Source organism: Streptomyces sp. NPDC001750 (genome assembly GCF_042892615.1).
Classification (GTDB): Bacteria; Actinomycetota; Actinomycetes; order Streptomycetales; family Streptomycetaceae; genus Streptomyces.
Genome location: NZ_JBIAUE010000005.1, coordinates 1 through 115,343 on the forward strand (window position 1 = coordinate 1; position 115,343 = coordinate 115,343).

A 115,343-nucleotide genomic window follows, 5' to 3' on the forward strand; every position below is an offset into this window, starting at 1 on the left:
GCCGCCCTGCGCGTATCTCACCCAACCAGAACTACCGGACCTGGCGCTCAACTGTCAGGCCGATAGCCCGACATCACTCAATCAAGTTCAGTAGCAGCGGTGAGTGACTTGTGGACCTGGCGGTCGCATTGCGCAGCCTTGGCATGCCTTTCGCCGTGAAGCCATGAAGACACGCTGCTCGCGCGGCCACCCCGATTTCGGAAAAGGTCACGCTGATGTGTTCGCCCTGCCTGGTGGAGGCCTCCAGGCCGTCGAAGGGCTATAGGCGTGCGTCGAGAGGTCGCGCGTAGTGCCCGTGGCGCACGTAATGCACATTGACCTTGAGTCCGTTTCGCTCCCAACGCGTCTCTGACCTGCAGTTTTCTTTAACCGGCTTTTGGCTCTACATGTTTCCGATGACGCGCCATGTGGAGTGCGTGGCGATCCTGGAGCCCGTGAAGTAAGGGCCCCGGCCTGCGGTTTCGTGGTATCCATTGCCTGCTCGACCTGTTTACGCTCGTCCAATAGGTGAAGCATGGGGCTTATCCGCGTACCCGTCTGGTCCGAGGTTTCAGGCGGGCGCGCCGATGGTGGCACACCGCGTGTCCACGCGGGCATCGGGTTGTTGACGCTCGTGCGAAGCTCATCCTGAAGGCCCACCACTTCAGGCGCGTGTCGTTCGAGGCAGCCGTGAGGTCCTGCTGACACGGTTCGTGGCTGCCGGGGGATCGGGCGCCATTCAGGGTCACTGACGCCACTGAGGTCGATGTGATTCAATCCGGCTTCCGACCGAGCGGATCGCGAGGCGCTGTGCGCCTATGACGAGGCGCTCGGGTGGCGTAGCGCTCCCAGACGGTCTTCATCGGGCTGTACGTCTTTCTCGTCTTAGTGGCTGAGGGTGAGCCCGATCCGAGTACGACGCCTCTCGCGCTTCATGGGCCCGCCGGCCAATTGCTCCGTCGGCGGGTTCCCCCGGACCGGGATTCCGCAGCGGGCTTCCGCTTTCCCGGCTCATCAGGGGAGGGGTATCGGGAGAGCCGGTGTGGCGTGTGTCCAGGCCGCGTCGAACTGGCGCAGGGCGGCGGTGTACAGAATGCCAGGCGCCCGGGCATAGAGGCACGGAGAGTTTCTGCCGTGTGCCGACGCACTGTAGAAAGTGAGGTAGGCGGCACGGTCCGTCGCGATCACACGGCAGTTGTTCGGCAGGTTGAAGGTGCGCAGTTCGATTCCGTCCCTCGTCTGTGTCACTTGGGCCAAATAGTCGATGTTGGCTCGGACCTGGTTTCTGAGCAGACCTCGGGTGAAGCCTGGGTCGAACCGAGATACCTCCTGAGAGCGCCGATCGAGCCACGAGTCCTCTCGGGGCTCGGGGTCGGGCAAGAGGATCTGGACGGACTGCGGGGACGGCTCTGCCGACCACAAGGACGAGAAGACCTCCCGAGTGAGCACGTTTCCTCGGCCTGCCAGGACTTTGACCCAGCGTGCTCGTTGCAGGTCGCGAGCGAGGTCCTGTTCGGCGGAGGACTGGTGAAGATAGACGCGCCCGAGCCCGGTCCTCGTGTACTGGGAGCAGGCGGCGACCAGCCACCGCACGGGACGGGCGCCACGCAGCAAGCCGAGGGCGAGGAGGATAGCGCTGGCTGCCAGAGACCCGAGGATCCCTATCAGAAAGTCGTTCATGTGGAGCCCTCTTCCGGTGTCGGGTCGCATACGACGGGGCATCGATTGCGTCAGCAGAGGAAGGGCAGCAGAAGCCGCAGAACATGGGCGGCGTTTCGGGATGCGAGTTCGTGGTGTGCGTGTCCCTTCTCTTCGTCGGCGTTGTCGGAAACGCCTCGGACGACGATCCAGCCGGGGTTCATCTCGTCGTGGATGGAGTTCTCCTGCCAGTACTGGCTCAAGCCGCCCGCTTCCATGTCCACCGCCAGCACCTTCTCGTTGTAGTGCGCGAGGTATCGGCGGATGTCGCTGTCGCGGTCGGCGATGACTGCCTCACCGGAGCCGATCAGCCCCGGATACACCGCGTATTCCTGTGAGGATTGCGAGGCGAGCTGACCGTGGATACGGGCGGGGGTGCCGTACTCGGCGAAGAACGCGTTCACGGCATGCACCACCTGGGCCGGGGCCTGCCGGTGTTCGCCACGCCTGCGGACGTCACCGAGCGGATTGATCTTGCGGTTCTCGTAGTAGACGACCTCGGTCGAGATGATGACGTTTCCGATGCGGGCATGCTCGTCGTGAATACCTCCCCCCACGCCGACGAGAGCCCAGAGCCGAGGCGCGTACTGGCGTCGCAGATTCTCCAAGGCAGCCATGGTCGACCGTTGCCCCTGACTCTGAGTCTGAGTGGCGACGATGCGGAGCGTTGAGTCCGGAGTGGAGTGTTCTCCGCGGTAGAAGTAGAGGCCACCTGGCTCCTTGTGCCGTTCAAGTTTCAACTCGTCGCACAATGCGCGCAGTTCCTCGCTAAGGATGGTGACGATCCCGATGTCCCATGTGCCGCGATCCGTTGGTGCCATGGAGCCGGTCACCGGTGCGCCGATTCGTTCTGCGGGAGGTGTCGCGACGACTCGGGCGTGGTTGCCCACGGCGTTGTTGCTGATGGTGTTGCCATTCCCGTGGGAGCTGATGCCTCGGTTGGTGTTCACGGAGTTCCTCCGTCGCTGGGGCTGTCGGTCCCCGTGGCAGGGTGCGCCGGTGCGCCGACTTGGGCTGCATCGCCTATGGCGTTGTTGCTGATGGTGTTGTTGTCGCCGAAGTTGAAGATCCCGCTATTGATGATCTTGAGTGCTCGATTGTTGAACTCTGACGCGTCCACGTCCTTGGCCAGCAGGAAGTCGCCTGCCGCCCGGAGCAGACGTTGTTCGATCGTCTTCATCCGGCCAAGGATGTCGGTCTTCTCCAATTGCACCCTGGACCACGCCTGGGCCGACTGCTCCCGGATGCTCACGCGACTGCCGATGAGGACGTTGCGTATCGGCGTGGAAGTGAGATCCGGGGGGAGGATGGCGGCCTTGATCAGGGCGCGGAGATACAGGAGGATCCGCCACGAGTGCTGGACTTGCCGGGGGAGAGTAGACAGTTCACGGAAAGCGGCCCATACGACCGCGATGAGGCCGTGCTGGCCGAACTCGGCTGTCCGTTGGAAGGATCTCGGTGTGTGCGCGAGTACGCACGCTGCCGTGGAGATTATCAGGGTCCGTCCCCGTACGCTGACGTGGAGCAGGACGGTCGCGACGTACTCCGCGCCCTCCAGCGGTGTCGTGACCTCGAGGAAATGATGCCCCCTCGATCCTGGCGTGTTGATGATCTCCCGTAGATCCACGTCGGTGAGCTTCTGGGGGAGTAGGGAGCGATCGGTTGCCACGTCGGTCTCGGAGACATAGACGCGGTCCCTGACTTGGGCGGGCAGGCGCACATCGTGGCTGTCGGTGTTCAGCAGGTGGACCGCGTCGCGCAGGTGCTCGACGAGCTCGTGGGCCTGGAACGGGGGTACGGGGTGCTCCCGTTCGTGCAAGGGGGCGTCATCGTCCTCGACAGGACGCAGGAGTTGCACGCTCATGGGTGGATTCCATTGGTAAACGATCTCTCCGGCACCGATGAATGGCGACTCCTCCCCGAAGAGGGTGAACACGGTCAGATCATCGTCGGCTGCACCCTCATCCTGGCTGTGGCGGGGACGGCGATACACGGTGTGCACGTCCCTCTGCTGAACGTCGGCCACCCGCTGCCGGGGGGACAGGCGACCGGGGCGCAGGGTCGGTGCCCGAAGAATCCGGTTGAGCTGCAGTTGACGCAACGCACCGATGGCGAGGCACATGAGCACGACGCTCGCCGCCATGCGAAGGGCCGTGGTGACGTGATCGGGGTGGATGAGTCCGATCACGAGGCCGGTCGTCGCCAGACCGAGGGCGATACCTCCGACGCGTTGTAGCGCCTGCGACTTCTCCGATTTCCTTCGCGGGAGGATCCGTTGGAGACGGCGCCGATGGCGGTACTGCAGTTCCTTGTTGCGGCGTCCGGGCTTTCCGTCGCTCCGGGGCTCGCGGTCACCCCGGTGTATGAGCAAGGTCAGGCGGAGCAGCCACAGGAGGGTGAGGCCGCATGTCACGAGAGCGCTCGCAGGCAGGGCGCCTGCGCATGCCGGTGCGATCACGGACCCCAGCAGCGTGACGCGTAGAACAGCCGTAAGGGCGGCGGCCCGCCACGCGTGGCGCATGACAGGGACTATGTCGAAGCCGTAGGACGGGGCGACCCTGCGGTGCGGCGACGTGCAGACTTTGTCGATCACGAGGTCGCGGAACTGTTCGTCGACGTATGGGCCCGCGCATAAATGGCGCGTTGCAGCAGTGAGTTCGTCGCCGGAAACCTTTGCGGGTGGTACGGGGGGAGTGGCCACGTCCTGCCCTCACCTCCTGGGGTTAAGGTCCAAGTGACCATAAGTGGCGAAGGTGTTCAAGTCAATGTGACCTTTAGGGGTTCTCGTGGATGACTGGCTGAAAGACTCCGATGAGGTGGAGGCCTCGTGGGTGACGGTGGACCTGGCGATTTTCACGCTGCGGGGCGATCGCCTGATGGTGCTCCTGATCGATCGGGGGGTGGAGCCCTTCCTCGGCCGGCCTGCGCTCCCCGGCGGATATGTCCAGAAGGGCGAGACCTTGCGAGAAGGGGCGCTGCGCGAGTTGGGGGAGGAAGCCGGCATCGACGGTGGGCTGTTGCACCTGGAACAGCTAGGTGCCTACGGTGATCCCGGACGGGATCCGCGAGGGCGAGTGGTCACCGTCGCATACCTGGCCCTGGGGCCCAACCTGCCTGTGCCCGTGGGCGGCACCGATGCGGAACGCGCTTACTGGGCACCTGTGGAGGAGCTCGACCGGGACAGGACGAGGCTGGCATTCGATCACTCTGAGATCCTCGCCGAGGCTTTGGAGGAGGTCCGGCGCAAACTCGAATACACCCCTGTCGCCACAGCCTTCTGTGCCTCGGAGTTCACCCTCAGCGAGTTGCGTACGGTCTATGAAGTCGTCTGGGGGCAGTCGTTGGACCCGAGCAACTTTCGACGCAAGGTACTGAGGACCACAGGGTTCGTGGAGGCCACGGGCGAACAGAGGATGCCCTCGACGGGTCGCCCAGCCGCCCTCTACCGCAGAGGGAGTGCATGGGTGTTGAGCCCACCACTCCTGCGCATCGGCGGGCAGTCAGCGTAGTTGGCCAAATTTCGGGGTTCCGGGATCGACGCAGGGATGCGGGGCGGCTCCAGGAAGTGCCGGTGACGGTGTCCTCGCGGCTGTTGTCCTGGGTGTGGACGCCAGCCTTGAGGAACGCCTTCGCCAGCCGCAGCACGCGCTTGTCCTTGACCCGGTCTCGCACTCGGTCCGTCAGGGCCGTGTGGTCGATCGAGTCGAAGCACGCCTTGATGTCCGCGTCCAGGCCCCAGCCGTAGCCGTGGGTGCCGTAGAAGTGGATCTCGGCGATTGCGTCGTGTGCCCGCCGCAGGGGCCAAAAGCCGTAGAAGACCAGCTTGAAATGTCGAGCTTGCGCACCTTCCCACTGCCGCTGAGCTTGGGGATCGCCAACTGCCAGGTCGGTGTCTCGCTGCATCTGGCCCGTGACCACGCCTCGACGGCGGTCAACTGGCGGCTGTTCCTGTCCCGGACCTGGGACCCCGCTTCCCTGAGGCCGATCCGGAGAAGGCCGCACGCTGCACCGCCTGCGGGATTTCGACGATGTCGGTCACGTGGAGAAGTGGCAGCTGGCCCTGGGCATGCTCGATGGGACCCGCTCGTGGGGGATCGAGGTGCCGCTGGCAGTCGCGAAACCGGATACGGCGACGCTGCCGCGTTCCGACACGGACTGCAGGCCCGCGGCCTGAACTACGTGGTGGGAATCTCCACCACGCTGTCGGTCCAGCCCGGCGAGGCGGTGTCGGTGGCCGAGCCGTACTCCGGGACCGGACGCCCGCTGGCGGAGAAGTAGTGCCTCGTCGACGCGCCGACTCGTCGGCGTTCCGGGTGTCGGCCGCGTTCAGCCGACGAGGCTTTCCTGTTCAGTCGACGAGGGTTCCCTGGTGGAAGTACATACGCCAGCCCGTCTCCGTCAGGCGCCAGAGGGAGCTTCGCCGTGCCCGTCGGCCCTGGTTGTCGGCGAAGTACGTCAGGTGGACGATGCCCGGGGCAAGGAGGACTCCCGACATTTCGCTGACCTCGACAGGGGACTCCGGCGACACGGTGTCGCCACTGGTGACCGCGAGGATCGACTCGACGTCCCATCGCCGTCCCGAAGCGCCGAACTCGGTGAACTCCGGGTCCAGAAGCTCCAGGACACGGTCGGGGACCGCGCGTACCGCAGGGTCGAGAAGCCGCAACTCCCCGTCGATGGCCGCTTGAACGAACCGCTCATTCTCATCCGTCATGCGGAAACCCTAGGGGCCGTCGCCCCTTCGGCACCCTCCCTTTCCTCGGCCGGACGACGTGGTCGTACCCTGCAAGTGATCATTCCGTCACCGGACGCAGGAGGCCAGTTGCACCCCTCGGACGTTCCCCCGGCCGGCTACTTCGAGCGCATCGACGAACGGACCTACCGGCCTACCGTGCACGTCGGCGGCGCCTGGCAGTCGGACGAGCAGCACTTCAGCCCGCTCGGCGGGCTGGTCGTCCATGCCATCGAGCGCTTTCTGGCCGCCCGCGGTCGTACGGGGCCGGAACTGCACCTGAGCCGCATCAGCTACGACATCCTCGGCCGCATCGCCCTCGACGACACCGAGATCCACGTCGAGACGATCCGTCCCGGCCGCACCATCGAGCTGGTCGAGGCCACCGTGGTCATCGCGGGGCGGTCCACGGTGCGCGCCCGCGCCTGGCTGCTCGCGGCGGGCGACACCGCCTCCGTCGCCGGGGGCGAGGCCGGGGCGCTGCCCCATCCCGACGGGGTGGAGCCGTGGCCGATGGCCGCGGTCTGGCCCGGCGGGTTCATCGCGTCGCTCGACGTGCGGGCCGTCGACCCGCCGCAGCCCGGCCGGGCCAGGACCTGGGTGTCGACCGGCAGGCCCCTCGTGACCGGTGAGGAGGCGAGTCCGCTGGCGTCCTACGTGGGCCTCGTCGACACCGCCAATGGTGTCGCGGTACGTCAGCCGCCCGGGAAGTGGATGTTCCCGAACGTCGATCTGACCATTCATCTGCATCGCCAACCACGGGGCGGCTGGGTCGGTCTGGACACCTCCGTCGTCTTCGGCGCCGAGGGGCACGGCCTCACCAGTACCGTCCTCCACGACGTCCACGGACCCGTCGGACAGGCCCAGCAGATACTCACCGTGAGGCCGTTGGAAACCCCCTGAGGGATGTGACGCGCGAGGAGGCTCTCCTCTCGGCGGCCCGTCCACGTGCTGCGGGACGCAGCCCTCGCGAGGAGTGGCCTCCGCCACGAGGTGCCGCAGGCGTCGTCGGCGCCCCGCAAGGGACGTTGCCGGCCCGATGAAGAGAGCGGCGGTCGGGTCGCTTCCACGAGCCCGCGCGTTCGAGCCCGAAGCGACCCGACCCGTTCGGAGATCATCTCGTGGGGGTTCTCAGGCCCTCTCCTCGGATTCCCGGACCTCCAGGGTGAGTCGGGCAAGTTCGTCGAAACCGATGCCGTCGAAGTCGCCGATGCCGGTGGCGAGGCGGTTCTTCAGCGGGGCGGTCCAGTGCTCGCCGAGTGCGTCCGGGCCGCCCGCCAGCAGGCCGTTGATCGAACCGGCCGTGGCGCCGTTGGAGTCCGTGTCCCAACCGCCGGACACGGCGCGGCAGACGGCACCCGCGAAGTTCCCGTCCGCGTGGGTGAGAGCGGCTGCCAGCAGAGCGGCATTCGGCAGCACGTGCACCCAGTGGTGGTCGGGGGCGTAGCGGGCGTGCAGTGTGTCGACGACCCGATCGAAGCCGGCCGGGGTGCCGGTGGGCTCGGCCCGCGCGGTCTGGATGCCGAAGCGGATCGCCTGTGCGTAACGGGAGTTCGGCGGGATGTGGGCCAGGGCGGCGGTGAGCGTGTCGTGGACCGTGGTGGGGGTGGGCCCGGCCGCGTGCGCGATGGCCGCCGCCACGAACATCTCGCCGTAGACACCGTTCGCCGTGTGCGACAGCATCGCGTCCCTGCGGGCGAGTTCGGCGGCCCGCGCGGGGTCGCCCGGGTTCGTCCAGCCGAAGACGTCTGCCCTGATCTGCGCGCCGATCCACTCGCGGAACGGATTGCGGTACGTGGCCGTCAGCGGGGGCTCCAGCCCGGCCAGCAGGTTGCGGTAGGCGACGCGTTCCGCGGTGAACGTGCGAGCGGCGGGCAGTTCCTCCAGCCACAGGCGCGCCACGTCCTCCGTGCTGAAGCTGTGGCCGTGCCGCCGGAGCAGCAGGAGGTTGAGAAGCGGGTAGTTGAGGTCGTCGTCCTCCGGCATGCCGTCGATGTTCTCGGCCAGGGAGGTGGGGCGGGACCTGCGGTTCCACGGATGGGCCGCCGCGATCCGTGGATCGAGGCCCCGCTCGGTGAACCAGGTGCGCAGGGGCCAGTTGCCGGTCGATCTGCCGATGGCGCGGATGCCGGGAAGCGGGATCTTCTCCACGGGTTTGCCCAGCAGGCAGCCGACCGCCCTGCCCAGCCAGGCCGCGTGCAGCCGGTCGCGCTCCGTGCGTGCGACGACGGCCCCGCGTGTGCCGCTCTCCCCGCGCGGGGCCGGTCTTGTACGCCGCGGTGTGTCGGGGCCCGGGAGGACGGCGGGCAGCGGGCCGGGTACGGGTTCCGCCGCTGCCAGCGGGGCAGGAAGCCGTGCGAGTTCATCGAGCAGCTCCTCGGCGAGTGCACGCAGTCCGGGTGCGGCGGGCCGGGCGGAGGCGCCGTCCCGGTCGGGCGCCGGACGGCCGCCCGCCGCGACCCAGCGGCGTGCGATTCCGGTCGCGTCCCGGCCGTCCTGTGCGGCCTGGCGCAGCTCGTGCCCGATCAAGTCCTCCGGCTGGAGCCAGGTCAGACGCAGCATCAGGATTCCGTGATCGCCGAGAAGGCCGCCTCGTGGGCGCGGCGCCGTTCGAGGTCGAGCGCGTGCACCTCGCGGGCGACCCGGGCCAGGGACGCCGCGGGGGTGCGCAGATCCAGTCGGCTGGCCCGGGCGACCTCGGTGCTCCATTCGCGGGGCACCGCCTGTTCGCCGCACAGGGCGCCGACGATCGCACCGCTCATCGTGGCGATCGAATCGCAGTCGCGGCCGTAGTTGACCGATCCGAGCACCGTGTGCCGGAAGTCGCCGCCGCCCACCAGCACCATCCCCAGGGCGATGGGGAGTTCCTCGATGGAGTGCAGCCGAGAGGGGCGACGGGCCCCCAGCGACGGCCTGCGGTACTCCGGACCGACCGTGTCGAAGGGGGCCACCGCCCGCCTCAGCGGTACCAGGGCATCCTCGAAGTCGTCGTACCGGACAGCGACTTCGCACACCGCCTCGATGGCCGCCCTCGTGCCGTCCTTCGCCAGTCCGAGGGCGTCCTCGACGACGGAGACGGGGGTGGCGTCCGGCTTGAACGCGGCGGCCACCGCTGCCGCGAGGACCCCCGCCGCCTCGCGCCCGTAGGACGACTGGTGCGCCCCCGCCACGTCCAGCGCCTCCCGGTACGCGGCGAGCGGGTTGCCCGCGTCGACCACGCCGACGGGCGCCATGTACATCGCCGCACCGCAGTTGACGATGTTGCCGACGCCCGCCTCGCGCGGGTCGACGTGCCCGTAGTGGATGCGTGCGACGATCCACTTCTCCGCGAGGAAGATCCGCTGGAGCGGCAGCGCCTCCGCCTCCAGCTCCGGGATCCAGCGGGTGTGGCTGATCAGGTCGGGGACCAGGTGGTCGGCGACGGCGTAGGCGTCGAGGTGGTCGCGGACCTTCTCGTAGACGCGGATCAGGGCGTGCGTCATCAAGGTGTCGTCGGTGACATGGCCGTCGCCCTTGTGGAACGGCGCGAGGGGGCGGGCGGTCCGCCACTCGTCCTTGTGGAACGGTTCCACGATGCCGCGCACCCGGCCGCCGTGCCGTTCGACGATGGCGTCGGGGGCCCAGCCCTCGACCGCGCCGCCGAGCGCGTCGCCCACGGCGGCACCGACGAGGCTCCCGAGGGCGCGCTCTTCCAAGGTCGTGCCGGTTCGTTCGATATCGGTCCGGGTGGTCATACCGGGTTCCTTCCGGGCGTGGGGGAGGGCTTCGAGGAGGGCCTGGAGGACGCCGGAGCCGCGCGTCGGGTCGTTCTCGGTTCCGGTCGTCTCCGGGCCCATGTCCTGCGTCGGCGTCGACGGCGGTCGAGGGCTACGGTCGCGGTTGTCGGCCGGGTGGTCGCGGATGACGACGCCCCGGTCACGGCCCGGTACGGAACAATCACTCGGGCGGGTGATCGGGCCCGTGCGGAGCACCGGTTGCTTCTACGCTTTCGGCCATGCCCTGGAACTGGATGCAGATCACACTCCACCCGCCGACCCGGGACCGGGCCGGCTACGGCGAGGCGGCCATCGGAACGGGTGGGCTGACGTACGGCGAGGCGCGCCGGACGGTGCACACGTCCCTGCTGGCCCTGGCGGAACGGCCGGGACCGATCGCCGCCACCTACGCCAGGGCGGCCGACATGTGGAGCCGCGGCGTCCCCGATGACGTGCTGGCCGCCGGGCTCCTGATCTCACGGGTGTACGAGTACGGACGGCTGCCGGGCGAGACGGCCGAGCGGGCGGCGCACGCGATCGTGGAGGAGTTCAGCATGAACACCACCGGGGAGCCGCACCGGGTGATCCTCACGGCCGACTCCCCTGGCGGCCACGCACGGCCGTGACCGGTGGGCCTTTCCCGCCCCGCGGGGGCCGGCTGTCCCGTACCGGTGTGCGACTCCCTCGTGCAAGGGTCCTGCTTCCTCGTGCCGGCGTGCGGCTTCTTCGTGCCGGGGGCCGGCTGTTCCCCTACCTGGCTCACCCCCTGACGGTAGGTCAGCCGTACGAGAGGTCGGAACAGGGGTTGTCGTCGGCGGAGCGGGCCTCCTCGGAGACCTGGGCGGGGATGTGCGCCGGCGGCGGTGAGGCAGGGGCTTCCGGCTCGTCCGCGTAGGTGCGGCCGAGCAGGACGGTGATGCCCCGCGCCGTCACCGGGGCGAGTCGCGCGCCGGGGAAGACCCGGGCCGCCTTTCCGGCCTGTTCCTCCTGACCGGGGCCGTACTCGATCACCGTCGTCGCCTGGTCGCGGACGGTGGCGGTCGTGGCCTCGGTGACGGTGAAGCCGTGTCCCTCGAGCATCTCGGCGGCACGGGCGGCGAGGCCGGGCACGGTGGTGCCGTTGTGCACGGCCACCGAGACACCGGTGCCGGAGACGGGCGTATCAGCGCCGGAGGCGGGTGCTTCGGCGCCCGGCGAGGGTGAGGCGGCCGATCCGTTCTTCCCGCTGCCTCCGGCGTCCTGGCCGTCAAGGGTGCGGTCGGCCCGCAGCGCCGCCCACAGGGCGTCGGCGTCCGGATGGACGATCGCCACGCGCGCCCCCTGGTACTTCCAGGGCACGGTCACGAACTTGGTGTTGTGGAGATCGATGTCCTTCATCGACATCGCGAAGGCGACGAGCTTGTCGGCGGTGCCGAGCCCGGGGTCGACGGTCATCGATCTGGTGGCCGCGTCCGCGAGCGGCAGCAGTTTGGACGGGGTCAGTCCATCACTCTTGATCTGTTTCAACAGACTGGCGACAAAGGCTTGTTGGCGTTTTATGCGACCTATGTCGGAGCCGTCCCCGATGCCGTGCCGGATGCGTACGTAGTCGAGCGCCTGCTGACCGGAGACCGTCTGCGGTCCCTTGGCGAAGATCCGTTTGCCGCGGGTGGGGCGATGGGGGTTGAGGTCGCGCTGGTAGACATCCTGCGGCAGGCAGACCTGGACACCGCCCACGGCCTCCGTCATCGCCGCGAAGCCCTTGAAGTCGACGACAACGGTGTGGTCGACACGTAGCCCGGTGAGTTTCTCCACGGTGTTCTGGGTGCAGGCCGGGTTGCCCTCGGGCGTCTCGCCCACCGAATAGGCCGCGTTGAACATGGCGCCGGACTGCGGGGCGGACCAGGAACCGTCCGGCAGTTTGCAGGGCGGGATGTCGACCAGGGTGTCACGGGGGATCGAGACGGCGACGGCATGCTTCTGATCCGCGTACGTGTGCAGCAGGAACGCGGTGTCGGACCGGCCGATGTCGTCCGCGTCCCCGCCGCCCAGTGCGATATTGCCGCCGGTCCGGGCGTCCGAGCCGATCACCAGGACGTTCGACCCCTTGGTGGAGGCCGGCGGCCGGTCGCCGGACACACCGTCCGCGCTGAAGGTGCTGATGTTGCCGTTGAGCCGCGTGTAGACCCACCCGGCACCGGCCGCTCCCAGGACGAGCAGGGAGACGGCGGCGGCGAGGGCCGTGCGGCCCTTGCTCCGCCTGCGTCGTCGGCCACGTACCGCCGCTGCGCGCGCACGGCGCCGGGAAGCCTGGCGGCTGTCTGTCATGCGTCCACCCCATCGGTTCCGGCCACAGGAAGGGGGCGACTGACCCCGCCTCAATGGTTGTACAGTTGCGCAATGTAGCAAGCGTGTCCGATGGATGGCTCCTCGCGTGGGTCATCGGGAAGAGAGTGGGGTGGCGGAGTGTTCCGCAATGCGTTGGAGCCCTGGCATCTGCTGATCGTGGTGCTTGTGATCATCATTGTGTTCGGGTCGAAGAAGCTGCCCGACAGTGCGCGGGCGCTGGGCAAGTCGCTGCGCATCCTGAAGAGCGAGACCAGGGCCATGAAGGAGGAGGACGCGCCCTCGCCCGCCCCGTCCGCGGCCGGGGACGCGGCGGGCACGTCGGCCCCGGACGGGGCGGGCGCTGCCGGGGGCCCCGCGTCCCGGACCATCCGCTCGGCTCCGGGTGACGCCGCCTCGGCGCGTCCGGTCGTGGAGAACAGCACCGAGCCCCGTTGATGAGCGCGGTGTCCGGCCCCGTTGGCGCGTGGGTGCCGAAGCCCGTGCGCGTCTGCGCCGAGGGAGCTGTGATCCGAGGGGTCTCCGTCCGGGGCGCTTCCGTCCGGAGCCGGCGTGTGGTGATCGTGGGCGTGTCCCCGCCGCACAGGCATTTCAAAAATTGCGTAACTTTTGAACTATGGTGAGTCCCACACGCATCCGGCGGAGCCCCGGCGCTCCGGCGGACACCTCGTCGGCGCGCCTCGAAGGAGAGCAGAAGTGTTGGGCGTCAGTCTCGCCAAGGGTCAGAACGTCGTCCTGAACCAGGACGGCACGCCGCTCGCCGATGTCACCGTCGGCCTGGGCTGGGACGCGCGTCCGGCCGGCGGCGCGGACTTCGATCTCGACGCGTCCGCGATCATCTGCGGACCGGACCAGAAGGCCGTCTCCGACCAGCACTTCGTCTTCTACAACAACCTCGTCGGCCCGGACGGGGCGGTGCGGCACACCGGCGACAACACGACCGGCGAGGGCGAGGGCGACGACGAGCAGATTCTCGTGGACCTCGACCGGCTCGACGAGAGCACCGGACAGATCGTCTTCATCGTCTCCATCCACGACGCGCAGAACCGCGGGCAGAATTTCGGACAGGTCGAGGACGCCTACATCCGGGTGGTCGACAACCTCACCGGCCGTGAGATGTGCCGCTACGAACTCTCCTACGACGCCGCCGGTGAGACGGCGATGGTCTTCGGCGCCCTGTACCGCAGGGGTGGGGAATGGAAGTTCCGGGCCATCGGGCAGGGGTACGCCTCCGGCCTGGCCGGTATCGCGGTCGACTACGGCGTGGACATCGTCTGACGACGTCTTGCCCGACGGCGGCGCGCTCGCCCGACGCTGTGTCGGGCGAGCGCGCCGCCGTCGGTCGCCTCCGTTGTCGTCGCCCCACCCGTTGTTGTCATCGGGCGAGCGTGTCGTTGTCAGCGGCGCGTGCCGGGGAGGCCCGGCCCACTGAAGTCGGGACCGCTGAAGTCCGGCCCGCTGAAGTCGGGGCGGCCGAAATCCGGTCGGCTGAACTCCGGTCGGATGAAGTCCTGACCGTCGGGCCCCCGGCCGTCCGGCGCCGGGCCTTCGGGATCCGGATCGGCGCCACCCGGTCCGGCGAAGTCGGGGCTGCTGAAGTCCGGTCGGCCGAAGTCCGGGCTGCCGAAGCCGGGCCGGCTGAAGTCCGGGCTGCTGAATCGAGGCCGGTGGGCGGAGCCTGCGCGGGGGCCGGGATCGGGGTCCGCGTGTGCTTCCTGGAGCCGGGCGACGAGGAACGGCCTGATGCCGGCGTCACGCAGCGCTTCGAGCCATGACTCCCTCGCCCGGTCGAGGTCGGCGGAGGGGGCCGTACGGCCGTTCACAGCGGATTCCTTGTGATCCGCGGCGGTCCGGTAGAGGGCGATGAGGCCGATGACGGCGGTCGACGCGGCCGTACCGAGGCTGATCCAGCCCGCGTGGACCAGGGTGTCCGCCGTGGCGGGCAGGCTGTCGGCGAGCCGCAGTCCATATCCCAACAGCAGGAACGTGGCCGCGGCGACGGCGGCCAGAACCGGGGTGAGGACCGCCAGCACGGGCACCAGACCCGCTCCGGTGCGTTCCTGACGCCCCGGCCCGGACGGGGACGTCGTCCGGTCGGTCCGTATGTCGTCGCTGCCGTGCGACCGTTGCCGCAGCTCGGCGTACGACCGGTACTCGGCCTCGGCGGCCGCGGCGACGCGGGGAGCCGCCGCCAGGCCCTTGACACGCAACTCACCGGCGCCCAGCGGAGATCGGGCCAGTAGGTGCCGTATCTCCGCCGACTCGATGACCTCGTCCAGGACCGCCGTGTAGTCCGCCGTGTCCTCGTCCCGCAGCCGGAACGACCGGTCCATTGCGTTCCCCCGATGTGTGATCCGATGCTCCGGCCCGGTGGCGGGCACGGCGTGTGCGACCTACAGATGTCCGGCGACGACCGGCAGCAGGTCCTGGAAGGTGCGGCCGTGGGTGGCGGCGCCGATGGCGGTCATCTGCCAACCGGCCCCGGAGCGCGCCACCTTGGCCATGATCTGCGCGGTGTGACGTCCGCCGCCGCTCAGCGTGTAGCGCGCCAGTTCCTGCCCCGTGGTTTCGTCGACCAGCCGGCAGAAGGCGTTGTCGACCTCCTCGAAGGTCTGGCCCGTGAACGAGTTGACGGTGAACACGATCTGGTCGATGTGGGCGGGTACACGCTGCAGATCGACGAGGATCGACTCGTCGTCGCCCCCTTGGCCGGCCCCGCCGACGAGGTTGTCGCCGGTGTGCCGCACCGATCCGTCGTCGCTCGTCAGGTGCTGGAAGAAGACCACGTCCTGGGGCTCTGCCCCGGCGAACAGGATCGCCGAGGCGTCCAGGTCGATCTCGCGTGCGGTCAGGCGGGCGAGGAACCCCTTGCGGGGGGCGGCCTTCCAGCCGAGCCCCATGCGTACGACGGTGAGTTCGCCGCCGCCGGACTTGGTGAGGCTGATGCGCTGGCCCTTGGTCAGGTCGACGCTCATGGGTCCGTTCTCCTCTCGGATGTGCCGGTCGTCGGGTGGGGGAGCGGGGGTCAGAGCAGGACGCCGTAGTCAGCGACGATGCCGCTCAGCCCGGAGGCGTAACCCTGGCCGACGGCACGGAACTTCCACTCGGCGCCGTTTCGGTACAGCTCGCCGAAGACCACCGCCGTCTCGGTGGACGCGTCCTCGCTGAGGTCGTAGCGGGCGATCTCGGCCCCGCCCGACTGGTTGACCACGCGGATGTACGCGTTGCGGACCTGGCCGAAACTCTGGCCCCGACCCTCTGCCTCATGGATCGACACGGGGAACACGATCTTCGCCACGTCGGCGGGCACGGCGGCCAGGTCGACCTTGACGATCTCGTCGTCCCCCTCGCCCTCGCCGGTGAGGTTGTCACCCGTGTGCTCGACCGAACCGTCCGGGCTCCGGAGGTTGTTGTAGAAGACGAAGTGCCCGTTGGAGAGCACCTTGCCCGCCCCGTCGCACAGCAGCGCGCTGGCGTCCAGGTCGTAGTCCGCACCGGTGGTCGTGCGGACGTCCCAGCCCAGGCCCACCAGTACGGCGGTGAGACCTGGGGCCTCCTTGGTCAGCGAGACGTTTCCGCCCTTGGCGAGGCTCACACCCACAGCGATTCTCCTCTTACCGGTTCTTTCCGAAGACGACGCCGGACAGTCGTCGTCCGCGCGCTCTGTGACAGCGACTGAAATCTACAGCACTGTAGATTTAGTGGTGCGACGCTGGCCGGATCGTGTGGGTCGCCGGCCGACTTGCGACCTCGTCCACGATTGGCAGTGGAGGAAGGAGCGGCGTCTGGGGCCTTCGAATCCAAGGCGGAGGAGGGAGTCGGATGGGGTTCCCCTGCTCGAACGCAGCTGAGAGCTCGGGGAAGGAGCGTCGGTGACTGACGACAACGCCGGAGGCGGAGGTCCCAGACACCGCGACGCCGCTGACAATCGTGGACGAGGCCGTTAGTCGACGGAGCCTCGGGGGTGGGGCCCCGTTGTGCGGCATGCCCGCGTCGTCGCCGGGTCGGTCCGACCCCTTCGGTCTCGCGACGGACCGCGGTGCGGGGCTCCGGTGTGACGCGTCGGCGCGTTGCCGGGGGCGCGTGGGCATGGTCACCGCGGTCGCGAGGGCGGAGGCATGCCGAGCGGCCCGAATGGCTTGCTCTGCAAGGGTATTTGGGCGATCGGGATGTGTGTCGACACGCTCGGGCGGGAGCCTTCCGGGCGTGAACCTAACAGGAGTTGGGGCGACATGTCTAGACCAGACGGAGTAGCCCTGTGTGATCGAGTGCTTATCACTGGTGATCAAGGTGTGGCCTGAATCACAAGTTTCTTGACAGTTGGCGAGTGGTGTCGAAAGCTCGTTCATCATTGGTCTGGACCACGATGAATGGGCGGGGTTCATGCTCGATCCTTCGCGCACTGCCGTCGTCGGCATGCCGTTCTCGCGTGATGAACCCTCGTCCAGATCGCGGGAGTCGGGGGTGACGGATGCCGGTCGGGGAGTCTTCTCCGTCGGCTCGGCGGTCCGCCGCGCATCCGCCCCGTTCGGGGTCGGTTCGTTCGCGGCCGGGGAGGCAGGTCCGGTGCGTGACGGCCGGCAGTGCTGATGGGTCGCCAATTACCGGACGTGCGGCTGGCGTTGTGCGATTTGTGGCAGGCGTTCGGCGGCATGGCGCTGCTGGCTCGCCACGGTCCCGATGCTCCCTGGCCGCATGCGCCCTGGGCCCGCGAGGCGCATGGGGCGCTGACACCGCGGCTGAGGGCGGTCGTCGAACTGGCCCGGCCCCGCAGGCGTATTCCCTCGTTCCTGACCGGGGGTGTCGCCTCGCGCGGCGGGCGTATCGCCGACGAGCTGGACGGCATGGCGCGCACGCGGCCCGGGCTGGTCCGCGAGGAGCTCGCCCGAGAATATCCCGGGGCGTTCACCGATCCGTTGATCGCCGCGCTGATCCGTGAACCCGAGGCGCAACTCGGGTACTTGGCCGTGGAACTGGCCAACTTCTGGCGAGCCGCGATGGAGCCCCGGGGTACCGGGCTGGCGCGCTCCCTGGAGGAGGAGATCCTCTTCCGGTCGCGCACCCTCGCGATGAGCGGTGGTGCGGCGCTGCTGCACGAACTGGGGCTCCCGGCCGAACGCGCCGACGGCGCGGACCGCCTGACCCTGGTGCCGATGCTGCTGGCCGACGGGACGCGCTGGTGGTCGGCCGTCGGTGGCCGGACCGTGGTCTCCTATGCCGCGCGGGGAGCGGGCATTCTCCGTGCCGAGCCGAAGCGAGGCGGCGCCGCGGAGCCGGCGCGCGCGGACCGGCTGGCCATCCTGCTGGGGCGTGGGCGCGCCTCGGTCGTCCGCGAGCTGGGTACACCCATCACCACATCGGCTCTCGCCGACCAGCTGGGACTCGCCGCGAGCACGGTCTCCCAGCATCTGTCGGCCCTGGTCTCCGCGGGCGTGGTGCGACGCCACCGGGCCGGCAACCGTGTCCTCTACGAGCTCAACCGCGAGGGTGTGGCGCTCACCGAGTGCCTCATGAATCAATGACCCCCCGGAGTGGCGGAGTTGACACCTCGGTGAGATAGTCTCCTCGCCGCCTGATCGCTGCCCGATCGAGGCTGATCGTCGCCTGATCGCGGGGCGAGTGGCGGGAGTGGACTCCCCCGTGAGGGGTGAATTGGCAGGTTCATGCCGCGCAGTGTGGTGTCGGTCCTCGCCCGCGCACCGGCCATGCGACGCAGCGGCATCCCCAACAGGGCGTACAAGCAAGGCGATTCGGTTCACACCGAAAACGTTGTCGCGTTCTTCGTGGTCGACGAAAGTCAGGGCGGGAACCGCTCGACCGGAGCACCGCCGGAGGACCGCAACGCCGTGTGCAAGACACCCGCAACCATCAACTTCCTGAGACCGAGATCGCCGCTGGTGGACCCGACGCCACGCTGACCCGGCCGCCGTCCCGCCGCGGTGGCGCACCGGCCCGAGGCGTCCATGTCCGACGCCGTACGCGCCGTGCGGCAGCGTCGTATCACCGGGCCCTGTGCCATCGGAGCCCGTGTCGTCGGACCGGTGTCGTTGGGCCGGATGGCACCGGGTCCGTTGCCACCGGATCGTTGCCGTCGGGGCGTTGTCATCGGGCCCGCTGCTGCGTGGGCTCCCGCTGTGCGCTCGTGTCGTCGGCCCCGGTCGGCACCGCGACCGCCCGGCACGTGATCCATGGCCTCCCTCGCCCTCTCCGCTCCCTCCTCGTACCGGCGCGCGCCGCCGTGCGGCGCCCTTACGGGAGGCGCCGTGCGAGCGGTCGGCCCCGCCCAGCCACCGAGAACGTCGACCCTTGGAGTGATTGCATGCCGACTCCTGCCCCCTATCTGCACCGTGCCGCTTCGGAACGCCCGTACTTCAGCTCCGACGGCGAGTCGTACCTGGCCCAGACACCACTGAGGGACATCCGGAAGAGGCACGAGCTCCGCGTGCTGTCCGAAGAGGACTTCGCCTTCTGGCAGACCTACGGCTACGTCGTCGTGAAGCAGGCGATCCCCGCCGACGCGGCGAGGCGTCTGCTCGACTTCGCCTGGGACTTCCAGGGCCTCGACCCGGCCCGGCCCGACACCTGGTACGAGGACCGCCCGTTCCGCACGGACCTGGACCGCGAACTGCACGTCTACGGCTTCGTCGAGGCGTACCACCACCAGCTCATCTGGGACAGCCGCCAGGCGCGGCGCGTCTACGACGCGTTCGTCGACGTGTGGGACTGCGAGGAGCTGTGGGTGACCCTGGACCGGCTCAACCTCAATCCGCCCAACATCAAGAACCGTGACCGCGCGCTCATCGCGCCCACGGACAAGGGCTTCGACATCGAACTCCACTGGGATGTGGACACCTCGCTCGGTGTGCTGCCGCAGCGGGTGCAGGGCATCATCGCGCTGAACGACACCCGTCCGGAGGCCGGCGGCTTCCAGTGCTCGCCCGAGCTGTTCCGCCGGTTCGAGCAGTGGAAGGCAACGCAGCCCGCGGACCGGGACCCGATCAGGCCGGACGTCGACCGGGCCGAGTTCCCGGTCGTGCGGCCCGATCTCCAAGCCGGTGACCTGCTGATCTGGAACGGGTTGCTGGCGCACGGCGTGGCTCGCAACACCTCCGGGGGCGAGGTGCGCGCCGTCCAGTACCTCTCCATGATGCCCGCCCTGGAGTCGCACGAGGAACTGCGCCGGTCCCGGACCGGGTCCTGGCGCGAGCTGAGCACACCGGACTGGAACAAGACCCTCGTCGGCGATGTGACGAAGCACGAATCGCTGAGGTACGGCACCGCCGTACTGAACGGGCTCGGCGAGCGGCTGCTGGGGCTCGCGTCCTGGGACGAGCAGGAGACCGTCCGTGCGACCGGGGAGTCGGCATGCGCCGTATCTGCCTGACACTTCCCACCAACAGGGCTTGTGCCGCGACGATTTCGGCCGTGGGAGCCGAGGCCGACCACGCGGCCACCCACTTCGACGTCGAGGTGCATCTGCTGATCCTCGACTCCTCCGACGCCGAGACGTTCGCCGAGCACGCGCGGATCGTCGAGGAGTCGCACCGGGCGCCGAACGTGACGGTGCATCATTTGTCGGAGGCGGAGCAGCGGGACTTCCTGGAGCGGGTGATCAGCCGCTCCGGTGTCGTCGAGCCGGAGCTCGTCCTCGACCTCATGCTGCCGTCCGGTGTCTCCTACGGCGCCTGCACCAACCGCGCGTTCCTCATCGCGGGCGCGCTGGGCTGCGCGTCGGTGCACCGCCGGGACTCGGACGGCGACTACCAGGTCGTGGACGGCCGCCCGGTCTTCCCCGTCCACCACGAACTCGCCTCGCTCGGAAGGACCGCCGCCGACGCGGCGGGCGGCGTGTCGGAGACGGTGCTGGACCCGGAACACCACGGCAAGCCGGTGGTGATGGTGGGCAGCTCCTTCGTCGGTGAACTGTCCGTGGACATCGGTGAGATCGCCCGTCTCGGCAACGACGTCTACCACGACGTGGTGAGCCTGTGGGCTCCTCTCGACTGGCCGGACGAGCGGAAGCGGGCACTGGTCGAGGAGTCGTTCACGGGGGCGGGCAACGACCCGTTCGTACGCGACCACTCGACCCTCACCCATGTCGACCCGATGCGTGTGGACATGTGCAACATCAGCTTCCTGGACGAGGTGTACGAGCGCGTGCCGCTGCCGCCCGCCACCGACACCATCGGCAGCGACTACTTCCTCATGCACCTGGTGTACGACGGCACGCTGCCCGGCGTGCTGCACAACCGCAACATCGTCAACTTCTACACCCCCGAGCGCAGGACCGATGCCGGGTTCATGGCCTACCAGCTGCGGTTCACGAAGTTCTTCCTGTCGATGCTCTACCTCAACCACATCTACGACCGGATGGCCGATGCCGGTGCCGGCCTGCTCGACGACCGGCACCGGGTCAGGCCGGACGCGGTTGCCGCACTGGTCAGGGAGAGCGCCCGGCTGGACCGGGGGGACAACGTACGACGACTGGCGGTCATCGACCGCTCGTACCGCCGACTCGGCGGCAGGTACGAGGAGTTCGCCGACTTCCTGGCGCCGCGCCACGAGCGGCTGCTCGAAGAGGCGCAGGAGGACATGGAGGACTTCGCCCTGCTGATCGAGGCGTGGGGACCACTGGTGCGGGCGAGCGGATCCACCGAATTGCCCCGGCCGCTCCGGAGGGCCCGCCCGGAGCCGACGGCGCCATGCGTCTGAACGCGACGATGCGTGCCGCACTGGCCGCCGCCACCGAGGACCGCATCGTCTTCGATCTCGCGGGAATCGAGGAGCAGTACGAAGCGCTCCTGAGGGAACTCCCGGGTGTCTCCGTACGGTTCGCCATGAAGGCGTGCCCCGTGGACGCGGTCCTCGCTCGTCTGGCGGACAAGGGGTCCGGCTTCGACGCGGCGAGCCCCCGCGAGATCGAGCAGGCTCTCGCGACCGGCGTACCGGCCGACCGGATCCACTACGGCAACACCATCAAGTCGGACCGGAACATCGCCGTCGCGTACCGCCTGGGCATCAGGGACTTCGCGACCGACAGCCTGGAGGACGTGGCGGCGACCGCGGCCCATGCCCCGGGGTCGCGGGTGTTCTGCCGGGTCGCCACCACCGGGGACGGTGCCTTGTGGGGGCTGAGCCGGAAGTTCGGCTGCTCGGGGGCCGACGCCGTGCGGGTCATGGAGTCGGCGCGGTCGGCCGGACTCGTCCCGTCCGGCCTCTCCGTGCACGTCGGCTCGCAGCAGATGACGTCCGAGGCGTGGCAGGACACCTTCGAGCGACTCGCCGACGTGATCGTGGACCTGGACCGGCGGGGCATCGTCCTGGACCACGTCAATCTCGGCGGAGGACTGCCCGCCCTCGGCTATCTCGACAACCGTGGAAGGCCGTTGGTCCCCCCGGTCGACAAGATCTTCGCCGTGATCCGCGACGGCATGCAGCATCTCGCCGCCGTCTCCGCGTCCCCGCCGACGTTCCTCGTCGAACCGGGACGGCATCTGGTCGCCGATCACGGGGCGATCAGGGCACACGTGGCCCGCCTCTCGTCCAGGGAGCAGAACGACGGCGAGCGGGAGCACTGGCTCTATCTCAGCTGCGGGAAGTTCAACGGGCTCTACGAGATGGACCAGTTGCAGTACCGGCTGCTGTTCCCCACGCACGACGGCGAGGACGGTGTACCTGCCGTCGTCGCGGGTCCCACGTGCGACAGCGACGACGCCTATGCCCACGAGCACAACCGTGTCCTCGTGCCCAGGGCCGTCGCCTCGGGCGACCCGGTCTGGATCCTCTCCTGCGGCGCCTACGCCACCGGATACATGACCCAGGGATTCAACGGTTTCGACCCCCTTCCCGCCACCTGGACGGACGGACAGTGAACAGACGGACGGATCACGACGTGCGCGTACGGCACATCTCCGAGAGCGACTGGGACGGCATCACGGCGCTGGAAGCCCACGTGTACGGTGCCCACGGCCTGTCCGAGGGACGCGACGCGCTGCGGTCCAGGGCCCGCGCCTCTCCCGGCACCTGCTTCGTGCTCGACCGCGCGGGGCGGACGGCCGGCTATCTGCTGGCCCTGCCCTACCCGAGGCTCGCGTACCCCGACCTGGACCGGCCGGAGGACGTCGTCTTCCACTCGCGGAACCTGCACCTGCACGACCTCGTCGTCGCCGAGGAGTTCCGCGGCAGGGGTCTGGCCGGGAAGCTGCTGCGCCACTTCACCGCGACGGCCGGTGCGAAGGGGTACGAGGGGATCTCCCTCGTCGCCGTCATGGGCAGCGACATGTTCTGGTCGGCGAACGGATACCGGGCCCATCGCGATGTCGAGCCACCGCCGGGCTATGGGCCGGGCGCCGTGTACATGTCCAGGACGGTGCCGGACCACCGCACCGGGCGACCGAATTCCGCCACCGGGCCATCGCTCGGGGCGCCTCTGGAAGACGAAGTAGGCTGATCCCACATGCTTGGCGTCCGTGATCAATTCCACCGGGCACAACTCGCGATCGCGGCGTTGTTCTGCTTTCTCGGGTTCCAGTACGCGACCTGGGCCTCGCGGCTCCCGGCCATCAAGTCACGTCTCGACCTCTCGGAAGCGGAACTGGGCCTCCTGCTGATGGCCTGCGGCGCGGGCGCGGCGGTGTCGTTCCCCCTGGTGACGGTACTGATGAGGCGTCTGGGGTCCCGGCGCCTCGCGTTCCTGTCGGCGATCTGCCTGAGCCTGCTGCTGCTCGCGCTGGCCGCGGCACCGAACTACCCGGTCGCGCTGGCGGTGATCTGCTGCGACGGTGTCGCCGTGGGTTGTCTGAACGTCGCGATGAACGCGCAGGGCGCGACGCTGGAGGCCACGTACCGGCGGACCGCCATGTCCAGGCTGCACGCGACCTTCAGCGCCGGCTCCCTGTTCGCCGCGCTCCTCGCCTCCGGCGTGAACACGGTGACGACGGAGGTCGCCGTGCACTTCGGTATCGCCTGCGTCCTGCTCCTGCTGCTGGTGGGGCTGACCCGCTCGGGACTCCTCACGGACGACGAGCACGGCGTCGAGGAGAAGGAGGCCCCGAAGAAGAGCCGGCGCAAGCTGACCATGCCGTCCCGGGTGACCATCTGGATGGGCTGCGCGATGGTGTTCGGCACGGTCACCGAAGGCGCCATGAACGACTGGTCCGCCCTCTACATGAAGGACGTCGCCGGTGCGTCGGCACAGCTGGCGCCCATGGGCATCGCGGTCGTCTCGGTGATGATGGTGCTGGCGCGCCTCTTCGCCGACGGCTGGCGCAGCCGCTGGGGCGACGGGCGCATCGTGAAGGCGGGCAGCGCGGTGGCAGGGGTGGGGCTGGCGCTGGCCCTGCTGACCGGCGGCGCAGTCCCGGCACTGATCGGGTTCGCCTGCGTCGGCCTGGGGGTCGCGGCCGTCACGCCGTGCGTGTACGTGGCGGCGGCCGGCCAGGGCACGGAGGCTCTGGCGCTGGTCGCCGCCATGGGGACGACGGGGCTGCTTGCCGGACCGGCGGTGATCGGCTTCATCGCGAGCGCAGGCAGCCTGGTGTGGGGCATGGGCGCCGTCGCCGTCTCGGCGCTGCTCGTGTCGGTGTGCGCGACCCGGATCCGCTGGCCCGGCCTCGCGGAGACCGAACCGACCCCGAGCGGGACCTGACCGGTCCGGCGGGTGCGTGCCCCGACCGGGCGGGCCCGGCCATGGCGTGTACGGTCCGGCCGGGCGGGCCCGGTCCGGTCGGCCCGTCCGAGGAACCGTGCGGGGGCACCGTTCCCGTTCCGGGAGCGGGGTGTCGTCCCGCGCGGGCGCGCGTCAGGAGGCGGAGGCCCGCGAGCCGTCGGGGCGTGTCCGGGCGCGGCCCGGGCACCCTGCACATCGGCGACGGCGCGAGCACACCCGGCGCACCCCGCCCGACCATGCACGGGAACGGGAACGGGGACAGGGCGTGGCGGCCGGCGTCTGGTCGGGAAGTCTCCCGCGCGCACCCGGGCACCACGTGTCACGCGGCACGTGGTGGGTGCGTGGCACGCATCACGTATCAGGCACGATGCGATGAACCTTCGGCCCCGCTGCAACTAGTGTTCGTGCGAGGGGAATGCTGGAACCGGCACCGGCCGGACGGTGCCGTACCGCCGAGGCGGCGCAGCGGATGAATGAGGGGGAGACCGTGATCGAGAGAATCCTGCCGTCGCGGGTGGTCGTGGAGGAAGCGTTCTCGGATCCGCCCCACGCCACCCTCTTCCCCGCCGAGGAGGAGCTGGTCCGCAACAGCGTGGAGGTGCGACGCAGGGAGTTCACGACGGTGCGCCACTGCGCCCGTCGCGCGCTCGGTGCGCTCGGTGTCGCTCCCGCGCCCATACTCAAGGGTGAACGCGGTGCCCCGGTCTGGCCGCGGGCGACCGTCGGGAGCATGACCCACTGCACCGGCTACCGAGCCGCCGCGGTGGCGCACCGGGCGGATGTCCGCACCCTCGGCATAGACGCCGAACCGCACGCGCCCCTGCCCGACGACGTGCACGACAGCATCGCGCTCGCGACGGAGCAGCGGCGCGAGCGCGAACTGCGCGGCCGAAACCCCGGGATCCACTGGGACCGGCTGCTGTTCAGCGCGAAGGAGAGCGTCTACAAAACGTGGTTCCCGCTCACCCATCGCTGGCTGGGCTTCGAGCAGGCCGACATCGTGCTCCGCCCGGACGGCTCCTTCACCGCTGAACTGCTTGTGTCCGCCGAGGAGTTGGTGGCGAGGGCGGATGTCGCGTCAGGAACCGTCCCGGACTCGGTGCCGGATGTCGTACCGGGGGCGTTCTCCGGCACACAACTGCGGCCGTCCGCCGCGCCGCCGTCGGTCCCCAGGGAGCTGCGGGGACGGTGGCTGGTCGCGGACGGCCTGCTGGCGACCGCGATCGTCATCGAGAACGCGCCGGGCACCCCGTAGCGACCCGAAAGCCGGTAGCCGGCCGACACCCGTCGCACCGCCCGCGGCCGGGGACGCGGGCGGCAGCGGGTGCGCGGTCGTCGTCGCACCCTCGTGCCGGGCCCGGGGCACCCGTAGTCTCTGCTCGCATGAGCGACGATCGCACGAACGAAGGACGCAAGCGCGCGCGTGAGGCGGGCATCCCACTGACGGGTGAGCCGGGGCGGTGGAACGCGATCACCGACGTTCCGGGCGTCGAGGTCGGCTACGTCACGCTCGTCGTCGGCGACGACGTACGCACCGGAGTGACGGCGCTCCTGCCACGCGGCCGGGACGGTGTGGGGACCCCTTGCGCGGCGGGCTGGCACTCGTTCAACGGCAACGGCGAGATGACCGGCACGGCCTGGATCGAGGAGAGCGGCTCGCTCGCCGTCCCGGTGCTCATCACCAACACGTACGCGGTGGGCTTGGTGCACCGGGGCGTCGTCGAGTGGGTGCGCGCCAACTGCCGGGGAATGGCCCCCGAGTGGCTGCTGCCAGTGGTGACGGAGACGTGGGACGGCCATCTGAACGACATCCACGGCACGGCGGTGCGGGAACACCACGCGGGAGCCGCGATCGAGGCGGCGGCCTCCGGTCCCGTCGAGGAGGGGTGCGTCGGCGGTGGCACGGGCATGCGCTGCTACGGCTTCAAGGGCGGCTCGGGGACGGCGTCGAGGGTGGTCCGTTACGGCGCCGACCGCTACACCGTGGGCGCGTTCGTGCAGGCGAACTTCGGCGCTCGCCGCGAACTGGTGGTGGCGGGCGTGCCGGTGGGGCGCGAACTGCCCGGCCCGGTCACCGCGCCCGAGCCGGTTCCGGGGACCGGCGAGGAGCGCCCGGTGCCGCCCGGGGCGGGCTCGGTGATCGTGGTGGTGGCGACCGACGCGCCGCTGCTGCCCGGGCAGTGCAAGGCGCTGGCGCGACGGGCGACGCTGGGGCTGGGCCGTACCGGAACCACCGGCAGCCATTTCTCCGGGGATCTCTTCCTGGCCTTCTCCACGGCCAACCCGACCGCGCTGACCAGTACGTTCCCCGAGGACGACAGCAGCGCGCCGTATGAGTCGATGCGCTTCGTGCCGTGGGGGCGGATGGATCCGTTCTACGGAGCGGTGGTCGAATCGGTGGAGGAAGCGGTGCTCAACGCGCTCACCGGTGCGCACTCGATGACCGGACGGGCCGGCCACCACGTGCCGGCGCTTCCGCTGGACGAGGTGACCGGACTGGTGGCGGACCGGACGCGCTGACGCGGCAAGCCGGGCCGGTACCGGCCCGGCGTTCGGGGGAGTTGTCGGGGCGTACGGGCACCCGGTGCGGGGGTCGCTGGTCTCGTACAGGTTCGTCGGCCATACTGCCCGCCGTGGAGCAGCGCATAGATCCGAACACCCAGCCCGGGTACGCAGCGGGGACAGACCCGGCGTACATCCCCGGCCTCACGGCCCCCGTCACCGCCGGAAGGCCGGCACCGGACCGAGGACAGCAGGAGCAGGAACAGGAACAGGCGGAGGAACCGGCGCCCGCCGCGATCGCCGCCGACGAAGCCCCCGCCGAGGCCGAGGCCGAGGCCGAGGCCGAGACCAAGGGCGAGGACGAGGCCGCTGGCGCGGCGGACGACGCGGAGGCAGCGGCCGACGACACGGCGCCGGAATCCGACGGGAAGGAGAAGAAGGGCCAACGGCCCGAGGACGGGCCGGTGTTCGAGGTGAGCGACCGCCGCGGGGCGATCACCGTGAACCACGAGGGCGTCCGGTTCCGGCTGGACGACCAGGAGGCCGACTTCGACTGGGACGAGATCGGGGCGGTCGAGGTGAAGACCCCTCGGTTCGGCCGCCGGTTCACCGTCACGGTCCACCTGGCGACCCGCCGGTGGTTCAACGCCGAGGTCGAGGCGCCCGCCAGGAGCGACCTCAAGCAGTGGGCGGAGCGGCTCGACGCGGCGCTCGACGCCTACTTCGAGGAGTCCTGAGACCGGACCGTGCCATGAGGGGCCGGAACGCACGCCGGCCCCTCACGCCACGGACGTCCGGACGGGGCGGGACGTGAGGGGCGGCTCCGTCGACGGCTTCCCGCGCGCCCGAGTCCGGAACGCCGAAGGCGCGCTCGACGATGTCCACCGGCCGTCAGTCGTCCGTGAGCACGACCGAGCGGGTCAGGTGGCGCGGGCTGTCCGGGTCCAGGCCGCGGGCCGTGGCGCGGGCGATCGCCAGGCGCTGCACGCGCACCAGATCCGCCAGCGGGTCGAGGTCGCTCTCCACCCAGCGGGCACCCGTCGCGAGCAGCTGCTCCGACAGGCCCTCGGGCGCGGTGCCGAACATCCAGGTCGCGGTGGTGTCGGTGGCGATGCTGATGGGACCGTGACGGTACTCCATCGCCGGGTAGGACTCGGTCCAGGAGAGCGACGCCTCCTTCATCTTGAGCGCGGCCTCGTTGGCGAGCCCGACCGTCCAGCCCCGGCCGAGGAACGTGAACTGGGTGCAGTCCAGCAGGCCCTCGGGCAGCGGCTCCGCCAGCGCGGTCTCGGCGTCGCGCACCACGTCGTCGGTGTGCAGGCCCAGGTGGGCACGGAACAGGGTGAGCGCGGTGGTGGCGAACCGGGTCTGCACCACCGACTTCTCGTCCGCGAAGTCCAGGACGACGACGTCGTCGGCGGCGGTCATGACCGGGGTGTCGGGATCGGCGGTGACGGCCACGGTACGGGTGCCGCCGCGGAGGCGGTCGAGCAGGTCCAGGACCTCGGTCGTGGTGCCCGAGCGCGTGAGCGCGACGACGCGGTCGTACTCGCGCCCGAAGGGGAACTCCGAGGCGGCGAAGGCGTCGGACTCGCCCTGCCCGGCCCCCTCGCGGAGCGCGGCGTAGGCCTGGGCCATGTAGAACGAGGTACCGCAGCCGACGATCGCGACGCGCTCACCGGCGACGGGCAGGACGCCCGCCTGGGACCCGGCCAGTTCGGCGGCGCGGCGCCAGCACTCCGGCTGACTGGCTGTCTCGATCTCGACAAAAGACACTTCATGCACTCCGAACTCGTAGAATGATGCTCGTTCATGCACGCTATACGGGTGATACGAGCATTATCAAGCATCCGTTGTGTGGAATGCTTGACCGGGCAGGCCCTTGTGCGACGCTTGCGCGTGTCCGGTGACCGTACCCACGGGGATGGGTGCCCGAAGCCCGGGATCGTGAGGAGAGCGCTCTTGTCCAGGGAAGCCCGGTGGAACGCGCTGCTGGAACTCGTCGGCAAGAACGGCCGGGTGGAGGTCGAGGACGCCGCCGCCACGCTGGACGTCTCGGCCGCGACCATCCGTCGCGACCTGGACCAGCTCGCCGAGCAGCAGCTGCTGACGCGCACCCGCGGCGGCGCGGTCGCGCACGGCGTGGGCTACGAACTGGCCCTGCGGTACAAGACCGGCCGACACGCCCCCGAGAAGCAGGCCATCGGCCGTGCCGTCTCCGAACTTGTGGCGGTGGGCGAGGTGGTGGGGCTGACCGGCGGCACGACGCTGACCGAGGTGGCCCGCTCGCTGGCGGTGCGTTCCGACGTCGTCGGCGACACCGGGGCCGGGCCGGGCGGCCAGCCGGTCCTCACCGTCGTCACCAACGCCCTCAACATCGCCAATGAACTGGTGATCCGGCCGCAGATCAAGATCGTGGTGACCGGTGGCGTGGCCAGGCCGCAGTCGTACGAGCTGACGGGCCCGCTGGCCAGCGGCGTGCTGGGCGAGATCACCCTGGACGTCGCCGTGCTGGGGGTCAACGCGATCGACACCGAGCGCGGCGCCTACGTCCACCACGAGGGCGAGGCCAGCATCAACCGGCTGCTCGCCCAGCAGGCTCAGCGGGTCGTCGTGGCGGCCGACTCCTCGAAGATCGGCAAGCGGGCCTTCGCCCGGGTCTGCGACCTCGGGCAGGTCGACTTCCTCGTCACCGACAAGGGGATCACGCCCGAGGCCGCCGCCCGGTTCGCGGAGGCCGGGGTGACCGTCGTGGCCGTCTGACGTCCGCGGTATCCGCAGTCCCGTCGTCCGTCGTCGGTCGTCCGTCGTCCGTCCGTCGTCCGTCACGTCCGCGCCGTCGCGCCTTTGTGCGGGGCCGGCCGGCCCGCCGTGTCCGTGTCCGAGCCGATTGTCCGAGCGGCGGGTCGCCCCCTTCCCAGGTGGTGGCCCGCCGCTCTCGTGCATCGTGCGAGGCGTCGGGGCGCCGGGCGGCAGTGGAGCGTCGGGCGGCACGCCCATGAGCCCGTATGGAGATTGACGTGTTGGCAGATGCTCGATAGCCCTGAGAAATGAGCAACTCTTGCCATTCGGATGCACCGTCGTGAACTATGGGCCTGTCGCCGCGAAGGGATGCGGTCCGCGCCCCGACCCGTACGGAACTGGCCGTTCCGTAGGGGGCCCGCGCCGCCGGTGAAGACGTCCCCTACGGAACACCCGCACCACCAGCACAGACAGAAGGGACCACCGTGTCAGACCTGCGACTCGGCGTCATCGGGCTCGGCCTGCGCCGCTCCATCGCGACGTCGGCCCACCGCCCCGGACAGGGGTCGGCCATCACCGCCGTCTGCGACCTCGACCCGGAGGTGCGCCGACGCGAGGCCGAGCACTTCGGCACCGATGTCGCCGTCGACGACTACAAGCTGCTCCTCGGGCGCGACGACCTCGACGCGATCATCGTCGCCACCCCGGACGACACCCACGAGACCATCGCCGTCGACGCGCTCCGGGCCGGCAAGGCCGTCTTCGTGGAGAAGCCGCTCGGCATCACGGTCGAGAGCTGCGACACCATCCTGCGCACGGCGTACGAGACCGGCACCCGGCTGTACGTCGGACACAACATGCGTCACATGGGTGTCGTGCGGCTCATGCGTGACGTCATCGCCCGCGGTGACATCGGCGAGCCGAAGGCCGTGTGGGTACGGCACTTCGTCGGCTACGGCGGTGACTACTACTTCAAGGACTGGCACGCCGACCGGACCCGCACCACGGGTCTGCTGCTCCAGAAGGCCGCCCACGACATCGACGTCCTGCACTGGCTGGCGGGCGGCTACACCCGCCGCGTCAACGCCCTCGGCGACCTCCTCGTCTACGGCGACCTGCCGCGCCGCGAGCCGGACACAGCGCGCCCGGCGAACTGGCTGCGCGAGTTCGACTGGCCGCCGACGGCCCGCAAGGACCTGCACCACGTCGTGGACGTCGAGGACGTCTCGGTGATGAACATGCAGCTCGACAACGGCGTCGTGGCCGCGTACCAGCAGTGCCACTTCACCCCCGACTACTGGCGGAACTACACGGTCATCGGAACGGAGGGGCGCCTGGAGAACTTCGGCGACGGTCCGGGCGACGAGGTCAGGGTGTGGAACTCCGGACCCACCGGATACCGCCGTGACGCCGACATCACCTACCGGGTGCCGGACGCCGGTGGCTCGCACGGCGGTGGCGACACCCGGATCATGGCGGAGTTCTGTCGCTTCGTGCGCGACGGCGGCGTCACCGACACCTCGCCGGTCGCCGCCCGGATGAGCGTGGCCGCCGGTGTGCTCGCGACGCGCTCCCTGCGCGAGGGTGGTGTGCCGTACGAGGTGCCGGCCCTCGATCCGGAGCTGGTCGCGTACTTCGAGCGCGGCCAGGTCCGCTGAGGCGCTCAGGGGCCTGATCGAGCCGGCCGGGCCGACCGGGCCGGAGGGTGCCGCGCCCCTCCGGCCCGCCCCTCCGGCCCTCCGATGAGGGTGTCGACCACATCGCCGCGCCCTTCACGGAAGGAGTCGCAGCGTCACTTTTTGGCCATGCTCGGTGGGTAATCGGCGTCGGCGGGTTTGACGACCGCCCGGAAACGCTTCGCTGTGATGCGTGAGGGATCCGCGGGAGTTGATGGTATTCACCCGGTAAGTCCCGTGCCGGAATTCGATGTGTCGGTCTCTCAGGGTCACCGGACCGCCACCATGAGAGTTCGGTGTGATCGATTTCACGCCAATGGGGCACATTGATGGCCGACTTCGAACGCGTGGCCGGATCGCGGTCGGCATAATCGCGTCCATGTCGATCACGGGTGGAGACGTCGTTGATCTGGGGCGGGGCCTGTACGCATGGCTCCCGCCGAAACGGGGCTGGGGGCTGGCGAACTGCGGCCTGCTCGTCTCATCCCGCGGCGCGCTCTGGATCGACACCCCGTACGACAGGACGCTGGCCGGCCGGTTCCTGGCCGAGTCGACCGCGCTCCTGCCCCGCGGCGTCTCCATCGACCGGGTGATCGTCACCCACGCGAACGGTGACCACTTCTGGGGCGCGGGTGTGCTCCCGGACGCGGAGATCATCGCGACCCGCGAGGCCCGCGAGCACATCCATTACGAACCCACGCCGCAGCAACAGCACGCGCTCGTCACCGGCGGCGACCGGAAGTCCCCACTCGGGGACTACCTCGCGCGCCACTTCGGCCCGTTCGACTGGTCGCGGACCGAGCCCGTGCACCCGACGACGTACTTCACCGGCGAGCTCGAACTGACCCTGGGGGAGTACCCGGTCCGGCTCACCGCCCTGCCCTCCGCGCACACCACCGGCGACCTGATGGTCCATCTGCCCGAGCAGAAGGCCGTGTTCAGCGGGGACGTCATCTTCTCCTCCACCGCGGCCCGGCCCGGTGACCACGCGGTGCACTGGGCGGGCCCGCTCGGCAATGTGATCGCGGCCTGCGAACAGGTCCTCGCCACGGGCGCCGAGACCATCGTGCCGGGGCACGGACCGGTGCTCGACCGCGCCGGGGTGCGCGAGCACATCGTGTACCTGGAGTACGTGCGCGAGCGCGCCCACGCCTTCCACACCGCGGGCGTCCCCGCCCTGGAGGCGGCCCGCCGGGTCATCGGCGAGGGCCGCTATCCGGAACTCGGGCTCCCCGAACGGCTGGTGGTGACCATCGGCAGCGAATACCGGCAGCTCGACGGCTCCGAACTGCCCGGAGTGCTCCAGGTGATGACCGATGTCGCCGTCGTCGCCAGGGAAGTGGAGCAGTCCCGCGAGCCGGTGGGCACGGCCGAGCAGTGAGCAGAGTCTCCGCGGCCGTTTCCGCCGGACACCGGTCCGGGCAGCCGGAGGCCCGGACCGGCCGAAGACCCACGTGGCCGACGACCGGTCCGACGACAGGGATGTGGTGACGGCATGGGATGGATCGTGGCGTTGATCGCCGCCTGCGTGGCCGTGGCGGCAGGCGTCCGCACACGGGACGTGACGCGTTCGGAGCACCTGGCGCTGGCCCGCGCCGAGATGGCCGAACGACAGGCGAAGGCCGCCGAGGCCCGTACCGCCGCCCTCACCGACGAGATCCGGCAGCTGGCCCGCCGTCGCATACCCGCCGCCGCGCTCGCCCTCTCCCACCCCACCGCACCGGTCCCCGGGCTGAGGGAACCGGCCGAGATCGACGGAGAGGCCGCCCGGCTGCTCACCGAGGCCGTCCAGGCCACCCGCGCGGCGGTCGTCGAGGAGCGCGGACGGGTCGACGCCGCCGCTCGCGCGGCGATGCGCGGCACCTCCGCGAAGATCCAGTCCCTCCTCAACCAGTCGCAGCAACTGCTCCACGAGCTCCAGCACGAATACGACGACCCGCGGATCCTGCAGCTCGACTTCCGCAACGAACTGGCATTGCGGCGCACCCAGGCCACCGCCGTGCTGTGCGACGCCTGGCCGGGGCTCGCCCGTCAGAACTCGCCGCTGGTCGAGATCGTGCTCGGCGCCCAGTCCCGCGTCGCGGGCTACGAACGGATCAAGGTCGCCAACCATCTGCGCGACGAACGGCTCGCGCTGGTCGCCCGCGCCGCCGAACCCCTCGCCATCGCGCTCGCCGAACTGCTGGCCAACGCCACGGCGTACTCGCATCCCGACACCGACGTGCAGGTGACCGTCCAGCAGAGCGGGGGACGCGGGGCCTTCCTGGTCGTCGACGACGGCGGCATCGGCATGGACGACGACCAGCTGGAACGGGCCCGCGGGCTGCTGGCCGGCCGGTCCGAGGTGCTCCTGACCGAGCTGGGCGACCCGCCCAGGACCGGCTTCGCCGTCGTCGGACGGCTCGTGGCGCAGTACGGCTTCGACTGCCACATCGAGGCGTCGCCGTTCGGCGGCATGCGGACGATGCTGCGCGTCCCCGCCCACCTGCTGACCGTGCTGGAGGACGACCGCAGCCTGTCCGCGCTCGCCCCGGCACCGATCCGGTCCCACGGCCCGGCGGGTGCCGCGGCACCTTCCGGTTCCGCGCAGGGCCCCACGGCGTCCTCCGGTTCCGCGGTGTCCTCCGGAGGATCCGGGACCTGGCACACACCCGCCGCCGCGGCCACGGCTTCGTCCACCACTTCCGCCTCCGCCGAGCCCTCCGTCCCCGACCCCGCCTCCGGGCAGGCGTCCGCCTCCGCCGGGCAGCCCGCCGGGCTCCCCACCCGCCGCCGACGCTCCCCGAGACCGGCCACGGACCTCGCGGCCACGGCGGCCAACCGGGACCACGAAAGCGTGCCCCGTACACCGGAGCAGGCGGGGGCTTCCTGGGCGGCACTCCAACAAGGCACCCTCAACGGCAGGAGCTCGACCGGACGGGCGGCCGCCGCACCGGCACCGGACGGTCGTGCGCGCCACCGCCCCGACGACGAGCACAGCCACCACGACCACGAGCACCACCACGACGGCCAGGACGACCAAGGAGACGAGACGTGAGCGCCCCCACCCCCACCACCGGTGACCTCGCCTGGGTGCTGACCCCCCTGCTGGAACTCCCCGGGGTCCAGCACGCCGTGGTCGCCACCGGTGACGGCCTCGTCGAGGGCGCGTCGCCCGGCCTCGACCAGGCCTCGGGCGAGCGGGTCGCCGCCATGACCGCCACGCTGCACGCCGCGGCCCGCGCGTTCACCACCGCTTTCACCGACGTCCAGTCGCCGCACCTGGCGCAGACGGTCGTCGAGTCCGACCAGGGCTTCGCCATCGTCGTACCGGCCGGGAACAACACCACGCTCGCGCTGTTCGCGGAGCCCGGGGCCAAGCTCGGCGACATCGCGTACCAGATGCAGGTTCAGGTCAGCGCCCTGATCCGGGCGATGAACGCGCCCGCCCGCCGACCGGACACCGCCGACCGGCCATGACCGCCGGCCGAGGACGCCGCCTGATCCCCGCCTACCTGGTCACCGGCGGCCGGTCCCGGCCCGCCGGGCCCGCACTCGACCGGCTCGCCGTACTCGTACGCACCGACACGGCACTGCCCCCGGACACCGGTTCCGAGCAGCGCAGACTGTGCGAACTGCTGGAACCGGGCGCGCTCACCGTCGTCGAGTGCGCCGCCCACCTGGATCTGCCGGTCAGCGCAACCGTCTTCCTGGCCACGGACCTCGCGGCCGCCGGACATCTGCACACCCGACCGCCCATCCCCAGCGCAGGGGAGATCGACCGGTCGCTCGTCGAGAGGCTGCTCGTTGGACTCCGCTCCCTCCACTGACCGCGCGGGCGTCGGCTATCTGCCGTCCGCCGCCCGGACCCTGATGAAGATCGTCGTCACGGGTCCGTTCGGCGTGGGCAAGACCACGCTGATCCGTACGCTCTCGGAGATCGCCACGCTCCACACCGAAGAGGCGATGACCCAGTCCAGCACCCGGTTCGACGACACCGCGGGCCTGCCGGACAAGACCACGACCACCGTGGCCGTCGACTTCGGCCGGCTCACCGTCCTCGACGACCTGGTGCTCTACCTGTTCGGCACCCCGGGCCAGCAACGGTTCTTCCCGCTCTGGGAGGACATCGCGCGCGGCGCGCTCGGCGCACTCGTCCTGGTCGACACCCGCAGGCTCGCCGACTCCTTCGCGGTCATGGACATGGTCGAGGAGCAGGGGCTGCCGTACGCCGTGGCCGTCAATCGCTTCCCCGACGCCCCCGCCCACAGCGACGAGGTCCTCCGCAAGCACCTCGACCTCGCCCCCGAGACCCCGCTGGTGCAGTGCGACGCACGCGAACGCCGCGGCAGCATCGACGCGCTGATCGCACTGGCCGAGCACGTGCTGACCCGACTGCCCCGCCCCGAGGACGCGTCATGACACCGTTCGTACAGCCTCCGCAGCCCCTCGCGCTGTACGGCCCGGACTTCGCCGCCGACCCGCAGGGGCACTACCGGCGGTTGCGGGAGCACGGCCCGCTCGCCCCCGTCCGGCTCGCCCCCGGCATCGACGCGCTCCTGGTCATCGACTACCAGGCCGCCGTCGACCTGCTGCGCGACACCCACACCTTCACCAAGGACCCGCGCGCCTGGCAGGCCACCGTCCCCGAGGACTCGCCGGTCCTGCCGATGCTCGGATACCGGCCCACCGCGCTGTTCAGCGACGGCCAGGTGCACGCCCGCTACCGCGAGGCCATCAACGACGGCCTCGCCCTGATCGAGCCGCACGTTCTGCGGGCCGAGGTCGCCGGGGTCGCCCGCCGCCTGATCGGCGAGTTCTCCGCCACCGGCAGCGGCGACCTGATCGCCCAGTACGCCCGACGGCTCCCGCTGCACGTCTTCGTCACCTGGTTCGGCGTGGCTCCCGGCGATGCCGAGCGCGTCGTCGACGGCATCGCCGGGATGTTCAACTCCGCCGAGAACGCCGCCACCGCGTACGCCGACCTCGTACGCGTCGTCACCGATCTGGTCGCCGCCCGGCGTGCCCGGCCGCGCCGCGACCTGACCTCGTACCTCCTCGCCCATCCGGCGGGCCTGGACAACGACGAGACGGTGCGTCAGATCACCCTGCTGATGAGTGCCGGTCACGATCCGACGACGAATCTGATCGGCAACGCGCTGCTGCACATGCTCACCGACGCCCGCTACGCGGGTTCGCTGCACGGCGGCGCGATGACGGCGCACGAGGCGATCGACGAAGTTCTCTGGCAGGATCCGCCGCTGGCCAATCTCTCGGCCCACTACCCGCGCCACGACACGGAGTTCCACGGCGTCCGGCTGCGCGCCGGACAACTGGTCCTGGTCTCCTACGCGGCGGCCAACACCCAGTCCGGGCCCGGCTTCTCGGCCCCGGGAACCCGCTCCGGATCCAGCGCCCACCTGGCCTGGTCGGCCGGTCCGCACCGGTGTCCGGCCAAGCAGCCGGCGCTGCTCATCGCGATGACCGCGATCGAGCAACTCACCAGTCAGCTCTGCGATGTGGAATTGAGCATTCCGATCGATGGTCTGAAGTGGCGGCCGGGACCCTTCCACCGTGCCCTGGTGAGGCTTCCGGTACGTTTCACTCCTGTCGAGATGAACGCGGCCATGGAGCCGACGGACGCGGCCACGGCGCCGGACGACGCAGCCGACATCGCGCACGACCTCGCACGGGGCGTCGCGCACGACCTCACGCGAGGTGTCGCGCACGACCTCACGCGGGAAGGCCCGCCGGCGGCGTCGATCGGTCCGTGAACCGTGTCGGTAGTACGCCGAACGGGTGAGGGGCGAGAGAATTGCCCGATGAACAGCGGGCGCAGCGGGCGCCACGCCGACCGAAGTACAGACGGGGTGGTCCGGTGAGCAGGTATGACAGGTACGACGTCACGGACGAGCAGTGGGAGGGGCTTGCCCAGGTCGTGCCTCTGCGCAGCCGCAACGAGTGGCCGTCGAGGGTCGATCACCGCACGGTCCCGGACGAGATCCCGGAGGCCGAACAACGGCGCCTCGTCGTGATCCGGGTCCAGGTCTTCGCGGACGCGCGCGAGGTCGCGGAATACCTGGTCGCGCAGGTTCCGGTGCTGCTCGACCTGACCAGCGCCGAGACGGACGTGGCCAAGCGCATCCTGGACTTCACCAGCGGGGTCGTCTTCGGGCTGGGCAGCGGGATGCACCGGGTCGACCGGAACGTCTTCCTGCTGTCACCGGTCGGCATGGAGGTCGAGGGGGCCGCGGCGGCGGGCCTCCCGGGTTCGTAGCGGGGCCGGCCCCCCGGGTTCGTGGTGGGCGGGCGGCAGCGGTGCGCGGGCGCCGGTCGACCGGGTGTGCGACGGCCGCGTGGCGGGTGGGGTGTGGTTGTGCCGGGGCGGGTCGGTCGGTTCGGGGTGGGGCGTCGGGTGTGCAGGGGTGGTTCGGGTCGGGGTGGCTCCGGTGGGGGGAAGATCCCTCGATCGAGGGAATAGCGGCTGTGCAGGATTGCCGCGGCAGACGTAGCCCGATCGTAGGAAGGTCCGTCTGGCGGAACGATTCTGCTCTGCGTGGTCTGCATACGGTCCGCCCATGACTGCACTCCGCCCGGGTGTCACCACCCCGCCGCCCGTTCCCGGTACGTCGGGGCCCGGTGCCGTCGCCATCGCGGGGGTGCCCGGCGGTGAGGGTGTCCGCGTCCGTACCGGCCCGGTCGTGCGGCCCGTCGCGGACGCCGGGACCGTCGTGCGGGCCGTCACGGGTGCGCCGGGTTCCACCACCGAGTCCCTCCGCCCCGCCGGAACCCGCCGGTCCGACAGCTCCGTCCGGACCGCCGGGCCGGTGGTGACCGAACTGCGCCTTTCCGCGTTCGCCGTGCACCGGGGCGCCACCTTCCCCATCGGCCCGGTCACGCTCTTCACCGGCCCCGGAGGCAGCGGCAAGTCGAGCGTCCTGCGGGCGTACGAGGCACTGGCCCGGCTGGCCGGCGGGGATGCGCTCGGCGCGGTGTTCCCGGATCCGGCGGGCTGTGTACCGGAGAGTGCCGCGGCCGATGACCAGGGGCGGCGGGGGTTCCGGATCGGCTGCACGACGGACGGCCCGGCGGGGCCGGTGCGGCTCGATGTCGCCGTCCAGGCGGAACCCACCCTCCGCATCGTCGGAGAACGCCTCACCGGCGGCGGTGAGACGCTGCTCACCACCGCGTTGCGCGATCCGGGTCGCTCGATGGTCCAGGCGGCCTGGCACACGGCGGGCGCGGTCCCGGTCACCCGGGCACCGCTGCCCGACGACCGGCTGGGAACGGCCCTGCTGCCCCTGCGGGTGGCGGGCAGGACCGAGGGGCAGTTACAGGTCCTGGCCGCCGCGGAACAGACGATCGTGGCCCTCCGGTCCGTCTTCTCCTGCGAACCGCGGCCGTCGCGGATGCGCGCCCCGGTCCCGGCGGGCGACGACCGGCTGCGCCGGGGCTGCGACAATCTCGCGGCGGTGCTGGAGCGCACGCACACGCGGTGCGTCCGCCGCCATGCCCGCCTGGTCGCGGCGGCTCGCGTCGGCTGCGCGCGGCCGGTCACCACGCTGGGCGTCGAACGGTCGGCGGACGGGCTGGTGCGCGCCACGCTCGGCCGCGACGGCGGGGTCACCACACCGCTCGGACGGCTCGGCGACAGCGAGCTGAGGTACCTCGCGCACGCGCTGGTACTGCTCATCGGCCCCGGGGCGCTGGCGGTTGATGCCGTCGGGGAGGTGCCGTCGGCCATGCAGACACTGACCGTGCTGGCCGACGGATTCGACCGCGACCTGGACGGACGGCAGTTGCGCGGACTGCTGGATCTCGCGGTGTCGGTCGGCGCGACCGGGCATATCGGGCTGGTGGGCACGGTCACGGAACGGGGTGCGGCCGGGGCCAGGGAGACGGCCGGGGTGACGGTGGTAGACCTGTAACGGTGACAGAACTTGATGTACCGGCCCTGCAGCGACGACTTGCCGCGTTCGCGGCCGCGCGTGACTGGGAGCAGTACCACACCCCGAAGAACCTGGCGATCGCCCTGAGCGTCGAGGCGTCCGAACTGGTGGAGATCTTCCAGTGGCTGACGCCGGAGGAGTCGGCGCGGGTGATGGAGAGCTCCGGCTCGGCGCACCGGGTGAAGGACGAGATCGCGGACGTCCTCGCGTATCTGCTGCAGTTGTGCGAGGTGCTGGGGGTCGACGTGCTGGCGGCACTGTCGGAGAAGATCGACCGGAATGAGATCAGATTTCCGGTTCCGGAGCGCCCCGAGGCCACGGAATCCCAGGATCGTCACTCTTCGGAGTGATCAACTTATCCACAGTTGAATTCGTGTCCACAGATTTCCGAATTCCCCTGGCTATTCGGTGACGGTGCCCTCACTGTGGGTAATGGATGAGTTGAGCGGCTTTTCGTACGGACGGGGGTAACACATGGAAGCGGAGCGGCTTGTAGGAGTCGGTCGGCGTGCGCTGGCGCAGAGCCGGGGCACGCCGGACATCATCGCCGAGGCATGGCAGGCCCAGGCGCTCGCCCAGGCGATCGGCAGCCGGCTGGCTGCGGAAGGTCCGAAGGACTTACGGGGCGAGGCGCGCGGACTGAGCGAGATCGGTGGCAGGAGCGGGGGACCACTGGACCATCCGGCGGCTCGGGCGCAGGTGGCCAGGGCCGCCCAGTTGTCCGAACTGGCCGATCCCCGGGCGACGTTGACGGGATTGGGCGCGCTGCTCGGGGAGGTGGGGATGGCCCTCGTCGGGGTGGCGTGCGAGACCGACGAGCAGGCGCTCTACTGGCAGTGCATGGAGGCGATCGACGCGGCCGACGAGTCGATGGACCGGGTGCACGGAATGCTGCGACGCCTCGACGAGCACGAGCGTGAACGACAACAGGATCTGGAGCGCGGCCGGGAGCGGGACGGCCCGTACGGGGTGGTGGGCGGACCGGCCGCATCGGTGAAGGGCCGGCCGTGAGCGACCCGCTCGTCGACGTCCACGACCGGCGCCCCGAGGTGCAGGATGGATGCATGGATCTTCGAATCTTCACCGAGCCCCAGCAAGGGGCGAGCTACGACACCCTGCTCGCCGTGGCCAAGGCGGCCGAGGACCTCGGCTTTGACGCCTTCTACCGCTCCGACCACTACCTCCGCATGGAACCGGGTGACGGGCTGCCCGGGCCGACCGACGCGTGGATCACCCTGGCCGGGCTGGCGCGCGAGACCAGGCGGATCCGCCTCGGCACGCTCATGACGGCCGGGACCTTCCGGCTTCCCGGTGTGCTCGCCGTCCAGGTCGCGCAGGTCGACCAGATGTCGGGCGGGCGTGTCGAGCTCGGACTCGGCGCGGGCTGGTTCGAGGAGGAGCACAGGGCCTATGGCATTCCGTTTCCCAAGGAGAAGTTCGGCAGGCTGGAGGAGCAACTGGAGATCGTCACCGGACTGTGGGCGACCGAGATCGGCCAGACGTTCAGCTTCGACGGCACCTACTACCAACTGACCGACTCGCCCGCGTTGCCCAAGCCCGCGCAGGCCAAGGTGCCCATTCTGGTCGGCGGCCACGGCGCGAGGCGTACGCCGAGGCTGGCCGCTCGGTACGCGGACGAGTTCAACATCCCCTTCGCGTCGTTGGAGGACAGCGAGAGGCAGTTCGGCCGGGTCGGGGAAGCGGCCCGAGCGGCCGGCCGCGAACCCGGCGATCTGGTGTATTCCAACGCCCTGGTCGTCTGCGTCGGCAAGAACGACGCGGAAGTGGCGCGCCGTGCCTCCGCCATCGGCCGCGAGGTGGCGGAGCTGAAGGCGAACGGGCTCGCGGGCTCGCCCGCCGAGGTGGTCGACAAGATCGGCCGGTACGCGGCGATCGGGTCGTCCCGCATCTACCTCCAGGTCCTGGACCTGGAGGACCTGGAGCACCTGGAGCTGATCTCGTCCCGGATCCAGCCCCAGCTCGGATGAGACGGTCTCCGGCTCGTACCACCCCGCCGGAGAGCGGCCCCGGCGCTGACGCGGGGGAGACGGCTCGGGCCCGGCGGGCCGGCCGGGCGCCGTCGAGGCCGCTGGTGGAGGAGAGGCCGAGGTGAGGCCCGGTCGATGAAGGAGGTCACCGTGCAACCCGTCAGACGACCGGTCGAGGGGGCGCCCGCCCGTGGACTCGCACACGCTCTCTCCCGGGAAACGGTCCTGCTCGACGGCGGTCTCTCCAACCAACTGGAGGCCCAGGGCTGCGACCTGTCCGACGCCCTGTGGTCGGCCCGGCTGCTGTCGGACGGGCCGGAGCAGATCGTGGCCGCGCACACGGCCTATCTGCGGGCGGGCGCGCAGGTGCTCATCACGGCGAGCTACCAGGCGACCTTCGAGGGTTTCGAGCGGCGAGGGGTCGCACGGGCCGGGGCGGAGGAGCTCTTCGCCCGCAGCGTTCGCCTCGCGCGGCGGGCCGCGGCCGGGGCCGATCGGCAGATCTGGGTCGCCGCCTCGGTCGGTCCGTACGGGGCGATGCTGGCGGACGGCAGTGAGTACCGGGGCCGGTACGGGCTCTCGGTCCGGGAGCTGGAGCGGTTCCACCGGCCCAGGGTCGAGGCACTCGTCGAGTCCGGGCCCGATGCGCTGGCGTTGGAGACGGTGCCGGACGTCGACGAGGCCGAGGCGATGCTGCGCGCGGTCGAGGGGTGCGGCCTGCCTGTCTGGCTCTCGTACAGCGTGGCGGGGGGCCGCACCAGGGCGGGGCAGCGGCTGGAGACGGCCTTCGCCCTGGCCGAGGGGCGCGACCAGGTCCTTGCCGTGGGGGTGAACTGCTGCGAGCCGGCGGACGCGGACCGGGCGGTGCCGGTGGCGGCGGAGACGGCCGGGAAGCCGGTCGTCGTCTATCCCAACAGCGGCGAGCGGTGGGACGTCCGGAGCCGGGGATGGACGGGCGGTGCCACGTTCGATCCGGGGAGGGTGCGGTCCTGGCGGGATGACGGGGCCCGGCTGGTGGGCGGGTGCTGCCGGGTAGGACCGGCGACCGTCGCGGAGCTGGCCCGAATGCTCGACGCCGACGCCAACGCCGACGCCGAGCGTGCGGAAGGGAGGAACGACCAGGAAGCACGGCAGCGTCGAGGCACCTGAAAATGCTTGGTGGTGGGCGAGTGGACCGGACCATACTCGTACGCGTGTTCCTGACGATCAGTACCACCGGCGATCCGGAACGTCCGGCGACCGACCTCGGCTTTCTGCTGCACAAGCACCCCGACAAGGCGCAGGCGTTCTCCACCTCCCACGGCACGGCCCACGTCTTCTACCCCGAGGCGTCCGCCGAGCGGTGCACCGCGGCGCTTCTGCTGGAGGTGGATCCGGTGGCGCTGGTACGTCGAGGCAAGGGCAAGGGGAAGGGCGGAACGCCCGACGCGGCGCTCGCGCAGTATGTCAACGACCGTCCGTACGCGGCGTCCTCGCTGCTCTCCGTGGCGATGAGCACCGTCTTCAAGTCCGCGCTGAGAGGGGTGTGCCAGGCACTTCCCGAGCGCGCCCGGACGCCGCTCCCGCTGCGGATCGAGGTACCGGCGCTTCCGGCGCGCGGTGGACCGGAGCTGGTGCGCGGGCTGTTCGGGCCGCTCGGCTGGACGAGCGTGGACGCCGTGGCCGTACCGCTGGACGAGCGGTTCCCGGAGTGGGGGGACTCGCGGTACGTACGGCTGGCACTGGAAGGCGAGTTGAGACTCGCCGACGCGTTGCGGCAGTTGTACGTGCTGCTGCCGGTGCTCGACGACGCCAAGCACTACTGGGTCGCGCCGGACGAGGTGGACAAGCTGCTGCGGGCGGGGGAGGGCTGGCTGGCCACGCACCCCGAGCAGAAGGTGATCACCAGCCGCTATCTGTCCCGGCGGTGGGGCCTGACCCGCCAGGCGGCACAGCGGCTCGAACTGGTGCGGCTCGCCGAGTCGGACGACCTCGACGTCGAGAACGTCGACAACGCGGTGGACGAGACCAAGGACACCGAGGAGAGGCCGGTGCCGCTGGCCGAGCAGCGGCGTACCGCGATTCTGGAGGCGCTGCGCACGGCCGGTGCGTGCCGGGTGCTCGACCTCGGCTGCGGCCAGGGCCAGTTGGTGCAGGCGCTGCTCAAGGACGCCGCGTTCACGGAGGTCGTGGGCGTCGACGTCTCCATGCGCGCCCTCACCATCGCCGCGCGGCGGCTGAAGCTGGACCGGATGGGCGAGCGGCAGGCCGCGCGGGTCACGCTCCGGCAGGGTTCGCTCACATACACCGACAAGCGGTTGAAGGGCTACGACGCGGCCGTTCTCAGCGAGGTCGTCGAACACCTCGACCTGCCGAGGCTGCCCGCGCTGGAGTACGCGGTGTTCGGTTCGGCCCGCCCCCGGACCGTGCTCGTCACGACGCCGAACGTCGAGTACAACGTCCGCTGGGAGACGCTCCCGGCCGGACAGGTGCGTCACGGCGACCACCGGTTCGAGTGGACCAGGGCCGAGTTCCGCGACTGGGCCGGGGACGTGGCGGAGCGGCACGGATACAGCGTCGAGTTCCGCCCCGTGGGGCCCGACGACCCGGAGGTCGGGCCGCCGACGCAGATGGCCGTGTTCACGATGACCGCCGCCGACACCACACACCGGTCCGGAGGCCGGGCCGGGGACACACCCGAGAACGCGCCCCGGGACAACCGTGCCAACGGACCCCAGGGCAGGCCCCGGAACGGATCCGACAACGGGACCGGGAATCCGGCCGAGTGCCGGGCCGAGAAGGAGGGAGAAGCCGCATGACCAGTACGTCCCGCACCCTGCCCGTGACCGACCTCTCCCTCGTGGTGCTCATCGGGGCCAGCGGTTCCGGCAAGTCCACGTTCGCCCACCGGCACTTCAAGCCGACGCAGGTCGTCTCCTCGGACTTCTGCCGAGGGCTCGTCGCCGACGACGAGAACGACCAGAGCGCCAGCCGCGACGCCTTCGACGTCCTGCACACCATCGTCGGCAAGCGGCTCGCCGCCGGCCGGCTGACCGTGGTGGACGCCACCAACGTCCAGGCCGAGGGCCGCAGACAGCTGGTCCAGCTGGCCCGCAGTCATGACGTGCTGCCCATCGCGATCGTCCTCGACCTGCCCGAGGAGGTCTGCCTCGCCCGCAACGCGACCCGCCCCGACCGCGCCGACATGCCGCGCCATGTCGTCCAGCGCCACCGCCGCGAACTGCGGCGCTCGCTGCGCGGTCTGGAGCGCGAGGGCTTCCGCAAGGTGCACGTCCTGCGCACCGAGGAGGAGGTGGAGCACGCCGAGGTCGTGCTGGAGCGCCGCTACAACGACCTGCGCCACCTCACCGGCCCCTTCGACATCATCGGCGACGTCCACGGCTGCAGTTCCGAACTGGAGACACTGCTCGGCAAGCTCGGATACGTCGACGGCGCGCACCCCGACGGGCGCACGGCCGTCTTCGTCGGCGACCTGGTGGACCGGGGCCCGGACAGCCCCGGCGTGCTGCGCCGCGTCATGTCCATGGTGTCGGCGGGCAACGCCCTGTGCGTGCCGGGCAACCACGAGAACAAGCTCGGCCGGTACCTCAAGGGCCGCACGGTCCAGCACACCCACGGACTGGCCGAGACCATCGAGCAGTTGGACCGGGAGGACGAGAAGGACCCGGCCTTCCGCGAACGGGTGCGGGAGTTCATCGACGGACTCGTCAGCCACTACGTCCTCGACGGGGGAGCGCTCGTCGTCTGCCACGCCGGGCTGCCCGAGAAGTACCACGGCCGCACCTCCGGCCGGGTCCGCTCGCACGCGCTGTACGGGGAGACCACCGGCGAGACCGACGAGTTCGGCCTGCCCGTGCGCTACCCGTGGGCGGAGGAGTACCGCGGCAGTGCCGCCGTGGTCTACGGCCACACCCCGGTGCCCCGCACCTCCTGGATCAACAACACCCTCTGCCTGGACACGGGCGCGGTCTTCGGCGGGAGGATGACCGCGCTGCGGTGGCCGGAGCGCGAGATCGTCGACGTACCGGCCGAGCGGGTCTGGTACGAGCCGGTCAGACCGTTGGCCACCGAGGCGCCCGGGGGCCGGGAGGGACGGCCGCTGGACCTCGCCGACGTGCAGGGCCACCGGATCGTGGAGACCCGGCACATGGGTCGTGTCGCGGTCCGCGAGGAGAACGCGGCGGCGGCGCTCGAAGTGATGAGCCGGTTCGCCGCCGATCCCCGGCTGCTCGGCTATCTGCCCCCGACCATGGCGCCCACGGCCACCTCGCGCGAGGACGGTTATCTGGAGCACCCGGCCGAGGCGTTCGACCAGTACCGGACGGACGGCGTCGCCCGGGTCGTGTGCGAGGAGAAGCACATGGGCTCCCGCGCGGTGGTCCTGGTCTGCCGGGACGCGGAGACCGCCCGCGAGCGCTTCGGCGTGGGGAACACCCCCCGCGTCCCGGGCGGTGCGGACGGTCCTACCGGAGCGCTGTACACCCGTACCGGACGCCCGTTCTTCGACGACGCCGCGCTCACCGAGACGGTCCTCGACCGACTGCGCACCGCCGTCACCGCAGCCGGGCTCTGGGAGGAGTGGGGCACCGACTGGGTGCTGCTCGACGCCGAGCTGATGCCGTGGTCCCTCAAGGCGTCCGGCCTGCTGCGCTCGCAGTACGCCGCCGTCGGCGCCGCGGCGGGGGCGGCCCTTCCCGCGGTCGGCGACGCCCTCGCGGCAGCGGCGGCGCGCGGTGTGGACGTGACCGCTCTCGCGGACCGCCGGCGCGGGCGGGCCGAGGACGCGGCCGCGTTCACCGAGGCGTACCGCCGTTACTGCTGGAGCACCCGGGGCCTGGACGGGGTCCGTCTCGCGCCGTTCCAGGTCCTCGCCGTGGCGGGCCGCTCGCTGGCCCCGGTACCGCACGACGAGCAGCTCGCCTGGATCGACCGGCTGGTCGAGCACGACCCGACCGGACTGCTCCAGGTCACCCGTCGGCTCGTCGTCGACACGCGGGACGAGGCATCCGTGCGCTCCGGGATCGACTGGTGGCTGGAGCTGACGCGGAGCGGCGGCGAGGGCATGGTCGTCAAACCGCTCGCCGCGCTCGTGCGGGACGCCCGGGAACGGCTCGTCCAGCCCGGTCTCAAGGTGCGCGGCCGGGAGTACCTCCGGATCATCTACGGACCCGAGTACACCCGCCCGGAGAACCTGGAGCGGCTGCGCGGCCGGTTCCTCGGCCACAAGCGCTCGCTGGCGCTGCGGGAGTACGCGCTCGGGCTCGAAGCGCTGGAGCGGCTGGCGGGAGGGGAACCGCTGTGGCGGGTGCACGAAGCGGTGTTCGCGGTGCTCGCCCTGGAGTCGGAGCCGGTCGACCCCCGTCTCTGACGTCGGCCTCTGAGGCCCCGTCCGGCGGTGGGGCCACGAGCGGGGCGACCCGCCGGCCACGGCACCCGGCACCGCCCCGCACGTCGCGCCGGGACACGGCGCGCACGTCTTCCGTACCGGCCCGCGGTGGCGGGGACGGGCGGCGTGCGCGCCGCGCGGTGCGGAAACCGCTGGCGATTCGCCGGGTGAACGGCGCTCCGCACGGTGAGGATGGAGACATGGGATTCCACGTCGACTCCGAGACCGGGCGGCTGCGCCGCGTCATCCTGCACCGTCCGGATCTGGAACTGAAGCGGCTCACACCCGACAACAAGGACGCGCTCCTGTTCGACGACGTGCTCTGGGTCCGCCGGGCCCGGCAGGAGCACGACGGCTTCGCGGACGTGCTGCGCGACCGCGGGGTGGAGGTGCACCTCTTCGGCGAACTGCTGCGCGAGTCGCTGGAGATCCCGGTGGCCAGACGGCTCGTCCTGGACCGGGTCTTCGACGAGAAGGAGTACGGGCCGCTCGCCACCGAGCACCTCCGGGCCGCCTTCGAGGAGTTGCCCGCATCCGAGCTGACCGAGGCGCTGGTCGGCGGGATGACCAAACGGGAGTTCCTGGAGCGGCACAGCGAGCCGACCTCCGTCCGCTTCCACGTCATGGACCTCGACGACTTCCTGCTCGACCCGCTGCCGAACCATCTCTTCACCCGGGACACCTCCGCCTGGATATACGACGGGGTGTCCATCAACGCGATGCGCTGGCCCGCCCGGCAGCGCGAGACCGTCCACTTCGAGGCGATCTACCGCCACCACCCCCTCTTCACGGGCCCCGACGCCGGTGCCTTCCACCACTGGTCCGAGGGGCAGGACGACTACCCCTCCACCATCGAGGGCGGTGACGTCCTGGTCATCGGGCACGGCGCCGTGCTCATCGGGATGAGCGAGCGCACCACCCCGCAGGCGGTCGAGATGCTGGCCCGCGGGCTGTTCGACGCGGGGTCGGCGCGCACGATCGTGGCGCTCGACATGCCCAAGCGCCGGGCGTTCATGCATCTGGACACGGTCATGACGATGGTCGACGGCGACACCTTCACGAAGTACGCGGGTCTGGGCATGCTGCGCTCGTACACCATCGAGCCGGGCGACGGGCCGAGGGACCTGAAGGTCACCGATCATCCGCCCGAGCACATGCACCAGGCGATCGCGCACGCCCTGGGCCTGGACTCGATCCGGGTGCTGACGGCCGTCCAGGACGTGCACGCCGCCCAGCGCGAGCAGTGGGACGACGGCTGCAACGTGCTCGCCGTCGAGCCGGGCGTCGTCGTCGCCTACGAGCGCAACGCCACCACCAACACGTATCTGCGCAAGGAAGGCATCGAGGTCATCGAGATCCGCGGCAGCGAACTGGGCCGGGGCAGGGGCGGGCCCCGTTGCATGAGCTGCCCCGTGGAACGCGACGCCGTGCGGTGACCGGGTGGGTCCCGGTGAGCGCCCCCGGTGAGCGACGATTCCCCCCACGCCTCTCCGCGCCAGCCGGCCTGCGGGTCTCTCCCCCGCCGGCTTTCCGGGAGGGCCTGTATATCGATGCATAGCGTCGTATAGACTTCCAAAGTCGCTGTACGTTCGATCACCGCCCTACCCAGGAGCTCTCCCATGGCCATAGACCTCGCAGGCCGCCACTTCCTCAAGGAGCTGGACTTCACGGCCGAGGAGTTCCGCGGCCTGATCGATCTCGCGGCCGAGCTCAAGGCCGCGAAGAGGTCGGGGACCGAAGTGCAGCGGCTGCGCGGCAGGAACATCGCGCTGATCTTCGAGAAGACCTCGACCCGCACCCGTTGCGCCTTCGAGGTGGCCGCCGCGGACCAGGGGGCCTCCACGACGTATCTCGATCCCTCGGGCTCCCAGATGGGGCACAAGGAATCGGTGAAGGACACGGCTCGCGTCCTCGGCCGCATGTTCGACGGCATCGAGTACCGCGGCGACAGCCAGGCGGCCGTCGAGGAGCTGGCCGCCCACGGCGGCGTTCCGGTGTTCAACGGGCTCACCGACGACTGGCACCCGACGCAGATGCTCGCCGACGTCCTGACCATGACCGAGCACTGCGAGAAGCCGCTGGACCGGATCGCCTTCGCCTACCTCGGCGACGCCCGCTTCAACATGGGCAACTCGTACCTGGTCACCGGCGCGCTGCTGGGCATGGACGTGCGGATCGTCGCGCCGAGGTCGTACTGGCCGACCGACGAGGTCGTCGGTGAGGCCCGCAGGCTGGCCGACGCGAGCGGCGCGACCGTCACGCTCACCGAGGACGTCGCCGAGGGCGTCAGGGGCGCGGACTTCGTCGCCACCGACGTCTGGGTCTCCATGGGGGAGCCCAAGGAGGTCTGGGCCGAGCGGATCGAGGCTCTCGCCCCGTACGCCGTGACCATGGACGTCCTGCGGGCCACCGGCAACGCGGACGTGAAGTTCCTGCACTGCCTCCCCGCCTTCCACGACCTCGGCACCGCGGTCGGGCGGGAGGTCGCCGCGGCCCACGGTCTGACGGAGCTGGAGGTGACCGACGAGGTCTTCGAGTCCGCGCACTCGATCGTCTTCGACGAGGCGGAGAACCGGATGCACACGATCAAGGCCGTCCTGGTGGCCACCCTCGCCGGCCCGGCGGCCGGTGCCGCGACCCCGGCCGAAGGCACGTGACCGCATGATCATGCGCCCAATTGGGTGAACATGCACAGAGGTGATTAATATCGTGCTTCTTGGTGGGGTTCGGGCCCGGACGCTCGGACCCCCCTTGCGTGAGTGCCGCCCACCCGGCATCCCGACCCCGTCCGGCAGCCCCGTCCCCAACCGGCCGCCGTACTCCCGTCCGGCTCCGAAGCCCCGGCGGCCACGAACCCCCCGGCGGCTGCGAAGTCCCACCGGCACCGAGGTCCCCACAGGCCCCCGCGTGCCGCCCCCACATGCTCCACCAGAGAAGAGATCCCCCGTGAGTGCGCTGCGCCCGCCGAACCGCTCGATCCCGTCCGGTCCGCGCGTCAAGAACCCCCACCAGCTGATCGCCGAATCCGGCGCGGACCTGGAGGGGCACGGTCTCAAGCGCACCATGGGTCTCTTTCAACTCGTGTGCTTCGGTGTCGGCGCCGTCGTGGGCACCGGCATCTTCGTCGGCCTTTCCGACAGCGTCGCCGAGGCGGGTCCCGCCGTGGTGCTCTCCTTCGTGCTGGCCGCGATCACCTGTGTCTTCACCGCCTTCTCCTTCGCCGAGCTGGGCAGCGCGATCCCGGTGTCCGGCAGCTCGTACTCCTTCGCCTACGCGACCTTCGGCGAGCGCGTCGCGTTCCTCGTCGGCTGGTGCCTGCTGCTGGAGTACGGGGTCTCGGTCTCCGCGGTCGCCGTCGGCTGGAGCCAGTACGTCAACGAACTCCTGGACAGCCTGTTCGGCGGGCAGCTGCCCGCCGTCCTCTCGGCGGGGCCCGGTGACGGCGGGCTGATCAATCTGCCCGCGGTGCTGGTGATCATGATGGCCGCCGTCCTGCTGGTGCGCGGCGTCCGGGAGAGCGCCGGGGCCACCGCCGCGATGGCCGTGCTCAAGATCGGCATTCTGGCCCTGTTCTGCGCTATCGCCTTCACCGCCTACCAGCACGAGAACCTCACGCCCTTCGTCGCGCACGGGGCGGGCGGGATCACCGCGGGCGCGTCGCTGGCGTTCTTCTCCTACATCGGCTTCGACGCCATCACCACCGCGGGCGAGGAGGTCAAGGACCCGCGCCGGAACATCCCGATCGCGATCATGGTCTGCATCGGCCTGGTCACCCTGCTCTACTGCGCCGTCGCGCTCGCCGCGATCGGAGCGCTCGGCCCGCGGGACGTCGCGGACAAGCCCGCCGCGCTCTCGATCGTCGTCGACCAGGTGACCGGCTCGGCCGTCGGCGGCGCGATCATCGCCTTCGGGGCGGTCGTCGCGATCGCCTCCGTCGTGCTCGCGGTGATGTACGGGCAGACCCGCATCCTGATGTCGATGTCCCGTGACGGCCTGATCCCGCGCGTTTTCGAACGGGTCTCGCCGCGCACGTCGACGCCGGTCGCCAACACCTGGATCGTGGCGGTCGTCTTCGCCGTTCCGGCGGCCTTCTCGTCGCTCGACGTGGTGGTGAACCTGACCACCATCGGCACCCTCGGCACCATGGTCGTGGTGAACCTGGCGGTGATCATGCTGCGCCGCCGCAACCCCGAGGTGCGGGGCTCGTTCCGGGTGCCGCTGTATCCGCTGAGCCCGCTCCTGGGCGTCGTCTTCTGCCTGTACCTCATGTACGGGACGGGCTGGGCGACCTGGGTGCAGTTCGCCGTGTTCCTGCTGGTGGGCGCGGGGGTGTACGCCTGCTACGGCCGCAGCCGCTCCCGGCTGGGCGCGACGGAGCCCCGATAGGGCCCGGACGGCTCCCCTTCCCTGGATCCCGGTTCGCCGGGCGGCGGCCGTCGCGGCGGAGTCAGTCCCGGGGCGACGCCTGGGACGGCAGGGTGAACCACACGGCCTTGCCCTGTTCCGTCGTGCGATGACCGCAGGAGGCGCTGAGCGTACGGATGAGCAGGAGGCCCCGGCCGTGCTCCTGCCAGGGGTCCAGGTCGCCGCCGGACGCGGGACGGGACAGGGCGCCCGGCGGTGTGGGATCGCGGTCGTGCACCTCCACCTGCCAGCCGCTCGGACAGAGCTCCACCACCAGCTCGATGGGTTCGTCGCCGCGCGTGTGCTCCACCGCGTTCGCGACCAGCTCCGCGGTGAGGAGCTCGGCGGTCCCGGAGTCGGCCGCCTCCCCGATGTCCGCCAGTGCCGTACGGATCAGCGCGCGGGCGACCGGTACGGCCACCGTCGAGTGCGGCAGGGCGATCCGCCAGGAGGCGGGAAAGGGGGCATCGGAGGGCACGGCAGCGTTTCCGTTCCGGAGTCGGGGACTCTCTCGAGGTCAATAACTTCTGAGCTTCAACCTTACGAAGCGCAACAACACAGACAAGGGTCCGCCGACCGGTACGAAGGGGGACGTTCGGCACTACGCTCTCACGGCCATGCTTATCTCGTTTCCATGACGGGAGTCACAGGCGAGTGATACGTTCGTGTGCAGGCAGCGGCCCGACGGCTGAAGGGGAGTCCCCTCCATGAGTCCGTTTCCCAGCTCCGCCCCCCGAACGGATGACTGGCGTCATCTGCGGCTGACGACCCACGACGGGGTCGCCACCGTCACCCTCGCCCGCCCCGAGAGACTCAACGCGCTCACCTTCGGCGCCTACGCCGATCTGCGTGACCTGCTCGCCGAACTGTCCCGCGAGCGTGCCGTACGCGCTCTGGTCCTCGCGGGGGAGGGGCGCGGATTCTGCTCCGGCGGGGACGTCGACGACATCATCGGCGCCACCCTCTCCATGGACACCGCCCAACTGCTCGACTTCAACCGCATGACCGGCCAGGTGGTGCGGGCCCTGCGCGAAGCGCCGTTCCCCGTCGTCGCCGCCGTGCACGGCGTGGCCGCCGGCGCCGGGGCGGTTCTCGCGCTGGCGGCGGACTTCCGGATCGCCGACCCCTCCGCCCGCTTCGCCTTCCTCTTCACCAGGGTCGGTCTCTCCGGCGGCGACATGGGCGCCGCCTATCTGCTCCCGCGCGTCGTCGGCCTCGGACACGCCACCCGGCTGCTGATGCTCGGCGAACCGGTTCGCGCACCGGAGGCGGAGCGGATCGGGCTGATCAGCGAGCTGACCGAGGAGGGCGGCGCGGACGCGCGGGCGGCGGCGCTGGCCCGCCGCCTCGCCGACGGACCGGCGCTCGCCCTCGCCCGGACCAAGGCGCTGCTGACCGCCGAACTCGACATGCCCCTCGCCGCCGCGGTGGAGATGGACGCCGCGACCCAGGCCCTGCTGATGAACGGCGAGGACTACGCGGAATTCCATGCCGCCTTCACCGAGAAACGGCCGCCGAAGTGGCAGGGGCGGTAGCGCCGTGCCTCCCGATGCGACGGTGCCCGAAGCGTCGGCGTCCGATGCGGCGGTGTGCGGGGCGGCGCCCCTCGGCTCGGTGACGGCCGGTGCGAAGCCGGCCGGCGTGCGGCGGATCGCGGTCATCGGCGGCGGGCCCGGCGGCCTCTACGCCGCCGCCCTGCTCAAGCGGCTCGGCCCGGAGCGCGACATCACGGTCTGGGAACGCAACGCCCCCGACGACACCTTCGGCTTCGGTGTCGTCCTCTCCGACGAGACCCTCGGCGGCATCGAGCACGCCGACCCCGTCGTCCACGCCGCCCTCCAGGACGAGTTCGTCCGCTGGGACGCCATCGACATCGTCCACCGGGGGGTGACCCAGACCTCCGGCGGGCACGGCTTCGCGGCGCTGGGCAGACGCAGGCTGCTGGCGATCCTGCACGCGCGCTGCGACTCCCTCGGCGTACGGCTCCGCTTCCGCACCGAGGCCCCGCCCGCCGCCGAACTGGCCGCCGCGCACGATCTGGTGATCGCCGCCGACGGGGTGCACAGCCTCACTCGCGCCGCCCACGCCGACGTCTTCGCCCCCCGCCTCACCCCGCACCGCTGCCGCTACATCTGGCTCGCCGCGGACTTCGCCCTCGACGCGTTCCGATTCGAGATCGCCGAGACCGCGCACGGGGTGATGCAGCTCCACGGCTACCCCTTCTCCGCCGACGCCTCCACGGTCATCGTCGAGATGCGCGAGGAGGTGTGGCGCGCCGCCGGATTCGACACCGCCGACGTGACGCACTCGATCGCACGCTGTGCCGACGTCTTCCGCGAGACGCTCGGCGGCCGGCCGCTGCGGTCCAAGAACTCCGCCTGGCTCACGTTCCGTACCGTCGCCAACGCCCGCTGGTCGCACGGCAACACGGTGCTCATCGGCGACGCCGCCCACACCGCGCACTTCTCCATCGGCTCCGGCACCAAACTCGCCTTCGAGGACGCCCTCGCGCTCGCCGCCTGCGTCGAGGAGCAGCCCGGCCTGCCCGCCGCGCTGGCCGCGTACGAGGCCGAACGCCGGCCGGTCGTCGAGTCGACCCAGCGGGCCGCGACGGCCAGCCTGCGCTGGTTCGAGGAACTGGGCACCTACGTCGACCAGCCGCCCCGCCAGTTCGCGTTCAACCTCCTCACCCGCAGCCGCCGCGTCACCCACGGCAACCTGCGGATGCGTGACGTCTCCTTCACCACCGCCGTCGAGGAGGAGTTCGGCACCGTTCCCGGCACCCCGCCCATGTTCACCCCGCTGCGGCTGCGCGGTCTCGCGCTCCGCAACCGCGTCGTCGTCTCACCGATGGACACGTACTCGGCCGTCGACGGCGTTCCCGGCGACTTCCACCTCGTCCACCTGGGTGCCAGGGCGCTCGGCGGGGCCGGACTCGTCATGACGGAAATGGTGTGCGTGAGCGCCGTAGGCCGCATCACTCCTGGCTGCGCCGGGCTCTACACCGCCGAACAGGCCGCGGCCTGGGCCCGGATCACCGACTTCGTCCACGCGAGCTCACCCGGGACGGCCATCGGCGTCCAGCTCGGCCACGCCGGGCGCAAGGGCTCCACCAAGCTCATGTGGGAGGGCATCGACCAGCCCCTCGACCACGGCAACTGGCCCGTGGCCGCCGCCTCCCCGATCCCGTACACGGCCGGAGTCAGCCAGATTCCGCACGCCCTGGACCGGGCCGGGCTCGCCGCCGTGCGCGAACAGTTCGCGGCGGCGGCCCGGCGCGCCGACCACGCGGGATTCGACCTGCTCGAACTCCACTGCGGCCACGGCTATCTGCTGTCCGGCTTCCTCTCGCCGCTCGCCAACCACCGCACCGACGCGTACGGCGGGCCGCTGAGGAACCGGCTCCGCTACCCGCTGGAGGTCTTCGACACGGTCCGTGCCGCATGGCCCGACGACCGCCCGATGATCGTCCGCATCTCCGCCACCGACTGGGCCGAGGGCGGCACCACGGCCGAGGACTCCGTCGAGATCGCCCGCGCCTTCGTCGCCCACGGGGCCGACGCCATCGACGTGTCGACGGGGCAGGTCGTCGCCGAGGAACGCCCCGAGTTCGGCCGCTCCTACCAGACCCCGTACGCCGACCGGATCCGCAACACGGTGTGCGTGCCCGTCGTCGCGGTCGGCGCGATCTCCTCCTGGGACGACGTCAACTCCCTGCTGCTCGCGGGCCGCGCCGATCTCTGCGCCCTGGCCCGCCCGCACCTCTACGACCCGCACTGGACGCTGCACGCCGCGGCCGAACAGGACTACGGCGGCCCCGGCGCGCCCTGGCCGCCCCCGTACCGCGCGGGCAGTCGCACCCCGCCGACCGGCCGCACCGACGCCCCGAGACCCCGGCTCACCCTGGGGTGACGGGTCTGCACTCGTGGCAGAGGCACGGATCGGGGTGCGGCGCCCCGTGGTGGGCGTGCCGCTCCTCCCGCGCCACCCGCTCCAGCAGGACGGCCAGCTCCTCGGCCTCCTCCCGTGTGGCGCCGACCTGCCCCGGGCATCTGCGCAGTACCGCCGGGACGTACACCAGACGGGCCCGGAAGGTGTGCAGATGACGGGTCCCCATGTCGATGGCGATCCAGCGGCCGGTGCGCCGGGCGTGCCCCACCGCCGTCAGTTGCCCGTGCCCCGTCCCCGGGTGGGTGTCGACGACGTACACCCTCGCCCCGCCCCGGTACGCCTTCGTCCCGGGGCGGAACTCCCGGCCCAGGTCCCCGTACCGCCGCCACCGCACGACGGTCGCCGTGACCAGCCACCGGGGTGCGAACGGCCCGGGTTCGGGGGGCCGGGGTTCGGACGGCCGGGGTCCGGGAGGCCCGCTCATCGGTCCACCGCGGCGAGCAGCAGGCGGTCCGAGACCGGGCGGTAGCCGATGCGGCGGTACACGCCGTTGCTCGTCGGATTGGCGAGATCGGTGAAGAGGAGCACCTCCGCCGCGCCGGCCTTCCGTGCCGCACGGCTCGTCTCCGCCACCGCCGCCGCCGCGTAGCCGCGGCGGCGGTGCTCGGGAGGCGTGTAGACCGCGGTGATCCGCACCATGCCGGCGATGCGCGGCGAGACGCCCGCCATCGACACCGGGACGCCGCCGTCCTCCCAGAGCGTCAGCCTGCCGGACGCCGTCCGTTCGTCCACCAGCCGCTCGACATGGGCAACGGACTGGCCGGTGCGCTCGCCGAACGCGTGGTGCCAGCGCACCAGCAGTTCCCGGTCGGCTCCTGTGGCCGCCCTGGCCCGGCCCGGCGGTGCGATGACGGGCGGGGTCAGCGTCCCCAGGCGGTACAGCCGCTGCTCCTGCACCACCCGGTGACCGGGCCAGAGCGCGGTGGCCAGGGCCTCGGCGGTGGCCCGGTCCGCGTTGACCTCCGCCGGGACGGTGCCCGTCCGGGAGAGCGCGGCGGCCAGCGGACCGACCGCCTCCGGGGCGACGAGGGCGAGCACCGGCGGCCGGGGCGGGGTCTGCACCAGCGTCCCCGCAACCCGCCCGTCCGCGCCGCGCCACCACCCCAGCAGCGGATCGGCGTCACCGAAGGCACGGGGGCCGCCCAGCCGCAGGGCGGCGGTGACGGTCAGAACCAGGGTGTTCTCGGCGGGCCGGGCGGTCAGCGAGGCCCCGGCCGCGTCGAGGAACACCTCGACGTCATGGGTGAGGGTCCAGGTCATGCCTCATCCTGCCGGGAACGCCGAAGACAAGGCACCCGCATTTCCCTCAGGCCCCTTCGGGACGTTCCTCGCGGAGACGGAATCGCTGCAGCTTCCCGGTCGCCGTGCGGGGGAGGGCGGGCAGGAACTCGATGACGCGCGGACACTTGTACGGGGACAGCTCGCCCTTCACGTACGTACGCAACGCCTCGGCCGACAGCTCCGCGCCCGCGCGCAGCACCACGTACGCCACCACGATCCGGCCGCGCAGCTCGTCCGCCCTGCCCACCACCGCCGCCTCCGCGACCGAGGGATGGCGCAGGAGGACGTCCTCGACCTCGGGGCCCGCGATGTTGTAGCCGGAGGAGATGATCATGTCGTCCGCGCGGGCCACGTAACGGAAGTAGCCGTCCGCGTCGCGCACATAGGTGTCGCCGGTGATGTTCCAGCCGTGCGCCACGTATTCCCGCTGGCGTTCGTCGGCGAGGTAGCGGCAGCCGATCGGACCGCGCACCGCGAGGAGACCGGGTTCCCCGTCCGGCACCTGTCGCCCCTCCCGGTCCAGCACCCGCGCCTGCCAGCCGGGCACGGGAACCCCGGTGGTGCCGGGGCGGACCGCGTCGTCGGCGGCGGAGACGAAGATGTGCAGCAGTTCGGTGGCGCCGATGCCGTTGATGATGCGCAGCCCCGTCCGCGCGTACCAGGACCGCCAGGTGGCGGCCGGGAGGTTCTCCCCGGCGGAGACGCAGCGCCGCAGCGCGCTCAGGTCGTGCGCGTCCACGTGGTCGAGCATCAGGCGGTAGGCGGTCGGCGCGGTGAACAGGACCGAGACCCGGTGGGCGGCGAGCGCGGGCAGCAGCCGTTCCGGGCCGGACTGTTCGAGCAGCAGCGCACTGGCACCGGCCCGGAGCGGGAAGACCACCAGACCACCGAGCCCGAAGGTGAAACCGAGCGGGGGACTTCCCGCGAACACGTCGTCGGGCGTGGGGCGCAGCACATGGCGCGAGAACGTGTCCGCGATGGCGAGCACGTCCCGGTGGAAGTGCATGCAGCCCTTGGGACGCCCGGTGGTGCCCGAGGTGAACGCGATCAGCGCGACGTCGTCCGCCGCGGTGTCCACCGGGACGTACGGTCCTCTCCCGTCCTCGGCCCCGTCCTCGGTGACGGCCCCGGTCGGGCGGAGCGGATCGTCCGGTGCGTCACCCCCGTAGACCGTGATCCGCAGCCCCGGCACCTCTGCCCGCACCAGGTCGTCGACCGACCGGACGTCGCACAGGGCGTGGCTCACCCGGGCGATCGAGCAGATGGTGGCGAGTTCGGCCGCCCGCTGCCGGTCCAGGACCGTGACCGCTATGGCGCCCGCCTTCAGCACCGCGAGCCAACAGGCGGCCAGACGGGGGGTGGTGGGACCGCGCAGCAGCACCCGGTTGCCGGGGACGACCCCCAGATCGGAGGTCAGGACGTGGGCGATCCGGTCCACCCGCTCCCGCAGCTCCCCGTAGCTCCACACCCCGCCGTCGGGGGTGCGGAAGGCGGGGCGGTGCGGGCCCAGCCGGTCGACGGTCCGGTCCAGCAGTTCCGCCGCGCAGTTGAGCCGGGCCGGATAGCGCAGCTCCGGGAGATCGAAGAGCAGGTCCGGCCACTGGTCCGGGGGAGGGAGGTGCTCCCGGGCGAAGGTGTCGAGGTGCGCTGAGGTCTTCGGGTCCATGAAGGATCGCCCCCTTGTCGCCTCTGGAGCGTATCGTTCGGGTGACGGTAGTCAACGGTCCGCGATGGACGAACGGGCGCGAAACCGTCGAGGGCCGACGTGCGGACCGGGTACGGAACATGACGTACCGAGAGGTCCGAGGGGCGCAGGGCGGAAGTCCGGCGAGCACGAGACGCAAGAACGGGGAAGACGACAGAACAGAAGGACGACTCAGACGAGACGCGACAGGAGAGACGCCGCGATGACGGCATTCTCGCTCGATCCGGCACAGACCTCGTGGTGCGAGGAGTTGCGAGCCCTCGCCGAACAGCAACTGCGCCCCCTCGCCGAAAAGGGCGGACCGGGCCACGTCAACCGCCCCTTGATCGCCGCGCTCGGCGCGTCGGGTCTGCTCGACCGGATGCTGGACTCCGGAGCGCTCGACCTCTGTCTGCTCCGCGAGTCCCTGGCCCGTGGCTGTACCGAGGCGGAGACCGCCCTGGCCCTCCAGGGTCTCGGCAGCCACCCGGTGCTCCGGGCCGGCACGCCCGCCCAGCGGGCGCGCTGGCTGCCCGAGGTGCGGGCGGGGCGTGCCGTGGCCGCCTTCGCGCTCAGCGAGCCGGGTGCCGGCTCCGACGCGGCGGCCCTGGCCCTGGACGCCGCTCCCGACGGGGGCCTCGGTCCCGGTTCCGGCGCGGGCCGCGGCTGGCGGCTCACCGGTGAGAAGTGCTGGATCTCCAACGCCCCGGAGGCCGACTTCTACACCGTCTTCGCCCGTACGACCCGGGGCGCCGGATCACGCGGCGTCACCGCGTTCCTCGTGCCCGCCGACCGTCCCGGACTCACCGGCTCCGCCCTGGACATGCTCTCGCCGCACCCCATCGGAACCCTGTGCTTCGACGGTGTACCCGTCACCGTCGAGGACGTGCTCGGCGAACCGGACCGCGGCTTCCGGGTCGCCATGGACACCCTGAACCTGTTCCGCCCCAGCGTGGGCGCGTTTGCCGTGGGCATGGCCCGCGCCGCACTGGACGCCACGCTCGCCCACACCGCCGGACGCACCGCGTTCGGCGGCCCGTTGAAGGACCTCCAGGCCGTCTCCCACCAGGTCGCCGAGATGGCCACCCGCACCGAGGCCGCCCGGCTCCTGGTCTACGCGGCGGCCGCCGCGCACGACGCGGGTGAAGAGGGCGTGCCGCGCCGCGCGGCCATGGCGAAGCTGTACGCCACCGAGACCGCGCAGTACGTCGTCGACACCGCCGTCCAACTGCACGGCGCCCGCGCCCTGCGCCGCGGCCACCTCCTCGAACACCTCTACCGGGAGGTCCGCGCCCCACGGATCTACGAGGGCGCCAGCGAGGTGCAGCGCACCATCATCGCCCGGGAGTCGTACGCGAACAGGGAGGCGTCCGCATGAGTCCGGTGCACCGGATCAACCCCGCCGAACTGTCGCCCCCGGCGGGGTTCTCGCACGCCACGACGGCCGTCGGCGGCCAACTGGTCTTCCTGGCCGGGCAGACCGCGCTCGACGTGGACGGCAAGGTCGTCGGTACCACGCTGCCCGAGCAGTTCGCAACGGCGCTCGCCAACCTGCTCACCGCCCTGCGCGCGGCGGGTGGCGCCCCGGCGGACCTGGCCCGGGTGACGGTGTACGCCACCGATGTGGCCGACTACCGGGCCCGGGCCGGTGAACTGGGCAGGATCTGGCGCCGGTTGGCGGGCCGTGACTATCCGGCGATGGCGGTCATCGGGGTGGCGAGACTCTGGGACGAGCAGGCGCTCGTCGAACTCGACGGGGTGGCGGTCCTGCCCTGAGCGAGCCGGGCGGCCGCGAACCGGCCGGGCGGTCCCGGACGCCTCCGCCCCCTCCCGTGAAGAGGCGGGGGCGGAGACCGGGAACGGAACGGACGGGAGGCGGTCGCCGGTCAGTAGGGCTTCACCAGTGCGTGGGCCGCGCCCGGTATCCCGATCTTCAGCAGCTCGTCCTCCTCGGGCGTGGTCTCCAGGCCCGTCTCCTGCTTGAGCACGGCACGCGACATGGCCTGCACCCACATGGCCTGCACCCACATGGCCTGCACCCACATGGCCCGGGGGCGGCGGCGGGCCTCCCACGCGTCGAGTACCGGGGTGTCAGCCGGCCGCCGCGGGCAGTCCCATCAGATGGTCCACCAGCGCCAGCAGCACGTCCCGGGAGAACGGCCGCTGACGGACGTCGCCGATCAGCAGCGGCACCTGTGGATCGAGGTCGAGTGCGGCCCTGATCTCGTCCGGGGTACGGGTGTTGTGGCCGTGGAAGCAGTTGATCGCCACGACGAACGGGATGTTCCGGCTCTCGTAGAAGTCGATCGAGGCGAAACTCGTCTCCAGCCTGCGAGTATCGGCGATCACCACCCCACCCAGCGCCCCGTTGACCAGGTCGTTCCACATGAACCAGAAGCGTTCCTGGCCGGGGGTGCCGAAGAGGTAGACCACCAGCTCGTCATTGACCGTGATCCGGCCGAAGTCCAGGGCCACGGTGGTGGTGTCCTTCTGGTCGACGCCGGCCAGGTCGTCGACGCCGACGCTGGCCTGGGTCAGATACTCCTCGGTGCTCAGCGGGGTGACCTCGCTGACGGCACCGACCATGGTGGTCTTGCCGACGCCGAAGCCTCCGGCGATGAGGATCTTGACGGCGGCGGGAGCCGCCTGACTGCTTGTCATGTTGGTTCAGAGTCTCCGGAGTCCGTCACGAACGGCGGCCAGCAGGCCCATGTCGGCGCCGCCGGCCGCCCGCGCCACCGAGAGCGGCGCGCGGGCCGTCAGCAGCCCCTGGGCGACGAGGTCGGCCAGCAGGATCTTGGTCACCGACACCGGGAGGCCGAGGTCGGACGAGACCTCGGCGACCGCGGAGGGCCGACGGCAGCGCTCCAGGATCAGCCGGTGCTCCGGCTGGAGCCGCCCCGGCAGGACCGGCGCACCGTGCTCGTCCCGCGGGTCCTGCGCGGTCGTCAGCACGGTGATGAGGCTGAAGTCGTCCCGCTCGGGCGCGGTCCGGCCCCGGGTGATCGTGTACGGGCGCACCATCGTGCCCGCCCCGTCCTCCCCGGCGTCCTCATCCCAGTACTCGGTCACGCGCGCTGCCCGTCCCCGGAACCGAAGGCGTCGAACTCGCCGCGGGCCGGGGTGGAGAGCTTCTGGCCGACCTGCTGGACGAGGTTGTGCATGGCGAGGGACATGATCTCGGCGTCCACCTCCTGGGAGGCGATCACAGCCAGATGGGTGCCCTGCCCGGCCGAGATGATGAACAGCCACAGGTCCGCGAGTTCCACGATCACCTGGTGGACGACGCCGCCGTCGAAGAGCTGGCCGACGCCGCGGGCCAGGCTCTGCTGGCCGGTGCAGATGGCGGCCAGCCGTTCGGCATCGGCGCGCTCGATGCTGCGCGAATGGCTCACCACGAGACCGTCGTCGGAGAGCAGGACGGCGTTGCGGGTTTCGGCCACCGAATCCACCAGGCCGTCGAGCAGCCAGTCGAGGTCCTGGTGTGTGGCGGTTGTGCGTGTCATGACCGTTCTTCTCTCGTGGGATGCGGGGTGGCGGGCGGCGCGGGCCGCGGTGTCGTCTCCGAGGTCGCGCGGGCCGCGCGCGACCGGCGCTGGAAGGCACCGATCGCCGCTCCGGCCCGGTGCGGGGCCGGTCGTGCCTGCGGGTTCTCTTCCGGGCCCGGCGGTCGGGGCACGGTGTTCCGGGTGGCCGGGCCGACCCGCAGCTCGTCCACCAGGCTGGCCTGCCGCACGCGGCGCGGCAGCGGCGGTTCCGCGCCGGGCGCGGGCAGGGCGCCCCCGGCGGGCAGCGCGGGCGGGCCGGAGCCGTTCTCCGCGCGGACGGCTTCCGGGTCCGGCGGCGCCGGGTGGTCCGGCTCGGACACCGGCAGCCGCGCCGGGCGGTGGTCGTCCTGCCCGGACCGGTAGGAGCCGGGGACCGGGAGGCCGATGGTGTCCACGGGGCCCATGGGACCTGCGGGCCCGGCGAGCGGCGGGTGACCGGACTCGGCACCGGCGGAGTACGGAGCGGGGTGGGGCTGTTCCGGTCCCGCGGGGGTGGGGCAGGACGGCGGCGGGTCCACCGGGTACTGCCCGGCGGCCGTCATGTAGGGCTCGTCCGTGCCGTAGGGGGACGGGGACGGGGGTGAGGCATACGGCCCGCCGGGCGCGGCGGCGTAGGTGTCGCCGGTGGGCGCGGGAGCCCCGTGCTGCTCCCGCGGCGCCGGGTGGTGCGGGGCGGGAGCGGCGGTCTCCGGGGCGGTGTAGGGCTGTTCGTTCTCCGGGGCCGCGTAGGGGTGCTCCTGGGCGGCGGGGTATGCGGTCCCGGACGGCTGCTGGGGCTGTTCGGCGGTCTGGTGCGGCTGCTGGGCGTAGGGCGTGCTCGCCGTGTTGATCGCGGTGACGTCGGCCAGGGCGCGGCCCTGGACGCGGGTGGGCAGCGGCTGGCCGTCGACCGTCTCCGGTGCCAGGGACGCGGCCGGCGCGGGCGCGGGTGCCTGCGCGGGTGCGAGCGCGGCGGCCGGGGGCGCCACGACCACCGGGCCGGAGTTCGGTCCCGGGACGGTGAGTTCGTCGGGGACGAGCAGGACCACGCGGGTGCCGCCGTACGCCGAGGAGCGGAACTCCACCCGCAGTCCGTGCTGGTTCGCGAGCCGTGCGATCACGTACAGGCCGAGCCGGATGTCCTCGGAGTGGGCCAGCACGTCCATCCGGGGCGGCCGGGCCATCAGCTCGTTGGCCGCGGCCAGCTGCTCGTCGTCCATCCCCAGGCCCCGGTCCTCGACCTCGATGGCCAGACCGCGGCTCACCTTGGCCGCACGGACCTCGACCGGGTTCGGCGGCCGGGAGAAGGTGAGCGCGTTCTCGATGAGCTCGGCCAGTACGTGCGTCACCGGACCGACGGCCCGTTCCGACAACCAGGGGCTGTCGTTCAGGTCCAGCGCCACACGCCGGTAGTCCTGCACCTCGCCCTGGGCGGAACGCATCACGTCCAGCAGCGGGACCGGCTTGCGCCAGCGCCGGTGCGGGGTGCCGCCCGCGAGGATCACGAGGTTCTCCTCGTACCGGCGCAGACGCGCGGTGAGGTGGTCGAGGTCGAAGAGATCCTCCAGGATCTCGGGGTCCTCGTGCTTGCGTTCCAGATCGTCCAGCTTCCTGAGCTGCTGGCCGATCAACTGCTGGGTGCGGCGGGCGATCCGCTGGAGGAGCCGCTCGAACCCGCGGTGCTGGTCGGCCTGCTTGACGGCCGCGGTCAACGCGCTGGTGCGCGCTAGGTTGAGGGCGTCGCCGAGCCGGCTCAGCTCGTCGCCGTCGCCGTTCTTGGCGTCGTGCTCGATGGCGCCGGCCTCGGCCTCGAGGTCGATGCGCTCGCCCAGGGCCAGCCGGTCGACCACGTCGGGCAGCGCCTTCTCCAGCTCCTCGGCCCGTTCCTGGAGGCTGCTGATCCGGCCTCGGAGGTTGCGGGTCAGACGCCAGGTGGTCCAGATGACCGCGATCACGGCGAGCAGCCCGACCAGCGTGGTCAGCGCCACTGTGAACAGCAGGGACCGCACACTCTTGTTGCCCTCCTCGACCACGGAGGAGACGCGCTTCTCCAGCAGTTCCTTGAGCTGGGCGTTCACGCCGTCCATCGCACCGCGCCAGGTCTTCTCGTCGTCGGGGTCGAGGGCGATGAAGCCGGAGCTGTCGGCCTGCGTGGGACGCAGCATCCGGTTCTCCAGCCGCGTCTTGGTCTTCCAGGCCGGGCTGCGGACGAGCTTCTCCCACATGGCCCTCTCGTCCGCCGACAGATAGGGGACGACCTGGGTGGTGTACAGGAGCGGCTGGCCCATGATGGCCTCTTCGACAGCGGCGAACTCCTCGACGCCGAGCTTCCCGTCGGACCAGCCGCGCGCCAGCAGGGCGTCCGAGCGGGAGATCATCTCCTTGCCGTAGAAGAGGTCGACGAGCGGCTGGGAGAGCGTGCTGATCCGGCCGTCGTCGACGTGGCTGAGCGCCCCGAAGAGTTCGAGGTCCGCCGCGATCAGGTCCGAGTAGTAGGTGTACACGGCCTGCTGCTGCTCGGCCCCGCTCTCGTCGACCAGGGTGCGCTGGGCGGGGAGTTGGGCGATCGCGTCGTGTGCCGTACGAACGGCGTCCCGGACCTCGGACCGGTCGTCGTCGGCCACCACGTCGGAGAGCGCCTGAAAGCTCTTGATGGCGTCGTCGGTCAGCAGGCGCTGCCGTCGCAACGGTTCCTCGGCGGCCTTGTGTCCGCCCAGTACGTCGGCGCTGAGCCGACGCTCCTCCTGGAGGCTGTAGTACACGACGGTGGACGGCTGACCGGCATTCTCGGCCGACTTGCCCTGGGCCGCCTGCCGTTGGAAGTCCCACAGGGTCTGTCCACTGGTGACGGCCCAGAGGGCGGCCAGCGCGACGCCCGGAACGATGGCCAGTACGAGAAGGGCTGTCCGCAGCGACATGGTGGTCGATTTGGTACGCCGTGAGACGCGCGTGCGCAGGGCGTGCTCCTAGACGATGGTGCCAGTTTCAGGACTGGCCAGATCCGTTGAGAACTTCGACAGGTAGATAGTAGTCACACCGCAAAAAATGAAAAGAAAGTGGTCTCACGGGTGCATTACTGATCAGGCACAGTGTCATCACGTGGTCCGGAAGTGCCCGTTCCATGCCGGTTCGGGTGGCGGGGCGGTCGGCCGGGAGCGGACGCGGGTGGTGTCCGTGCGCGTCGGGCCGCCGCGCTCCGGCGTACCCGGACCGCGCCCGGCGGCGGACGCAGTGCGCCGGGGCGGGTGCGGCGCGCCGTAGGGGTGGGATGCGTTCGGGGATATATCTGTATTGAGTGGCTTTTGTCCTTGATGCATCGTCCGGTTTCCGGATCTCCGGCCGGGGTGGGCGCGCGGCGCCCTCCGGGGCCGCATGACCGCGCTCATCGTCTGTCACTTCGTGCTCGCCGCCTGCGCGCGCCCGCTGGTACGGCTCCTGGGCAGGCGCGCCTTCCTCGTGCTCGCGGCGGCACCGGCCGCCGCCACCGTGTGGGCGGCCACGCGGTGGAACGCCACCGCGTCGGGCGACGTGCTCACCTGGACATGGTCGTGGATGCCCGCGTACGGCGTCGGCGCCGGCCTGCGGCTCGACGCGCTCGCCGAGCTGATGGTGCTGCTCGCGGCCGGAATCGGCACGCTCGTCCTGCTCTACTGCGCCTCGTACTTCACCGACTCGACCCCGGGCCTGGCGGGCTTCGCGGGAAACCTGCTGGCGTTCGCGGGCGCCATGCTCGGACTGGTCCTCGCCGACGACCTGATGACGCTCTACGTCTTCTGGGAACTGACCACGGTCTTCTCGTACCTGCTGATCGGGTACGACAGCGAGCGAAAGCACAGCCGCCGCTCGGCCCTCCAGGCGCTGGTGGTGACCACGCTCGGCGGCCTCGCGATGTTCGTCGGCTTCCTGATCGTCGGTCAGGTGACCGGCACCTACCGGATCTCCGCCATCCTCGCCGACCCGCCCCCGGCCGACGCCGCCGTCTCGACCGCTGTGGTGCTGATCCTGTGCGGGGCCCTGTCGAAATCGGCGATCTGGCCGTTCAGTCTCTGGCTGCCCAACGCCATGGCCGCGCCCACCCCCGTCAGCGCCTATCTGCACGCCGCCGCGATGGTGAAGGCCGGCGTCTACCTGATCGCGCGACTGGCCCCCGCCTTCGCCGACGTCCCGGTCTGGCGGCCGGTGGTGCTGGTGCTCGGCACCGCGACCATGCTGCTCGGCGGCTGGCGGGCGCTGCGCCTGAACGACCTCAAGCTCGTCCTCGCCTACGGCACCGTCAGCCAACTCGGCTTCCTCACCGTGCTCGCCGGATTCGGCAGCCGCGACACGGCGCTGGCCGCCGCCGTGATGATCCTGGCCCACGCACTGTTCAAGGCCCCGCTGTTCCTGGTCACCGGCATCGTCGACCATGCGGCCGGCACCCGTGACCTGCGCGCCCTGTCCGGTGTCGGCCGGGCGCTGCCGCAGGTGTGCGCGGTCGCGGTGGCGGCCGCCGCCTCCATGGCGGCCCTGCCCCCGCTGCTCGGCTTCGCCGCCAAGGAGGCCGCGTTCGACACGCTGCCGCACGGCGACACCGGGGAGCGCTTGCTCCTGGCCGCCCTCGTCGTCGGTTCCGCCCTGACCGTCGCGTACACCCTGCGGTTCGTATGGGGTGCCTTCGCCCGCAAACCCGGGGTCGAGGACACGCCCGTGCACCGGGTCGGTCCGGCATTCCTCGCGGCGCCCGCGCTCCTCGCGGTGTGCGGGCTGCTGCTCGGGCCCGGTGCCGGATGGGCCGACCGGCTGCTCGGCGCGTACGCGGACGCGTTCCCCGCGCCCGCGCACCCGTACCACCTCGCGCTCTGGCACGGGATGGGGACCGCCGTGCTGCTCTCGACCCTCGCCACGGCGGGCGGGGTGCTGCTCTTCATGGGACGCGCCACCGTCACCCGGCTCTCCCGGCGGATCGCCTGGCCGACCGCCGACAGCGTCTTCGGCCATCTGCTGCTCGGCCTGGAACGGCTCTCCCTCCAGCTCACCGGCCTCGTCCAGCGCGGCTCGCTCTCCGTCTACCTCGCCACCACCCTGCTGGTGATGCTGGCCGGCCAGCTCACCGTCCTGGTGTTCGACCAGCCCTGGCGCGGGGCCGTGGCCCCGCGCCTCTGGGACGCCCCGCTGCAGGGCGCCGTCGCCGTGCTGACCTGCGCGGCGGCGCTCCTCTGCCTCACCGTCGGACGCCGGATGAAGGCCGTGGTCCTGGCCGGGCTGACGGGATACGGCGCGGCGCTGCTGTTCGTCGTCGAGGGCGGGCCGGACCTGGCACTCACCCAGTTCTGCGTCGAGACCGTGGCGATGATCGTGTTCGTGCTGGTGCTCCGCCGGATGCCGGTGCGCTTCCAGGAGTCGGTCAGCAGCCGGCGGCGGGCCGTGCGCATCCCGGTGGCGCTGGCCGCGGCGGCGACGCTCAGCGTGGTGGTGTGGGTCGCGGCGGCCGCCCGGAGCGCCGCCCCGGCGGGTGCGGCCATGGTCGAGGAGACCGCCCACCACGGGCTCAAGGACGTCGTGGCGACCATCCTGGTGGACCTGCGCGCCTGGGACACGATGGGGGAGTCCGCCGTGCTCGCCGCGGCGGCGATCGGGGTGACGAGCCTGATCTATCTGCACCGCCGTACGGAGGAGCCGTGGCTGAGGGAGGAGGTGCGGGGGCGTACCGCCTGGTCGTTGTCCGCGCCCGCGATGACGGGTCTGCCGCGCGGCGACGAGGGCGCGCCAGAACGCGGCTGGCTCGCGGCCGGTTCGACGCTCGCCCCCGAGCACCGCTCGATCGTCTTCGAGGTGGTGACGCGGCTGCTGTTCCATCCGGTCCTGGTGCTCTCGGTGTACCTGCTGTTCTGCGCCGAGAACATGCCGGGGGGCGGTTTCGTCGCCGGTCTCGTCGCGGGACTCGCCCTGATCACCCGATATCTGGCGGGCGGCCGTTTCGAACTCGCCGAGGCGGCCCCGCTGCAACCCGGACTCTTCACCGGCCTCGGGCTGTTCGTCTCCACCGGTGTCGCCCTGCTCGGTCTCATCGACGGAACGGTCCTGCACTCCTGGTCCCACCACGGGCGGCTGCCCCTGTTCGGCGAGTACCACCTCGCCACCCCCGTCCTCTTCGACTTCGGGGTCTATCTGCTGGTCCTGGGCGTGGTGCTGGACATCGTGCGCGCGCTCGGCGCCAAGATCGACCGGCAGATCGAGCGGGCGGCGGCCGTCGCGGGGGGACCGGAGCAGGGGCCCGAGCCGGGCGCCGGCCCCGGAGCGGGAGGCGGGCGGGAGCCCGGGACGGGAGGCGCCCCCGCATGAGGGTGAGCGCCTCGCTCCTGGCCACCGCCGCGGTGCTGTGCGCGGTCGGCGGCATCCTCATGCTCACCCGGCCCCTGACCCGCATCCTGCTCGGCGCGGTGATCGCCAGCAATGGCATCAACCTGCTCGTTCTCGCCGCGAGCGGACCGGCCGGCCGGGAACCACTCCTCTACGGCGTCCCCCTGAGACTCGTCACCGACCCGCTGCCGCAGGCCATCGCGCTCACCGCCATCGTCATCACCCTCGCCACCACGGCGTTCCTCCTGGCCATGGCCTACCGCAGCCACCAGTTGAACGGCACGGACGAGGTCCATGACGATGACGAGGACCGGCGGATCGCCCTGCGCGCCGAGGTGCTGGAGAAGCGGGACGAACTGCGTGAACGCTACCGGGCCGCCGCCGACGTCACGGCCGAGGACCGCGAACGGTACCGCGAGCAGCGCCGCCGTCTGCGCGCCCGGCTGCGCGCCGATCGCGCGCTCCAGGCCCGGGGCCGGTATGCCACCGGGGACCTCTGGCACGACGTCCTGGGCGCGGACCCCGAGGACTACGCGGAGGGACGGGCCCGCCCCCAGAACCACGCACCGAGCGCGCCCGGCCCGCGCGGCTCCCCGAAGCGACCGCCCCGCCCCGGGGAGCCGCACCCGGAGGATCCGTACCCGGAGGAGCCCCGCCCCGACGACGGCCCCTCGCGGCGGTCCCGCCCGGGGGACGGTCCGCCCCGGCCGACCCGCCCCGACGACACCGACCCGGGAGCCACCGGATGAACGTCCTCGTCCCGCTGATGAACGCACTCGTCCCGCTGCCGGTGCTGCTGCCGCTCTGCGCCACCGGCCTGAGCCTCGCGTTCGGCACCCGGCTCAAACAGGTCCAGCGCCTGGTCAGCGTCGCCGTGCTCACCGTCGTACTGGCGCTCTCCGTCGCCCTGATGATCGTCACCGATCTGCACGGCCCGCTGGCCGTCCATCTCGGCGACTTCGCACCGCCGATCGGCATCACCCTGGTGGCCGACCGGCTGTCCGGGCTGATGCTGACCGTCTCCTCCGCCATCACGCTCTGCGTGCTCGTCTACTCCATCGGCCAGGGCATGGCCGACCGGGACGAGCAGACGCCCGTGGCGGTCTTCCACCCCGCCTATCTGATCCTGGTCGCCGGGGTCTCCGACACGTTCCTCGCCGGTGACCTCGTCAACCTCTTCGTCGGCTTCGAGATCATGCTCGTCGCGAGCTTCGTCCTGCTCACCCTCGGCGGCACCGGCCCCCGCGTCCGCGCGGGCTCCACCTACGTGATCGTCTCGCTGCTCTCGTCGATGCTGTTCCTCACCGCCATCGCCATGACCTACGCGGCGACCGGCACCGCCAACTTCGCCCAGCTGGCGGGCAGGATCGCCGAACTGCCGACCGGCGTCCAGACCCTGATCCAGGCGATGCTGCTCACCGTCTTCGCCCTCAAGGCCGCCGCCTTCCCGCTCGCCGCATGGCTCCCCGACTCCTATCCGACCGCGCCCGCCCCCGTCACCGCGGTCTTCGCCGGGCTGCTGACCAAGGTCGGTGTCTACTGCATGCTCCGTACGGAGACGCTGCTCTTCCCCGGCAACCGGCTCGGGGACCTGCTGATGGCCGTCGCCCTGGCCTCGATGACCGTGGGCATCCTCGGGGCCGTCGCCCAGACCGACCTGAAGCGGCTCCTCTCCTTCACGCTCATCAGCCACATCGGCTACATGGTCTTCGGCATCGGCCTCGCCACCCGGGACGCGTACGGCGGCGCGATCGTCTACGTCGCCCACCACATCACCGTCCAGACCACGCTGTTCCTGGCGACCGGGCTGATCGAACGCCGGGGCGGCACCACCGAACTCACCCGCATCGGCGGTCTGGCCGCGGCCGCGCCCCTGCTCGCCGTCCTCTTCTTCGTCCCCGCCATGAACCTCGCGGGTATTCCGCCGCTGTCCGGGTTCATCGGCAAGCTCGGACTGATGCGGGCCGGTGTCGAGGACGGCGGCGCCTGGGCCTGGCTCCTCGTCATCGGGTCGGCCGTGACCAGCCTGCTCACGCTGTACGTGGTGGCCAAGGTCTGGAACCTGGCGTTCTGGCGGGCGGCGCCCCCGGGGCAGGCGGCGTACGGCACCGTCCTGGAGTCCGGCTCCGACGAGGGCGACATCGACCTCGGTCCGGGCCCCGACCACATCCCCGGCAGCGGCGACGAACCGGTCCCGCACCGCCACGAGCCCGCCGGGCGCGCGGTCGCCGCCACCCTGCACGGACACGCCGTCACCACCACCACCCGGCTGCCGCGCCCGATGACGGCGGCCACCGCCGCGGCCGTCGCCCTCGGACTCGCCTTCACCGTGTTCGCCGGGCCGCTGACCTCGTACGCCGACCGCTCAGCCGTCGAACTCCTCGGCCGTTCCCCCTACACGGAGGCGGTGTTCGGCCGGTGAAACGCGTCATCGCCCTGTCCTTCCGGCACAACGGACCGCCGCCCTACCGGGGTTGGTACGCGCGGCGACGCGTGCTGGACCTCCCGCTGATCGCCTGGCTCACCCTGATCTGGGTGCTGCTCTGGTCCGGGCCGAACTGGGCCAACGTGGTCACCGGCGCGGTCGTCGCGATCGCCGTGTGCCTGGCCTTCCCACTGCCCCGGGTCGACCTCGGGCTCCGCCTGCACCCCTGGGGCATCCTGGTGCTCACCGGCTCCCTGCTCCACGACATGTACACCTCGGGCGTGCGGGTCACCCGGCAGATCTTCGTCGGCCACCCGCACCGGGCCGCGGTCATCGCCGTACCGCTGCGCTGCCGTTCCGACCTGATGCTCGCGGCCACCGCGGTCGCCGTCTCGAACGTGCCCGGCGGATCGATCGTCGAGGTGCGCCGCGCCACCACCACCGTCTTCCTGCACGTCCTCGACGCGGACCGGCCCGCCGCGCTGGACGCGGCCCGGCGATCCGTGTGGCGCCTGGAGCGGCTGGTCGTACGGGCCTTCGGCACCCCCGACGAGATCGCCCGGGTGGCCGGACCACCGCCATCCGTCGCCCACCGGGGGAGGCACGAAGCGTGAGGAGCCACCTCGTACGAACAGGGGGACGGTACATGAGGAGGTACGGCGCATGAGGAGGAGGCACGGCGCATGAGTGTTCCGGAGACCGTCGACCGGGTGCTGCTCACCGCCGCCGTGGTCGTGATCGTCATCGCCGGCGCGCTGCTGCTCGCCCGCATCCTGCGAGGCCCTTCCATGCTGGACCGGGCCATCTCGCTGGACGTGGCCGCCGCGCTCATCATCGCGGGTCTCGGTGCGAAATCGGCCTTCGCGCGCGACCCGTTCTACTTCCCGATCATGCTGGTGCTGGCCTTCCTGGGATTCACGGGATCGGTCGGCATCGCCCGTTTCATCGCCGCCCGCGACCGCCCGGTGCCCCGGAACGGAACGGGCCCGGCCGCGCACGGCGGCGGACGCGACGGCGTCGAGGGGGAGACACGGTGAACGTCTGGGTCCAGGTCCTCGACACGGCCGGTGCGGCACTGGTGTTCACCGGCGCGGCGATCTGCCTGCTCGGCGTGATCGGCATGCTGCGGCTGCCCGATGTGCTCTCCCGCAGCCACGCCGCCACCAAACCGCAGACCCTCGGCATGATCCTGGTCCTCGTCGGAGTCGCCCTGCGGCTGCGCAGCGGCATGGATCTCGCCACCCTGGCGCTGATCGCGTTCTTCCAGCTGATGACCGGACCGGTCGCGGCGCACCTGGTGGCGCGGGCGGCCTACCGTACCGGCCAGATCGACCACAGCGAGCTGCTCTTCGACGAACTCGACGAGCAACTGACCGAGGGGAACTGATCATGCTGCGCGTCACCGACACCCGCACCGGCCGCCTCGTGGAGGTACCCGCCCCGCCGCGCCGGCTGCTGCGCAGCCGCGTCCACCTGCCCGCCCTCGACACGGGGACGGACAACGGCACCGGGATCCGGCCGGTCCATCTGCGCGTGCTGCTGATCGGCGACCTGCTCGCGCGCGTGGCGGAGCTCCAGGGCCTGCAGGTCGTCACGGTCCTCACCACCACCGCGCCTCCGGCCGACGACCGGTCTCGGGCGCTCGACCGGGTCATGGACGTGCTGGGCATCCACCCGCCCGTCGTCGTGGGAGCACGCCATCCGGACGCCGCGCTCGGCGGCCCCGCCGACGTCCACGTGACCGCCCGGGGCGAGGGTCCGGCCGACGCCACGAGCGGGGTCCGGATCGAGGTGGGGCCGGTCACCACGGCCCCGTCGGGCGAGAGCACCCCGCCGGACGGCCCCCGTTCCCCGGACGGCCCGGCCCCGGCCGGAGCCGAGGCCGCCACGCCGACCACGCCCGACACACCCGTCGACCCGGCCGTGCCCACCGTGCCGGGCACGAGCACCGCGGGCGCACCGGACGCGGCCGATCCGCTCGCCCTGCGCCTGCTCCTGCTCGGGTGCCCCTACGCCTCGCCGGTGACGGTCACCGGCGAGGCCCTGGCCGCCGCCCGGCACACCCTGCGCGAGTGGCGCCGACAAGTGGCCGGCTGGGCACGCGAGCCGTCCGCGCCGATCCCCGCCGAACTGCTGCGCCGCTCGCACCAGGCGCTCGTCGACGACCTCGGTGTCCACGCCGTCCTGGACCTGCTGGCCGACGCGGCGGCCCGGGGCGACGTGCGGTCCGGCGCCAAGTTCGAGACCTTCGCCCATCTCGACCGCGTCCTCGGCCTGGACCTCGCCCGCGACGTCGGGCACTGACGAGCCGTCGGGGGCATCCGTGCGTGGCGGGCGGCGGTCCGGCGACGGCCCTCAGGGCAGGAGGCCGGCGAGCAGGCCGCGGACGCGCCGCTCGATCTCGTCCCGGATGGGACGGACCGCCTCGACACCCTGTCCGGCGGGATCGTCCAGTTCCCAGTCGAGGTACTTCCGGCCGGGGAAGACGGGACAGGTGTCGCCGCAGCCCATGGTGATCACGACGTCGGATGCCTGTACGGCCTTCGTGGTCAGCACCTCGGGGGTCTCGGCGGAGATGTCGATGCCGACCTCTGCCAGCGCTTCGACCACGGCAGGGTTGACGGTGTCGGCCGGAGCGGATCCCGCGGAGCGGACCTGAACGGCGTCGCCCGCCAGATGGGTGAGGAAGGCGGCGGCCATCTGGGAGCGCCCGGCGTTGTGGACGCAGACGAACAGCACCGACGGCTTCGCGGACTCAGACACGGGCGGAACCTTCCGGGGACGCCGCCGGTCCGGCGGGACGGGGTCGGGGGAAGCAGCGGCGGGCGGCCAGGGAGACATGGACCAGGCCGATCAGGACGGGGACTTCGATGAGGGGGCCGACGACTCCGGCGAGGGCCTGGCCGGAGGCGGCGCCGAAGGTGGCGACGGCTACCGCGATGGCCAGCTCGAAGTTGTTGCCCGCCGCGGTGAACGCCAGCGTGGTGGCTTTCGGGTAGTCCAGTCCGGCCGCGCGGCCGACGGCCATGGACCCGGCCCACATCACGGCGAAGTACAACAGGAGCGGCAGGGCGATCCGGGCGACGTCGAGCGGCCGGGAGGTGACGGCTTCGCCCTGGAGGGCGAACAGGACGACGATGGTGAACAGCAGTCCGTACAGGGCGAACGGGCCGATGCGCGGCACGAGCTTCGTCTCGTACCAGGTACGGCCCCGGGCCCTCTCGCCCAGGCGGCGGGTCAGGAACCCGGCGGCGAGCGGGACGCCGAGGAAGACGAGCACGGAGCCGCCGATCTCCTGGGCGGAGACGTCGAGCGAGGTCCGCTCCAGGCCGAGCAGGCCGGGCAGGAAGGTCAGGTAGAACCAGCCGAGCAGACCGAACGCGACGACCTGGAACACCGAGTTGAGGGCGACCAGGACGGCGGCCGCCTCACGGTCGCCGCAGGCGAGGTCGTTCCAGATGATGACCATGGCGATGCAGCGCGCCAGGCCGACGATGATCAGCCCGGTGCGGTACTCGGGCAGGTCCGGCAGGAACGCCCAGGCCAGGGCGAACATCAGCGCTGGGCCGACGATCCAGTTCAGGACCAGCGACGGGACGAGCAGGCGCCGGTCGCGGGTGACGGTGTCGAGACGGTCGTAGCGGACCTTGGCGAGCACCGGATACATCATCACCAGCAGGCCGAGCGCGATGGGCAGGGAGACGCCCGCGACGGTGGCCCCGGCGAGCACGTCCCCCAGGCCGGGCACGAGGCGGCCCAGCCCCAGGCCGGCGGCCATGGCGGCGAGGATCCACACGGCGAGGAAGCGGTCGAGGAACGACAGCCGCCCGGCCACCGGCATGGCCGGGATCCCGTCCTCGCTCACGAGGCGGCCCCGGCAGGGGAGGGTTCGGCATGCCGCTGCCCGGTGGGTCGCGCGAGGATCCGGGCGAGGTGGTCGGTCATCTCGGGCAGCAGCCGGTAGTACACCCAGGTGCCGCGGCGTTCGGAGTCGATGAGCCCGGCCTGCTTCAGCAGCTTCAGGTGGTGGGAGATCGTCGGCTGCGACTGGTCGAAGGCCGGGGTGAGGTCGCAGACGCAGACCTCTCCTCCCTCGCGGGAGGCGATCAGGGACAGCAGCCGCAGCCGCACCGGGTCGCCGAGCGCCTTGAACACCTTCGCCAGCGTCTCGGCCCGGTTCTCGTCCAGCGGGGTGGTCAGCAGTGTGGGGCAGCACTCTCCGGCGCCGTCCCCGTCGAGCACCACCAGCTCTTGTTTCGACATGCTTCTATGTTGACGTTCTTCGACCCAAGGCGCAAGGTTGCATCGACCGACATCGATACAACGTGATCGGGGAGACCGTCATGTCCCGTGTCCAGCTCGCGCTCAACGTCGCCGACCTCGAAGAATCGGTGGCCTTCTACGCCAAGCTGTTCGGCGTGGAGCCGGCCAAGCGCCGCCCCGGCTACGCCAACTTCGCCATCACCGACCCGCCGCTCAAGCTCGTCCTCATCGAGGGCGAGCCCGGTCGCGCCACCCGCCTGGACCACCTCGGCGTCGAGGTCGCCACGACCGACGAGGTCGCCGCGGCGGCCACCCGTCTCGAGGACGCGGGACTCGCGACGTTCGAGGAGAACGACACGTCCTGCTGCTACGCGCTCCAGGACAAGGTGTGGGTGCACGGCCCCGGCAAGGAGCCGTGGGAGGTCTACGTCGTCAAGGCCGACGCCGACCGGCTGGGCAAGGGCACTGTCCTCGACGGCGCCTGCTGCTCCGGCCGGACCGGTGTCGCCGACCTCGCGGCCGGGGCGGTCGCGCCGTCGATCGAGCGATGCGCCTGCGACGGCTGAAACCGGCCGTCCTGCGCCTGGGGCGCGGCGGGTGTCCGTCCCCTCGGACGTCGGCGACGGCCGAGGGGAGCACGCCCACCAGTGTCGGCGCCGGCAGGGGCGGGGCCGTGCGGTGGCGTCCGGGGCGGAGCGCGACCGCGGTCAGGCAGTCGGTGGGAGGGGCGGGGGCCGCCCGCCCGCCGACCGGTGGACCGGTCGCGGTGGGCATCGGGGACGGCGGGAGGGGATGCGGAGGTCGATCACCGTCGGGGCGCCGTGGTCACCAGCTCAGCTGTTCACCGCGCAGAGCGTGCTCGTACATGCGTTGGGTCTTGTCGTTCGGGGGCACCTGGAGCTCGTCGCGCAGCCGTTTGACGCAGAGCCGGTACCACCGCTGGACCTGCGTCAGCTGGCCCAGTTCGGCATGCACGGAGATGAGCATGCGATACGAATCCTCGTGCAGGGAGTCGACGGCCAGCATACGGCGGCACACATCGATGACTCCGAGGTGATCGCCCTGTTTGAGGTGCCTCTCGGAAAGGAAGTTCAACGCGACGAGTTGACGGCTCCTCAGCCACTCGCGCTGGGTGGCCGCCCAGTCGTCCGTGAGGCCCGGCAGGAATTCACCTTCGTAGATTTCGCTCGCTTTGCTGTAGAGCTCGTCCGCGCGGTGGAGTTCGTGGTTCTTCTGGGCGTTGTACGCCCGGTCGACCAGTGATTCGAACTCGTTGAAGTCGGTCCAGACGTTGCGTGTCTCCAGCTTGTAGCCGGATTCGTATGTGTGAACACGCAGTGAGGAGTTCAGATGCTCCGAGCTGTGCAGGCGCTGAGCCTGCTGCAATATTTTCCTGAGTGCGTGCACCGCGACTTTGAGCGAGCTGGAGTTGGCCGCCGTCGATGCGTCCGGCCAGAGTGCGTCGTAGAGGCTGTCGCGTGACACCACCTGATCCCGGTGCAGCAACAGGAACTGAAGTAATTTCCGCGCCTTTCCGGCCTGCCACCTTTCAACGGGGTCTCCGTTGAACGTAACCTTGAAGGCGCCCAAAGCGCGTACCGAAATAGTACAGTCGCCACTCATGAAACTACCCGTGAACCTTTCTCGGTAACGTCTCGACATGCTCGGTGACACCGATCGCGGCTCGTGGCTCGTGGCCCGTGTGCCGCTCAGGCTCTCGAATTCCTCACAGCAGAAGGCCCCTGGCAGGAACGATCTCGCCGAGGACGCGTCCGACCGAGGGGCTCCGCAGGACCTGGGGTGTCACCTACGCTGCTGCGCTGGACATCGACCGCTTCATCACCAGGCATCCGGCCCGGCGGTCGGGAGGGCGCCGTACTCGGCCCGATGGCGTCCGGATCCGCGCGCCCGGGGCTGCCGGGGGCAGTCCCTTCCGGCGTGGCGCTGGTTCCTCGACGGAATCCGGGGACCGCCGACCGGCCCACGACAACGCACTGTCCACCCCAACCTCCCCGTTGGCATCACCGTGCTCGTCCGCATCGTCTGTGTCAATCCCCCCGAGCTGTGGGGATCTTCTCTCCATCGCCCTCGTCGCGGAGTCGTCCGAGCGGTGGAGCGCGTCTTCTCCCGGTGCAAACACTCCCATTCCGCATGCTCGGCCCTCCGGAGTTTTCGGAGGCCGCCGCGGCAGCGCCGGAAGAAACCGGTCACGGGTTGCTCGGGCATGGACGCGTGGGGCCGCGAACTCCATGAATCCCGACCTCCCGGAGAAATGTTCGGTCCATGCCGTGAAGGGGGTACGGTCCCGTTCCGTCCGTTCGGTGCGCAATGGTCGATCGGTCTCCCGCGCCCTCCGGTTCCGGGGACGCGAAAACAACCGGAGGTGCGTCCTACGATCACGGGCGGGCCGTACACGAATCACAGCGGATTCACAGGCGGGCAATACCGCCCCCTGCCCTTCGGAATATGTCGCGACAATCCGAACCCACTGAACTCGGGGAACGGTGAAAACCGTTCCCCGAGTTCAGTGGTGATCGATTATGGGGGCGGGCTTTTCCTTTGCGAGGCGAATCGATGTCCGGCCCCCGCCTCGAGGGAGGAAGGAATCCGCTTTACCGGCCCTTGGTGCCCCGTTGACCGCTCAGCCGTCGGTCGTCATGGACCGCCGACGGCTCGCGAGATCCCGGATGGAGACGCCCAGCGGCCGTGCCGGAGCCGCACCGGCGAGCCGCCGCGCCAGATCCGCCACCACGGGTGCCTCGAACACCGCCCGGACCGTGAGCTCCAGGCCCAGCGACGAGCGGGCGCGGTTCACCAGCTTCGCCGCCGCCATCGAACTCCCGCCGAGGGAGAAGAAGTTGTCCTCCCTGCCGACCGAGGTGACGTCCAGGACGTGCTCGATCAGCAGGCACGCCTTCCGCTCCCATTCGTCGCGCGGCGGCGTGCCGCCCGGGGCGACGGCGGCGCGGACCTCGGGCAGGGCCCGGTGGTCCAGCTTGCCGTTTCCGGTCAGAGGCAACGCGTCGAGCGCGACGAAGGCCGACGGGACCATGTACTCCGGGAGCGCCGCGGCGGCGTGCCCACGCAGTACCGACGTGTCCGGGCAGCGCTCCCCTGACGACGGCACCACATAGGCCACCAGCTGCTTCTCCCCGGAGGGCGACGCCTTCGCCACCACGGCAACCTGCGCCACCCCGGGACAGCCGGAGAGCACGCTCACGATCTCGTCCGGCTCGATGCGCACACCCCGGATCTTCACCTGGCCGTCGGCGCGCCCGAGGTAGTCGAGCTGCCCGTCGGGCTGCCAACGGGCGAGGTCGCCCGAGCGGTACATGCGCGAGCCGGGCGGTCCGAACGGGTCCGCGACGAAGCGCTCGCTCGTCAGCCCGGCGCGACCGAGGTAGCCGCGCGCCACACCGTCGCCCGCCAGATACAACTCGCCGACCACGCCGACCGGCACCGGATTGAGCGATGCGTCCAGCACATACGTCCCGCTGTTCCACACCGGTGCCCCGATCGGGGCCGTCGTGGGCCAGTCGTCCACGTCCTCCGGCAGGGTGTACGCGGTCACCACATGGGTCTCCGAGGGCCCGTAGTGGTTGTGGAGCCGGACCCAGGGGCGGCGCCGATGGAACGCGGCGACGTTCTCGGACAGTCGCAGCGCCTCTCCCGCCTGCAGCACGTGGCGCAGCGCAACGAGCTCCAGATCCCGCTCGTTGGCCGCCTCGTACACACCGCTCATGACCAGATCGGGTGCGAACAACTCGGTCACCCGCTCCCGCTCCAGCCAGGCGGCCAGCTCCGCCGGGTCGAGCCTGGTCTCCTCCGTGGGGACCAGCAGGGTCTTGCCGTTGACCAGCGTCGCCAGGAACTCGTGGATGGAGGCGTCGAAGGTGATCGAGCTGAACTGGGCCACCCGGGCCCCGGGTTCGACGGGGATGGCGTGCCGGTTCCAGGCGATCAGGTTGTCCAGCACCTGGTACGTGACCACGACGCCCTTGGGCCGGCCCGTCGAACCGGAGGTGTAGATCACGTACGACGGCGACTGCGGGTCGGCCGCAGGGGCTTCAGCAGCCGTCAGGTTCTCCGGCGAGTGGCGGCGCAACGCCTCGGCGGTTCCGGGCGCATCGAGCCGGAGCGCCGCGGCGGTGGGCGGCAACCCGCTCGCGGCGCCGCGCGTCAGGACGAGCGCGGGTCGGCAGTCCTCGGTGATGTACGCGATCCGGTCCGGCGGGAAGGCCGGGTCCACCGGCACGTACACGGCGCCCGCCTTGAAGATCGCCAGAAAGGCGACCAGGAGCTCCGCGGAACGCGGCAGCAGCACGCACACATGGTCCTCGGGGCCGATTCCCCGCTCGACCAGCAGCCGGGCCAGACGGTTGGCCCGGGCATTCAGTTCACCGTACGAGAGCGTGGTCCCGGGATCCGTCACCGCGACCGCGTCCGGGGTGCGGGCGGCCTGCTCCTCCACCTGACGGCTCAAGGAGCCGGACGGCAGCGCCGCGGCCGTGTCGTTCCAGCCGATCAGCACCTGATGCCGCTCGGCGTCGTCGAGCAGATCGATCGAGGCGACCGGCCGGTCGGGGTCCTCGGCCACGGCCTCCAGCAGCAGGACGAGCCGTTCCAGGATCCGCTCCACCGTGGCACGGTCGAACAGGTCGGTGGCGTACTCGACCGTGCCGGTCATCCCCGCACACTCCCGCTCCTCGGAGCGGTGCGCCGAGACGTTGAACAGGAGGTCGAACTTCGCGGTGCCGGTGCCGAGTTCCTCGGACGTCCGGGCCAGCGCGGGAAGCGAGAGGCCGGTCTCGCCCGCGTCCTGGAACACCAGCATGGTCTGGAACAGCGGATGCCTCGCCTGCACACGCAGCGGATTGACCGCTTCCACGACATGCTCGAACGGCACGTCCTGGTGGTCCAGGGCGGCGAGCGTGGCCGTCCTCGCCCGTCCGAGCAGTTCGCGGAAACCGGCCCGCCCGGAGACATCGGTGCGCAGGACCACGGTGTTCACGAAGAACCCGACCAGGTCGTCGAGCAGTTCGTCGGGCCGCCCCGCGACCGCCGACCCCAGGGGGATGTCGTCACCGGCGCCGAGCCGGTGGAACAGCGCCGAGAGTGCCGCCTGCACGACCATGAACAGCGTGCCGCCGTTCTCGCGGGCGAGCCCGGCCAGGCGGGCGTGCAGACCGGCGTCGATCCGCCACGCGATCCGTTCCCCACGACGGCTCGCGACCGCCGGGCGCGGACGGTCGAAGGGGAGCTTCAGCTCCTCGGGCAGATCCCGCAACGCCTCGCGCCAGTAATCCAGCTGGGCCGCGAACCGGCTCGCCGGATCGGCCGCCCCGCCCAGCAGTGCACGCTGCCACAGGGTGTAGTCGGCGTACTGGACCGGCAGTTCGGCCCAGTCCGGAGCCGTTCCGGCGCACCGCGACGCGTAGGCGTGCTCCAGATCGCGGCCGAACGGACCGTCGGACCACCCGTCGGACGCGATGTGGTGGAACACCAGGAGCAGCACGGACTCATCGGCGTCCACCTCGAACAGCACCGCTCGCAACGGCACTTCACGTGCGAGGTCGAACGGTACGGCCGCCGCCCGCCGCAGTTCGGCCTCCAGCCGCTCGGGGACGGACCGGACCACCCGCAGCGGGGGACGGGCGGACGCGGGGTCCAGCACCAGCTGGCGGGGCTCCCCGTCGGTCTCGGGATACACGGTGCGCAGCGCCTCGTGCCGTTCCACCACATCGCCCAGCGCCGCCTCCAGCGCCGCGCGGTCCGTGCCCCGCCTCAGGCGGTGCACGGACGGCAGGTGGTAGACCGCCGACGGCCCCTCCAGGCTGTTGATGAACCACAGCCTCCGCTGCGCGAACGACAGCGGCACAGCCCGCGGGCGGTCCGCGCGCGACAGCGCCGGACGGGCCTCGTCCGCGCCGTCGAGACGGGCGCCGAGCCCGGCGGCGGTCGGCGCCTCGAACAACGTCCTGATCGGCAGCTCCGCACCGAGCACGGCCCGCACCCGGCTCGCCAGCCGGGACGCCGACAGCGAATGCCCGCCCAGTGCGAAGAAGTCGTCGTCGACCCCCACCCGCGGCAGGCCCAGGACCTCCGCGAACAGCCCGCAGAGGATCTCCTCCCGATGGGTGGCGGGCGACCGGCCTGCTCCGGCGCTCCCGGCGAAATCGGGGTCGGGCAGGGCCTTGCGGTCCACCTTCCCGTTGGCGGTGAGCGGCAGCGCGTCCACGACCACCACCAGCGCCGGCACCATGTACTCGGGCAGCCGCTCCGCCGCGAAGTCCCGGACGGCGGCGGGCAGCCGGCCGGTGTCCGTCGCCGCGGAGGTGACGTAGGCGACCAGGCGCTGGTCGCCGGCCGCGTCCGCGCGCGCGACCACGACGGCCTGGTCCACGTCCGGATGGCGTGCCAGCCCCGCCTCCACGTCGCTCGGCTCGATCCGGTGACCCCGGACCTTGACCTGGCCGTCCGCGCGGCCGACGAAGACCAGTTCCCCGTCCTGCCTCCGGCGGACCCGGTCCCCCGTGCGGTACATGCGGGACCCCGGCGGCCCGAAGGGATCGGCCGTGAAACGCTCCGCGGTGAGCCCGGACCGCCCGTGATACCCGCGCGCCACCCCCGCCCCGGCGAGGTACAGGTCCGCCGTCACCCCGGGCGGCACCGGCCGCAGCCGGTCGTCCAGGACATGGGCGCGGGTGTTCGCGATCGGACGGCCGATCGGCGGCGGCCCGTCCGGGGCGCCCGCGTCGATCCGCGCGGCCGTGGACCAGATGGTGGTCTCGGTCGGGCCGTAGAGGTTGGTCGTCCCGCCGAGCCGCCGCAGGTCGTCGGCGAGACGCGCGGGCAGGGCCTCGCCGCCGACGAGGACGCGCAGCGCCACAGGCACCTCGTCGCGCTCCGACAGCTCGGCCGACAGCACCCGCCACAGGGAGGGCGTGGCCTGCATGATCGTCACCTTGTGGTGGTGGAGCAGCGCGATCAGCTCCGCCGGATCCAGCACCGCCGCCCGGTCCGCCAGGACCACCCGGGCACCGCTGACCAGCGGCAGATACAGCTCCAGTGCGGCGATGTCGAAGGCGATCGTGGTGACGGCGAGCCAGCCGTCGCTCCCGTCGAGCGGGAACCGGGCGCCCATGTCCGTGAGGAAGTTCGACAGGTTGGCATGGGTGACCACCACCCCCTTCGGGCGGCCGGTCGAGCCCGAGGTGTAGATCACGTACGCGGCCGATGCGGGGTGCGGCGGCACGCCGCGTTCGGCGTCGGTGAGTGTGCCGCCGTCGAGCCCGGCGAGCGCGCGGACGCTGTCCGGGTCGTCGAGCAGCAGTCGGGCGGCGCCGGACACCGGGAGCCGGTCCCGCGTCGCCGTCTGCGCCACCACCAGCGCCGGGGCCGCGTCGCCGAGCACGTCGGCGACGCGCTCGGCCGGATAGGCCGGATCCACCGGCACATAGGCCGCACCGCACTTGAGCACCGCCAGCAGAGAGGCCGGCAGGTCCACCGAGCGGCCCAGGACCAGCGCGACACGGTCTCCCGGCCGCACGCCTCGCGCCAGCAGGAGGCGCGCCAGACGGTTGGCCCGGCCGTCGAGATCCCCGTAACGGATCTCCGCCCGGCCGGCGACCACCGCGACCCGGTCCGGGGTCAGGGCGGCCTGCCGCTCGAACAGCTCCGGCAGGGTGGCGCCCGGTTCCGGCACGACGGGGCCCTGCCATGCCTCCGGGATCCCGCCGGGCCGGTGCCACTCGGCGGCCCGGGGCCCGGGCGCATCGGTCGGGGACGTGTGGGGTCGGGGGGAGGAAGGCGTGCTCACAGACGTACTCCTGGGCTGAGACGGGTCGGACAGCCGGGCTGCTCCGTTCCGGACACGGTCAACTGCGTCGTGGTGCGACGGCCGGTGCGCGGTCCCGCCGCCGGGCCCGCCGGCCCCGGGCCCGTCCTCGAACCGCCGACGTCCGGCCGGGGGCCGGGCCGTGCGTGCCGGGCCCGTCCTCGAACCGCCGTCGCACGGCAGGCGGCGGTTCGAGGACAGGCCCTCGCCGCCGCGTACGGACCCGGCCGGCCCGGTCCCCGCCGTCCGACGGCGGGCAGGCGCGCGCCGGGAGGGCCCGCCCGCCCCGCGGCTCCCCGCCGGGAGCGGCCGTACCCGTCCGGGGACGCGCACGGCCGCTCCCGCGGGGTCACGAGCCGTGGGACGTGAGCGCGCGCAGACTCCTCGGCCGCATGTCGGTCCAGTTGGCCTCCACGTACTCCACGGCGCCCTCGCGGTCACCAGGGCCGAAGACGACGCTCCAGCCTGCGGGCACGTCCGCGTGGGACGGCCACAGGGAGTGCTGGTCCTCACCGTTGACCAGCACGTAGAACGCGCCCTCGCCGTCGAAGGGGTTGGTGCTCATGGGTTCGCTCCTGTCTCGACCGGTCACCGGCCCGCACCGACCGCGACCGGGGCCATCAGGCTCAGCAGTTCGTCCAACGCCTGGTAGAAGCCCTCGATCTCCGAGACCTCGTTGTACAGATACGCCGAGACCCGGAGGGTCTCCCCACCGGCCAGCTCGGTGACCAGGGGCTGCGCGCACATATGACCGCTGCGCACCATGAAGCCGTAGGAGTCGCTCAGCAGACGGGCGATCTCGCCGGTGGGCACCCCCTCCTCCAGGCGCAGGGTCGCGAGCGCGATCCGGTCGTGCTGGTCCGGGGGCCCGATCAGGCGCACCCCGGGACGGGCGAGCGCCCCGCCCACCAGCGCGGCGCACAGCTCCCGGGCGTGCTGGTGGTGCTCCGGGCCGTCCACCGCCTCCAGGTAGCGGATCGCCGCGGCGCATCCGATGACGGACGCGATGTCGGGCGTCCCCGTCTCGAACTTGAACGGGATGCGCCGGTCGACGCTGCCGTCGAGGTCCACCCAGTCGACCATGCCCCCGCCGACCGACAGGGGGCGCAGCTTCGTGAGGAGCTCGCTGCGGCCGAAGAGGCAGCCGACCCCGGTGGGGCCGAGCATCTTGTGCATGGAGAACGCCATGAAGTCGACGTCCAGCTCATGGACGTTGACCCGCTGGTGGGGCAGGGACTGCGCGGCGTCGAGCACGATCACCGCGTCGCAGGCGGAGCGGACCTCGGCGATCAACTCCTCCACCGGGTGGACGACCCCCGTGACGTTCGAGCAGTGCGTGAGCGCCACCACCTGCGGCCGGCCGCGCAGGAGCGACCGGAAGTGGTCGCGGTCGAGGCGGCCGTGGGCGTCCACCCGCGTCAGGTCGAGACGCCCGACCCGCCGCCACGGCAGCATCTGCGAGTGGTGCGCGTCCAGACAGCCCACGACGTACGGGTCCGGCCCCAGGCCCAGACCGCTCGCGACCAGGTTCAGCGCCTCGCTGGTGTTGCGGACCAGCACCAATTCGTTCGCCGCGGCACCGATGTACCGGGCGAGCACCGTGCGGGACGCCTCGTACGCGTCGGACGCCTCCTCCGACAGCCGGTGCTTCCCGCGGTGGATGTTCGCGCCGTTCGTCTCGTAGTACTCGCTGACGGCATCGACGACCTGGCGCGGCTTCAGCGTCGTGGCGCCGTTGTCCAGGTACGAGATCGCCTGTCCGTCGATCTCCCGCCGCAGCGCCGGGAAGTCGTCCCGTCGGCTCTTCCGCATGGTCATCACGCACCTTCCGCCGAGATGTGGGAGACGCACGGCTGGAACTTCCCGCTGCGCTCGCAGGCGATGTAGTCCACGGCCTCCAGGTGGACGTCGTTCGGGGCCAGGGCCTCGGCCAGCCGGAGCGCGAGCGCCGCGGCGTCCTCGTCCCGTGCCCCGTCGTTCGGGACGTACCGCAGGACGCAGTCACCGCTGCGGTCCTGTTCCAGCTTGTAGAGATCGAGCCAGGGCGCGTCGCCGACCACGGCGTCCACGGCGCCCGGGGTGACGACGCGGCCGTCCCGCAGCCGGACCATGTGCGTGGCCCGGCCCTCGATCCGCACCACCGGCAGATCACTGCCGCAGTCGCACGCGCTGCCCAGCGGGGTGAAGTGGTCGCCCGTGGCGTAGCGGATGCGCGGGATCAGGCCGTCGTCCAGCGTGGTGACGTACAACTCGCCCGTCCCGCCTTCCTCGACGGGCTTGCCGTCCCGGACGAACTCCATGTAGAAGTCACGGTCGTTGACGTGCCGGTTCCCGTGATGGCACTCGAATCCCAGGTACCCCAGCTCGGACATGCCGATCATGTCGCCGATCGGCAGGTCCGCACCCATGAACTCCTCGATCTGGCGCCGGGCGACCCGGGTCATGAGGGTGTAGCCGCACACCATGTGCAACGTGCGGGGCGAGGTGATCCGCCGACCCAGCCGCCGCGCCCACCGGGTCAGGAAGGCGAAGTGCGTCGGATCCACCACCAGCATGTCGGGCTGGTAGATCTCGATCTCGTCGAGCGCCTTGACGATCTGCCACTCCGGGGTCGCCAGCAGGTCGTGGGCGACGGTCAGCACCAGTGTGCCGTCCGGGAGCGTACGGTCCTGAAGGGTCGAGAACCCCGTCGCGCACTCCACGTCCGAGCAGTTGGGCGGCGCGAACCGGCAGATCCTCGGCCGGCTGCCGGGGCGCCACAGCGTGTCGAAGCGACGGTTGACCTTGATCGCGGTGGCCTGACGGCGTGCCAGGTCGAAGGAGAGGATGGCACTGTTCAGACGGTCCCCGGACGTACCGGAGCTCTGGAACCGCATCACGTTGGGCGAGTTGAGGGTGTACCCCTTGGCCAGCACGCCCGCCGGGAAGTTGCGCCGGTAGTGCGGCTTCGAGGTCGGCGGGATCCGCCGGAAGTCCTCCGCGTCCCGGATGTCCTCCGGCCGCAGGCCGTTGGCGTCCATGTGCTCGCGGAAGAAGACGGTGCTGTCGTACGCGTAGGCGATCTCCTCGCGCACGGCCTCGAACACGGTCGCGTCGGTCATGCCATGGCCACCAGCACTGAACGGGTCCCGGTGTAGGGCCTTCTGCCGTGTGCGAACTGCTCGTTGTCGACGACCACGACATCGCCCTCCTGCCACGGGAACGCGATCTCCTCCGCCGCGTAGGCCTCCCGGACCGCGGCCAGGTCGGCCGGGTCCAGCGGACTGCCGTCCCCGTACATGGCGTTGCGCGGCAACTCGTCCTCGGAGAAGCTCTCGCGCAGCTCGCGCTCCACGCTCCCGGGCAGCGAGCTGACGTGGAACAGGTGCGCCTGGTTGAACCAGACCCGCCTGCCCGTCCGCCGCGACTCCAGGGTCGCCTGCACCACGTGCCGGGTACGGAGCCGCTCGCCGCCCAGCCACTCCGCCTGGATGCCGTGCCGCTCGCAGTACGCGGTGACCTCGTCCCGGTCCTCGGTCTGGAACGCCTCCTGCCAGCTCAGGTCCAGACCGTGCCCGAAGTTGCGCACGTACATCACGCCGTGACGCTCGAAGCGCTCGCGCGTCGCGGCCGGCACCCGGTCGTGGACGCGGGCGCTGTCGGCCAGCGGGGTCTCGCCGCCCGTCGCCGCCGGGACCATGCAGGCGAGGAACAGCGTCCCCGGCCACGAGTCGGTGTACGACATCTCGTTGTGCAGGGGGATGGTCTGGTCCGGCGGGTACTCCGTCGAGGTGAAGACCCGGTCGTTGACCCGCGTGCGCGGGGTGGAGCGGTTGTCGTAGTCGCGCAGCTCACCGGCGAGGGCCGTGGCGAGCTCGCCCAGCCCCTCGGCGTCGAGCGGGCTGAAGCCGCGCAGCAGCACGGCACCGTGCTCGTCACGCAGCCGCGCCAGCGTGCTCCCCGAACCGGCCAGCCACTCCCGCGCGTCGAGCCGGGAGACGGCCGGGGTGCACGACACCGCGCGGGTGCCGTCGAACAGCGGGGCCACCCGGACCAGTGCCTCGCTGCTGACCGAGATGGACTTGCGGGCGCTGCCGAAGCGCCCCTTCGGACTCGCCGCGGTCCCCCGGGACATCATTCGCCTCCCGCCTTCTTGTCGAGGAGCTGGTCGATGAACTCGGCGAGCTCCGACACGACGGGCCGCTCGAAGAGGTTGCGCAGCTTGATGTTCACCTTGAACTCGTCGCGCAGCCTGGCGATCAGCTGGGTCGCCAGCAGCGAATGGCCGCCGATCTCGAAGAAGTCGTCGTCGGCACCAGCGGACTTCAGCAGCAGGAGCTGCGCCATGATGTCGGCGACCTTCTTCTCGGTCGGAGTCCGGGGCTCGACGTACGAGGTGGGGACCTCGCTGTAGGAGCCGGGCGCGGGAAGCATCGAGGCGTCGATCTTCCCGGTGCTGGTCAGCGGGAAGGCGTCCAGCGCCACGAAGTGCGCGGGCATCATGAACTCCGGGAGATGCTCCGCCAGGAACTCGCGCAGCCACTCCGCGGACCCGCGGCTTCCCTCGGCATCGGTCACGTAGCCCACGATGTGCCGGGCGGTGCTCTCGCCCGCCACCACGGCCACACTGCCCGTCACCCTCGGGTGCCGGCGCATGACCGCCTCGATCTCGCCCAGCTCCACCCGGAACCCGCGCACCTTGATCTGGCGGTCGACGCGGCCCAGGAACTCGATGCTGCCGTCGGGGAGCAGCCGCGCCCGGTCGCCGGATCGGTACATCCGTGCCCCGGGGACCGGGCTGAACGGGTCGTCGGTGAACCGCTCCCGCTGGTCCGCCGTCCCGGCGAGATAGCCCTGGGACACCGAGGACCCGCCGATCCACAGCTCACCGGGGACGCCGGCGGGCACCGGCCGGCGCTCCGGGTCCAGGATGTAGGCGCGTGCGTGCCGCATCGGCCTGCCGAGCGGCAGGGTGGAGGCCAGACCGGCCAGGTCGTCGGAGGTGATCCGCCCGCAGAGCACGCCGACGGTCGTCTCGGACGGGCCGTAGTGGTTGTAGAGCCGGCAGTCGCCGAGGAAGCCGCGGAACAGGTTGTACGTGCCCCAGCCGACCGGTTCGCCGCCCACCACCAGTGCCTGACGTGGCATCAGTTCGTCCGGGGCGTCGGCCACGGCGAAGACGGCCTCCAGGTGCGAGGGCGTGATCTTCAGGAGGTCGTAGCTCTCCTCGGCCAGCAGCTCCGCGAGCGCCTGCGCGTCCGAGGAGATGTCCGCGGCGACGACCCGGAGCCGGCCGCCCGTCATGAGCGGAGGGAAGAGGGCGGTGTTGCCCAGGTCGGTGCCCAGGGTGCTCAGCGCGACCGAGTCGATCGGGCCGTCGAGGTCCAGCCGGTCGAGCACGCCGTCCAGGTAGGCGGCGAGCTGTCCGTGGCCGACCAGCACCCCCTTCGGTGTCCCGGTGGAGCCCGAGGTGAACAGCACATAGGCGAGGTCGTCGTCGGCCGTCACCACGTCGGGGCACGTGGCGTCGCGGTCGGCGCAGACCGCCGGCTCCGCGTCGACGAGGACGACGTCGCGGTCCCGCGGCAGGTCCGGCGCCGTCTCCCTGGTCGCCACCACATGAGTGAAGCCGACCGCGTCGACGATGGCGGCACGACGCCCCGGGGGCAGGTTCGGGTCGACCGGGACGTAGCCGGCGCCCGCCTTGGCGATCGCGAGCATCGAGACGAGGGCGACGTCGGAGCGTTCCAGACAGAGACCCACCAGGGCCCCGGCGGTCACGCCGCGTGCAATCAGCTCGTTGGCCAGGCGGTTGGCGGCCTCGTCGAGTTCGCGGTAGCTCCAGTCACGCGTATCGGACCGCAACGCCACGGCGTCGGGCGTGCGCCGGGCGGTCCGCTCGACGCGCCGGTGCCAGTGCTCGGCGGGCCGCAGCGGCGGTTCGGCGCCGTTCGTGGCCGCGACGGCCGCCCGCGCGCCCTCCTCGTCGAGCATGGGCAGCGCACGCACGAGGGCCGCGGGGTCGTCGCCCAGCGCGGAGAGGGCTGCCCGCAGGCAGGCGAGGAGCGCCTCGGCGCCTCCCTCGGCCATGCCCAGGCGCTGATGACGCAGCCGGATGCGGATCTCCTCGCCGGAGGACTCCACCCACAGACCGACCTTCCGGCCGTCGTCGGCCGGTTCGATCCACAGACCGGAGAAGGCCGGGGCGTCCTGCGCCGCGAGACCGGCGGCGTCATTGAACCGGAAGCCCGGGATGGCGGCGGTGTGCTGCCTGGCCGGCTCCATGGAGCTCTCGTCCGCGTGCTCGTAGGAGTCGGTCTCCACGCCCACCGTGCGCAGCAGATCGCTCAGCGTGGTCTCCTCGGCAATCGAGGCGAAGACCGGCATGGGGCTCTCGAAATGCCCGATGGACGAGGCCATTTCACTGAACGGCCGCCGCGTGATCAAGGTGTCGACCGCCAGGCCCTCCGGCCGTCCGGTGGCGTGCCAGAGGGCCGTGATCCAGCCGGTCAGCAGGACCGTGCGCAGCCCGCCGTCGGACGTGCCGCCGAGGCTCCGCAGCTTCTGGGCCAGGGGCGCCGGGACCGTCCACCGCACCTCTTCGTGCCCCGCCTCGTCGGAGCGGAGTTCGAGCGGCAGGTGCAGGGGAGGCAGGGCCGCCAGCCGGGCCTCGCGGTCGGCCGCGATCTCCTTCTGCCGCTTGCTCGGCGGCCCCTCCTCGAACTGCCACTGGGCGTAGTCGGCGTACTGGACGACGTCCTCGCGGTGCCACGGGGTGCCGTTCAGCCGCGAGGCGTACGCCTGCCGCAGGTCCCGGAAGAAGATCTCGACCGACGCCGCGTCGACGCTCAGCCGCGGAGCGGACAGGACGAGCGACCGGCTCCGGTCGGTGTGGGTGAACAGGGTCAGACGCACCGTGCACGCGTCGTCCTCGTCGGCGTCCGCGCGCAGTTCCTCGCGGACGAGCGCGCCCAGCGCGTCCTCGTCACCGGAGCGTTCCGACACGAGGATCCGCGGTTCGTCCTCGACGACCATCAGCACGCCGCTGTTCTCGCCGAGGACCTGGCGGTAGGCGGTGCGCAGGCTCTCGTGCACCGACGCCACGTCGTGCGCCGCCCGCTCCAGCACCTCGCGGTCGCACGGGGCCGCGAGGCGCACTCCGGCCACCGTTCTGCTCGACGACGCGCCGGACACGAGGCCGAGGACGTGCTCCTGTTGCTTGGAGAGCCGGAATCCGTCCCACGTCTGGGAAGTCATTTCTGTTCCGTGTCGATGCACAGTTCGCCTCCCGTGAACTTGTTCCACGTGCTGATCGCGTCCGGACCGAGGTATTCGGCGGCCATCTTCCAGAACCCTCCGTATTCCGTCGGAAGGTCCACCAGGGAGTGACCGACCTGCGGGGGCATGTGGGCCAGGACATCGCCCAGCTTCATGCGCAGGAGGTCCAGGAACTCGTCCCGGTCCATCGGAATGTCCTCGCCGGTCCGGCGGTCCTTGATATCCGGCTTCCCGGTCGGACGCATCACATTGCGGAAGCTCTTCCCCAGGGACGCGTAACTCATGACGGAGAAATTGAAGATGACCTGCTCGACCTGCGGTCCGACGACCTCCCGGACCTCGACGCGCTTCCAGTCCGGAATGGACTCGACGTCGTCGTTGTGCAGCCCTTCCGTTCCATAGACACCGTGAAAGAGCCCGGCGAGGCAGATGTGCTCCTTCGCCTTCATGTCCTGGAGGATGGTACATGCGCGAAGCATGTGGTCCATCAACGTCACGTCCTGATGCGCGACCTTGTGCATCCCTAACCGCACGAGGTCGCTCCGGTATTCCTGAGCGTCAAGCACCTAACACTCCTTGCTGGCTGTTTGCTTGCTTTTCTCGATTCCGACATCAGAGATGTCTCGAATTCGCCGAAGGGGCGAGCTCATTGTCATGAGTGCCGGAATCAGGTATCCGCCGCCGAGCACGGCGATCGTGGAACGGGTTCCGAACGCCTCGCCCAGGAATCCGCCGACGAGTGCCCCGACGGGGAGCGTTCCCCATACGAGGAATCGAATGGCGGCCGTTGTTCTCCCCATCAGGTGATCGGGGGTGATCATCTGCCGGATGCTGATGACATTGACATTGAAGAGCGGCTGACTGGCATTGATGAGCATGAAGCCGGACGCGACGACGACGATCGCCAGGAGCGACGAACCGTCGGCGGCGACCAGGAGAATTCCGCCGGCGCCGGCCGAGCACATGGAGAGCACGATGCCCCGGCCAAGTCCGCACCACCTGTTGACGGTGCCCATCACCAGGACTCCCAGTACGGCGCCCACGCTGCCCGCGAGCACGACGATCGCGATGTTCGTGGCGCTCAGCCGCAGCTCACGCGCGAGGTAGACGAAGAAGACCGCGAGCAGGGCCTGGTACAGCAGGTTCCACGTCGCGCCGATGACGGCGTTCCAGCGAAGAAAACTGGTCTCGCGGACGAAGCGCAGGCCGGCCTTGAAATCCGACCAGAGCGAGGAATCGCGTGGCGCCCGGGGAACCGGCTCGGTGGGACGCGTCGAGTGGACGAACAGTGCCGAGAATACGAACGAAAGGGCATCCACCGCAATGGAGACCGGTACGGAAACGACTTTCAGGAGGCCCGCGGCGACACCCGGCCCCGACATCTCCGCCACCGAACGGCTCGTCTCCAGCCAGCGGTTGGCCGTCAGCAGATCACCCGGTTCCACGAGGGAGGTGAGGACGCTCTGATAGGCGATGTCGAAGAAGACGGTGCAGGAACCCACGGCGAAAGCAATGAAGAAGAGCCACTCGATGGTCAGGGCGTCCGAGAACGCCGCCACCGGGATCAGTCCCAGGAGCACGGCACGGATCCAGTCCGTGACGATCAGCACGGTCCGCGGCCGCCAGCGGTCGACGAGAACGCCGGCGACCAGGCCGAACACCAGAAAGGGCGCCCTCTCCAGCGCAGAGAGGATGCCCACTTCCGACACACTCGCGTGAAGCAGCGAGATCGCTATGAGAGGAAAGGCGATGAGGGTGATCTGGGAACCGAAGACCGAGATGGACTGCGCGCACCAGAGTCTGCGGAAGTTCGGCCGCTCGACAGCGAACGACCACCATTTTTGCCGTGCGGACACCACATTGTCCATAAGCCCTCGCCGGTAGAAATACGAGGGTGGTCGCCGAACGTGGCGTGGCCCCCTCCTGCGCCGTAGCAGCGGTGAAAGTAACCCACCTTGGTTATCGGACGGTTATGCAGGCGGAAGGCGCCGAACCGGCCTTCCGGCGTGAGAGGAAGCCCCTCGGTTCCGGACCCGGCAGGGTACGGGGTGCGGGAGCCGACGGCCGCGCGAGCCCGGCTCGGGGGACGTTCTCCGATGGCGGACGGCTCCGCCGGAAAGCGCCGTGCGACCGTCGAAGCCGTCGATCGAGGCTCGTAACCGAACCAGAACTGGGCCCACCTACTCTGGGCCCGTTCGGAGGCGATGAAGCGTCGGCAGGAGGCGGTTCTCCACGCCCACGGATGCTCGGGGGCGACGCGCCTCGGCGGTGCGGTGGATCGCGTGCGCCGTGGGGCAGGTCGGGGGAGGCCGGGCGGATTCGTGTGGCCGGCCAGGGACTTCGCCCGTCGGACCGGGCGTGTGCCGGGCCGAGGGAGCCGTACGGCGTGTTCGTCGGCGCCGGACGGCGCTCGTCCCTCGCGTCGCAGGGCCCGGCGGCGTCGGACGGCCCGCATCGGCGCCCGCCGTGGTCTCGCAGGAAGCTAACGGTTTCGATCGCACGCGCCTTGGTCCTTTCAGGCCCGCCAGTTGGGAGAGCCCGCATGATCCAGTCGTCTCCGGCGCAGCAGCGGTTGTGGTTCCTCAATCAGTTGGAGGACGCCGATGCCGCCTACAACCTGCCCTTCGTGCTGCGGTTGCGGGGGCCGGTGGACCGGGAGGCGTTGGGATCCGCCCTGTGGGACACCGTGCTCCGGCAGGAGAGCCTGCGGACGGTCTTCGTCGACCAGGGCGGTGTTCCCTGGCAGCGGGTGCTGGAGCCGGAGGAGTTCGAGGTGCCGCTGGACGTGGTGGCAGTGACCGAGGGCGCACTGGAGGGGGAGCTGGCGGCCGAAGCGAGCCGGTGCTTCGACCTGTCCTCGGAGATCCCGCTCAGGGCCCGGCTGTTCGAGGTGGGGCCGCAGGAACACGTCCTGTTGCTGGTGGCGCATCACATCGCGATGGACGGCTGGTCGCTGGAACCGTTGTTCCGCGATGTGTCGACGGCGTACGCGGCGAGGCTGGAGGGGCGGGAGCCGGAGTGGGAGCCGCTTCCGGTGAGTTACGCGGACTATGCGGTGTGGCAGCGCGAGGTGCTGGGTGAGGAGTCCGACCCCGAGAGCCCGGTGAGCCGGCAACTGGATTACTGGCGGGCGACGTTGGAGGGTGTCCCGCAGGAGCTGGCCCTGCCGTACGACCGGCCGCGTCCGGCGGTGGGTTCGCGTCGCGGCGATCTGGTGCCGGTCGTCCTGGACGCCGAACGCCACCGGGCCCTGACCGGTCTTGCGCAGCGCACCGGGACGAGCCTGTTCATGGTGGTCCAGACGGCGCTGGCGGCGCTGTTGACCCGGATGGGCGCGGGGCACGACATCCCGATCGGCTCTCCCGCGGCCGGCCGTGCCGACGAGGCATTGGACGACGTCGTCGGCTTCTTCGTCAACACCCTGGTCCTGCGGGTGGACACCTCGGGAAATCCCACGTTCGAGGAGTTGCTGAGGCGGGTGCGGGACGTGGACCTGGAGGCGTTCAGCCACCAGGACGTGCCCTTCGACCGCCTCGTGGAAGAACTCAACCCGGACCGCTCGCTGTCCCGCCACGCGCTGTTCCAGGTGATGCTCTCGCTGGAGGAGAACGAAGGGACCCTGCGGCTGCCCGGGGTGGTCTGCGAGGAACGGCCCTTCCACCTCCCCAGCGCCCGGTGGGATCTCAATCTGACCCTGACCGTGACGCCCCGCCACAACGGCGCCCCGAGCGCCCTGACCGGATACCTGGAGTACGCCACCGACCTGTTCGACCGCGCCACCGCCGAGGCTCTGGCGCTGCGGCTGGTGAGAGTCCTCGAAGAGGTCTGCGCGGATCCGACGCGGGCGATCGGTGACATCGACCTCTTCGCCCCGGACGAGCGCGCACGCATCCTCGACACGTGGAACGACACCACCCGCCCGCTGCCCGAGGGCACGATCCCGGACCTGTTCGAGTCGCAGGCCGCCCGCACCCCGGAGGCGATCGCGCTGGTGGACGGGCGGACCACATGGACGTACCGGGAACTGGACGAACGGGCCGACCGTCTGGCGCGGACCCTCGCCGCTCACGGCGTCGGCCCCGAGGCGGTGGTCGCGGTCGCCATGGAACGCTCGGCCGAGCTCCTCGCCGTGCTCCTGGCCGTGCTGAAGGCGGGCGGCACATACCTGCCCGTCGACGACCGGTACCCGACGGATCGCGTCGCGTTCATGCTCGCCGACGCGCGACCGGCCCTGATCGTGACGGCGGGCACCGTGCGCGACACCGTTCGGCGGGCGGCGCACGACACCGGCACCCCGGTGCTGACGCTCGACGCTCCCGGGACGACGGCCGAGCCGGCCGGGGCCGTACCGGACGAGCCGGCCGGGGCCGACCGCGCCCTCCCCCTGCTGCCCGGTCACCTCGCCTACATCGTCTACACCTCCGGATCCACCGGCCGGCCCAAGGGGGTCGCCGTCCCGCACGCCGCCGTGATCCGGCTGGCGCGCGGCTCGGGCTTCATGGAACTCGGCCGCGGCGACGTCTTCGCGCAGATGTCCTCGGTGTCGTTCGACGCGGCCACCCTGGAGATCTGGGGAACGCTCCTCAACGGCGCGACCCTGGCGATTCCCCCCGCGGGACTCCTCTCGACCGCGGAACTGCGCGCCTTCCTGGCCACGCACCGGGTGACCGCGCTGTGGCTGACGGCCGAGCTGTTCCACCAGGCGGTCGACGCGGACGCCGAGGCGTTCGCCGGTCTGCGGTATCTGCTGGCCGGAGGCGATGTGCTCGCCGCGTCGCAGTGCCGGGCGCTGCTGGAATCCGCCCCCTCGGTCGCCTTGATCAACGGTTACGGGCCGACGGAGAACACGACGTTCACCACGACCCACCCCGTACGAGCCGCCGACCTGACCGGGAGCGCCGGTGTGCCCGTGGGGCGGCCCATCGGCAACACACGGGTGTACGTGCTCGACGAACACCTCGCCCCCGTGCCGCCGGGCGTGGTCGGCGAGCTGTACACCTCGGGCACCGGTCTGGCCCGGGGCTACCACAACCGCCCCGGGCTCACCGCCGAGCGCCTGGTCGCCTGCCCCTTCGGCCCGGCGGGCGCCCGCATGTACCGGACCGGGGACCTGGTCCGCTGGAGCCCCGACGGGGTACTGGAGTTCGCGGGCCGCGCCGACGACCAGGTGAAGGTCCGTGGATTCCGGATCGAGCCCGGCGAGATCGAGACGGTGGTCCTGGAGACACCGGGGGTGGGCCGGGCCGTGGTCGTGGTGCGCGAGGACGCCCCCGGTGACCGGCGCCTCGTCGCGTACGTGGTCCCGACGGGCCGGCCCCGAACGGGCGGCGATGCCGCGCCGCGGACCGTCGACGACCACGAACTCTCCTCGTCCGTACGGAGGTTCGCCGCGTCACGGCTCCCGGAGTACATGGTCCCCGTCGCGGTGGTCGTGCTCGACGCCGTACCGGTGACCGCGAACGGCAAGCTGGACCGCCGGGCACTGCCCGCGCCCGGCCGCGCCGCGGCCGGCTCCGGGGCCGGGCCCGCCGGTTCGCACCGTACGCTCGCCACCGAACGGGAACGCGTCCTGTCCGGCCTGTTCGCCGAGGCGCTCGGCCTCGAACGGGTCGGCCTGCACGACAGCTTCTTCTCCCTGGGCGGCCATTCGCTCCTGGCCACCAGACTGATCAACAGCGTGCGCTCCACGTTCTCCGTGGAGCTTCCGCTCAAGGCACTGTTCCAGGCGCCGACGGTGGCCTCACTGATGGGAGTCATCAGCGGCAACGAGGAATCCCGTCCCCCCTTGCGGCGTCAGGAGCGCACCGGGCCGGTCGAGCTCTCGCTGGCGCAGCAGCGGCTGTGGTTCCTCAACCAGCTCGAGGACTGCAGCGGCACCTACAACGTGCCCGTCGCGTTGCGGCTGCGCGGGAGCGTGGACCGGGAAGCCTTGCGGGCCGCGTTGCGGGACACGATGGTCCGGCAGGAGAGTCTGCGGACGGTCTTCGTCGACGAGGGCGGTGTTCCCTCGCAGCGGGTGCTGGAGCCGGGGGAGTTCGAGGTTCCGTTGAGCGTGGTGGCGGTGACGGAGGACGACCTGGAGGGGGAGCTGGCCGCCGAGGCGAGCCGGGGTTTCGACCTCTCCGCGGAACTCCCGCTCAGGGCCCGGCTGTTCGAGATCCGCCCCCGGGAGAGCGTGCTGTTGTTGTCGATGCATCACATCGCGATGGACGGCTGGTCGCTGGAGCCGTTGTTCCGGGACCTCTCGACGGCCTATACGGCCAGGCTGGCGGGGCGTGAACCCGAGTGGGCGCCGCTTCCGGTGCAGTACACGGACTACGCGGTGTGGCAGCGCCGGGTGCTGGGCGAGGAGTCCGATCCCGAGAGCCTGGCCGGCCGCCAACTGCGTTACTGGCGCGAGGCACTGGCGGGGATACCCGATGGGCTGGCGCTGCCGTACGACCGGCCGCGTCTGGCGGTGAGCTCGCATCGCGGCGATCTCGTCCCAGTCGTCCTGGACGCGGAGCTGCACCGGGCGCTGACCGGGCTGGCCCGGCGCACCGGGACCAGCCTGTTCATGGTGTTCCAGGCCGCGTTCGCCGCGTTGCTGACCCGGATGGGTGCGGGGCACGACATCCCGATCGGCTCTCCCACGGCCGGCCGCACCGACCAAGCCCTCGACGACCTGGTCGGCTTCTTCGTCAACACCCTGGTCCTGCGGGTGGACACCTCGGGAAATCCCACGTTCGAGGAGTTGCTGAAGCGGGTGCGGGACGTGGACCTGGAGGCGTTCAGCCACCAGGACGTGCCCTTCGACCGCCTCGTGGAAGAACTCAACCCCCACCGCTCGCTGTCCCGTCACGCGTTGTTCCAGATCATGTTCATGTTGAACGAGTCGGGCGACGTGCTGCGACTGCCCGGCGTGCGATGCGCGGAGGAGCCCGTCGACTTCCCCGTCGTGCGTTTCGACATGTGGCTGGGCCTGACGGAGTCGAAGTCGGCCGAAGGGGAGTGCGAGGGAGTCGTCGGAGAACTGCGCTACAGCGTCGACCTCTTCGAGCACTCCACGGTCAAGGACCTCGTGGAGAGGTTCGTGGAGCTGCTGCGTACGGTCGCGGCCCGTCCGGGGGACCCCCTGGAGCCGACACGGTCCCCCCGCGGGCTCACGGCCGTGCGCAGAAGGCCGGTACGCAACGCGGGCCGGCCCGATCCGGCGAGATGAACGCGAGGAACGGCGAGTTCCCGCGCGAGAACCCATGTGCGCGGTCCGCTTCGCAGAGGCGTGCGACGCGTGCCACCGAGGCGGCCGTCCGCCCCCGTCGGCCCGACGACGGCCTTCCCGCGGACGCGAGGCGGCCGGAAGAGCGCCGTCCTCCGTACGGGCCGCTCCGGGGGCGCGCGCCCGATGACGACCATGCAGTTCAAGCCCGAGTGCCGGGAGGCGCCGTGAACGACTCGATCCAGACATCGGCGAGCATCAGGAGCCGCTACGAGCGGGAGGGCTGGTTCCGGTCATCGGAGGTCCTGGACGAGGGGGTGATCGCCCGTGTGACGGAGCGGATCGAAGCCCTGAGCACCCAGGAACGGCCCGAGGTCGTGTACGAGAAGGACAACCGGACCGTGCGCGGCATCCATGGATGCCACCTGTTCGACGACGTGTGCCGCCGTCTCGTCCGGCTGCCCGCGCTTCTGGGACTGGCCGAGGAACTGCTCGGCGAGCCGGTCTACGTCTACCAGTTCAAGGTCAACATGAAGCAGCCCGGAGAGGGCGCCGCGTGGCCCTGGCACCAGGACTTCGCGTTCTGGAGCCGGGAGGACGGAATGCCCGCCGACAAGGCGGTCAACATCGCGGTCCTGCTCGACGAGGTCCACCAGGAGAACGGCCCGTTGCGCGTCATCCCCGGCAGTCACCGCCAGGGGCTGATCGACTCCGAGACCGGCGGCGCCTCCGGCGGGCCGGGAGGCGACTGGCGCAAGCACGTCTCCGCGGACCTGGAACACACCGTCCCCGACAAGCGGGCCGAGGACCTGGCCCAGGAGTTGGGCACCGCCCTGGTGACGGGACCGACGGGCACGCTCTACGCCTTCCACCCGACGATCGTCCACGCGTCGTCCAACAACCTCTCGCCCGACCGCCGGGCGATGCTGCTGGTGACCTACAACGCCGTGAGCAACGCCCCCGAGCGGCTGACCCGGCCGGAATTCCTGGTGAGCCGGGACACCACCGCGCTAAGGGCTGTCCCGTAACCCCTGGTGGGCGCCCGACGACGGCTGCGGCGCCTCGCCGCGTTGTCGGGGCGCCCGCATACGTCCCGTATGCGGGCGCCCCTCCGCCTTGCGATGCACCCATCCGACGCCGCGCGCCGATCCACCACGGATTGCGCGACAGCCCTTGGCCGCGGTCGGCGCGAACACACTGTGAGCACCGGGCACGGCCCGTCGGCTCCCGCAGACCGTCCCGCGGCCGTCCCGCGTGCCTGCGCCGATGCGGTGGCGGACCGTGCTCCCGACACGGGCGGGGGTGATCTTGCCGGGCCGCGGAACGCGTCGGTCCGCCTCGGGAGCCGGGCGGCCGTCAGGGAGGATCGAGCAGAACGGTGCACGTGAACCGGCGTACGGCTCCCTGCCGGGCGGTCACCCGGACCGTACGGCGGGCCGCCGCGCCGTCCGCCGTCCCGGCACCGGACTCGGACTCGGCCTCGATCCAGCAGGGCGCGTCCAGCTCGGCATAGCGGTGGAACGAGGCGTCCATGCCGATCACGGCCATCGGCGTCGGGGCGAGTGCGGCGTGCGCCGCCTGGCGGGCGCCCTCGAGCAGCAGCATCCCGGGGATGTGGTCGACGGGGTGGTCGAAGAGCACCGGATGGGTCAGGTCCACGCGCAGCCGACTGCGGGCCGGGGAACCGGCCGGGGAGAGGACGACATCGGTGAGGCTGTCACGGGCGACGTCGGCGGGAGCCATGGGCGGGGCGGGGGGAAGGGCGCCGGCGAGTGCGGCGTCCAGGTCCCCGTAACGGCCGCGCAGCCAGGCGTAGATGGCCGGAGAGTGGTTGTGGAAGCCCAGTTCGGCGCGGCCGATCGTCCGCCCGCCGCGGATCATCCGTACCCGCATGGAAAGCGACACCAGTCGTCCGGCGCGCCGGACGACGTCCGCGCAGGTGATGTGGAGTTCCACCTCGGGACGGTCGGCGGTCGCCGCCAGGGCGGCCATGTCGGCCGTGCAGCGGAAGTAGTCCCAGGACTGTCTGTGCCCGAAGGGCACGTCGTACCCGGCATGGCTGAGCAGCGGCACCGCCTGCCGTACGGACTCGGCGACCAGCAGCGGATCGTAGCCGCCGTGCACCGGGCGATAGAAGCGATGGCGCGTGGGCCAGCGGGCGACGACACGGAAGGCGTCGGGGCCCGAGCGCCGGTAGGCGGCGAGCAGGATTTCGGACTCGTCGGTCTTGTGCACGTAGACACCCGGTACGCGGTCGACGAGGCCGGGTGCCCGGCCCAGGCCGTCGACCCCCGGAGCGTCGTCGATCACATGGACCTCCCCGATGCGGGCACGGGTCTGACCTTGCCGGGCGTGAAGTGGCTCGATGTCATGGGCGCAACCTACAGAGAACTCGCTCTGCTGTGCCGCGAGTTCGGTCAAGGACCTTGACTCGCCCGGGAGTCGCGAACGCCCCGTGGCAGCCCGGATTCCTCCTTGTGCACCGCTCCTAGGATAAGAAGGGACGTTTCATTTGGAGTGGAGAGGGGCGGCCGATGGGTCGGCCACGACAAGAACGGGCCGCGCGGACGCGCGAAGCGCTCCTGCGGGCTGCGGCCGAGGCGTTCGGCCAGCACGGGTACGCCGGTTCGAGCATCAACCAGATCCTCAGCCCCGGCTCTCCCGGTGGCGCGGACCACCGGGGCCGGGGGGACTGAGATGCTGAACGGCAAGGTCGCCATGATCACGGGGGCGTCCAGCGGGATCGGTGCCGCGGCCGCGCGCCTGTTCGCCCGGGAGGGCGCGGCGGTGGTGCTGATGGCCCGTCGGCGGGAGTCCCTGGCGCGGATCGAGGAGGAGATCCGTGGCGCCGGGGGCCGGGCTCTTGCCGTCCCCGGTGACGTGACGGTCCCGCAGGACGTGGAGCGTGCCGTGTCGATGGCCGTGGACACCTTCGGCTCGCTGGACGCCGCGTTCAACAACGCCGGGTTCGCCACGGCCGGCACCCCGCTGCACGAGATCGACGACGAGGTGTACGCCCGGACGATGGACGTCAACGTGCGCGGCGTGTGGAACTGCCTGCGGCACCAGATCCCGGTGATGCTCGCCTCCGGCCGCGGCGGGTCGGTGGTCAACACCTCCAGCGTGGCCGGTGTGCGCGCCACCAGCGCCTCCGCCGCGTACATCGCGGCGAAGCACGCCGTGATCGGGCTGACCAGGGCCGCCGCACAGGACTACGGGCACCGGGGCATCCGTGTCAACGCCCTGGTCGTGGGCAGCACGAGAACGGAGATGATGGACGAACTGATCTCCCGCTCGCCCCACTTGGAGGAGCGCTTCCGGTCGCACACGCTGCGCGGGCGCATCGCGTCCGCCCAGGAGGTGGCGGAGGCCGCGGCCTGGCTCTGCAGCGACCGGGCGTCGTTCGTGACGGGGATCGCGATGCCCGTGGACGGCGGCCGGACCGCGGTCTGACACCGCGCACCCGGGCGCGCACGGCGAGGGGGGTCCCGAGAGGGGGCCGCCCCCTCGCCGTGGGGGAGCCCGCTCGCTCCGGTACCGGGGTATTGGGGTCCGCACACCTCTGGAAAAATATAACGAGCGTTTGGTTTGCTTCTGCTGCTGCTCGGCCGGACCTCCGATCGCTCGCCCGTCGCCGTCCGCAGCGTTCCGGCCCACTGGAAGAGGTGACATGGGGACCGAGAAGAAGTCCGATCGCACCCGGAGGCGGTTGATCCGGGCCGCGGCGGTCGAGATCGACCGGAACGGCTACGAGCGCGCCACGCTCGCCCGCATCTGCCGACTGGCCGATGTGTCCATGGGAGCTCTGACTTTTCACTTCGCCTCCAAGAGCGAGCTGGCGGACGCCGTTCGGGCCGATGCCCGCGCGCTCGTGGACGCCCGGACGGAACAGGTGGCGAACGACCCGTCGCCGGCCCTGGGCTCCGCCGTCGGTCTGACCGTCGGGCTCGCCCGTCTGCTGGAGGGCGAGGCGGTGGTGCGTTCCGCGGCGCGTCTGGCCCGGGACGATCCGCGTGGCGCCGTCGACTGGACGGCCGCGTGGATCCCCGTGGTGCGCGAGCTTCTCCTCAGGGCCGACCGCGAGGGGGAGCTGCGGCCGGGCGTGGATCCGGACACGGTGGTCGCGCTGGCCGCCTGCCTGCTGGCGGGGGCGGAGGCCCTTGCCCGGACGCCGGACGGAACCGCTCCCGCCGGGGCTGTCGACCAGCTCGAATCCATGTGGCGGGTGGTGCTGGGCGGTGCCGCCCGTACACCGGGCGAATCGGACGACCGGCGGCAGGGCTCCGCACGCTCCGGTCACCGATCCTGAGCGGACAGTATTGATCCCCTAGTAAACAAAGCGCGGGTTCTGTATGTTTCATGGGCGCGGGCGCCCCAGGGCTCGAACGGGCCGGGTGCACCTGCGCGCGTTTCGCTCGCGAAGGACCGGAAGGAGGGGGAGGGACTTCGACGGCCGGCACCGCCGTGTGGCGCCGCGCACGCCGAGTTCATGACGTCTCTTCGACGGGCGAACGTTCCGATGGCCGGGGTCGCTGTGTCCGCCCGGCATCGACCGGGCCATTCCATGAGCCGTTCCGACGGCTGAGGACCAGCACGAAGACGTGTCCGTGCCAGCCCCTCGGGGCCGTCGCACCTCCACGCTCCCGACGCGTCTTCCGGCGCCGTCCCGTGTGCGCCGTCCCCGGTTGCGGGGTGTGCCCCGGACCGGCGCTCCTTGCCCATCCCGGCGCTCCGTCAACGTCGACGGTGCCATCTTCCGGGCCGCGACCGTCCTGGTCCCGCGGCCTTCCGTTCGACGCCCCTGCCCGTCGTCCCGTCGGTGTCGCATGCGCAACTGCCCTCACCCGCACCGCAGATCACCTGAGCATCACGTCACACGGAGGCTTCCCATGACAGTGAACACTGAGATCGCCCGGGCGCAGACCTTCGCGAACGACGGATTCGTCACCACGGGCCCGTTGCTGTCGATGGAGGAGGTGAGGACCTACCGGGACATCTACGACCGGTTCCTCAGCGGCGAGATCGAGAGCGGCGACAAGCGCTCCGACCTCGGGTCGCACGAGCCGCGCCGCGGCGGCCAGGAGAACATCACCCAGATCATGTGGCCCTCCGCGCTCCACGAACCCCTGCGGGAGATGCCGCTGCACGCCAGGGCACTGGAGACGGCGAAGGAACTGATCGGCGACGACGCCGTGTTCGACTTCGACATGCTGATCCACAAGGCCCCCCGCACCGGTGTGCCGACCCCGTGGCACCAGGACGCGGCCTACTGGATCGATCTGCCCGACAAGCGCGCCGTGTCCATCTGGGTGGCGCTGGACGACGCAGTCCTGGACAACGGCTGCATGTGGTACGTCCGGGGCTCGCACCGTGAGCCGATCCGGCCCCACTACGCGACCAGCGACGGCAAGAACATCCAGTGCGACTGCGCGGAGACGGAGCCGGGCGCCACCGCGGTGCCGCTGTCCGCGGGCGAGGGCGTCGCGCACTCGGGCACCACCCTGCACTACTCGCGCGGCAACACCACGGACGGAGTGCGCCGCGCCTACATCCTCAACTTCCGGCCCGCGCGGATGCTCCGGCTGGAGCGGGAACGCGGCTACGACGTGGGGCTGACGGAGAACGTAAGGCTCGTCCGCAACAGCGAGTTCGACGCGCAGAGCTGAACGCCCCGGCCCCTCCACCCCCTGACACCATCGAGGTATCCCATGAACACTCCGGACCGCCCGGTGAAGCTGAGTGGCGCGGTGATGACCCACCCGCGCCGACTGGAAGAGGCCCGCGAGGTCGCGGGCACCGACCCCCGGGGCCGCATCACGGTGGTCGTCGACCCCGAGCCCGACGGACGCCCCACCGCGCTGCGGGTGGCACCGCTCTCCTGGGACTGCGTCGCCCCCGACGCCACGCACCACATGGTGCTGCAGGACGACGTGGCGATCGCCGAGGGCTTCTTCGCCTACGCCGAGCAGGTCGCGGCCGCGGCCGGTGACGAAGCGGTCGCGTTCTACGCGGGCTGGGAGACCCGCAACGGCGCCGTGGCGCGGCTCGCGGCCCTGACCGGGGATCCGTGGGCCTACACGCTCCAGGAGCATGTGCCGTGCTACGCGCTCATGCTGCCGGCCGAACTGGCCCGCGGTTACGCCCGGTTCCAGGCGGAGGACGAGCCCGGCTGGCCCTACGACGTCGTGGTGCAGCGCTATCTCAACGCCCGCGGGGTCCGGGTCAGGTTCTGCACACCCAGCCTGGTGCAGCACATGGACATGCCCAGTCTCGCGGGCAACGCCTACCACGGGCTGCGCCAGGCGACGTGGTTCGCGGAGCGGGCCGGGGATCCGGAGCCCTACGACGCGGTCCGTTTCCCGGTGGTGCCCTTCTACCAGTACGGTCTGGCCCGTTGTGCCGTCCGGCACGAGGAGGGCTGGGAATACGTCGAGACCGAGCGTCACCTGAAGCGGATCGGGCTGCTGGACGACTGTCTCGCCGCTCTCGCGTCGGCCGCTCCGTCCCCGCTGTCCGACGCGACGCGCAGGGCGGTGTGGGTCACGGCCTACGCCATCGGAGTCGTCACGGCCGGCTCCCCGGCCCCGGACGCGGCCACCGCCGAAGCGGCGATGCGGACACTGGGGCCCGGTGGCCTGTGCGAGGACTACCCCGTCGACGAACTGCTCGCCCTGGCCCGCCCGATCGCCGGTCTCGCGACGGACGCACTCGCGGCGGGGAGGCGGGCGCGCCGCGCCGACGCCGCCCGGCCGACGGCCCCGGCCGGGAGCAGGACCGTGGTGACCGGGGGTTCGAGCCGCTTCGCCCGGCAACTCGCGGGTCTGCTGGGCGACGGGGGCCTGGACGCCGTGCACCGGGCGGAGCCGCCGTCGGTACCGGATCTCACCGGGGCGCGGTACGTGGTGTATCTCGGTGGCGCCGTCCAGGGCGACGACCAGAGGCTCGACGGTGTCCTGAAGGCCGCGGAGACCGCCGGCGTGGAGCGCTTGGTGTACGCCGGTTCGTACGCCGTGTACCGGGGGAGCGCGGCGGAGCGGATCGACGAGGACGCACTGAGCGCGGCGCCGCAGGACCCCGTCGCGCTGGCCTGGTGGCAGGAGGAGCAGCGGTGCCGGGAATGGGGCGAGCGCACCGGCATCCCGGTGCAGGTGCTGCGGCTGGGCGAGCCGGTGGGGCCGTACGCGCCGCGCGACGGCGCGTGCGTACAATGGGTGCATTTGGCATGGACACGACAATCCTTGGCTCTCGCCCCGGGGGAGATCCACCAGATCCTGGACTACCGGGACATGGCCGACGCGATCGGGGCCGTCCTCGCCGCCGAGCCGTCGCGGCCGGTGTTCAACATCGCCACGGCGGCCTGCGCGGAGGAGGAACTGGCCGGCCTGGTCGCCGACGTCTCCCGCCGCACCCCCCGGGAGACCGGACCGCACACGGCGCCGCGCAACCGGCACATGACGACGGATCTCATCGAGTCCGAGCTGGGCTGGACGAGTTCGGCCTCCCTGGTCGAGGGGCTGCGCGATCTCGCGCAGTGGTACGCCTGCGACATCCACGGCGGCGACCTCCTTCCCTGACTCCCGCCCCGGCTCCCTTCCTGACCAACCGCTTCCTCGACAACCGTCCTCCCTCCACACCCCTAGGAGCACTCGATGTCCGGTATAGCCGGATGGGTAGATTTCTCGCGCGACGTGTCGGCACGGCAGGACGTCGCCGACGCAACTACGCGGACCATGGCACGCCGCGGGCCGGCCGTCGGCGGCACCTGGACCTGCGAACACGCCGCCCTGGGACAGCGGGTCCTGTCGGCCCACGGCCTGGAGGGCCGTAGCCTGCCCCTCACCGCCGCCGACGGCACCGGCACCCGCGCCGTCATCTCCTTCAACGGCGAGCTCTACAACGCCGGGGAACTGCGTACCCGGCTCCGCTCGCTCGGCCGGATCCTCGAAACCCGCACGGACGCCGAGGTCGCCCTCCACGCCTACCTGGAGTGGGGAGCGGACTTCGTCGGGCGGCTCGAAGGCGTCTACGGCTTCGCCCTCTGGGACGAACGGCGCCAGGAGCTGCTCCTCGTGCGCGACCGCCTGGGCGTCAAGCCGCTCTTCTACGCGCCCGCGCACACCGGCGTGGTGTTCGGGTCCGAACCGAAGGCGATCCTCGCGCACCCGGATTTCTCCCCCGTCCTGGACGCGGACGGGCTGCGGGACATCCTGTCGGTCGCCAGGGTCCCCGGCCACGCCGTCTTCCGCGGCATGCGGGAGGTCCTGGCCGGCTGCACGGTGCGTGTCACCCGGGAGGGCACGACGCAGGAACGGTACTGGGGCCTGCGGCTCGGGGAGCACACCGACTCCTTGGAGCGGACCGTCTCCACCGTGCGCGAACTGCTCGAAACGGTCGTCGGCGACCACATGGTCGCCGAGATCCCGCCCGCGGCGCTGCTGTCGGGAGGGCTGGACTCGAGTTCCCTGACGGCGCTGGCGGCCCAGGTCGCCCGGCGCGAAGGACTGGGCACCCTGCGCTCCTTCGCCGTCGACGACCACGACCCCTCGCTGCCCGACGGCACCTCCGGCAACGAGGACCACATCTACGCCCGGCTGATGGCGGACCACGTCGGCTCGGACCTGACCGAGATCCCGCTCGGCTCGCTGGACCTGCTCGACCCGGCCCTGCGGGCGTCCGTCCTGGGCGCCTACGACCTGCCCATCAACAAGGGCGACCAGTACGCCTCCCTGTACCGGCTGTTCGGCACCGCTCGTCGGCACGCCACGGTGGCCCTGTCCGGCGAGTGCGGGGACGACGTCTTCGGCGGCTACAACTGGCAGCGACTGCCGGAATGGGTCTTCGCCGGCACGTATCCCTGGGTGGCGCAGGGGCGGGACCGCTATGTCGGGAACGACGAGATCTTCGATGCCGGCCTGCTGGCCAAGCTCGACCTGACCGCCTACGAACTCGACACGCACAGCGCCGCGCTGGCGGAGCTGGGGGCGGCCGGGCAGATCTCCGACCCGAAGGAAGCACGGCACCGTGAGGTCACCTACCTCGCGCTGACCCGCCACTCCCGCGTCCTGTTCGACCGGCTCGACCGGCTGGGCATGAGCTGCGGCCTGCAGATCCGCATCCCCTTCGCCGACCACCGGCTCATCGACTACACGTTCAACGTCCCCTGGGCCATGAAGAGCTTCGACGGCCGGGAGAAGAGCCTGCTGCGCGCGGCCATGCGCGATCTGCTCCCCGAACGCGTGGCCATGCGGATCAAGACCCCGTACCCCAATCTGCGCACCGGCGCCTACGACCGTGTCCTGCGCGAGCGCCTCGCCGGGATCGTGCGGGATCCGCACAGCCCGAGCGCACCGCTCTTCTCGGAGGAACTCAAGCAGGCGGTGGCGTCGCACGGAGCGGACGGGCTGCGGCAGGGCGTGAGCCGGGCCGCTCTGGAGACCGCCCTCCAACTCGACACCTGGCTCACCTCCTACGACGTCCGCGTCGCTCTGTGAGCCCCTGCCTCCGCAGGCGGTGCCCCGGCCACGCGCAGCACGCCGGGAACCCGCCTGCGGCGGCACCCTCTTCCTGCCCACAGCCCTGGAAACCTTCCTGCCCACAGCCCTGGAAAGTCAGATGAGCCTGTCCCTCGCCATGCCGTCCCGTCTGTGGACGCCGAACTTCGCGTTCTACTTCACCGCCCGCGTCGCGTCGCAGGTCGGCGACACCATGATCCCGGTCGCGACGGCCGTGGCGATGTTCTCCCTCGGTTACGGGGTCAGTGGCGTCGGCTACTCGCTGGGCGCCTGGATGGGGGCCTTCGCGCTCTGCGTCGTCTTCGGAGGCGTGTTCGCGGACCGCTTCCATCCCCGTCCCCTGATGATCGGCGCGGACGCGACACGGTTCCTCGTGCAACTGCTGCTCGCCGCCTACCTGTGGCTCGGGCACCCGCCCCTCGCCGTCATGATCGTCGGATCGCTGATCGGCGGGGTGGCCACCGCCATGTTCCAGCCCGGCACCTCCAGTCTCGTGCCCCAGGTCGCGGCCGACCCGCAGAAGGCCAACGGTGTCCTGCGGGTCAGCGAGGGCTTCGCCACCATGGCCGGTCCGGCGCTGGCCGGCACGCTCGTCGCCATGGCGTCACCGGCCTGGGTCTTCGCTCTCGACGCCGTCACCTTCGCGGTCAGCGGGCTCTGCCTGCTGGCACTGCGCCTCGCACCCGTCCAGGCCGACCGGGACGCCTCCACGCTCACCAACCTCCTCACCGGGTGGCACGAGTTCCGCTCCCGCGCCTGGCTGTGGTCCGTCATCCTCATCTGGTGGGTCCTGGGCGTCTTCGTCTGGGGCCCCATCGTCCCGCTCGGCTCCGCCGCCATCATCGCGGAGCACGGCAAGGCCGCCTTCGGCTACGCGGAGGCCGCCTTCGGCGCCGGCTGCGCGATCGGCGGTCTCGTCGCCATCCGCGTCCGCGCCGCGCGTCCGTTGCGCGCGGGCGGCATCGCCATGCTCCTGTTCCCCCTCATGCCTCTGGCCGCCGCCCTCGTCCCCGTCCAGCCCCTGCTCATGGCCGGGTACGCGATCAGCGGCATCGGCTGGGCGTTCTGGGGGGTCCAGTGGTCCACCACGGTCCAGACCCAGATCCCCGAGGACCGGCTCAACCGGGTCGCCGCCTACCAGGTCGCGGGATCCATCCTCGCCGTCCCCCTCGGCCAGGTCGTCGCCGGTCCGGCCACCCACCTCGCCGACCTGCGGTCGCTCCTGCTGGCCTCCACCGTGGCGGCCGTCGCCTGCGCCCTCGCCCTGCTCGCCATCCCCGCCATCCGCAACCTGCCACGCGCCCGTCCCTGACCGACCCCCGTCCCAGCACCCGCCGGCCACCCAGCACCCGCAGGCCACCGGCCACTCCGCACCCGCCGGCCATCCGCGGCGCCTCCGGTCCCGTCCGCCCGAGGCGCTCCTCACCCGTGCCCGAAAACCGCTGAAGGAAGGACCACGACCTTGCACGCGCCCCGCAGAATCACCGTGATCGGCACCGGATACCTCGGAATCACCCATGCGGCCTGCATGGCCGAACTGGGCTACGAGGTCCTGGGCCTGGACATCGACGTGGACAAGGTCCGCCGACTGGCCAACGGCGACCTGCCCATCCACGAGAACGGACTCGGAGCCCTCCTGCGCAACGGGCTGGAGTCGGGACGGCTGGGGTTCACCACCTCGTTCGAGAAGGCGGCGGCCTTCGGAGACGTGCACTTCCTCTGCCTCGGCACCCCTCAGTCCGCCGACGGGCACGCCGCCGACACCTCCCAACTCGACGCGGCCGTCGACGCCCTGGCCCCCCATCTCGCCCGGCCGTGCCTCGTCGTCGGCAAGTCGACGGTGCCGGTCGGCACGGCCGACCGGCTCGCCCGCCGGCTCCAGGAAATGGCACCCGCCGGGACGGGCGCCGACCTGGCCTGGAACCCCGAGTTCCTGCGCGAGGGGTTCGCGGTCGAGGACACCCTGCGCCCCGACCGGATCGTCCTCGGCGTGCGGACCGCGCAGGCGGAACGCACCCTGCGCGAGCTCTACCGTCCGCTGGGCGACCCTCCTTGCGTCGTGACCGACTTCGCCACCGCGGAGCTCGTCAAGACCGCCGCGAACTCCTTCCTCGCCACGAAGATCTCCTACATCAACGCCATGGCCGAACTGTGCGAGGCGGTCGACGCCGACGTCGTGGCACTGGCCGAGGCCCTGTCCCACGACGACCGCATCGGCAAGCGTTTCCTGCACCCGGGCATCGGATTCGGCGGCGGCTGCCTCCCGAAGGACATCCGCGCCTTCCGGGCCCGGGCCGAGGAGCTCGGAGTGGGCCACGCGCTGGCGTTCCTGGGCGAGGTCGACGCGATCAACACCCGCCGCCGGGAACGGGCCGTGGAGCTGGCCCGCGACCTGGCGGGCGGGTCGCTGGAGAACTGCCCCGTCGCGGTCCTGGGCGCGGCCTTCAAGCCGGACTCCGACGACATCCGCGACTCCCCGGCCCTGGCCGTGGCGAAGGCGCTCGCGGGAGAAGGCGCACGGGTGTCGGTCTACGACCCGGCCGCGCTCGACAACGCCCGCAAGTCCTGCCCGGAACTCGGCTACGCGGGCTCCGCGGTGGAGGCGGCGACCGGTGCGCGCGTCACCCTGCTGCTCACCGAATGGGCGGACTTCACCGGCCTCGACCCGGTCGCGCTCGGCGCCGTCAGCGGCGAACGCAACATCGTCGACGGGCGCAACGTCCTCGACGCCGCCGCATGGCGCACCGCCGGCTGGAACTACCGGGCTCCGGGCCGCCCCTGAACCCGGACGGCACCGACACCCCGCACGTCCTGCGCCCCACCACGTTGCCACGCCGACAGACCTGGAGTGTTCCCCGTGTCTCCGCACGATCCTCAGCTGACCGGCATCATCGTCGTCAACGAACGCTACTTCCCCGACAGTGAACTGGCCCCGGCCCATGTCGGCGCGACGTCCTTCGCCCGCTCCGTACTGCGCTGCCTGCGGGGGGCCGGTCTGTCCGCGGGCGTCCTGCTCTACCAGCGTGACGAGGACGTCGTCGAGCCCCGGATCCGCCTGGCCCGGCGCTCCGGAGTCGTCTGCGCACTCCTGCAGTTCAACTTCCGGATGGCGCGGCGGGTGGTCAGCGGCGCCATCGCCGAGGCCGCGAGGCTCCTGCTCGCCGAGCACGGCGAGACGCGTCAGGCCATGCTCTACTACCAGACCGACTCCCTCCTGGGCTTCCACCCCGATGAGTTCGCCTGCTGCGTGACCCATCACGGCCCGTTCGTGCACGACTTCGTCGGTACGTTCTCGGCCGACGCGACCGGCCGCGCGTTCGGCGACGCGACGAAGGCACTGCACCTGCTCAAACACCAGGAACTCGGCCTGGACAGGGTCCGTACGAGCGAGCGCATGTTCGTCCTGCAACACTCCCACCTGCAGCGCACCCACCTGATCAACCGCGGCGTCGACGAGCGTCGCATCCGGGCCGTGCGACCGCCCATCGTGCTGCCGGACACGGTCGAACCCCTGCGTGACCCGGTTCTCCAGGGCTTCGTGGAGGGCGCGGCCGTGCTCGCCTTCACAGCGGTCGCGCGGCTGGACTACTTCAAGAACGTCGAACTGCTCGTCGACGGCTGTGTCCAGGCGCGCCGGCGCGGTGTCCCGCTGCGCATCCTGGTCGTCGGGGACGGCGTCGACGACGCCGCCGCCCGCGAGAGCCTGCGCTCGCGCGTGCCCGCCGAGTACGCCGACGCGTTCATGGCCGTCGGCAAGTTGCCCAAACCACAGCTCTACGCGCTGTTCGACAAGGCGAGACCGGTCGGCGTCTTCATCTGCCCCTCGCGCTACGAGACCCTGGGGATCACCCCGCTGGAGGCCGCCCTCTCCGGCGTGTGCACCCTCATGATCGACTCGGACAAGGTCGAGGCCCGCAGGTTCTTCCCCCGGACCCATCTCTTCGGACCCACCAGTGACGCGCTGGCCGACGCCGTCGTCCGCGTGCACGACAGCCATCTGGGCATCGAACAGCTCGGCAAGCAGTTGCGCGCGGACATCTCCACCGAGATCTCCCGGGAGAAGTTCGAGCAGGACACACTCACCGCCTGGGAGCACTTCTCCCGCGCCGTGCACACGGCCACCGCCTGACCACCGGCCGTACACCGGCCGCCCGTTGGAGGAGCAACGACGATGGTCCACGAAACGATCTCTCCGGACGGTCTCCCCGTCCGCGGCGCCCACCGCCGCAACCCCTACCAGTACCTGATGTCCGGCCCACAGTTCGACGCACTGCTCACCCGGCTCGCGCTGCGCCGGGCGGAGAGCGTCTGGCGCAACCACCACATCTCCCCGGAGCGCGCACCCCACGGCGTCTACCCCAGGCCGCACATGGCGTTCGTCCTGATGGACGCCACGGCGGGCCCCTGGGTACCCAACGAGGACGCCGTCCTGGCGGCCGTCACCCTGGGGGAACGGGGCCACGACTTCCTCCCCTACGCCGCGGCCAAGGCGGCCGGGCACCGAAGAACCGGCCACAACTGGGGCACCGCCGTCCTGGTGGACCCGCACTTGTGCGGCGACGGCGGCTTCCGCTACGGCCACTCCGCCGAGGTACGCGGCCAGATCGTCGGGGCCAGCTCGCAGAGCCCCGACCAGGACCTCCACGAAGCCGCGGCGCTCGCCACGGACTTCGTCCAGGCGCTGTCCGAACTCCACCAGGCGTGGGAACGACGCACCGGCCCTGGCGAGTGGTTCACCACCGACGGCGGCACCGGCCCCGAACCCGTCGCCATGACCCGCTGGTTTCCTGCCCCGGAGCCCGGCGCGGCGCCCTGACGCCTGGCAGCCGCACGCCGCCCGCCATCCGCCGTCCACAACGGAGGCGGAACGCGGCGCGGACGGCGCTGGTCCCGGAGGCGGCGGGGGACTGACCGAGTTACCTGCACAGGCGAGGGCCCTGCCCGTCCGACACGGACGGGCAGGGCCCTCGCGCGTACAACTACCGGCTGTACTACTCCGCCGAGGCGAGCCCGACGAACCCCACCCACGCCTCACGCGACACCTGGAGGACCGGCCCAGTCGCGGTCTTGGAGTCCCGGACGTGCACGGCTCCCATGCCCGCCGCAACCTCGATGCACTGGCCGCCCTCGGTTCCGCTGTAGCTGCTCTTGAACCAGGCGAGGGATTCAGTGTTGTTCATAGCTCTCCCAGCAACTTCTCGATGAACGTCAGCGACTCTCGCGGGGTGAGAGCCTGTGAACGGATAATCCCATAGCGCGCGGCGGCGAGAACCGTTTGCTCCGGGTCGGTCGCCAGGGTGCTGGTGCTCTGCGCTTCGACGTACAGAAACTTCTTGCCGTCCTTGCGCGTGACAACCGTGAACGGGCCGTTCACGCCTGCGTTGTCTTCGCAGTCGGTCGGCATGACCTGGAGTTCGACGTTGCGCCGCTGGCCGGTCAGGAGCAGGTGTTCCAGTTGCCCTCGAAGAACTTCCTTGCCACCGTACCTGTGCCGCAGGACCGACTCGTCCATCACGAAGCTCAGCAGCGGCGCTGGGCGACGGTCGAGGATGTCCTGCCGGGCCAACCGAGCCATCACCCGTTGCTCGATCGTCTCCTGATCCAGAGGCGGACATCGCATGGCGAGCAGCGCCCGCATGTACTCCTCGGTTTGCAGCAGGCCGTTGACCACTACCGTGTCGTACGCGAGCAACTCCATCGCCCGCTTCTCCAACTGCGCCATCCCCTGGAAGAACGCCGGGTACTGCGCCTTCTCCAGCATCTCCTTCCACACCGTCAGCAGGCCGCCCGCATCCAGCACCTGGTCCGTCCGGTCGATCGCCCGCGGCGGCGAAATTCTCCGGCCCTGCTCGAACGACGCGATGGTCGACGCCGAGTAGCCCAGCCGGTTTCCCAGCTCCTCCCGTTCCATCCCCGCCCGCGTCCGCAGCGTCTTCATGCTCTGCCCGAACGCGGTGACCACACCCTGGCTGGACTTGTCCGCCGCCCGTGCGCCGCTGTCTTCGTCCCGATCCGCCCTGGCCTCGGCCCCGGCCTCGGGTTTCGTCCGCTCTGCCGCCATCGCACCCTGCCTCCCCGGACCAACGCCCACCGCTGGGCGCGGTCACGCCGTGCTTCACGTACCGGCACCGACACCGCGCGTACAAGAGGTTCGCGTCAGTGCGTCACCGCTGGTCACGCTACGCCACCGCGACGAGCCTGGTGGTCATGAACAGCAACGTCGACACCCACGGCCGCATGACTCAACCTTCCGGCTCGTCCTCGTACTTGAGTGCCCATGTCTTCGCCATGGGGTTCACCTCCACCGCCCGTGGTGCCCGGCTCGCCCGTCGGCTGGCCGCCGTCCGCCTCGACGAGTGGGGCGTGCCGTACGGGACCGGGCCGCACGAGGCGGTCGTGCTGGTCGTCGCCGAGCTCGCGGCGAACGCGGTGCGGCACGGGCACGTGTCCGGGCGGGACTTCCACCTCCTACTCCGCATGACGGCGGAGGACCGGCCGACCGTACGGGTCGAGGTGAGCGACACCCGGGGCGAGCGAGTGCCGTTCCGGCCCGGGGAACTCCCCGTGCCCGCGCCGGGATCCGGGCTCGCCGGCGGGGGGCGGGGGCTGCTGCTCGTCGAGGGGATCGCCGACCGCTGGGGCTGGCATCCGAGGTCGCACGCGCCGGGGAAGACGGTCTGGGCCGAGTGCGGGCTTACCGGGCCGTCCGCCCCCTGACGCGGACGGACGGCCGTCGGCCGCCACCCGGGCCCGGGACGAGCTCGTCGTCACCTGAAGCGGCAAGGCAAGCCGCTTCCTGCCCGCGGACGCGGACGCCACCGCTCTCCGGGCCGTGGACCTGCTCCGGCCGGACGGTCCGACGCCCGGTTCGGCAGTGGCGTCCATCGCCTGACAGCCGGCCGGGGAGAGGGGAGGGAAGACGGACGTGCGCAACGCGGCCTTGAGGTCTTGGGGTCACCTCACATCCGCCGGACCCCTGGACCGGTTGGTTCTCTTCGCTCGGCACCGGCCCGCTTCTCCCGAATTCCGCATGGCACAACCGGATGTGGTCCGCCACCCGGGTGTGGCGCCGGTGCGGCCGGGTCAGCCCCGGTAGCGGGCGCGGCCCGCCGCGGCAGCGACCGTCAGCGGTACGGTGAGGACCGCGGCCGTCAGGAACATTCCCCGGTAGGCGTGGTGCTCGGCGGGTCCGGCGGCGAAAGCGCTGGCGAGGGCGCTGCCGACGTAGAGAGCCAGGCCGAACATGGCGACGCCGGTGGCGCGGGCTGCCGGAGAGAGGCCGGTGGCCCAGGACTGGATCGTGGAGTGCATGAACGACCAGCCGCCGCCGAGCAGCAGTGTGCACACCACCAGCGCGGGCACCGACCGGCTGGCCGCGGCGAGGCCGAACGCCACCGCCATCTGCACCCCGCCGACCACGATCAGCCGTACCGGTGTCCAGCGCCCGACCAGCCGCTTGACCGTCTGCGCCGCGGCCATCGAGCCCACGCCGTACAGCGCGGACACCGCACCGGCCAGCGTCGCCGAGGCGCCCTGGGCCTCCAGGGCTGGTGCGATGTACGTCAAGAAGCCCAGTAGGACGGCGCCTTCGAGCATCGCGACGGCCATGACGTACCACTGCCAGCGGGAGCGCAGGACGACCTTGAACGGGGCCAGCAGCGCACCGGGCGCCGACCGCGGCGGCTCCGGCAGCCGGCGCAGGGCGACGGCCAGGTATGCGGCGATCAAGCCGGGCAGGGCGAAGACCAGGCGCCAACTGACGTAGTGCGCCAGCGCTCCGGCAACGATGGTGGCCACAGCGGTGCCGAGTGCGAACGCGGTCATCAGTTCGCTGAGCGGGCGCTGGCGGACCGGGGCGGGCACGGTGTCCCCGATGTACGTGATGGACGCGGCGATGGACGCGGCGAAGAACGCGCCGGCCGCGGCGCGTGCCACGATCAGCACGGTCGCGTCGGGTGCGATCACCGAGCAGAGTGCGGCGACGACGGCCCCGGTCAGCGAGAGCCGCATCACCCGCACCCGGCCGAGACGGTCGCTCGCAAGGCCCCAGACCGGCTGCATCAGGCCGTAGGCGAGGAAGTAGCCGCTGGCGGCGAGCATCACCGTGGGCAGCGAGACGCCCAGCTGGGTGCCGATGAGCAGCAGCATCGGGGTGATGCAGAAGCGGTCGAAGTTGCTGACGAAACCGGCGGCGCGCAACAGGCGCAGCGAGGCGGCGGGGAGCGGCGGGGCGGTCGGGCCCGCGGCGGCGGCCGGAGGGGGCGCGGGGGTGGTGCGGTCCGAGTCGGTGGTGTCCATGGGGCTCCTTATGTCGTGCCTGCCGGTGCTTTCGGACCGGCAGCTCCAGCTCACACCGCGGACGGTCACGGTGGCCCCGTAGCCGATTACCCTTGCTCACACGTTGTGGACGTGGTGCCAGGCCCCGGGGCGGGTCGGCGTCACAAGGGGGACGGGTATGAACGGCGGCGGACTCAACGGCCCGGGCCGCGAACTGGGCGCGTTTCTGCGCTCTCGCCGCGAGCGGCTGGCGCCCGCCGATGTGGGGCTGCCCGGCTCACCACGGCGCCGTACTCCGGGGCTGCGGCGCGGGGAGGTCGCGGAGCTGGCCGGGATCAGCAGTTCCTGGTACGCGTGGCTGGAGCAGGGCCGGGTCCGCACGTCGGAACAGGTGCTGCGGTCGGTGGCGCGGGCCTTGCGCCTGGCCCCGGACGAGACCGCGCATGTGATGTCGTTCGTGGAACGAACCGCGCCAGCCGAGCAGCCGCCGGGGTGGGTGTCGCGGAATCTGCTGTCGCTGGTGGAGTCGCTGGCGCCGAACCCGGCCGTGGTGCTCGACCCGCACTGGGACCTGCTGGCCTGGAACCCGGGGTACACGGCGCTGCTCACCGACCTGGCGCGGCTGGCGCCCAAGCAGCGCAATCTGCTGTGGCTGGTGTTCCGCTGGCCGCCGGCCCGTGCGCTGCTGGCCAGTTGGGAGCCGGAGGCGCGGAGTCTGCTCGGCCAGTTCCGGGCGAAGGCAGCCCGGCACCCGGAGGACAGCCGGTACGCCGAGATCACCGAGGAGCTCCTTGCCGACCCGGATGCGGCGCGCTGGTACGGCCGCCGGGAGACCTCGGCGTTCCATCCCGCAGTACGCCATTTCCGACACCCCGTGGCCGGCGATCTGCGGCTGCGGTACGTCAAGCTCGCCGCCGTCGACGAGCCGGGCCACCATCTGCTGGCCTACCTTCCCGACGACCGGGCGACGGAGAAGGCCCTGAGGTTGCTCGTCGGATGAGCCGGTGCC

Annotated in this window: 95 protein-coding genes and 2 pseudogenes; 61 read left to right on the top strand and 36 right to left on the bottom strand. The window is 71.2% G+C overall.

Going from position 1 to position 115,343, the window contains the following annotated elements; genetic code table 11:
• Positions 1-993 precede the first annotated feature (993 nt).
• From ACFYY6_RS10315 to ACFYY6_RS10325, 3 genes are read right to left on the bottom strand one after another with little or no spacing between them, the layout of a single operon-like run.
• Positions 994-1,659 (bottom strand): hypothetical protein, encoded by a 666-nt coding sequence (locus ACFYY6_RS10315; protein WP_389192575.1) that lies wholly within the window; start codon positions 1,657-1,659, stop codon positions 994-996.
• Positions 1,660-1,709: 50 nt separating this feature from the next.
• Entirely contained in the window at positions 1,710-2,627 is a 918-nt protein-coding gene (locus ACFYY6_RS10320; protein ID WP_389192578.1) for a hypothetical protein, read from the bottom strand.
• Positions 2,624-4,378 (bottom strand): hypothetical protein, encoded by a 1,755-nt coding sequence (locus ACFYY6_RS10325; protein ID WP_389192581.1) that lies wholly within the window; start codon positions 4,376-4,378, stop codon positions 2,624-2,626. Before ACFYY6_RS10325 ends, ACFYY6_RS10320 begins: the two co-directional genes overlap by 4 nt.
• 85 nt (positions 4,379-4,463) lie before the next feature.
• Between ACFYY6_RS10325 and ACFYY6_RS10330 the strand changes: the two genes are divergently transcribed.
• Positions 4,464-5,186: an NUDIX domain-containing protein gene (locus tag ACFYY6_RS10330; RefSeq protein WP_389192584.1), complete on the top strand. Its 723-nt coding sequence runs from the start codon at positions 4,464-4,466 to the stop codon at positions 5,184-5,186.
• A 319-nt stretch (positions 5,187-5,505) separates the two neighbouring features.
• Positions 5,506-5,955: a transposase gene (locus ACFYY6_RS10335; RefSeq protein ID WP_389192876.1), complete on the top strand. Its 450-nt coding sequence runs from the start codon at positions 5,506-5,508 to the stop codon at positions 5,953-5,955.
• Between the two features lie 70 nt (positions 5,956-6,025).
• On the opposite strand, the gene ACFYY6_RS10340 is transcribed toward ACFYY6_RS10335, so the two are convergent.
• Positions 6,026-6,391, bottom strand: a complete 366-nt coding sequence (locus ACFYY6_RS10340) for a DUF4440 domain-containing protein (protein ID WP_351525617.1) — start codon at positions 6,389-6,391, stop codon at positions 6,026-6,028.
• A 108-nt stretch (positions 6,392-6,499) separates the two neighbouring features.
• On the opposite strand from ACFYY6_RS10340, the gene ACFYY6_RS10345 reads away from it, so the two are divergent.
• Positions 6,500-7,312, top strand: coding sequence for a thioesterase family protein (locus ACFYY6_RS10345; protein ID WP_389192587.1), 813 nt, complete (start codon positions 6,500-6,502; stop codon positions 7,310-7,312).
• Between the two features lie 228 nt (positions 7,313-7,540).
• Here the strand turns inward: ACFYY6_RS10345 and ACFYY6_RS10350 are convergent, their stop codons facing one another.
• A complete protein-coding gene (locus tag ACFYY6_RS10350) occupies positions 7,541-8,971 on the bottom strand; it encodes an ADP-ribosylglycohydrolase family protein (protein ID WP_389192590.1) in 1,431 nt (476 codons plus the stop codon).
• On the bottom strand, positions 8,971-10,143 hold the full coding sequence (locus ACFYY6_RS10355) for an ADP-ribosylglycohydrolase family protein (RefSeq protein ID WP_389192593.1): 1,173 nt from the start codon (positions 10,141-10,143) through the stop codon (positions 8,971-8,973). Before ACFYY6_RS10355 ends, ACFYY6_RS10350 begins: the two co-directional genes overlap by 1 nt.
• Before the next feature lie 260 nt (positions 10,144-10,403).
• Here ACFYY6_RS10355 and ACFYY6_RS10360 point away from each other — a divergent pair, with 260 nt between their 5' ends.
• Complete coding sequence (locus ACFYY6_RS10360) at positions 10,404-10,790, top strand: hypothetical protein (protein WP_351623823.1); 387 nt, start codon at positions 10,404-10,406, stop codon at positions 10,788-10,790.
• A 151-nt stretch (positions 10,791-10,941) separates the two neighbouring features.
• Here the strand turns inward: ACFYY6_RS10360 and ACFYY6_RS10365 are convergent, their stop codons facing one another.
• Positions 10,942-12,471, bottom strand: a complete 1,530-nt coding sequence (locus ACFYY6_RS10365) for an LCP family protein (protein WP_389192596.1) — start codon at positions 12,469-12,471, stop codon at positions 10,942-10,944.
• A 138-nt stretch (positions 12,472-12,609) separates the two neighbouring features.
• On the opposite strand from ACFYY6_RS10365, the gene tatA reads away from it, so the two are divergent.
• Together tatA and ACFYY6_RS10375 are read left to right on the top strand one after the other, a co-directional pair.
• Positions 12,610-12,927 (top strand): Sec-independent protein translocase subunit TatA, encoded by a 318-nt coding sequence (tatA, locus tag ACFYY6_RS10370; RefSeq protein WP_351525611.1) that lies wholly within the window; start codon positions 12,610-12,612, stop codon positions 12,925-12,927.
• Positions 12,928-13,188: 261 nt separating this feature from the next.
• A complete protein-coding gene (locus ACFYY6_RS10375; protein ID WP_351623984.1) occupies positions 13,189-13,767 on the top strand; it encodes a TerD family protein in 579 nt (192 codons plus the stop codon).
• Between the two features lie 119 nt (positions 13,768-13,886).
• Here ACFYY6_RS10375 and ACFYY6_RS10380 read toward each other — a convergent pair whose 3' ends face one another.
• From ACFYY6_RS10380 to ACFYY6_RS10390, 3 genes are read right to left on the bottom strand one after another with little or no spacing between them, the layout of a single operon-like run.
• Complete coding sequence (locus ACFYY6_RS10380) at positions 13,887-14,822, bottom strand: hypothetical protein (RefSeq protein ID WP_389192598.1); 936 nt, start codon at positions 14,820-14,822, stop codon at positions 13,887-13,889.
• Between the two features lie 60 nt (positions 14,823-14,882).
• Positions 14,883-15,464, bottom strand: a complete 582-nt coding sequence (locus ACFYY6_RS10385) for a TerD family protein (protein ID WP_351518714.1) — start codon at positions 15,462-15,464, stop codon at positions 14,883-14,885.
• A gap of 50 nt (positions 15,465-15,514) precedes the next feature.
• The gene (locus tag ACFYY6_RS10390) at positions 15,515-16,090 is read right to left on the bottom strand and encodes a TerD family protein (RefSeq protein WP_389192601.1); all 576 of its coding nucleotides are present in this window, start codon (positions 16,088-16,090) and stop codon (positions 15,515-15,517) included.
• A 1,009-nt stretch (positions 16,091-17,099) separates the two neighbouring features.
• Between ACFYY6_RS10390 and ACFYY6_RS10395 the strand changes: the two genes are divergently transcribed.
• The 10 genes from ACFYY6_RS10395 to ACFYY6_RS10440 all read left to right on the top strand — a co-directional run bounded on the left by ACFYY6_RS10395 (position 17,100) and on the right by ACFYY6_RS10440 (position 27,396).
• The gene (locus ACFYY6_RS10395; RefSeq protein WP_389192604.1) at positions 17,100-18,011 is read left to right on the top strand and encodes an ArsR/SmtB family transcription factor; all 912 of its coding nucleotides are present in this window, start codon (positions 17,100-17,102) and stop codon (positions 18,009-18,011) included.
• Positions 18,012-18,152: 141 nt separating this feature from the next.
• Positions 18,153-18,407: a hypothetical protein gene (locus ACFYY6_RS10400; protein ID WP_351518710.1), complete on the top strand. Its 255-nt coding sequence runs from the start codon at positions 18,153-18,155 to the stop codon at positions 18,405-18,407.
• Positions 18,408-18,808: 401 nt separating this feature from the next.
• Positions 18,809-19,873, top strand: a complete 1,065-nt coding sequence (locus ACFYY6_RS10405; RefSeq protein ID WP_351518708.1) for a phytanoyl-CoA dioxygenase family protein — start codon at positions 18,809-18,811, stop codon at positions 19,871-19,873.
• On the top strand, positions 19,855-21,201 hold the full coding sequence (locus ACFYY6_RS10410; protein ID WP_389192607.1) for a DUF6271 family protein: 1,347 nt from the start codon (positions 19,855-19,857) through the stop codon (positions 21,199-21,201). The genes ACFYY6_RS10405 and ACFYY6_RS10410 overlap by 19 nt, the downstream gene beginning before the upstream one ends.
• Positions 21,192-22,361 carry a type III PLP-dependent enzyme gene (locus ACFYY6_RS10415; protein ID WP_388651112.1) on the top strand — a complete coding sequence of 390 codons (1,170 nt, stop codon included), beginning with the start codon at positions 21,192-21,194 and terminating at the stop codon, positions 22,359-22,361. Before ACFYY6_RS10410 ends, ACFYY6_RS10415 begins: the two co-directional genes overlap by 10 nt.
• A 20-nt stretch (positions 22,362-22,381) precedes the next feature.
• The gene (locus ACFYY6_RS10420) at positions 22,382-22,939 is read left to right on the top strand and encodes a GNAT family N-acetyltransferase (protein WP_351623807.1); all 558 of its coding nucleotides are present in this window, start codon (positions 22,382-22,384) and stop codon (positions 22,937-22,939) included.
• Positions 22,940-22,945: 6 nt separating this feature from the next.
• Complete coding sequence (locus ACFYY6_RS10425) at positions 22,946-24,136, top strand: MFS transporter (RefSeq protein ID WP_389192610.1); 1,191 nt, start codon at positions 22,946-22,948, stop codon at positions 24,134-24,136.
• Positions 24,137-24,644: 508 nt separating this feature from the next.
• Positions 24,645-25,412, top strand: coding sequence for a 4'-phosphopantetheinyl transferase (locus ACFYY6_RS10430; protein WP_389192613.1), 768 nt, complete (start codon positions 24,645-24,647; stop codon positions 25,410-25,412).
• A gap of 128 nt (positions 25,413-25,540) precedes the next feature.
• Entirely contained in the window at positions 25,541-26,677 is a 1,137-nt protein-coding gene (locus ACFYY6_RS10435) for a P1 family peptidase (RefSeq protein WP_389192616.1), read from the top strand.
• 113 nt (positions 26,678-26,790) lie between these two features.
• Positions 26,791-27,396 (top strand): hypothetical protein, encoded by a 606-nt coding sequence (locus tag ACFYY6_RS10440; protein ID WP_389192620.1) that lies wholly within the window; start codon positions 26,791-26,793, stop codon positions 27,394-27,396.
• Positions 27,397-27,550: 154 nt separating this feature from the next.
• On the opposite strand, the gene ACFYY6_RS10445 is transcribed toward ACFYY6_RS10440, so the two are convergent.
• Complete coding sequence (locus ACFYY6_RS10445) at positions 27,551-28,435, bottom strand: sugar isomerase (protein WP_351518698.1); 885 nt, start codon at positions 28,433-28,435, stop codon at positions 27,551-27,553.
• Between the two features lie 186 nt (positions 28,436-28,621).
• On the opposite strand from ACFYY6_RS10445, the gene ACFYY6_RS10450 reads away from it, so the two are divergent.
• The 19 genes from ACFYY6_RS10450 (at position 28,622) to ACFYY6_RS10540 (ending at position 50,765) form a co-directional block, all read left to right on the top strand.
• On the top strand, positions 28,622-29,422 hold the full coding sequence (locus ACFYY6_RS10450) for a DeoR/GlpR family DNA-binding transcription regulator (RefSeq protein WP_351518697.1): 801 nt from the start codon (positions 28,622-28,624) through the stop codon (positions 29,420-29,422).
• Positions 29,423-29,886: 464 nt separating this feature from the next.
• The gene (locus ACFYY6_RS10455; RefSeq protein WP_351518695.1) at positions 29,887-31,059 is read left to right on the top strand and encodes a Gfo/Idh/MocA family oxidoreductase; all 1,173 of its coding nucleotides are present in this window, start codon (positions 29,887-29,889) and stop codon (positions 31,057-31,059) included.
• Positions 31,060-31,456: 397 nt separating this feature from the next.
• Entirely contained in the window at positions 31,457-32,458 is a 1,002-nt protein-coding gene (locus ACFYY6_RS10460) for an MBL fold metallo-hydrolase (protein WP_351623797.1), read from the top strand.
• A 114-nt stretch (positions 32,459-32,572) separates the two neighbouring features.
• Positions 32,573-34,114, top strand: coding sequence for an ATP-binding protein (locus tag ACFYY6_RS10465; protein WP_351518693.1), 1,542 nt, complete (start codon positions 32,573-32,575; stop codon positions 34,112-34,114).
• Positions 34,111-34,536 carry a roadblock/LC7 domain-containing protein gene (locus ACFYY6_RS10470; RefSeq protein WP_351518691.1) on the top strand — a complete coding sequence of 142 codons (426 nt, stop codon included), beginning with the start codon at positions 34,111-34,113 and terminating at the stop codon, positions 34,534-34,536. The genes ACFYY6_RS10465 and ACFYY6_RS10470 overlap by 4 nt, the downstream gene beginning before the upstream one ends.
• Positions 34,533-34,886 (top strand): DUF742 domain-containing protein, encoded by a 354-nt coding sequence (locus ACFYY6_RS10475; protein WP_073785027.1) that lies wholly within the window; start codon positions 34,533-34,535, stop codon positions 34,884-34,886. The genes ACFYY6_RS10470 and ACFYY6_RS10475 overlap by 4 nt, the downstream gene beginning before the upstream one ends.
• The gene (locus ACFYY6_RS10480) at positions 34,864-35,478 is read left to right on the top strand and encodes an ATP/GTP-binding protein (RefSeq protein WP_351518690.1); all 615 of its coding nucleotides are present in this window, start codon (positions 34,864-34,866) and stop codon (positions 35,476-35,478) included. The genes ACFYY6_RS10475 and ACFYY6_RS10480 overlap by 23 nt, the downstream gene beginning before the upstream one ends.
• Positions 35,475-36,830, top strand: coding sequence for a cytochrome P450 (locus ACFYY6_RS10485; RefSeq protein WP_351623790.1), 1,356 nt, complete (start codon positions 35,475-35,477; stop codon positions 36,828-36,830). The genes ACFYY6_RS10480 and ACFYY6_RS10485 overlap by 4 nt, the downstream gene beginning before the upstream one ends.
• A gap of 104 nt (positions 36,831-36,934) precedes the next feature.
• Positions 36,935-37,333: a cell division protein SepF gene (locus ACFYY6_RS10490; RefSeq protein ID WP_073785031.1), complete on the top strand. Its 399-nt coding sequence runs from the start codon at positions 36,935-36,937 to the stop codon at positions 37,331-37,333.
• 301 nt (positions 37,334-37,634) lie between these two features.
• On the top strand, positions 37,635-38,984 hold the full coding sequence (locus ACFYY6_RS10495) for an ATP-binding protein (RefSeq protein WP_389192624.1): 1,350 nt from the start codon (positions 37,635-37,637) through the stop codon (positions 38,982-38,984).
• A 2-nt stretch (positions 38,985-38,986) separates the two neighbouring features.
• Positions 38,987-39,355, top strand: coding sequence for a nucleotide pyrophosphohydrolase (locus ACFYY6_RS10500; RefSeq protein WP_351518687.1), 369 nt, complete (start codon positions 38,987-38,989; stop codon positions 39,353-39,355).
• A gap of 124 nt (positions 39,356-39,479) precedes the next feature.
• A complete protein-coding gene (locus ACFYY6_RS10505; protein ID WP_351518686.1) occupies positions 39,480-40,016 on the top strand; it encodes a DUF6099 family protein in 537 nt (178 codons plus the stop codon).
• 53 nt (positions 40,017-40,069) lie between these two features.
• Positions 40,070-40,993, top strand: coding sequence for an LLM class F420-dependent oxidoreductase (locus ACFYY6_RS10510; protein WP_389192627.1), 924 nt, complete (start codon positions 40,070-40,072; stop codon positions 40,991-40,993).
• Positions 40,994-41,128: 135 nt separating this feature from the next.
• The gene (gene mmuM, locus ACFYY6_RS10515) at positions 41,129-42,142 is read left to right on the top strand and encodes a homocysteine S-methyltransferase (protein WP_389192630.1); all 1,014 of its coding nucleotides are present in this window, start codon (positions 41,129-41,131) and stop codon (positions 42,140-42,142) included.
• Positions 42,143-42,186: 44 nt separating this feature from the next.
• Positions 42,187-43,791 carry a 3' terminal RNA ribose 2'-O-methyltransferase Hen1 gene (locus ACFYY6_RS10520; protein ID WP_389192633.1) on the top strand — a complete coding sequence of 535 codons (1,605 nt, stop codon included), beginning with the start codon at positions 42,187-42,189 and terminating at the stop codon, positions 43,789-43,791.
• Entirely contained in the window at positions 43,788-46,361 is a 2,574-nt protein-coding gene (locus ACFYY6_RS10525) for a polynucleotide kinase-phosphatase (protein ID WP_351518682.1), read from the top strand. Before ACFYY6_RS10520 ends, ACFYY6_RS10525 begins: the two co-directional genes overlap by 4 nt.
• Before the next feature lie 218 nt (positions 46,362-46,579).
• Positions 46,580-47,815: an arginine deiminase gene (locus ACFYY6_RS10530; protein ID WP_351518681.1), complete on the top strand. Its 1,236-nt coding sequence runs from the start codon at positions 46,580-46,582 to the stop codon at positions 47,813-47,815.
• A 183-nt stretch (positions 47,816-47,998) separates the two neighbouring features.
• Complete coding sequence (argF, locus tag ACFYY6_RS10535; RefSeq protein ID WP_351518680.1) at positions 47,999-49,036, top strand: ornithine carbamoyltransferase; 1,038 nt, start codon at positions 47,999-48,001, stop codon at positions 49,034-49,036.
• Positions 49,037-49,325: 289 nt separating this feature from the next.
• On the top strand, positions 49,326-50,765 hold the full coding sequence (locus ACFYY6_RS10540; protein ID WP_351518678.1) for an amino acid permease: 1,440 nt from the start codon (positions 49,326-49,328) through the stop codon (positions 50,763-50,765).
• A gap of 61 nt (positions 50,766-50,826) precedes the next feature.
• Here ACFYY6_RS10540 and ACFYY6_RS10545 read toward each other — a convergent pair whose 3' ends face one another.
• A complete protein-coding gene (locus ACFYY6_RS10545) occupies positions 50,827-51,261 on the bottom strand; it encodes an ATP-binding protein (protein WP_389192638.1) in 435 nt (144 codons plus the stop codon).
• Between the two features lie 229 nt (positions 51,262-51,490).
• Here ACFYY6_RS10545 and ACFYY6_RS10550 point away from each other — a divergent pair, with 229 nt between their 5' ends.
• Complete coding sequence (locus ACFYY6_RS10550) at positions 51,491-52,318, top strand: enoyl-CoA hydratase family protein (protein WP_351518674.1); 828 nt, start codon at positions 51,491-51,493, stop codon at positions 52,316-52,318.
• Complete coding sequence (locus ACFYY6_RS10555) at positions 52,272-54,695, top strand: bifunctional salicylyl-CoA 5-hydroxylase/oxidoreductase (protein ID WP_389192641.1); 2,424 nt, start codon at positions 52,272-52,274, stop codon at positions 54,693-54,695. The genes ACFYY6_RS10550 and ACFYY6_RS10555 overlap by 47 nt, the downstream gene beginning before the upstream one ends.
• Here ACFYY6_RS10555 and ACFYY6_RS10560 read toward each other — a convergent pair.
• Genes ACFYY6_RS10560 through ACFYY6_RS10570 form a run of 3 tightly spaced genes read right to left on the bottom strand, consistent with a single transcriptional unit; the run spans position 54,682 to position 57,681 of the window.
• A complete protein-coding gene (locus ACFYY6_RS10560) occupies positions 54,682-55,158 on the bottom strand; it encodes a hypothetical protein (protein ID WP_389192644.1) in 477 nt (158 codons plus the stop codon). The two genes, ACFYY6_RS10555 and ACFYY6_RS10560, sit on opposite strands and share 14 nt — an antisense overlap.
• Complete coding sequence (locus ACFYY6_RS10565) at positions 55,155-55,994, bottom strand: GNAT family N-acetyltransferase (RefSeq protein WP_386608279.1); 840 nt, start codon at positions 55,992-55,994, stop codon at positions 55,155-55,157. Before ACFYY6_RS10565 ends, ACFYY6_RS10560 begins: the two co-directional genes overlap by 4 nt.
• A gap of 46 nt (positions 55,995-56,040) precedes the next feature.
• Positions 56,041-57,681: an AMP-binding protein gene (locus tag ACFYY6_RS10570; RefSeq protein ID WP_351623773.1), complete on the bottom strand. Its 1,641-nt coding sequence runs from the start codon at positions 57,679-57,681 to the stop codon at positions 56,041-56,043.
• 241 nt (positions 57,682-57,922) lie between these two features.
• On the opposite strand from ACFYY6_RS10570, the gene ACFYY6_RS10575 reads away from it, so the two are divergent.
• Together ACFYY6_RS10575 and ACFYY6_RS10580 are read left to right on the top strand one after the other, a co-directional pair.
• Positions 57,923-59,077, top strand: coding sequence for an acyl-CoA dehydrogenase family protein (locus ACFYY6_RS10575; protein ID WP_351518667.1), 1,155 nt, complete (start codon positions 57,923-57,925; stop codon positions 59,075-59,077).
• On the top strand, positions 59,074-59,475 hold the full coding sequence (locus tag ACFYY6_RS10580) for a RidA family protein (RefSeq protein WP_362617627.1): 402 nt from the start codon (positions 59,074-59,076) through the stop codon (positions 59,473-59,475). Before ACFYY6_RS10575 ends, ACFYY6_RS10580 begins: the two co-directional genes overlap by 4 nt.
• A gap of 110 nt (positions 59,476-59,585) precedes the next feature.
• Here ACFYY6_RS10580 and ACFYY6_RS10585 read toward each other — a convergent pair.
• The 5 genes and pseudogenes from ACFYY6_RS10585 to ACFYY6_RS10605 all read right to left on the bottom strand — a co-directional run.
• A pseudogene (locus tag ACFYY6_RS10585) lies at positions 59,586-59,780 on the bottom strand (hypothetical protein); the annotation flags it as partial.
• Between the two features lie 10 nt (positions 59,781-59,790).
• Positions 59,791-60,360, bottom strand: a complete 570-nt coding sequence (locus ACFYY6_RS10590; RefSeq protein ID WP_389192648.1) for an ATP/GTP-binding protein — start codon at positions 60,358-60,360, stop codon at positions 59,791-59,793.
• A 6-nt stretch (positions 60,361-60,366) separates the two neighbouring features.
• Entirely contained in the window at positions 60,367-60,771 is a 405-nt protein-coding gene (locus ACFYY6_RS10595; protein ID WP_386608278.1) for a DUF742 domain-containing protein, read from the bottom strand.
• The gene (locus tag ACFYY6_RS10600) at positions 60,768-61,205 is read right to left on the bottom strand and encodes a roadblock/LC7 domain-containing protein (protein ID WP_351518664.1); all 438 of its coding nucleotides are present in this window, start codon (positions 61,203-61,205) and stop codon (positions 60,768-60,770) included. The genes ACFYY6_RS10595 and ACFYY6_RS10600 overlap by 4 nt, the downstream gene beginning before the upstream one ends.
• The gene (locus ACFYY6_RS10605) at positions 61,202-64,144 is read right to left on the bottom strand and encodes a nitrate- and nitrite sensing domain-containing protein (RefSeq protein WP_389192651.1); all 2,943 of its coding nucleotides are present in this window, start codon (positions 64,142-64,144) and stop codon (positions 61,202-61,204) included. The genes ACFYY6_RS10600 and ACFYY6_RS10605 overlap by 4 nt, the downstream gene beginning before the upstream one ends.
• A gap of 454 nt (positions 64,145-64,598) precedes the next feature.
• On the opposite strand from ACFYY6_RS10605, the gene ACFYY6_RS10610 reads away from it, so the two are divergent.
• The 7 genes and pseudogenes from ACFYY6_RS10610 to ACFYY6_RS10640 all read left to right on the top strand — a co-directional run bounded on the left by ACFYY6_RS10610 (position 64,599) and on the right by ACFYY6_RS10640 (position 72,294).
• Positions 64,599-67,547, top strand: a complete 2,949-nt coding sequence (locus ACFYY6_RS10610; protein ID WP_389192654.1) for a Na+/H+ antiporter subunit A — start codon at positions 64,599-64,601, stop codon at positions 67,545-67,547.
• A pseudogene (locus ACFYY6_RS10615) lies at positions 67,544-68,155 on the top strand (Na(+)/H(+) antiporter subunit C); the annotation flags it as partial. The gene ACFYY6_RS10610 and the pseudogene ACFYY6_RS10615, both read left to right, overlap by 4 nt.
• Positions 68,156-68,331: 176 nt before the next feature.
• Entirely contained in the window at positions 68,332-69,987 is a 1,656-nt protein-coding gene (locus ACFYY6_RS10620; RefSeq protein WP_386608298.1) for a Na+/H+ antiporter subunit D, read from the top strand.
• Positions 69,984-70,604 carry a Na+/H+ antiporter subunit E gene (locus ACFYY6_RS10625; protein ID WP_388651083.1) on the top strand — a complete coding sequence of 207 codons (621 nt, stop codon included), beginning with the start codon at positions 69,984-69,986 and terminating at the stop codon, positions 70,602-70,604. The genes ACFYY6_RS10620 and ACFYY6_RS10625 overlap by 4 nt, the downstream gene beginning before the upstream one ends.
• 69 nt (positions 70,605-70,673) lie before the next feature.
• Positions 70,674-71,027: a monovalent cation/H+ antiporter complex subunit F gene (locus ACFYY6_RS10630; RefSeq protein ID WP_351518655.1), complete on the top strand. Its 354-nt coding sequence runs from the start codon at positions 70,674-70,676 to the stop codon at positions 71,025-71,027.
• A complete protein-coding gene (mnhG, locus tag ACFYY6_RS10635) occupies positions 71,024-71,377 on the top strand; it encodes a monovalent cation/H(+) antiporter subunit G (protein WP_351518653.1) in 354 nt (117 codons plus the stop codon). Before ACFYY6_RS10630 ends, mnhG begins: the two co-directional genes overlap by 4 nt.
• Positions 71,378-71,379: 2 nt before the next feature.
• On the top strand, positions 71,380-72,294 hold the full coding sequence (locus ACFYY6_RS10640) for a hypothetical protein (protein WP_389192657.1): 915 nt from the start codon (positions 71,380-71,382) through the stop codon (positions 72,292-72,294).
• A gap of 51 nt (positions 72,295-72,345) precedes the next feature.
• Here ACFYY6_RS10640 and ACFYY6_RS10645 read toward each other — a convergent pair whose 3' ends face one another.
• Genes ACFYY6_RS10645 through ACFYY6_RS10655 form a run of 3 tightly spaced genes read right to left on the bottom strand, consistent with a single transcriptional unit; the run spans position 72,346 to position 74,253 of the window.
• Positions 72,346-72,753 (bottom strand): arsenate reductase ArsC, encoded by a 408-nt coding sequence (locus ACFYY6_RS10645; RefSeq protein ID WP_351518649.1) that lies wholly within the window; start codon positions 72,751-72,753, stop codon positions 72,346-72,348.
• Positions 72,746-73,831, bottom strand: coding sequence for an ACR3 family arsenite efflux transporter (gene arsB / locus ACFYY6_RS10650; RefSeq protein ID WP_351518717.1), 1,086 nt, complete (start codon positions 73,829-73,831; stop codon positions 72,746-72,748). The genes ACFYY6_RS10645 and arsB overlap by 8 nt, the downstream gene beginning before the upstream one ends.
• 20 nt (positions 73,832-73,851) lie before the next feature.
• A complete protein-coding gene (locus ACFYY6_RS10655) occupies positions 73,852-74,253 on the bottom strand; it encodes a metalloregulator ArsR/SmtB family transcription factor (RefSeq protein ID WP_351518647.1) in 402 nt (133 codons plus the stop codon).
• Positions 74,254-74,333: 80 nt separating this feature from the next.
• On the opposite strand from ACFYY6_RS10655, the gene ACFYY6_RS10660 reads away from it, so the two are divergent.
• Positions 74,334-74,819, top strand: coding sequence for an ArsI/CadI family heavy metal resistance metalloenzyme (locus ACFYY6_RS10660; protein WP_388651079.1), 486 nt, complete (start codon positions 74,334-74,336; stop codon positions 74,817-74,819).
• 259 nt (positions 74,820-75,078) lie between these two features.
• On the opposite strand, the gene ACFYY6_RS10665 is transcribed toward ACFYY6_RS10660, so the two are convergent.
• The 9 genes from ACFYY6_RS10665 to ACFYY6_RS10705 all read right to left on the bottom strand — a co-directional run bounded on the left by ACFYY6_RS10665 (position 75,079) and on the right by ACFYY6_RS10705 (position 91,215).
• Positions 75,079-75,843 carry a BTAD domain-containing putative transcriptional regulator gene (locus ACFYY6_RS10665; protein ID WP_360114524.1) on the bottom strand — a complete coding sequence of 255 codons (765 nt, stop codon included), beginning with the start codon at positions 75,841-75,843 and terminating at the stop codon, positions 75,079-75,081.
• 1,051 nt (positions 75,844-76,894) lie between these two features.
• Entirely contained in the window at positions 76,895-82,072 is a 5,178-nt protein-coding gene (locus tag ACFYY6_RS10670) for an amino acid adenylation domain-containing protein (protein WP_389192660.1), read from the bottom strand.
• Positions 82,073-82,439: 367 nt separating this feature from the next.
• Positions 82,440-82,655, bottom strand: coding sequence for an MbtH family NRPS accessory protein (locus tag ACFYY6_RS10675; RefSeq protein ID WP_351517383.1), 216 nt, complete (start codon positions 82,653-82,655; stop codon positions 82,440-82,442).
• Between the two features lie 23 nt (positions 82,656-82,678).
• A complete protein-coding gene (locus tag ACFYY6_RS10680; protein WP_389192663.1) occupies positions 82,679-83,908 on the bottom strand; it encodes an aminotransferase class V-fold PLP-dependent enzyme in 1,230 nt (409 codons plus the stop codon).
• On the bottom strand, positions 83,908-85,191 hold the full coding sequence (locus tag ACFYY6_RS10685) for a hypothetical protein (RefSeq protein WP_351517379.1): 1,284 nt from the start codon (positions 85,189-85,191) through the stop codon (positions 83,908-83,910). The genes ACFYY6_RS10680 and ACFYY6_RS10685 overlap by 1 nt, the downstream gene beginning before the upstream one ends.
• Positions 85,188-86,207, bottom strand: a complete 1,020-nt coding sequence (locus ACFYY6_RS10690; protein WP_351517378.1) for a TauD/TfdA family dioxygenase — start codon at positions 86,205-86,207, stop codon at positions 85,188-85,190. The genes ACFYY6_RS10685 and ACFYY6_RS10690 overlap by 4 nt, the downstream gene beginning before the upstream one ends.
• Positions 86,204-89,326, bottom strand: a complete 3,123-nt coding sequence (locus ACFYY6_RS10695) for an amino acid adenylation domain-containing protein (RefSeq protein ID WP_389192665.1) — start codon at positions 89,324-89,326, stop codon at positions 86,204-86,206. The genes ACFYY6_RS10690 and ACFYY6_RS10695 overlap by 4 nt, the downstream gene beginning before the upstream one ends.
• Positions 89,323-89,913, bottom strand: a complete 591-nt coding sequence (locus ACFYY6_RS10700) for a DUF6817 domain-containing protein (RefSeq protein WP_388651071.1) — start codon at positions 89,911-89,913, stop codon at positions 89,323-89,325. The genes ACFYY6_RS10695 and ACFYY6_RS10700 overlap by 4 nt, the downstream gene beginning before the upstream one ends.
• Positions 89,914-91,215 carry an MFS transporter gene (locus tag ACFYY6_RS10705; RefSeq protein ID WP_389192668.1) on the bottom strand — a complete coding sequence of 434 codons (1,302 nt, stop codon included), beginning with the start codon at positions 91,213-91,215 and terminating at the stop codon, positions 89,914-89,916.
• A gap of 674 nt (positions 91,216-91,889) precedes the next feature.
• On the opposite strand from ACFYY6_RS10705, the gene ACFYY6_RS10710 reads away from it, so the two are divergent.
• Both ACFYY6_RS10710 and ACFYY6_RS10715 read left to right on the top strand, forming a co-directional pair.
• Positions 91,890-96,548, top strand: a complete 4,659-nt coding sequence (locus ACFYY6_RS10710; protein WP_389192671.1) for an amino acid adenylation domain-containing protein — start codon at positions 91,890-91,892, stop codon at positions 96,546-96,548.
• A gap of 224 nt (positions 96,549-96,772) precedes the next feature.
• Positions 96,773-97,573, top strand: coding sequence for a phytanoyl-CoA dioxygenase family protein (locus ACFYY6_RS10715; RefSeq protein ID WP_386608267.1), 801 nt, complete (start codon positions 96,773-96,775; stop codon positions 97,571-97,573).
• A gap of 328 nt (positions 97,574-97,901) precedes the next feature.
• Here ACFYY6_RS10715 and ACFYY6_RS10720 read toward each other — a convergent pair whose 3' ends face one another.
• The gene (locus ACFYY6_RS10720; RefSeq protein WP_351623756.1) at positions 97,902-98,855 is read right to left on the bottom strand and encodes a ScbA/BarX family gamma-butyrolactone biosynthesis protein; all 954 of its coding nucleotides are present in this window, start codon (positions 98,853-98,855) and stop codon (positions 97,902-97,904) included.
• 224 nt (positions 98,856-99,079) lie between these two features.
• Between ACFYY6_RS10720 and ACFYY6_RS10725 the strand changes: the two genes are divergently transcribed.
• From ACFYY6_RS10725 to ACFYY6_RS10770, 10 genes are all read left to right on the top strand, one after another.
• Complete coding sequence (locus ACFYY6_RS10725) at positions 99,080-99,241, top strand: hypothetical protein (protein WP_351623754.1); 162 nt, start codon at positions 99,080-99,082, stop codon at positions 99,239-99,241.
• A gap of 1 nt (position 99,242) precedes the next feature.
• Positions 99,243-99,998 carry an SDR family NAD(P)-dependent oxidoreductase gene (locus ACFYY6_RS10730; RefSeq protein WP_389192676.1) on the top strand — a complete coding sequence of 252 codons (756 nt, stop codon included), beginning with the start codon at positions 99,243-99,245 and terminating at the stop codon, positions 99,996-99,998.
• A 217-nt stretch (positions 99,999-100,215) separates the two neighbouring features.
• On the top strand, positions 100,216-100,854 hold the full coding sequence (locus tag ACFYY6_RS10735) for a TetR family transcriptional regulator (protein WP_351623750.1): 639 nt from the start codon (positions 100,216-100,218) through the stop codon (positions 100,852-100,854).
• Positions 100,855-101,434: 580 nt separating this feature from the next.
• Positions 101,435-102,211: a phytanoyl-CoA dioxygenase family protein gene (locus ACFYY6_RS10740; protein WP_386608264.1), complete on the top strand. Its 777-nt coding sequence runs from the start codon at positions 101,435-101,437 to the stop codon at positions 102,209-102,211.
• Between the two features lie 42 nt (positions 102,212-102,253).
• The gene (locus ACFYY6_RS10745) at positions 102,254-104,119 is read left to right on the top strand and encodes an NAD-dependent epimerase/dehydratase family protein (protein ID WP_389192679.1); all 1,866 of its coding nucleotides are present in this window, start codon (positions 102,254-102,256) and stop codon (positions 104,117-104,119) included.
• 75 nt (positions 104,120-104,194) lie between these two features.
• Positions 104,195-106,036, top strand: a complete 1,842-nt coding sequence (asnB, locus tag ACFYY6_RS10750) for an asparagine synthase (glutamine-hydrolyzing) (protein ID WP_389192682.1) — start codon at positions 104,195-104,197, stop codon at positions 106,034-106,036.
• A gap of 121 nt (positions 106,037-106,157) precedes the next feature.
• Positions 106,158-107,369: an MFS transporter gene (locus ACFYY6_RS10755; RefSeq protein ID WP_351517361.1), complete on the top strand. Its 1,212-nt coding sequence runs from the start codon at positions 106,158-106,160 to the stop codon at positions 107,367-107,369.
• 150 nt (positions 107,370-107,519) lie between these two features.
• Positions 107,520-108,839, top strand: coding sequence for a UDP-glucose/GDP-mannose dehydrogenase family protein (locus tag ACFYY6_RS10760; RefSeq protein ID WP_351517360.1), 1,320 nt, complete (start codon positions 107,520-107,522; stop codon positions 108,837-108,839).
• Positions 108,840-108,914: 75 nt separating this feature from the next.
• Positions 108,915-110,186, top strand: coding sequence for a glycosyltransferase (locus ACFYY6_RS10765; RefSeq protein ID WP_389192686.1), 1,272 nt, complete (start codon positions 108,915-108,917; stop codon positions 110,184-110,186).
• Between the two features lie 42 nt (positions 110,187-110,228).
• Positions 110,229-110,873: a hypothetical protein gene (locus ACFYY6_RS10770; RefSeq protein ID WP_389192692.1), complete on the top strand. Its 645-nt coding sequence runs from the start codon at positions 110,229-110,231 to the stop codon at positions 110,871-110,873.
• A gap of 175 nt (positions 110,874-111,048) precedes the next feature.
• On the opposite strand, the gene ACFYY6_RS10775 is transcribed toward ACFYY6_RS10770, so the two are convergent.
• On the bottom strand, positions 111,049-111,237 hold the full coding sequence (locus ACFYY6_RS10775) for a DUF397 domain-containing protein (protein WP_389192695.1): 189 nt from the start codon (positions 111,235-111,237) through the stop codon (positions 111,049-111,051).
• A complete protein-coding gene (locus tag ACFYY6_RS10780; protein ID WP_389192698.1) occupies positions 111,234-112,118 on the bottom strand; it encodes a helix-turn-helix domain-containing protein in 885 nt (294 codons plus the stop codon). The genes ACFYY6_RS10775 and ACFYY6_RS10780 overlap by 4 nt, the downstream gene beginning before the upstream one ends.
• Positions 112,119-112,264: 146 nt before the next feature.
• Here ACFYY6_RS10780 and ACFYY6_RS10785 point away from each other — a divergent pair, with 146 nt between their 5' ends.
• Positions 112,265-112,774 carry an ATP-binding protein gene (locus tag ACFYY6_RS10785; RefSeq protein ID WP_199883219.1) on the top strand — a complete coding sequence of 170 codons (510 nt, stop codon included), beginning with the start codon at positions 112,265-112,267 and terminating at the stop codon, positions 112,772-112,774.
• A 366-nt stretch (positions 112,775-113,140) separates the two neighbouring features.
• Here ACFYY6_RS10785 and ACFYY6_RS10790 read toward each other — a convergent pair whose 3' ends face one another.
• A complete protein-coding gene (locus ACFYY6_RS10790) occupies positions 113,141-114,355 on the bottom strand; it encodes an MFS transporter (RefSeq protein ID WP_389192701.1) in 1,215 nt (404 codons plus the stop codon).
• A 157-nt stretch (positions 114,356-114,512) separates the two neighbouring features.
• Here ACFYY6_RS10790 and ACFYY6_RS10795 point away from each other — a divergent pair, with 157 nt between their 5' ends.
• Positions 114,513-115,334: a helix-turn-helix transcriptional regulator gene (locus tag ACFYY6_RS10795; RefSeq protein ID WP_384411307.1), complete on the top strand. Its 822-nt coding sequence runs from the start codon at positions 114,513-114,515 to the stop codon at positions 115,332-115,334.
• Positions 115,335-115,343 lie beyond the last annotated feature (9 nt).

Bases quoted from the DNA above. Each gene is read 5' to 3' on its own strand.
- ACFYY6_RS10315 (WP_389192575.1), bottom strand. From the start codon at position 1,659: ATGAACGACTTTCTGATAGGGATCCTCGGGTCTCTGGCAGCCAGCGCT.
- ACFYY6_RS10335 (WP_389192876.1), top strand. From the start codon at position 5,506: ATGTCGAGCTTGCGCACCTTCCCACTGCCGCTGAGCTTGGGGATCGCC.
- ACFYY6_RS10340 (WP_351525617.1), bottom strand. From the start codon at position 6,391: ATGACGGATGAGAATGAGCGGTTCGTTCAAGCGGCCATCGACGGGGAG.
- ACFYY6_RS10350 (WP_389192590.1), bottom strand. From the start codon at position 8,971: ATGCTGCGTCTGACCTGGCTCCAGCCGGAGGACTTGATCGGGCACGAG.
- ACFYY6_RS10355 (WP_389192593.1), bottom strand. From the start codon at position 10,143: ATGACCACCCGGACCGATATCGAACGAACCGGCACGACCTTGGAAGAG.
- ACFYY6_RS10360 (WP_351623823.1), top strand. From the start codon at position 10,404: ATGCCCTGGAACTGGATGCAGATCACACTCCACCCGCCGACCCGGGAC.
- ACFYY6_RS10365 (WP_389192596.1), bottom strand. From the start codon at position 12,471: ATGACAGACAGCCGCCAGGCTTCCCGGCGCCGTGCGCGCGCAGCGGCG.
- ACFYY6_RS10380 (WP_389192598.1), bottom strand. From the start codon at position 14,822: ATGGACCGGTCGTTCCGGCTGCGGGACGAGGACACGGCGGACTACACG.
- ACFYY6_RS10385 (WP_351518714.1), bottom strand. From the start codon at position 15,464: ATGAGCGTCGACCTGACCAAGGGCCAGCGCATCAGCCTCACCAAGTCC.
- ACFYY6_RS10400 (WP_351518710.1), top strand. From the start codon at position 18,153: ATGCCGCGCAGTGTGGTGTCGGTCCTCGCCCGCGCACCGGCCATGCGA.
- ACFYY6_RS10405 (WP_351518708.1), top strand. From the start codon at position 18,809: ATGCCGACTCCTGCCCCCTATCTGCACCGTGCCGCTTCGGAACGCCCG.
- ACFYY6_RS10410 (WP_389192607.1), top strand. From the start codon at position 19,855: ATGCGCCGTATCTGCCTGACACTTCCCACCAACAGGGCTTGTGCCGCG.
- ACFYY6_RS10415 (WP_388651112.1), top strand. From the start codon at position 21,192: ATGCGTCTGAACGCGACGATGCGTGCCGCACTGGCCGCCGCCACCGAG.
- ACFYY6_RS10425 (WP_389192610.1), top strand. From the start codon at position 22,946: ATGCTTGGCGTCCGTGATCAATTCCACCGGGCACAACTCGCGATCGCG.
- ACFYY6_RS10435 (WP_389192616.1), top strand. From the start codon at position 25,541: ATGAGCGACGATCGCACGAACGAAGGACGCAAGCGCGCGCGTGAGGCG.
- ACFYY6_RS10460 (WP_351623797.1), top strand. From the start codon at position 31,457: ATGTCGATCACGGGTGGAGACGTCGTTGATCTGGGGCGGGGCCTGTAC.
- ACFYY6_RS10465 (WP_351518693.1), top strand. From the start codon at position 32,573: ATGGGATGGATCGTGGCGTTGATCGCCGCCTGCGTGGCCGTGGCGGCA.
- ACFYY6_RS10475 (WP_073785027.1), top strand. From the start codon at position 34,533: ATGACCGCCGGCCGAGGACGCCGCCTGATCCCCGCCTACCTGGTCACC.
- ACFYY6_RS10485 (WP_351623790.1), top strand. From the start codon at position 35,475: ATGACACCGTTCGTACAGCCTCCGCAGCCCCTCGCGCTGTACGGCCCG.
- ACFYY6_RS10495 (WP_389192624.1), top strand. From the start codon at position 37,635: ATGACTGCACTCCGCCCGGGTGTCACCACCCCGCCGCCCGTTCCCGGT.
- ACFYY6_RS10505 (WP_351518686.1), top strand. From the start codon at position 39,480: ATGGAAGCGGAGCGGCTTGTAGGAGTCGGTCGGCGTGCGCTGGCGCAG.
- ACFYY6_RS10510 (WP_389192627.1), top strand. From the start codon at position 40,070: ATGGATCTTCGAATCTTCACCGAGCCCCAGCAAGGGGCGAGCTACGAC.
- mmuM (WP_389192630.1), top strand. From the start codon at position 41,129: ATGAAGGAGGTCACCGTGCAACCCGTCAGACGACCGGTCGAGGGGGCG.
- ACFYY6_RS10525 (WP_351518682.1), top strand. From the start codon at position 43,788: ATGACCAGTACGTCCCGCACCCTGCCCGTGACCGACCTCTCCCTCGTG.
- ACFYY6_RS10530 (WP_351518681.1), top strand. From the start codon at position 46,580: ATGGGATTCCACGTCGACTCCGAGACCGGGCGGCTGCGCCGCGTCATC.
- argF (WP_351518680.1), top strand. From the start codon at position 47,999: ATGGCCATAGACCTCGCAGGCCGCCACTTCCTCAAGGAGCTGGACTTC.
- ACFYY6_RS10550 (WP_351518674.1), top strand. From the start codon at position 51,491: ATGAGTCCGTTTCCCAGCTCCGCCCCCCGAACGGATGACTGGCGTCAT.
- ACFYY6_RS10555 (WP_389192641.1), top strand. From the start codon at position 52,272: ATGCCGCCTTCACCGAGAAACGGCCGCCGAAGTGGCAGGGGCGGTAGC.
- ACFYY6_RS10560 (WP_389192644.1), bottom strand. From the start codon at position 55,158: ATGAGCGGGCCTCCCGGACCCCGGCCGTCCGAACCCCGGCCCCCCGAA.
- ACFYY6_RS10565 (WP_386608279.1), bottom strand. From the start codon at position 55,994: ATGACCTGGACCCTCACCCATGACGTCGAGGTGTTCCTCGACGCGGCC.
- ACFYY6_RS10570 (WP_351623773.1), bottom strand. From the start codon at position 57,681: ATGGACCCGAAGACCTCAGCGCACCTCGACACCTTCGCCCGGGAGCAC.
- ACFYY6_RS10575 (WP_351518667.1), top strand. From the start codon at position 57,923: ATGACGGCATTCTCGCTCGATCCGGCACAGACCTCGTGGTGCGAGGAG.
- ACFYY6_RS10580 (WP_362617627.1), top strand. From the start codon at position 59,074: ATGAGTCCGGTGCACCGGATCAACCCCGCCGAACTGTCGCCCCCGGCG.
- ACFYY6_RS10590 (WP_389192648.1), bottom strand. From the start codon at position 60,360: ATGACAAGCAGTCAGGCGGCTCCCGCCGCCGTCAAGATCCTCATCGCC.
- ACFYY6_RS10600 (WP_351518664.1), bottom strand. From the start codon at position 61,205: ATGACACGCACAACCGCCACACACCAGGACCTCGACTGGCTGCTCGAC.
- ACFYY6_RS10605 (WP_389192651.1), bottom strand. From the start codon at position 64,144: ATGTCGCTGCGGACAGCCCTTCTCGTACTGGCCATCGTTCCGGGCGTC.
- ACFYY6_RS10610 (WP_389192654.1), top strand. From the start codon at position 64,599: ATGACCGCGCTCATCGTCTGTCACTTCGTGCTCGCCGCCTGCGCGCGC.
- ACFYY6_RS10620 (WP_386608298.1), top strand. From the start codon at position 68,332: ATGAACGCACTCGTCCCGCTGCCGGTGCTGCTGCCGCTCTGCGCCACC.
- ACFYY6_RS10630 (WP_351518655.1), top strand. From the start codon at position 70,674: ATGAGTGTTCCGGAGACCGTCGACCGGGTGCTGCTCACCGCCGCCGTG.
- ACFYY6_RS10640 (WP_389192657.1), top strand. From the start codon at position 71,380: ATGCTGCGCGTCACCGACACCCGCACCGGCCGCCTCGTGGAGGTACCC.
- arsB (WP_351518717.1), bottom strand. From the start codon at position 73,831: ATGCCGGTGGCCGGGCGGCTGTCGTTCCTCGACCGCTTCCTCGCCGTG.
- ACFYY6_RS10655 (WP_351518647.1), bottom strand. From the start codon at position 74,253: ATGTCGAAACAAGAGCTGGTGGTGCTCGACGGGGACGGCGCCGGAGAG.
- ACFYY6_RS10660 (WP_388651079.1), top strand. From the start codon at position 74,334: ATGTCCCGTGTCCAGCTCGCGCTCAACGTCGCCGACCTCGAAGAATCG.
- ACFYY6_RS10675 (WP_351517383.1), bottom strand. From the start codon at position 82,655: ATGAGCACCAACCCCTTCGACGGCGAGGGCGCGTTCTACGTGCTGGTC.
- ACFYY6_RS10680 (WP_389192663.1), bottom strand. From the start codon at position 83,908: ATGACCATGCGGAAGAGCCGACGGGACGACTTCCCGGCGCTGCGGCGG.
- ACFYY6_RS10685 (WP_351517379.1), bottom strand. From the start codon at position 85,191: ATGACCGACGCGACCGTGTTCGAGGCCGTGCGCGAGGAGATCGCCTAC.
- ACFYY6_RS10690 (WP_351517378.1), bottom strand. From the start codon at position 86,207: ATGATGTCCCGGGGGACCGCGGCGAGTCCGAAGGGGCGCTTCGGCAGC.
- ACFYY6_RS10695 (WP_389192665.1), bottom strand. From the start codon at position 89,326: ATGACTTCCCAGACGTGGGACGGATTCCGGCTCTCCAAGCAACAGGAG.
- ACFYY6_RS10705 (WP_389192668.1), bottom strand. From the start codon at position 91,215: ATGGACAATGTGGTGTCCGCACGGCAAAAATGGTGGTCGTTCGCTGTC.
- ACFYY6_RS10710 (WP_389192671.1), top strand. From the start codon at position 91,890: ATGATCCAGTCGTCTCCGGCGCAGCAGCGGTTGTGGTTCCTCAATCAG.
- ACFYY6_RS10725 (WP_351623754.1), top strand. From the start codon at position 99,080: ATGGGTCGGCCACGACAAGAACGGGCCGCGCGGACGCGCGAAGCGCTC.
- ACFYY6_RS10730 (WP_389192676.1), top strand. From the start codon at position 99,243: ATGCTGAACGGCAAGGTCGCCATGATCACGGGGGCGTCCAGCGGGATC.
- ACFYY6_RS10735 (WP_351623750.1), top strand. From the start codon at position 100,216: ATGGGGACCGAGAAGAAGTCCGATCGCACCCGGAGGCGGTTGATCCGG.
- ACFYY6_RS10740 (WP_386608264.1), top strand. From the start codon at position 101,435: ATGACAGTGAACACTGAGATCGCCCGGGCGCAGACCTTCGCGAACGAC.
- ACFYY6_RS10745 (WP_389192679.1), top strand. From the start codon at position 102,254: ATGAACACTCCGGACCGCCCGGTGAAGCTGAGTGGCGCGGTGATGACC.
- asnB (WP_389192682.1), top strand. From the start codon at position 104,195: ATGTCCGGTATAGCCGGATGGGTAGATTTCTCGCGCGACGTGTCGGCA.
- ACFYY6_RS10755 (WP_351517361.1), top strand. From the start codon at position 106,158: ATGAGCCTGTCCCTCGCCATGCCGTCCCGTCTGTGGACGCCGAACTTC.
- ACFYY6_RS10770 (WP_389192692.1), top strand. From the start codon at position 110,229: ATGGTCCACGAAACGATCTCTCCGGACGGTCTCCCCGTCCGCGGCGCC.
- ACFYY6_RS10775 (WP_389192695.1), bottom strand. From the start codon at position 111,237: ATGAACAACACTGAATCCCTCGCCTGGTTCAAGAGCAGCTACAGCGGA.
- ACFYY6_RS10780 (WP_389192698.1), bottom strand. From the start codon at position 112,118: ATGGCGGCAGAGCGGACGAAACCCGAGGCCGGGGCCGAGGCCAGGGCG.
- ACFYY6_RS10785 (WP_199883219.1), top strand. From the start codon at position 112,265: ATGAACAGCAACGTCGACACCCACGGCCGCATGACTCAACCTTCCGGC.
- ACFYY6_RS10790 (WP_389192701.1), bottom strand. From the start codon at position 114,355: ATGGACACCACCGACTCGGACCGCACCACCCCCGCGCCCCCTCCGGCC.
- ACFYY6_RS10795 (WP_384411307.1), top strand. From the start codon at position 114,513: ATGAACGGCGGCGGACTCAACGGCCCGGGCCGCGAACTGGGCGCGTTT.